The sequence below is a fragment of the Aurantimonas endophytica genome, assembly GCF_014196845.1.
In the GTDB taxonomy this organism is placed as follows: Bacteria; Pseudomonadota; Alphaproteobacteria; order Rhizobiales; family Rhizobiaceae; genus Aurantimonas; species Aurantimonas endophytica.
Window position 1 is genome coordinate 506716 of sequence record NZ_JACIEM010000003.1, and the last position, 111822, is coordinate 618537.

The window sequence follows — 111822 nt, forward strand, 5'->3', positions numbered from 1 at the left end:
CCCGCAATCGCCCAGCGCCTACGACTATTTCAACAAGGCGGCGTCGGGCGCGAGCTTCATGACGATCACCACGGGTCATGTGCTGGACGTCGTCGAGGCGGTGCTCGGCGACATCACGGAAGTCGACGCGCGCACAAGACTTCTGTGGCCGCAGATCGAGATCGTCGACACCGGCGAGACCTCCGTCCGCGACATTCCCGACCATCTCGACCTGATCGCCATGACCGAGAGCGGCGCACCAGTCTCGGTCCAGGTCCTGTCCGGCGTACCGGCGGACGAGGCGAATTTCACCCTGGAGATCCGCGGGTCGGAGGGTTGGCTGAAGCTCGCCGGCAACCACCTGGCCGGCGTCCAGGTCGGCGACCTGACGCTCACCGCGAGCGTCGACTTCGCCGCGCCCGACGCGCCGGTCGCCAGCGGCGTCGGGCCGACGGCTGCCGACTTCTGGGCGGGGGCCGCGATCAACGTCGGCGAGGTCTACGCTTCTCTCGCCCGCGATCTTGCCGCCGGCACAAGGGAGACGCTGGGCTTCGCCCACGCGCTCCACAACGGCCGCCTTGTCGCCGCGGTGGAGCGCGCGGCGCAGACGGGACAGCGGCAGCACCTCGCCGGCTGACCCTTCGCTACACATTCGAGCAGGAGAAATCACATGCGCATGCGCAAGCTGGGTAGCAGCGGGCTGTTCGTATCGGAGCTGTGCTTCGGCGCCATGACGTTCGGCGGGACCGATGGCATATGGGGCCAGGTCGGCCAACTGGGCCAGGAAGACGCGGACGCGTTGGTGAAAGCCGCTTTTGACGCGGGCATCAACCTCTTCGATACGGCGAATATCTACGCCAATGGGCGCAGCGAGGCGATCCTCGGCCAATCCCTGCGCAACCTCGGCATCGCGCGGGAGGACTTCGTCGTCGCCACGAAGGTTGCCTCCGCGATGGGACCCGGGCCGAACAGGCGCGGTGCCTCGCGCGGCCACATCCTGAGCGAAGCCCGCGCCAGCCTCGAGCGGCTGGGGGTCGACCATATCGACCTCTACCAGATCCATGCCTTCGACCCGGCGACGCCGATCGAGGAGACGCTGGAAGCGCTCGATACGCTCGTGCGCGCCGGCGACGTCCGCTATGTCGGGCTGTCGAACTGGGCCGCCTGGCAGATCATGAAGGCGATCGGGATCGCCCGTGCCCGCCAGCTCGCGCCGATCGCCTCGCTGCAGGCCTACTACACGCTGGTCGGCCGCGACATCGAGCGGGAGATCGTGCCGATGCTGCTTTCCGAGGGCGTCGGCCTCATGGTCTGGAGCCCGCTAGCCGGCGGCTATCTCACCGGAAAGTACTCGGGCGGCGGGACGGGCGACGGCGGCCGGCAGACGGCGCTGGACTTCCCGCCGATCGACCGGGTCCGGGGCGAGCCGCTGATCGCAGTGCTGAGGGCCGTCGCCGAAAAGCACGGAAGCCGCCCGGCGCAGATCGCGATCGCCTGGCTCCTGCGGCAGGCGGTCGTATCGACCGTCATCATCGGGGCCAAGCGGGTCGAACAGCTCGTCGAGAACGTCCAGTCGACGGAGATCGCGCTGGACGACGACGACATGGCGGAACTGGATGCCGTCAGCCGTCTGCCGATCGAATATCCGGGCTGGTCGCTGAACGCGTCGCGCGACCGCAGCGCGTAGGCAAAAGGCCGGACCGACGGCACGGCGAAGGGGCGGATGGATCATCCCGACCGAGCCCGTCCTTTCGCGCGGCCGAGGGCGGCCCTGCGCAGAACGCTGTCGACGAACCCTCGGACGCGCGACTGTCTCCTCTGACGGCCGGCGACGGGGTCAGGGCCGCTCCTCCTTGAACTGCCGTCGCACGGCGCGCCGGTGGGCCTGCGACTGGCGCTGCGCCATCCCGAGCGCATGGCGGTGATCATCTCCCAGAACGGCAATGCCTATGTCGACGGCTTCAGCGACGAATGGGGGCCGTGGGAAGCCTGTTGGCGCGAGCCGAGCGCTGCCAACCGCGAAGCCCGCCGGCCCTCGCTCGCGCCCGACACGATCCGGAACTGGCAATACGGGACCGGTTCCGACCCGCAACACCTGTCGCCCGACGGCTATAAACTCGACATCGCCTACATGGCGCGCCCCGGTGCGGAGGAGATCCAGCTCGACCTGATCCTCGACTACCGCAGCAACGTCGCGCTCTATCCTGCCTTCCAGTCCTGTTTCCGCGAGCACCGTCCGCCGCTTCTTGCGGCATGGGGGCGTCACGATCCGGCCTTCCTGCCCGCCGGCGCCATGGCCTACCGGCGTGACCTGTTGGACGCGGAGATCCACCTGCTCGACGCCGGACATTTCGCGCTGGAGACGCATGCCGAGGAAATCGCTGCCCTGATACGGTCGTTCCTCGACCGGGTTTCGTCCCCTCGAAGGCGAAGTCCCGTGGAGACGCCGTGCCGGCCGCCGTCGGCCGGATGACAGTATCCGCCCAGCCACTGATCGGATCTGCATAGCGGGCCCGTTGCCGCATCACCGATAAATGCGGCGACGCAACAGGAGCACCAGAAGGGAGACGCCGGCAAAGGCGGGCGGTCGCGGAAGCACCTCCTCGAAGGGCTCACCGGCACGGATCGGGTTCATGATCAATGACGAGACAGACGGGGCACGGGGACACGCCACCAGCCGGCGCCGGTTCCTGATAGCCTCCGCGCTGACGGGGACGGCGCCGCTCCTGCCGCGTGAAGCGGCATCGCAGACGGTGGCCTACGCGCCCTCCCCGAGCGCCCACGCGTCAGTGGGCGTGACGCTCCGCATCAATGGCCGGGAGCACCGGCTGGACGTCGACGTCCGCACCACGCTCCTCGATGCGCTGCGCGAGCATATCGGCCTCACCGGCGTGAAGAAGGGCTGCGACCACGGCCAATGCGGCGCCTGCACCGTCCTCGTGGAGGGACGGCGCGAGCTCTCCTGCCTGACCCTGGCGGTTTCGGTCGGGCAGCGCGATGTGACGACCATCGAGGGCCTCACCGAACCGGACGGCGAATTGCACCCCATGCAGCAGGCCTTCATCGATCACGACGCCTTCCAGTGCGGATACTGCACGCCCGGCCAGATTCTTTCGGCGATCGGCTGCGTCCGCGAGGGCCATGCCGGCTCGGCAGCGGAAATCCGGGAATACATGAGCGGCAATATCTGCCGCTGCGCCGCCTACCCCAACATCGTGGCTGCGGTGACGCAAGCGCGCGATGCGATGGAGGGGTAGAGCCATGCGACCCTTCCATTACTCGCGCCCGGCCTCGATGGCGGAGGCCCTGCTCGAAATGCGCGACGTGCTTGCCACCGATGCGCAATCCTCTGCCGCCTTTCTTGCGGGCGGCACGACGCTCCTTGATCTCATGAAGCTCGATGTCGTCCGGCCCGAGCGGGTCATCGACCTCGGCGCGATGCGCGAAGAATTCGATTTCATCCGGCTGGAGGGGTCGACGCTGCGCCTTGGGGCGTTCGCGACGATGGCGGCCGTGGCAGCCCATCCGGACGTCGTCAGGCTTTACCCGGTGATCGCACAGAGCCTGTCGCTGGCGGCCAGCGCGCAGCTGCGCAACATGGCGAGCCTCGGCGGCAACGTGCTGCAGCGTACGCGCTGCGCCTATTTCCGCGATCCGTCCTGGGACGCCTGCAACAAGCGCGTGCCCGGAAGCGGTTGCGCGGCGGTGGACGGCGCCAACCGCATGCATGCCGTGCTCGGGACGAGCGATCACTGCATCGCCACCTATCCCGGCGATTTTGCCCAAGCACTTCTCGCGCTCGACGCTTCCGTTGCCATCGCCGGCCCGCGCGGCAGCCGGACGATCCCGTTCGCGGCCCTGCACCGCTTGCCGGGAGACACCCCGGATCGCGAGACGAGCCTTGCGGCGGGCGAGATCATCACCGAGTTCGTCGTCCCGGCCGCAGAATGGACGCGCCGGTCGCTGTATCTGAAGATCCGCGACCGCCAGTCCTACGAGTTCGCCGTCGCCTCGGTCGCGGTCGCGCTGGATCTCGACGGCGCCACGGTGCGCCAGGCCCGTATCGCGCTCGGCGGCCTCGCGAGCGTGCCGTGGCGGGCACACGCGGCCGAGGAGGCACTGCGCGGAAGCGATCTGACGGAAGAGACGGCGCGCGCCGCCGCCGGGGAGGCCTTTGCCGGCGCCGTCCCGCAATCCCACAACGCCTTCAAGATCGCGCTCGGCCAGTCGACCCTGGTGCGGGGGCTGATGCACGCGGCATCGATGGAGATCCCAGGATGAACCAGACGCTGTTTCCAACGCCCAGCGGCACGATGGGCCCGGCGCTCCCACGCTATGAGGGCCGCGCCAAGGTTACCGGAGACGCGCGCTACCCGAGCGACGTTCGGCTCGCGCGCACCGCTCACGCCTATCTTCACACGAGCCGGATCGGGCGGGGCACGATCGAAGCCTTCGACCTTTCTGCCGCCCGCGCCGTTCCGGGCGTCATCGAGATCCTGACGAACGAGACGATCGGCGGCGAGATCCGGCAAATGCCGGCGATCTACCAGGGCGGCTATCTCGCCGACTCGGCGCAGCCGCTCGGCTCGGCCGATGTCGCCCACTGGGGCCAGCCGATCGCGATGGTCGTCGCGGAAACCTACGAAGCCGCCCGCGAGGCCGCCAACCGGATCGGCGTCACCTATCGGCCGCATGCCGCGTTGGCAGCCGATATGGACGCTGCCGAGGCGAGCGAACAGGCGCTCGATCCGATTAGCTTCGGCGTCGGCGATTTCGCTGCGGCCTACGAGGCGGCGCCGGTCAGGGTCGACGCGCGCTATTCCACCCCCGCGCAGCACCAGAACCCGATGGAACTCTTCGCCACGCAGTGCGCGTGGGAGGGCGACCGGCTGACGGTCCACGAGCCCAGCCAGAACCTCAACAACATCAGGTTCGGGCTCGCCGAACAGCTGGGCCTCGACGCCGAGAAGATTCGCGTCGTCAGCCCCTATGTCGGCGGCGCGTTCGGCGCGAAGGGGTTCCTGACCCAGCGCACGGCGCTGGTTGCCCTCGCCGCCCGACGGCTCGGGCGCCCGGTCAAGCTGGTGGCGACGCGCGAGCAGGGTTTCACCGTCTCGGGCTACCGGGCCGAGACCCGCCATCACGTCCAGCTGGCCGCGGATCGCGATGGCCGCCTGACCGCGCTCCGGCACGAGGGCTGGGAGCTGACCTCGCGGGCCGACAGCGTCGCCATGGGCGCGGTGTCGATGACCGCCCGGCTCTATGCCTGCCCCAACATCATCGGCCGCGTGAACGCCGTCGGCGCAGATCGCTCGACCCCCGGTTTCATGCGGGCGCCGGGCGAGATGTCCTACGGCTTTGCCATGGAGACGGCGCTGGACGAGCTCGCCCATGCGCTCGCGATGGACCCGGTCGAGCTACGGCGGGTCAACGACACGCCGGTCGAGCCTGTCGGCGGCCTGCCCTATACCAGCCGCTCGCTGATGCAGTGCTTCGACGCGGCAGCGGGCGCCTTCGGATGGCACGAGCGGACACAGGCGCCGGGATCGATGCGCGACGGCGACTGGCTGGTCGGATGGGGCTGCGCCAGCGCCTTCTATCCCGCCCAGGCCGGCAATTCGGCTGCACGCGTCCGGCTCTCGGCCGACGGGCGGGTGCATGTGTCGAGCGCCGGCCACGAGCTCGGCCAGGGCATGTACACGATGATGGCGCAGGTCGCGGCGGAGGAGCTCGGCGTGCCGGTCGACCGGGTGACGGTCTCGCTCGGCGACACCGACCTGCCCCCGGCGGTCGTTGCCGGGGGTTCCTCCTCCACCGCCAGTGTCGCGCCCGCCATCATGGCCGCCTGCGACGCGATCCGCCGACGGCTCGGCATCGAGGACGCCCCGCCCGCGAGCGTGATGCCGGCGATGGAAGCCTCCGGGATGGGCGTCATCGAGGAATTCGCCGAAGCCCGCGCGCACGGCCAGCCGCCGGAGAGCATCCAGGGCCTTTATCGCGGCATGGCCTTGCCGACAGGCGGCGCGCATCTGCCCAGCCGGGTCCAGTTCGCCCTCGGCGCCCAGTTCGTCGAGATCCGCGTCCATGCGCGGACGCACGAGATCCGCGTGCCCCGGGCCGTCGGCGCCTTTGCGGCGGGACGCATCATCAACCCGCGAACCGCCCACAGCCAGCTCGTCGGCGGCATGATCTGGGGCATCGGATCGGCGCTGCACGAGCACAGCGAGATCGACACTCGGAACGCCGGCTACGTCAACGCGAACCTCGCCGATTATCTGCTGCCGGTGAATGCCGACGTGGTCGACGTCCAGGCTATCCTTGTCCCGGAGGAGGACAGGCTGGTCAACCGCGCGGGGGTGAAGGGGGTCGGCGAGATCGGCGTCGTCGGCGTCGCCGCCGCAATCTCCAACGCACTCTTTCATGCGACGGGGCGGCGCCTGCGCGATCTGCCGATCCGGCTCGAGCACATCATGTCGACATGATGGTCGGTAGACATCCGGGGGTTGCCGCGGGCGTCTTGTCGTTCAAGGCGGCGGTTATCGACGCGACACGAGGTTTCGAAACATGAGACGAGCAATCCAGCGCAGGATGGCGTGCGCCGTCCTGGCCACCCTCATGGGCACGCCCGCGATGGCGGACGAGGCGATGCGCGCGACCGTCGATGCAGTGGTGGAGCCGCTGATGGCCGAGCACGGCGTGCCCGGCCTGTCCGTCGCGGTCCTCCACGACGGCGAGCGCCACGTCTTCCATTACGGCGTCGCCTCCCGCGAGACGGGCGTGACGGTGGGCGACGAGACCCTGTTCGAGATCGGATCGCTGTCGAAGCCCTTCACCGGCACGCTGCTGGCGCGACTCGAGGCGGAGGGCGCCGTGGACCTGTCGAGCGAGGCTCAGAATATGCTGCCGGCGCTGGCGGAAAGCCCGATCGGCGGGGCCAGTCTGCTCGAACTCCTGACATATGCCGCTGGTGGGCTGCCGCTGCAGTTTCCCGATGGCGTCAACGAGACGAATTTCGCCGAGTTCTACCGCGATTTCGAGCCGATCGACGAGATCGGCGTCAGCCGCCTCTACTCGAACCCGTCCATCGGGCTGGCGGGGCATCTGGCTGCCGCAGGCGCCGGCGACTCCTTCTCGTCGCTGATGGCGGACAGGATTTTCGAGCCGCTGGGCCTGACCGACACGTTCCTCGCCGTTCCCGAGGATCGCCTGGACGACTACGCCCAGGGCTATACGCGCGACAATTCGGCCGTGCGCGTCAATCCGGGGCTCTTCGACGAGGAAGCCTACGGCATCAAGACGACGGCCAGCGACTTCCTCCGCTTCGTCGAGGCTTCCATCGATCCGGTCGGGCTCGACGCCGACCTCCAGGCAGGCCTGTCGAAAGCGCGCACCGGCGTCTACCGGGTCGATGCCATGCATCAGGGCCTTGGCTGGGAATTGTACGGCGCGCCGGCGCGGCTCGACGACCTGCTCCAGGGCGCCGACACGGCCTTCGTGCTCGAGCCGAACCGCGTGGAGCGGCCCGCTTCGTCGGTGACCGGCGACGCCGTCGGGACGGTGTCGAAGACCGGCTCCACCGGCGGTTTCGGCGCCTATGCGCTGTTCCAGCCCGAGCTCGGCACTGTCATCGTGCTGCTCGCCAACCGGTTCTGGCCGAACCCGGCCCGCATCGAAGCGGCGCACGCGATCCTGGCCGCGATCGATCCGGACTTCGTGATGCAGCAATAGGATCGCTGCGGCCGGCGTCGCCCCGACTATGCATCGCCGGCCGCGTCTGCTTCGTTGGAATTCAAGCAAGGACGGACTTGGATTCCAGCGTGCTGCATGCCGCCCTTGATCAAGAGGCTGCATCTGGCCAGGCAGAATGAAAGGATCGAAGCCATGCGCGTTGCGAAGGTTGCCATCGCGGGCCTCGGCGGCGTCGGTCGCGCCACGGCGATGCTGCTTCTGTCGCGCCGCGAGCGCTATCTGCGGCTCTACGGAACCGAGGTTCGCCTAGTCGCGGTCTGCGGTTCGCGATCCGGACTGAGTGACGCGAGCGGGCTCGAGGCGGATCGGCTGGCCACGCTGCAAGCCGGCCTGTCAGGCCCGGAGTTCGTGGCGGCCAGCGGCGCCGACATCCTGATCGAGGCAGGGCCCAGCGATTTCCGCACGGGCGGTCCGGGCCTTGCCTATATCCGCCCTTCCCTGTCCGACGGACGCGACACGATCGTCATCTCGAAGGGAGCGCTCGTCCACAGTGGGCGGGAGCTGCAGGCCCTCGCCGAGGCCTCAGGCGCGACCCTGAAGATCAGCGGAGCCACCGCAGGGTCTCTCCCGACGATCGACCTCCTCGAGCATAGTCTCCTGGGCTGCACAGTCCTACGGATGGAAGGCATCCTGAACGCCACGACCAACTATCTGCTCGACGCCATGACGACGCGGGGGATCGGGTTCGACGAAGCGTTGCGGGAAGCCCAGGCCGGCGGGTTCGCCGAAAGCGATCCGCGCAACGACACGGAAGGATGGGATACCGCCAGCAAGCTCCTGATCCTGGGTAATTTCGAGCTGGGCCTCGATCTGGCGATGGACGATATCCCCGTCGAGGGCATTCATTCGGTGACGGAAGAGAGGATCAAGGCATGGCAGGCGGACGGCCTCGTGCCCAAGCTCGTCGGCAGCCTTGTCCTCGATGACGGCGCGGCGCGAGCCAGCGTCGGCATCAAGACCTATCCACGCGCCGATCCGCTCGCGCAGGTGCGGGGAAAGAACAAGGCAATCCGCATCACCACCGATGCGATGGGCGAGACGATCGCCATCGGCTCCGGAACCGAGCCCCTCGCCACCAGCGCGGCGGCACTGAAGGATCTCGAGCACATTCTGGCGGCACGATCCGCCCACCGGCCCTGACGCTTTCGGAGACAGTTCATGCCCCAGCGATCCGTACAGGCTCTCCGCCATGTCGGCTTCGAGGATCTCGGCAGCTTCGATCCGGTCCTGCGGGAGGCGGGCTACGATATCGCCTATGTCGATGTCGCCGAAAGCGACATCGGGCGCCTCGATCCGCTCGGGGCTGACCTCCTTGTCGTCCTCGGCGGCCCGATCGGCGTCTACGACGACGCGGCCTATCCCGTCGTCACCGAGGAACTGCAGCTCCTGCAGGCGCGCCTTCAAGCCGGCAGGCCGACACTCGGTATCTGCCTCGGCGCGCAGCTCATGGCGGCCGCTCTCGGCGCCCGCGTCTATCCGGGGCCGGCCAAGGAGATCGGCTGGTCGCCGCTCGACCTGACCGGTGCCGGCGAGCGCCATCCGCTGGGCGCCCTGCGCGGCATCCCCGTTCTTCACTGGCACGGCGATACGTTTGACCTGCCGGATGGCTGCGACCGCCTCGCCGCCACCCCGCTCTGCCGCAACCAGGCCTTCTCGCGGGGTCCGAACGTCCTGGGCCTGCAGTTCCACCCGGAGGTGCTTTCGGCCCGGTTCGAGCACTGGCTTATCGGCCATGCCAGCGAACTGGCGACTGCCGGCATCAGCCCTGTCGCCCTGCGCCGCGACGCGGAGCGATACGGAAAGCAGCTCGAAAAGGCCGGTGCCGGCCTGATCGATCGATGGCTGGCCGGCCTCGACGATCAGCCCGAACAATAGGCGACCCGACCTCAAGCCGATGATCTATAATCCGGCCGGCATCACCGACACGCAGAAGATGCGCCGGCTGTGCAGCCCGGACGGCGGGGCGTGCCCGTCGGCAGGCTACAGCAGGTGTTCGACGCGGATCGGCAGGTCGCGGAGCCGGCGGCCGGTCGCATGCCATGTCGCGTTGGCGATCGCCGCCGCGACGCCGGTCATCACCACCTCGCCGAGACCCTTGAGGCCGGAAGCGTTCAGCCGCGGGTCGGGCCGGTCGATGAAGGCGACCTCGGTGCGTCCGACATCGGCGTTCACCGGCACGACATATTCGGCGATGTCGGCGTTGAGGAAGCCGCCATAGCGGGGATCGACCTCGGACGCCTCGCGAAGCGCCGCGCCGATGCCCCAGGCCACGCCGCCCCTGACCTGGCTCGGCGCCGTGCGGGGACTGACGACGCTGCCGCAATCGACGACGCTGACCACGCGGGGCACCCGGATCCGCCGCGTCGTCGGCTCGATCCGCACTTCTACGAAATGGGCAACGTAGCTATAGGCGACGAACTCGTCGTAGACCGGGCCCCAGGGCGCGGGCCGCCCCTGATGCAGGGCGCCCGCCATCTGCTCCGGCTGGCCGGCAGGGCGGCGCTCGACGCGCACCTCGTAGCTGTCGAGGCCTCTCTCGGCCAACGCCGCCAAGGGATCGGCACCGAGTTCCTCAAGAAGTTTCTCGGCAGCTTCGACCGCCGCGGGGACGGCCGTGGCGGTGCCCCACGACCCGGCGGTCAGATGCTGGTGCGCGCCGCGCGTGTCGCCGATCACGGCGTCCACCCGCGTCGGCTCGATACCGAGAATCTGACCGACGGCGTTGGCAAGGGCGGTGCGGATGCCCTGGCCCATTTCATGGACGCCGACCGACACCGATACCCGCCCATCTTCCGTCAGTCTGAGGGTGGCGATCGCCGCTGCCGTCGCCGCCTTGTAGCAGCCGCAGCCGACGCCGAGGCCGATGAGTTGGCCGTCGCCCGCCCGCATCGAGCCGGGCTCGGGCGTCCTTGCGGACCAGCCGAACATCTCCGCGCCGCGGCTCAGGCACGCGTTGAGGAAGCGGGACGAGAGTGGCAGCCCGGTGACCGGGTCCGTGTCGGTATCGTGCGCCATCCGGTATTCGACCGGATCGCGCCCCAGCCGTTCGGCGATCTCGTCGACGGCCGTGTCGAGGGCGAAGGCGGCAAGATGCTCGAACGGCGCGCGCATGTAGCCCGGCGTCTGGACATCCGTCTGGACGATCCGCTGGTGGCCGCGGAAATTCGGGATGCCGTAGAGCCGCGCCGCGGCATTCGCATAATCCAGCGGGAAAAGGTCGTGCCGCGAACTCTGGGCATCGACGTCGTAGAGGACCGACGTGAGCCGGCCCGCTGCGTCGGCGCCGAGGCGGACGCGATGGGTGGATTCCGGGCGAAAGCTCGCATTGCCGAAGAGCTGGTAGCGCGGGACCACCATCTTGACGGGCGCGCCAAGCTCCCGGGCCGCCCAGGCGACGAAGGCCGTCTGCATCTGCAGCGAGTTCTTCTGGCCGAATCCGCCGCCCGCCTGCGGCGAGATCACCGTCACGCGCTCGGGCGCGACGCCGAGGATCTGCGCGACGCCGAACTTCAGGGCACCGGCATTCTGCGTGCCTTCGTGAATGATCAGGTCGTCGCCGTCCCATTCCGCATAGGTCGCCACCAGTTCCATCGGGTTCTGGTGCTGCGGCGGGCTGCGATAGGCGGCGTCGACCGTCACGGCCGCCGCCTCGAAGGCGGCGACGGCGTCGCCCGCCACGGTGTCCCCAAAGAGCTGCTGCGGGAGCGGCGACTCGGCTTGGGCGATGATGCCGGCGTCAGGACTCGCGATCGACGACGCGAAGGCCTCCTCGCTGTAGGCGGCGTCGACCAGCGATGCCGCGTGCATTGCGGCTTCCAGCGTGTCGGCGACGACCATCGCGATCGGCTGGCCGCGATAGGCGATGGCGTCCGACATGAGCGGCATGAAGCTCTGAAACGCAAAGCCCCCCGACAGCAGGAAGCCGCCCTGCTCCAGCGCGCCGGTGCCCCGATGCGTCAGCACCAGCCGGACGCCCGGCACCGCCTCGGCGCGGGCGACGTCCAGCTGAGTCAGACGGCCTTTCGCGATTGTGCTGACGGCGAAGACAGCGTGCATCGGCGTTTCCGACCGTCGGTCGGCGGCATAGATCGGCGCGCCGGTGACCTTCGCCCGCGCATCGATACGGGCGATCTCGGGGAAGCTTCCATCGGCCATGGGTCAGATCCTCGTCTTGGCGATCATCAGGGCGTCGGCGACGGCGCGGGCGCCGAGTTCCGTCTTGAAGGCATTGTGCTGCGTGGTGCTGGCGCCGGCGAAGGCCGCAACCCCTGCCTCGCGGGCCGTCGCTTCCGTCAGGGGGCGACCGACGAGCAGGCGTTCTGCGTCGCCCGCCCGCCACGGGCGCGTCGCGACGCCGCCGAGGGCGATCCGCGCGTCCCGGACGATATCCCCGTCGAGATCGAGGCCCACGGCGGAGGACACGAGGGCGAAGGCGTAGGATTCCCGGTCGCGGATCTTGTGGTAGGTGGAAGCGCGCGCGGCGTTGCTGCGGGGCACGCGGATCGCCGTGATGAACTCGTCGGGCTCCAGATTCGTCTCCCGCTCGGGATTGTCTTCCGGCTCGCGGTGCAGCGACGCCAACGGGATGCGACGTGTGCCCGAAGGGCCGAGCAGGTCGATCTCCGCATCGAACGCCATGAGGGCCGTCGCGAAGTCGCCTGGATAGATGGCGATGCAGGCATCCGAGCCGCCGAACAAGGCGTGGGCGCGGTTGAGGCCCTCCACCGCCGCGCAGCCCGATCCTGGCTGGCGCTTGTTGCAGGCATAGGGCGCGCCATGTCGGAAATAGCTGCAGCGGGTGCGCTGCAGCAGGTTTCCGCCGAGCGTCGCCATGTTGCGCAGCTGCTGTGAGGCGGCACGCCAGAGCGATTCCCGCAGGGCCGGAAATTCCGTCCGCAGGATCTCGTGTTCGACCGCGTCGCTCATCCGGGCGAGTGCGCCGAGCACCAGGGTCTCGCCCTCCATCCGGATCTCGGTGAGATCAAGCGCGCTGATGTCGACGACCCGCTCCGGGTGCTCGACGTCGAGCTTCATCAGATCATAGAGGGTCGTGCCGCCGGCCAGGATCCGGGCGCCGCCCGAAAGGGCCGACACGACGTCGTTCGCCGTCTCGGCGCGGTAGTATGAGAATGGCTGCATGGGTCAGCTTTCCATCGCGGTGCGGGCATCCTCGATGGCGTCGACGATGTTCTCGTAGGCGCCGCAGCGACAGATGTTTCCGCTCATGTATTCCCGGATCTCGTCACGCGAGCCGGCGTGGCCCTCGCGGACGCAGGCGATCGCCGCCATGATCTGCCCCGGCGTGCAGTAGCCGCATTGCAGGGCGTCATGATCGATGAAGGCCTGCTGCATGACGTGCAGGCGGCCTTCGACCTCCAGGCTCTCGATCGTTTCGACATTCCGGTTCGCGCACTGGACGACGGGGGTGAGACAGGCTGCGACGCGCTCGCCGTCGACATGGACCGTGCACGCGCCGCACTGGCCGTGGTCGCAGCCCTTCTTGGTGCCGAAAAGCCCCTGGGCCTCGCGCAGATGGTCGAGAAGCGATGTCCGCGGATCGACGACGTCGGACGTCGTCCGCCCATTGGTCGAAAAGGTCAGCTCGACCGTTTCGCTGTAGCGGACGTTACCGGTGCCGGTCGCGGGTTGCGCGAGCGCCATCCCGTCGTAAGGCAGCGCGACATTGGCGACGCCGATGCCGACGGTGCCGATGATGACCTGGCGGCGACTGAAGCTCGGCCCCTGGTGCAGGTCGGTCTCTTCGCTATGGCTGATTTGGCTCATCCGCGGCTCCTCTGCGTTCCATGGATTTCGTCCGGGTCCTGCGGGCAGCTGGCCGTCGGATCCGTGTCATGGTTGCCTGGAACGGTAGAGGTGACGGGTATCGGCGCAATTGCGGGTTCGCCGGAGCGAGAATTCGCGATTACCGGATAATGTCCCCGCATTCCCCGGATTTCACGGACGAGCGGCGGCTTCCCCGCGCTGGCCGGCTGATCGTGCGCCGCACAAGAAAAATTGAACCGCGGTCAGTTCGAGAAGTCGATCGTGCCGACCCATTGCAGGAAAGCCCGCACCCGCGGCGACAGCTGGCGGTGTCGCGGATAGAGCACCGAGACCGGCGAGGGCGAAGGCGGCGTATCGGCAAGGATCTCGACCAGGCGGCCAGCCATCAGGTCGTCGGCGAGACGATAACGAGGGACCTGGATGATCCCCAGGCCGAGCCGGGCCGCGCTGACCATCGTCTCCGCCCCGGTCGTCAGGAGGGTGGCGGGCAGAATTCGCTCCACCTCGTGCTGGCCGATGGTGAAATAAAGCGGCATTGGGCGGCCGGTCGCGGACGACAGGAAGCCGACCACATGGTGCCCGTCGAGTTCGTCCAGCGTCCTCGGCGTGCCGTGGCGACCGAGATAGTCCGGAGACGCGACGGTGATCTCGCGCAGTTCTCCCAGCCGGCGCGCCGCCAGGTCGCTGTCGGCCGGCACCCCGACCCGGACGACGCAGTCGATGCCCTCGCGCACGAGGTCGACCAGCCGATCTCCCTCCGACAGTATGAGCTCGAGCTTCGGGTAGGCGGCGATGAAGGCCGGAATCTTCGGCATCAGGAAATGCCGCGCGAGGGTACCATGCACATCGATGCGAAGCCGACCTTCCGGTTGGCCAAGACCGAAGCTTGCTTCGGCGTCCTCGAGTTCGTGGACGATCCGCAGGCATCGCTCGTACCACTGCTCGCCGTCGGGGGTGGGCGCCACGACGCGGGTGGTCCGCTCGAGCAGCTTGACCTTCAGGCGGCTTTCCGTCCGCTTGACCACGTCGCTCGCGGTCGATGCCGGGATGCCCAGCGTTTCGGCCGCCTTGCGGAAGCTGCGCATCTCGACGACACGCAGGAAGACGATCATTTCATCGTAGCGATCCATGCAGGAACCTGACGTTTGAACCGATGGGATCACGCACGGGGCGATCGGGCCTTCCGCACCACGGTTCGGTCCTGACCCTCGTCGTGCACGCGACGACACGCCTCGATGCGGGGCCAGTTTTCCCGGATCCACGTGGTGAAGCCTTCCAGGGCAGGCAGCATGCTCGCGCCCATTTCGGTCAGCTCGTATTCCACCCGGGGCGGCACCTCGGGGAAGTAGTGGCGCAGAAGAAGGCCGTCGCGCTCGAGATTGCGCAGCGTGACGGTTAGCATGCGCTGGGTGATGCCCTCGATCCCCTTCTTCAGCTCCGAGAAGCGAAGCCGGTGTCCGGACGCCACCGCCAGATGGCTCATGACGAGGATGGTCCACTTGTCGCCCAGCCGCGCCAGGACGCTGTGCGGAGCGCACGGGCGGAACACGGGGCCATGCTCCGTTTCCGCGTAGGGCCGCCCATGGATCAGTCTCTCCATTCGTATCATTCCTGTGCCTGACGCTGGCAAATGTGCCGTCTTCCGGCGCCGCGGCATCAGTATATATCGGTAACCCTCGAGCCAACAGGAGGGACCTCCATGCCGCAGAATCCGCAGCCCGTTCTGGTCTTCGGTGCCACCGGCCAGCAGGGCGGATCCGTCGCCGACGCGCTGCTGAAGGCCGAGTGGCCGGTCCGGGCCTTCGTCCGGAACCCCGCCGGCGACCGGTCGATCGCGCTTCGCGATGCGGGCGCCGAACTGATCCAGGGAAGCTTCGACGATTCCGAAGCCATCCGTTCGGCGATGCAGGGCGTCCGGGGCGTCTTCAGCGTCCAGCCCAGTTCCCCAGGCGGCACCGTGACGGACGAGGAGGAGGTTCGCTACGGCATCGCCATCGCCGACATGGCGGCCGAGAGCGGCGTCCGGCATCTCGTCTACAGTTCGGGCAGCGCCGTCGGCGACGAGCCGACGGGCGTTGCCCATTTCGATACGAAAGCCCGCATCGAGGCGCATGTGCGAACGCTGCCGATCACCTGGACCATCGTGCGCCCGGCAGTGTTCATGGAGATGCTGACAATGCCCGGCTTCGGACTGGACGAAGATCGGTTCACGTTCTTCGCCCGGCCGGATCAGTCGATGCAGTTCATCGCCGTAGCGGACATCGGCAAGATCGTCGCTGCGGTGTTCGCCGATCCCGACCGGTTCGGCGGCCGGAGCTTCGAGATCGCCGGCGATCGCGCGTCGGGACTCGATCTGGAGGCCCTCTTCACGGAAGCTGCGGGTCGTCCCATCGCCTATTCCCGGTTCTCCGAGGCGGTTCTGGCCGCCAATCCTTTCCTCGCCAAGCTGACCGCGCTGCTGGATGCGGGGCCGCTGTCGGGCCATGCCGATCTCGCGGCGCTGCGCAGGATCAATCCGGGAATGCTGACATTCCGCGCGTGGCTGGCGGGAAGCGGGCGCGAAGCCTTCGCGAAGGCGCTCGGGACGAAGGGGGCCTGGGTCTACAACGACGCCTGACCCCGGCCGCCGCAACGTGTCTGCTTCCTGGCGGCGCGGCAGGATAGCCGCGCGGCGGCGGGCGGCTCTCCGTGCGGCGTCTCCAGCGGCAAGGCTTGCGATCGGCGGAGACGATCAATCCGCCGCTTTGCGAAGGCGATTGGCGTTCCTGGCGGGAGGGCCTACCGCGAGGCGGGATGATGAACGATTGCCTTATGTTTCGACGAGCCCGTCGACCGGGTGCATACGCTCGGACTGGGCGTCGTCGCCCGTTGCGAAAGCAGGATAAGCCCGTCTGCAACGCATAGCCCCGCAAGTGGAAGCAGATGCTATCGCCGCACGCCGCATTCGTGAAAATCAGTCAGCGAGAGCGGCGACTTCAAGTCAAACGTGCCTTGAGATCGTTGAGGAGCCAGCCACCCGCTCGCCCGAGCGGACGGTCGCGGAGGTGGGCGGCATAGATCGTCAAGGGTCCGGGACCCGTTGCCGGATCGTCCTCCAGGACCAGTCGCACCAATCGTCCATCAGCGAGCAGTCGTGACACGAGCTGCTCGGGCATCCGGCACCAGCCCAGCCCCGCAACGAGAAAATCCAGCCGCCGGCCGAGTTCGACGAAGCGCCACGCCTTGGTGCCGAGGACTCCGTAGCTGGGTCCATGGGGCGCGGCCGGATCGGACAGCACGAGCTGAACATGCTCGCCAAGGTCCGCTCGCGTTGCCGGGCGGCCGAGCCGGGCGAGCGGATGCCCCGCCGAAACGACAGGGATCAAGTCGATGCCGAGAAGGGGCAGCGCGACCATGTCGTCGGGGACCGCCGGCAAAAGGACGCAGAATGCCAGCGCGGCATTGCCCTGGCGCAGGCGACGTTCGGCCCCGCCCAGGCCCTCCGTCGAGAAGCTGAGCGGCAGATGCGGGAAGGCCGCGCGCAGCGCGTGCAGGCTGTCGATGAGGGCCGCAGTCGGCACAAGGGGATCGATCGCGACCGCCAGCTCCGGTTCGACACCTTCCCGCGTGCTCGCCGCCAGCGCCTCAAACTGCGTTGCGCCGGCGAGAACGGCCCGCGCCTGCGTGACCAGGGCATGCCCGACGTCAGTGAGGCGCGGGCGGTGCCCCGACCTGTCGAACAGGTTGACACCCTGTACGCTCTCCAGTGTTGCGACGGTCTGGCTGATCGCCGATTGCACGCGCCCGAGCTTGCGCCCGGTTGCCGAAAAGCTGCCCGTCTCCGCGATGGTCACCAGAACGCGCAGCTGATCGAGCGTCAGGCTCCCAATCATCCATCACCTCAGCCGATAGAGATGATCATATCTTTATCACTCCTGCCGAACCAGTCCAGATGGCACATAGACCGCGATGTCACTGACATTCGTGATTCAAGGCGGCGATCGTGCTTGCGAAGGCAGGCAAAGTGCTCCGCGAGCCTTCGACGGTCACGCCACGTCGAGCGGATCTGCGGATCTGCCTCGGCCGACCTCTGCTGAGACAGGACCCCCCATGACCAAGCTTCTCGTTGTCGAAACCAGTCCACGCGGCGACCATTCCATCTCACGCGGCCTCACCCGGCGCTTCGTTGCCGAGTGGCAGGCGGCCCACCCGAACGGAGAGATCGTCGAGCGCGACCTGATGGAAACCGACCTGCCCTTCGTAACCGCGCCGTGGCTTGCGGCCTATTTCACGCCGCCCGAACAGCATTCCTTCGACATGAAGCAGCTGCTGCGCCTGTCGGACACGCTTGTGGCTGAGGTGCTGGCAACCGATCACCTCGTGATCGCAACGCCGGTCTACAACTACAACGTGCCGGCTGCCCTCAAGGCGTGGATCGATCACATTGTGCGCAAGGGAATGACGCTGGGAATGGACGGCAGCGGCCTCGTGACCGGCAAGAAGGCAACCGTGCTACTGGCCTCCGGCGGCACCTACACGAAGGGCTCCCCCCTCGCGGATCGCGACATTGCGACCCAGTATCTCCGGCTTATCCTCAGGGTCATCGGGATCACCGACGTGACCTTCATCGCGGCCGGCAACGCCAAGGCCGTCGACATGGGCCAGATCGGCCGCGACGACTTTCTTGCCGCGTTCCAAAGCGCGATCAAGGCTGAAGCCGCTTGATCCGTATGGGCATCGGGGAGGATGCGCAGACGTGCCTCCCCTGGCGCAAAGGTCGGATGTGCCGCCGCGGCGCCCGAACGAGGGCCGTCCCTCACGCCTTGTCGATGCCCTCGACGGTCTGCAGGTTATCGAGGACGAAATCAGCGAAGGCGCGGACCGCCGGGCGCATGAATTTCACGGACGGATAGGCCAGGAACAGTTCGGTGGGACGCACTTCCCAGTCGGGGAGGATACGGACCAGTCGTCCGGACGCGAGTTCGCCCGTGACCAGAAGATGCTGCACAGGCCCGGCGGCGTGACCTTCGAGCAAAGTCCTGCCGATCACATGCGCATCGTTGCTCTGCAGGATCGAACGCACTTCCAGCTCCGTCGACGAGCCCTCGAACAGCAGCGCCAGCCGGTTCTTCGTCGTCATCGAGCGCGCCGTCGTGACGAGCGGGACCTGCGACAGTCGCTCCAGCGTGTCGACCGGACCGTATTCTGCAAGGAAAGCCGGGCTGGCGACGAGGATGCGGCGGGCGAGACCCAGCCGGCGAATGATCAGGTCCTGGGCGCTCGGACGTCCATGGATGAACGCCATGTCGAAGTTCTCGAAGACGAGATCGACCGTGCGGTTCTCGAGCATCAGCTCGAATGAGACGTTCGGATGGATGCGCTGGAATTGCATGAGGAGGGGATGCAGATACTTGCCCCCGATGCACGACGGCGCATGGACGCGGATCGTCCCCTCGATGCGCCCCGTCGTCGCATGGAGCCCTTCTACCGCGGCATCGATGGAGGCAAGCGCCGACCAGCTCGCGTCGTAGAGCGCCTGACCCTCCGGCGTCGGGCGGACAAGCCGAGCCGAACGTTCCAGAAGGCGCGCTCTCACCCGCCGTTCGAGGTTGGCGATATGCTTCGAGACGGCCGGCTGCGAGATCGAGAGATCCTGTGCGGCCGCGGTGATCGAACCGCGCTCGACCGTCCGGGTGAAAGCGCGAAGGGCGGCTGCCAGATCCATTTCGAACTCCGCGATCCCTGCTTCGTAAGGCAATCACCATCCGGAGCGCTTCACCCGCACCGCCCATGTGAAAGCCAGTCTGCCGCGCAAGGGAACTAGTCCACTCTTGCCTTGGACAAGCGACGAAGAACGACAGGCGCGCTCACCGCATTCCAATCGGTTATGGTTCTCATAATTCATAACTGGATATCGGGCGGCGTGGCAAGATGTAGACTGGGGCCTTCCGCCATGAGCCCGAGTAAACGATTTGACCGCCTCTCCCCTGTCGCGCCGCGCCTTCGTTCTCGGCGCGGTCGCAATGAATGTCCTTTCCGCTGGCTGCGCCGTGACGCGGGGCAGCCGGCCGCTTTCAAGCTCCCTCCAACCCGCCCCCGTTCTTCCGCCCGTCACTGCGGCGACGATCGGTATCGATGCACTGCGTACACCGGAACTGGACGCCCGCTACGCCGCGGTCCTCGACGACGGCTACGAGATCCCGGCGGTCCCCTACTGGAAGATCGATCCGAAGTTCTTCCGGCAGCAGGTTCTCGACCCGACCGGCGAGACGCCCGGGACGCTGGTCGTCGACACCCCGAACCGCTTCCTCTACCTCGTCGAGGTGGGCGGCACCGCCATGCGGTACGGCGTCGGCATCGGGCGGATCGGCTTCACCTGGGAAGGGCGCGGCATCGTCCATTGGCGTCAGCATTGGCCCCGCTGGAAGCCGCCGACCGAGATGATCGCGCGCAAGCCCGAGCTGGCGCGCTACTCGGTGGCGAACGGTGGCATGGAGCCGGGGATCGGCAATCCGCTGGGTGCGCGGGCGCTCTACATCCATCAGAACGGTGAGGACACGCTCTATCGGGTCCACGGCTCGCCGGAATGGTGGACGATGGGAACGGCCGCCTCGTCGGGCTGCGTCCGGCTGGTCAACCAGGAAGTGATCGATCTCTACGAGCGCGTCCCCCACCACGCGCCGATCGTCGTGATGCAGACGCCGCTCACCGCCTGACCCTCGTCCATTGTGAACGCGGCCTCTTGAAGAGCCGACCCTGTCGAAAAGCGCTGCCGTGTGCCCTTGCCGTCGGTGGCATCGCTCGGCCAGCATGGCGTTCAACTCATCGAAGCTCACCGCGTGCGGGATCGGCGTCATGAAGTTCGACCGGGCGTACTTCACCAGCCCCGCGACCTTCCCTCTTCCAGGGCGCCCAGTCGGCTGTCACGACGTTCGATTGGCAGAAGTCTGATCAACCACAGGGGAGTCCAGTATCCCCTCGACGTAAACTCGGTGCGAGGTTCCCCACGCGCACAGTGGCCGGAGCGCCTCGACAAGCGTCTGGCCGAAAGGCGTCACGGTATAGTCGACCTTCGGCGGCACTTCCCGGTAGTCGTGCCTGACCAGCACGCCGGCCCCGACCAGCTCGCGCAACTGCTGAATCAGCACCTTCTCGCTGATGCCTGTCACCAACCGGCGAAGGTCTCCGAACCGCTTCGGGCCGTGCCCGAGATGATACAGAATCAGCGGCTTCCACTTGCCGCCCATGACGGCCAGCGCGACGTCGAGGCCGCAATCGGGATCACTTTCGCTCATATCGAAATCCAGCACTTACCTTTTGGTATGTACTAGTCGTGATGTGCGCGCCTGTCTACATCGCTGTCATCGTCAAAGGAGACAACGATGGGCAGGCTCGACAACAAGATCGCGGTCATCACCGGCGCCAACAGCGGCATTGGGCTGGCGAGCGCCAAACGTTTCGCGCAAGAAGGCGCGCGCGTGTTCATGACCGGACGCCGGCAGCGTGAGCTCGATGCCGCGGTAGCCGAGGTCGGCAACGGTGCCCGGGGAGTCCGAGGCGACATCGCGAACCTAGGCGATCTCGACAGGCTCTATGACGTTGTAAGGAACGAAGCCGGCCGGATCGACGTGCTGTTTGCCAATGCCGGCGGCGGCCGGTTCGCTTCCCTCTCCGAGATCACCGAGGAGGACTACGACAGCACCTTCGCGACGAACGTCAAGGGAACGCTGTTCACCGTGCAGAAGGCGCTGCCGCTTCTCGTCGATGGCGCCTCGGTGATCCTGACCGGGTCAACGGCGGCCAGCACGGGCTCGCCGGCCTTCAGCGTCTACGGTGCCAGCAAGGCGGCGATCCGCAGCTTCGCCCGCGGCTGGATCCTCGACCTGGCACCCCGCCGGATCCGTGTGAACGTGCTCGTCCCGGGTCCCACCTCGACCCCGGGATTGCACGGGCTCTCGCTCTCCCCGACCGCGGAGGCAAAGCAGGCCTTCGTCACGGCGATGGAAGCGCAGGTTCCGCTGGGCCGGATGGGGACGCCCGACGAAACGGCCGCTGCGGCGCTCTTTCTGGCTTCCGATGAGAGCAGCTTCGTCAATGGCAGCGAACTCTTCGCCGATGGCGGACAGGCGCAGATCTAGACCGGACGCCGAGAAGGTTCGCGACCGTGCGAACATGCGCCGAGGAACGGAAAATCAAAAACCGAAAGGACACGCCATGCGTGACAATGAGACGATCATTCGGGAGCTCTACGCTGTCGCGGAAGGAGACCGCCTCGATATGGAGACGTTCGTTTCCGCCTTCTCCGACGATGGATACATGACCGACATTCCCGCCGGAGCGACGCTGCGCGGCGAGGCCATCGGCGACTACATCGGCGCGCTGACCACGGCCTTTCCGGATATCCACCGCGAGTTGTTCCAGATCTACGTCACGGGAGATGTCGTCGTCGTCGAGCTCGCCATTCGCGGGACGCACAAGGGCGACCTGCCGCTTCCTTCGGGTACCTTGGCGCCGACCGGGCGGACGATCGACGTGCCGTGCTGCGACGTCTTCCGTCTTGAGAACGGCAAGGTTACCGCGTTCCATTGCTACAATGCCGCTTCCGTAACCCAGCAGCAGCTTGGCCTTGCCGGCACTTAGAGCCGCGCCTGCGTTTGGTGACGCCGGCTGATCGAAGCAAACAACGGAAGGGACGGGGAGGCAGAATGCCGGAAGAACGGGGTTTTGAAATTGGCGGAGAGTGAATTCTAAATGGCGGAGAGGGGGGGATTCGAACCCCCGATACGGTTGCCCGTATGCCGCATTTCGAGTGCGGTGCATTCGACCACTCTGCCACCTCTCCGGCCGTCCGCCCGCATCGTCCGGGCGGCATCGTCTCTTCGGCGGGCTGAACCGGTGCGGCCAAGGCCGCCCGCGTCCGCCGCCGAACTGCCGAGGCATGGTCGGCGCCTGTCAGCGCGCCGGTCTCTTATCAAAGCCGGGTGCCTCGGCACAAGCGAAAAGGCACGGGGTCCTCTCCGCCGACCGGCGGAGCGCCCGCCGGGGGTGGGAAAACCTCGCCAGATCGCGTTAGACGAGACTGATGAACCGTCCCCCGGGCACAGGCAGCGAGAAGACCGCGGGCATCCGTCCCCGGGGTCGCGGCCGCTCTGGCGCCGGTTGCCCGGCTGTCGCCGGCTGGCGGCGTGCGGGGTGCGGTCTCCGTCGTGCGGTGTGCGGTGTGGACGATGGTCGGACATGCAGCGACGGACGGACCGAGTCAGGCGTCATGACAGGACGGGCGCTGCCCCTGACGCCACGCTCCGCACGACTATGCAGAGGGAAGACGGCGCAGAGGGCCGAGGCCCGGCGCGTGCCGCGCCGTGGCGGGTCTATCGCGCTGGCGGTGCCAGAAGCGACGGCAGGGCGGGCCAGGAGACGACGGGTGGATCCGGCGCGAGCAGATCGAGCAGCCCGGCAAGCAGCGTCCAGGCCGCTTCGTCGTGCTGCAGATGATGACTGAGCAGGCCGATCGGCTCGCTCAACGATCCGGCGGCGGTGCGCCGTGCGATCTCCCCGGCGAGCCGCGCGTCGGCCTCGGCCGGAGACAGCCCGCGCCTCGCGCGCCAGTCGATGATGTCGAGATGGGTGTTCACCTGATGCGGCGGGGCGCCGGCAGCCGGGCCGAATATCGAGAGGACCGGCAGGCCGAGCCCCGGCAGCGCGGTGCGGAACCCGGCGCCGACGCGGTTCCAGGGCGGCACGAAGACCGGCAGCAACTGGCGCGGGAAGAGGCCGGCAAGCGCCGCATGACCGGCCGCGACCTCTTCCCGCATCACGCCCGGCGGCCGATGGTCGCCGAATTCGGCACGCTTCTCGCTCCCGGGCGCATGGTTTTCATGACAGAGCCCGTGCTGCAGGAGGGCAACGTCCGCTTCGCCAAAGAGCCTGTCGGCGAGCGCGCGCCCGCTGCCGGCCGGTATCGCCGCCAGCGCCAGCGGCACCGCCGTCGCGCGGCGCAGCGCCAGCAGCCGGTCAAGCGCGGCGCCGGGCGCCTCGACGTCGTCGTCGCGCCACCACAGGTGGAGGCGGCATCCGGCTTGCCGCGCCGCGTCGAGCCGCGCGGCGGCCAGCGGGAACAGTGCCCGGCTCACGCTTCCTGGTGCTCGGCGGCGCGGCGCAGCAGTCGCGCGACCGCGTCGATGCCGGGCTCGGGCGAGAAGGCGGCGCGCACCCGCGCCTCGCCGGCTTCGGCCAGCGCGGCGGCCAGGGCCGGCTCGTTCATCAGCCGGGCGATCGCCGCCGAAAGCGCTGCCGGGTCGCGGGATTCCACCAGCAGGCCGGTGACGCCGTCCTCGACGAGCTCGGGAATTGCCGAGATGCGCGTCGAGACGACCGGCAGTCGGTGCGCCTGCGCCTCCATCAGCACGTTCGGCAAGCCGTCGCGATCGCCGGACCGGGCGATGCGCGAGGGCAGGACGAAGAGATCGGCGCCGCCCAAGAGCTTGAAGACGTAGTCGCGTTCGCGCGCCCCGTGCCAGGTGATGCGCTCGCCGATCCCGGCCCGCGCCGCCTGCGCTTTCAGCCTCTCCGTCAGCGGGCCGCCGCCGACATGGTCGAGATGCCAGTCGCGATGCTTGAGCCTGGCCAGCGCCCGGACCAAGTCGCCAAACCCCTTCTTCTCGACGGTGCGCCCGATCGTCACGATGCGGAACGGCCCCTTGCGGCCGTGCGGCGCCGGCGGGCGGACCTCGGAGAGGTCGAGGCCGTGATAGACCAGCCGCACGCGTGCCGGATCGGCCGCGAGGCCTTGGAGTTGTTTGAGATTGACCTTGGTGCAGGTGACGCCGAAGGCGGCGGAGGCGAGCTTGTCGCGCAGTTCCCAGTCGGGGCTCGTCCAGATGTCCTTGGCATGCGCCGAGAACGACCAGCCGACGCCGAGGATCGCCGCGGCATAGCGGGCGACGGAAGCCGGCGTGTGGAGATAATGGGTGTGGATCCAGCGAACGTCGCCCGGCAGTTCGCGGGCAAGGACGCAGGCCTGGCCGAAGCGGCGATGGCGGTTCGCCGTCCTGTCGCGGGCAAGATCGGCCTCGAATATCTCGCGCGCGGCCTCATAACCCGGCTGGCGCTCGGCGAAGTCCCGGCCAGCGCGCACCCGCTGCGGATCGTCCTTCAGATATTCCGGCAGATACAGGATCTCGGCGCGGATCCGGCGATGCACCGGATGCAGCTGCCCTTCCGCCGGCTGCCGCAGCGAGACGATCAGCTGGTCGATGCCGCGCGCCTCGAGCCCGGCGATCTCCTGCGCGATGAAGGTCTCCGACAGGCGCGGATAGCCTTTCACGAGGGTCGCGATGCGCCCTCTGACGGGATGCGCCCGATCATCCAATGGCTGGGTCTCCGGTTCGTCGACGCGTCCCTTGCACCGACGCTGGCTGGCCGGGCGGCGCCGGCATCTAGGCGAATTGCCGCGGCCACCGCAAGCCGTGGGTTGGTGGAGGATTTATGACGGTTTCGTCCGCGGTGGCACCGCATACGGTCGATTGACAATCGCCCCGCGCTCGCCGCTAACTGCTAAAGTGGCCGTACGACAGGGACATTGCCATGCGGGAAACGACCAGGGCGGGATTGGCGCGGCGGCGGGGCAGCCGTTCCGTCGCCTTGGCTTTGTCGCTCTATCTGGCCTTGCCCGGATTTCCCCGCGCTGAAGCCGGACCGGTCGAAACCGCGGGGCTCGCCGCCGCCGTTGCCGACGGCAGCCTGCCGCCGATCGCCGAGCGCCTGCCGTCGCTGCCGCGAGTCATGCCGATCCACAGCGCCTGCCCGAGCGACCAGCTGGGCGGCACGCTGCGGATGCTCGGCGGCAGCGCCAAGGACACGCGCAACCTGCCGGTCTTCGGCTATTCGCGCCTCGTCGGCTACGACACCGATTTCAACATCGTCCCGGACATTGCCGCCGGTGTCGATGTCGAGGATGGCCGCGTCTTCAATTTTCACCTCCGCCCCGGCATGCGCTGGTCCGACGGCGCACCGTTCACCTCCGAGGACTTCCGCTATTTCTGGGAAGACATGGCGAAGAACCCGGCGATCGCGAAATTCGGCGTGCCGGTCGAGCTCCTCGTCGACGGCGAGGAACCGCACGTCAGCTTCCCCGGTCCCTACGAGGTCCGCTATGCCTGGAGCCGGCCGAACCCCAATTTCCTCGCCTCCCTGGCGGCGGCAACGCCGCTCGAGATCTTTCGCCCGGCCCATTATCTCAAGAAGTTCCACGCCAGCCATCAGGACGAGGCCGCGCTGGCCGCGAAGGTCGAGAAGGCGGGCCAGCGCAACTGGGCCGCGCTGCATTTCAACAAGGATCGCAGCCAGCGCAACGACAATCCGGACATGCCGACAATCCAGCCATGGAAGCTCGCTACCGAGCCGCCGGCGGAACGGCTGATCTTCGAGCGCAATCCCTATTTTCACCGCGTCGACCAGGAGGGGCGGCAGCTTCCCTATATCGACCAGGTATCGCTCACCGTCGCCAATCCGGAGCTGATCCCGGCCAAGGTGGCGAATGGCGAGGCAGACCTGCAGGCCGCTTACCTGGCCTTTCCGAACTATCCGTTCCTGAAGCGCGGCGAGGCCCGCAGCGACTACACGGTACGGCGCTGGCGTTCGGGGCGCGGCTCGCACGTGACGCTGTTTCCGAATCTGAACGCCGCCGACCCTGTCTGGCGCGCAGTGCTGCAGACCGCAGATTTCCGGCGCGCCCTGTCGCTGGCGATCAATCGCGACGATATCGACAAGGCGATCTTCTACGGGCTGGCCGAGCCGGCGGCCAACACGATCCTGCCCGGATCGAAGCTCTTCGACCCGGCGCTGCGCACGAGCTGGGCCAATTATGACCCGCAGGCCGCCAACGCGCTGCTCGACAGGCTCGGCCTGATGCGCGGGCCGAACGGGCTGCGCCGCCTCCCCGACGGGCGCGAGATGCGGATCGTCGTCGAGACCGCCGGCGAAAGCAGCGAGCAGAGCGACGTCCTGGAACTCGTTCGCGAGGATTGGCGCAAGATCGGCATCGACCTCCTCACCCGGGAAGCCCAGCGCGAGATATTTCGCAACCGCGTCAAGGCGGGCTCGACGCTGATGTCGGTGTGGAGCGGGCTCGACAACGGCCTGCCGACGCCGGCAACGGATCCGCGCGAACTTGCGCCGGCGACCGCCGAGCAGCTGCAATGGCCGGGCTACGGCATGTGGGTGGAAACCGGCGGCACCGGCGGCGAGGCGCCCGGCGACGTCGCGGCCTTGGCCGGCGTCCGGGATCTGATTGCCCTGCGACGTGCCTGGCGGGAGACCCTCGACGAGGCCGAGCGGACGGCGATATGGAAGAAGATGCTGGCGATCAACGCCGACGAGGTCTTCACCATCGGCATCGTCACCGAGGTCGACCAGGTGGTCGTCGTCTCGAACAAGCTGAACAACGTGCCGACGCGCGGCGTCTACAATTACGATCCGGGGGCGTATTTCGGCATCTACAATCCGGACGGCTTCTATTTCGACTGCGCGGCCGTGGCGGTGGCAGGCAACCCCTCGTGATCCGGTATCTCGGCGGGCGTCTCTTCACCATGGCCTGGACGCTCGTCGCCATCAGCGTCATCGTCTTCGTCATCATCCAGCTGCCGCCAGGCGACTACCTGACCAGCTACATCGCCGAGCTGCAGGCCCAGGGCGAAACCGTCAGCGGCGACAAGATCGCCTTCCTGCGGGAGGAATACGGTCTCGACCGCCCGCTCTGGGAGCAATATCTCGTCTGGGCCGGCGGCCTTCTCCAGGGCGATCTCGGCTATTCGTTCGAGTACAACCAGCCGGTTGCCGACATCGTCGGCGACCGCATGCCGATGACCATCCTGCTCAATGCCGCCACGATCCTCTTCGTCTACCTGGTGTCGTTCCCGATCGGCATCTACTCGGCGACGCATCAGTATAGCTGGGCCGATCACGGGCTGAGCTTCCTCGGCTTCCTGGGGCTGGCGACGCCGAACTTCCTCTTGGCGCTGATCCTGCTCTATCTCGCCAATGTCTGGTTCGGCACCTCGATCGGCGGGCTGATGGCGCCGGAATTCATCGACGAGCCTTGGTCGCTGGCCAAGATCGGTTCGGTCCTGTCGCATCTCTGGGTGCCGGTGCTGGTCATCGGCACCGCGGGAACTGCCGGCATGATCCGGCGGCTGCGGGCGAACCTCCTCGACGAGCTGAACCGGCAATATGTCGTCACCGCCCGGGCGAAGGGCCTGACGGAGGGCCGCCTGCTGCTGAAATACCCGCTGCGCATGGCGCTCAACCCGTTCGTCGCCGACCTCGGCACGCTGCTGCCGCAGATCGTTTCCGGGTCGGTGATCATCTCGGCGGTGATGTCGCTGCCGACGACAGGGCCGATGCTGCTCGCGTCGCTGCGCAGCCAGGACATGTATCTCGCCGGCTCGTTCCTGATGTTCCTCGCCGTCCTCACCGTCGTCGGCATGTTCGTCTCCGACGTGCTGCTCGCTTTGCTCGATCCCCGGATCCGGCTGGGCAAGAGCACGCCGCGATGAGCAGCCTGCCGCATTTCGTCTCGCAGGAGCGCTTCGACCCGGAGGCGACGATCGCCGAGGGCTCGATCGTTTCGGGCGCCTATGCGCGGGCCTCGCAGGCGAAGCTGATCTGGTGGCGATTCCTGCGCCACCGCGTAGCCGTGGTATCGCTGGCCTTCCTCCTGATCAGCTACGTCTCGATCGCCTTCATCGAGTTCCTGGCGCCCTACGAGCTGCAGTCGCGCCACACCGACCACATCTTCGCCCCGCCGCAATCGGTGCATCTGTTCCACGAAGGCAGCTTCGTGGGCCCGTTCGTCTATCCGCTGCAATACCAGCTGGACCTCGACACGCTGCGCCGCGTCTATACGTCCGACACCAGCCGACCGATGCCGCTCCGCTTCTTCTGCCAGGGCGAGACCTACCGTTTCTGGGGCCTCGTCGAGGCACAGACCCACCTCGTCTGTCCGCCCGAAGGCGGCACGCTGTTCCTGCTTGGCACCGACCGCCTCGGACGGGACATGTGGTCGCGCATCCTCTACGGCGCGCGCATATCGCTCACCGTCGGCCTGGTCGGGGTGACGCTCAGCTTCCTGCTCGGCATCACCATCGGCGGGGCGGCGGGCTATTTCGGCGGCTGGGTGGATTCGGTCGTCCAGCGTGTCACCGAAATCCTGCGCTCGATCCCGGAACTGCCCCTCTGGCTGGCGCTTTCGGCGGCGCTGCCTGTCACCTGGAGCCCGCTGCTCGTGTATTTCGGGATCACGCTGATCCTGGCGCTGCTCGACTGGCCGGGGCTTGCCCGCGCCGTCCGCTCCAAGCTGTTCGCGCTGCGAGAGGAGGATTTCGTCGTGGCCGCGGAGATGCTCGGCGCGCGGCCGCGCCGGATCATCTTCCGCCATCTCCTGCCCAATTTCATGAGCCATCTGATCGCCTCGGCGTCGCTGTCGATCCCGACGATGATCCTCGCCGAGACGGCGCTGTCCTTCCTCGGCCTCGGCCTGAGGCCGCCGATCACCAGCTGGGGCGTGCTCCTCTCGGAGGCGCAGAACATCGAGGCGGTGGCGCTCTATCCGTGGCTGCTTTTGCCGATGCTGCCGGTGGTGCTGACGGTCCTCGCCTTCAGCTTCGTCGGCGACGGGCTGCGCGACGCCGTCGACCCGCACCATTGACGCCGGCGATCATTCCGCTGCGGCGGCCAGCCCGAGCGCGGCCTGGGTCTCCGGGCAGAGCGTGAACAGCTCCATTTGCCGCTCGACGCCGTTGAGCATGTGCAGCCCCGTAGAACACCAGCGACCGGGCACCAGAGCGGCGACATTGGCGCTGGCGAGCACATTCGTGTCGAGCGACTTGGTCAGCTTCTCGATGCGCTCCACCTCGGTCACGGTCGAGCCGATGACGGTGAAGGCAAGCCGTTCGGGCACACCGATATTGCCGAAGACGACTTCGCCTATATTCAGGCCGATGCCGAACTCGATCAGGTCCCGTCCGGCGGCCGCGCGAACGGCGTTGGCCTCGTCGCGCATCTTGAACGACTCGCCGACGGCATCCAGAACCCGGGCGGTGATCGCCTCCGGGTCGGTTTCCTCGTCGATCGGATAGATCACCAGGACCGCGTCGCCGATGAAGGCGAGAACCTCGCCGCCGGCACGGATCGCCGGGCGGGCGGCGCATTCGAAATAGTCGTTGAGGAGCTGGAGGAAGTCTTCGCTCGGCAGACTGCCGGTGAGCCGCGTCGAGTTTCGCAGGTCCGAATACCAGACGAGTGCCCGCGTGGTGGCGCCGCCGCCGAGACGGATATTGCCGTTGAGCACGCTCCGGCCGGCCTTCTGGCCGAGATAGGTCTCGACGATGTTGCTGGTGATCTGCGACTGGATGATCGACTTGCAGGCCAGCGCGAAGGACTGCTGGATCTCCTGCAGGACCCGCAGGTCCTCGTCGGTGAAACCGGCAGCGCGGTCGCTGGCCCAGATCACGATGATGCCGCCCGGGCGGCCCTCCATGAACATGCCCGGTTCGGAGAATTCGGTCCGCAGCGCGAGATAGTCGGTGTAGCCCTCCGCGGCGAGTTCCTCGAACAGCGGAAAGTCGAGCGTATGGCCAGGCCCCACGAGACGGCGCCGCAGTACCGGCAGATCGGCCTCCAGCATATAGCGCAAGGGGCTGCGCTGCCACGCGTCGGTGTTGGCGTCCTGGTGATGGAAGTGATCCAGCACGGCTGAAGGCTGGTTGCGATGCCAGCTGATCATCTCGGCGCGGAACAGCGGATGCAGGGTCGGCCAGTTGAGCCGCGCCCGGGCGATCGGCACGCCGATGCCGTTCAGCCGTTGGCACAGCTGCTCGAAAATGGTTTCCAGCCTCGGCTTGCCGAGGGCTTCCTTCAGCAGCCAGTCGTCGACCTGTTGCGTCAGGCTCATCTAGCCCGCCTCCACGATCCGTACCCGTTCGGCGATATCGAGAGTGAGACCGGTTTCCGCAACCAGCATTCCCGGAAAAACCGCCTGCGCCCGCCCGACGAGATCGGCGAGCCAAGTGTCGGTCCGGGAGATGTCATGGTGAAAGGCGACGAGGCGGGGCACGCCGGCGGCGCGGCAGAGCCGCACGCCCTCTTCCCAGGTCGAGTGCCCGAAGCCGCGATACTTGGGATATTCCTCGTCCGTATACATGCTGTCGTAGATCATGATGTCTGCGCCTTCGATGAGGTCGCAGATACCCTGGTCGAGGCCGCCGGCGCGGTGTTCGGTGTCGGTGATGTAGCAGACGGCCCGGCCGCCATATTCGACCCGATAGCCGACCGCGCCATTGGGGTGGTTCAGCCGCACGGTGCGGATGCGCACGTCCGGGAACAGGTCGAGCACGTCGGGCGGCCGGAAGTCGCAGTATTTGATGTCGGCGGCGAACTGCTTCGGCGTGACCGGGAAGTAGGGCGGGCACATGAAGCGCTCCACCATGTTCCGGCAGGTCGTGTTGTCCTCGAAATGCCCGGCATGGATGCGCACCGACGTGCCCGCATGATAGAGCGGCATGAAGAACGGCAGGCCGATGATATGGTCGAAATGGCAGTGGGTGAGCAGCACGTCGACGTCGCGCACCTCGCCATTGTAGAGTTTGCGGCCACAGCCGACGATCCCGGTGCCGGCATCGAGCACGATGACATGGTCACCGCAGCGCAGCTCGACGCAGCTCGTGTCGCTGCCGAAGCGTGTATTGGCGGCGGCGGGCGCCGGGATGCTGCCGCGCGCGCCCCAGATGGTCAGTTCGAACCGGCTCAAGCCTCGCCGCCTCTCGACGCCGCGAGATTGCGCGCGCGGACAAGCTCCTCGTTGGTGTGGGTCAGGCGTTCGGCGAGACCGCGCATGACCTCCGCGGCGATCTCGGGGAACTGTTTCAAGAGCTGCAGGAACGACTCCTTGCGCACCCTGAGCGCGGTCAGGCCGGTCCGGGCGGTGACCGTCGCGGTGCGGGGCGTGTCGCATAGGATCGATATCTCGCCGACGACGTCGCCTGAGCGGAGCGTCGCGACCAGATAGTCGCCGGCCTCCGTTGCCACGGAAACGTCGGCTTCGCCATCCACCAGCACATAGGCCGCGTCACCGGGCTGCCCCTGCCGGCAGATGACCTGCCCGGCACGATAGGCGATCGAATCCGAGGTGAAGGCGATCAACTTGAGCCGCGCCGGCTCGATGCCGGCAAATATCGGCACGGACCGCAAGAGGTCGATTTCGGACTTCAGGAGCGTCACTTCAGGCCTCTTCGATTCACCGTTATGGTCGCCATCACATCACGCAGGCTCATCGACCGGATGCGGGACATGGGCGTCGATCATGGTCATCCGGCCATCCCGAAATTCCAGGGTCCGGTCGAAGAAATGCGCGTGTTCGGCATGGCTGAGAACCCAGAAAACCGTTTGCCGCGGGACACCAAGGGCCTCTCGCGAGGCAAGGACGCGCCCAATTGTCGCCTGCTGGCTGTCCCCGTCAAGGGCCGAGAGCGGTCGGTTGAGGACGAGCAGGTCCGGCCGCTTCAGCAATGCCCGCGCCAGAGCCAGCTTCTGCTGCTGCCCGGCCGACAGCCGCTTGGCACCGCTGCCGATGTCGAAGTCGAGGCCGATCTCGAACACCACCTCGGCGAGGCCGGTATCGTAGAGCGTGGCCACCAGCACCTCGTTGATCCGCGCCGCGGCCTCGGCATAGCGGTCGACCACGCGCCCGAACAGCACATTGTCCTGGAAGCTGGCAGCGGGATTGAGCGCCGTCGGCGAATGCACCGATACCGCCTGGGCAAGGTCCGGCTCGAGCTTTTCGCCGAAGCGGGCACGGGCCGCCAGCACCGCGCTCCTGATCCGGTCGTCGAGAAGGCCCAGCCTGTGCTTGGGTTCGATATAGCCGAAGGCGAGTTCCTGGAAGGCTCGCCGATACTTGCCGGAATGGGGCCCCTCGCCCGAGGTGCGGCGCAGCGCCGTGCGATAGTCGTCCACCTCGTCCGGCGACATCAGGTCGACGCTCTCCATCAGCGGATTGTCCGGCGACAGGTCGCCGAAGATCTCGATCAGGGTCTCGGCGATCTGCCGTCCCATATCGAAGAGCATGACGTCGAGCCCGGTCTGCTTGAGCACCTCGCGCATCTGCGGGCGCTCGGCCAGCGAATTGCCCATCAACGCCTCTGGCAGCGGAATGCCGAAGACGAGGTTCTCGATCAGCGACGCGTAGTCGGAATAGCGTTCCGGATCGAATGTCTCGAAATAGTCCTCGTCGCCGCCCTCCGCGAGCCGCTCGCGGAACCGCGCGCGGGCCGCGAGCACCCGTGGCCCGACCTCCTCCGGCAGATCCGCCGGAAGCCGGTTGCGCAGGCCTAGACGGGCGATGTCGACCCGCAGTTCGACGATCTCGAGCACCTCCGCCAGCCGCCCGGAGAGCTGCTGCGGGCCTTCGATCCCCGCCGCGGCGTAGTCGATCCATTCTTCCGGGCAAAGGCTGCTGGCGTCACCCGATCGCCATGCCTCGGAGAGCCGCTCCGGGTCCGGCCGCCCGGTGCCGTCGTGGCCGTTAACGGGTGCGTGACGCAGGCCGTAGACGAGCGCGTCGCGCACCGACATCTGGGCGAAATAGAGCCCGGAGGTGCTGTAGCCGAAGCGTCGTCCGACGAAGGCATCGGGAAGACTGTCGAGCGAGCGGCCATCAATGCTGATCCGCCCGCTGGCGGGTTCGACCAGGCGGACCAGAGCGTCGGCCAGGTATTCGCCGCCGCCGCTGACCGGCCCCACGGCCGCAACCGCCTCGCCGGGCGCCAGCCGCAGGCTGGTCGGCTCGAGGAGATCGTTGCCGCTCTCGTCGGCGATCCTGAGGCCAACGATGGCGATATCGCCCTCGATGTGCGGCGGTGTCTCCTGCGAGACCTTCTGACGTTCCGGGTCGATCAGGTCCGGCATGGTGAACTGCTCGGTGATCTGGGCGTATTTCGACTGCACGTCGACGCGGAACTGGTCCCAGGCGATGAGCTCCTTGAGCGGCGCGGGAAGATCCTTATAGGCGGCGATGACAGCGACGAGCTGGCCGATATCCAGCTGCCCGACGATGACGAAATAGCCGCCGGCGAGATAGAAGATGAAGGGTGTCGTCTGGGCCAGCAGGTTGTTGATGAAGTTGACCAGGAACTTCCAGCGGAAGAAGTCGGTGCGGATCTGCAGGATGCGGCCGAGCCGCCCGCCGATCTCAGCCCGCTCCCAGCTCGACGTGTCGTTGACCCGGATCGACGGGATGCTGTCGACGATCTCGCCGATCCGGCCGGACAGAAGCCGGGCGGTCAGCTGCCGGGCTCGCGCCAGGACCACGAGGCGCCGGCGCATGCGCGGAATGATGATCAGCTGGACGAGCACCACCGCGCCGGCGACGCCGCCGAGCCAGACATTCTGCAGGAAGATGAACAGCAGCGCCGTGGCCGCCTGGCTGAGCAGCAGCGCCGGATCGGCGAAGGCGCTGCCGCCGAAGCCGCCGACAGGCTCGGTCTCGTCCTTGACCATCGAGGCGATCTCGGGCCCGCGCACCTGCTTGAACCGTCCGGTCGGAAACCGCAGCACGCGATCGACCAGATCGTAGCGAAGGCGCCTGAGCAGCCGCTCTCCGAGCTGGCCCTTGTAGTTCGAGAGATAGAACTTGAAGAGCCCGTTGACGACGACGAAGAACAGGAAGGTGAGGCTGAGCGCCACCAGCATGCCGAACCGGTCGACCTCGATGCCGCCGAACAGCTGCAGCGTGCCGCCGCCGAGGAAGTCCGGCAGGGTCGGCGTCCAGCGGAACAGCGGCTGCGTCTCGCCCGCCGCCCATTCGCCCTGGATCGGACCGTTGACGATCCGCTTCGGCAGGTCGAGCGTCAGGTAATAGAGCGGCAGCGACAGCGCGAGGACGAAGAACAGCCAGAGCTGCTGGCGCTTCGTATGGCGCCAGACATAGCCGAAGATGCTCTCGTCGAGCTGGTCCCCCCTTGCCATCTCACCCTCCGGTGGCGGCGCCGGCGGGCGCTGCGGCGAGGAAGTCGACATTGGCTGCACGGACGAAGTGGCCGGGCGCGGCTTCGAGCAGTGGCCTGTCGCGGGCCTCGACGACGGCGAACGGTTCCGGCCAGTCGCGATGCCCGATCTGCCCGACGGCCGGCAGATGGTCGAAATCCAGCGGCCGGGACGGGTCGGCATGCGGCACCGCCTGCATCAGCAGGCGGGTATAAGGATGCAGCGGCGCGCGGAACAATTCCTCGCGCGGCGCGAGTTCCACGATCTCGCCGTCGCACATCACCGCGATCCGGTCGGCGACGTAGTTCACCACCGCCAGATTGTGCGAGATGAACAGGTAGGTCAGGCCGCAGAGACGCTGGAGGTCCTTCAGGAGGTTGAGGATCTGCGCCTGGACCGAGACGTCCAGCGCCGCCACCGGCTCGTCGCAGATCAAGAGTTCCGGCTCCAGCGCCAAGGCCCGGGCGATGCCGATCCGCTGGCGCTGCCCGCCGGAGAAGCTGTGCGGGTAGCGGCCGGCATATTGCGGCTCGAGCCCGACGGCGGCAAGCAGCCGCTCGACCCGTTGCCGCCGGTCGCCGGCGACGCCGATCCCATGGATTTCCAGCGGTTCGGCGAGGATCGCGCCGACCGTCATGCGCGGGTCGAGCGAGGAGAACGGATCCTGGAAGACGTACTGCATCCGCCGCCGCGCCTCGAAGAGCGGCTGGCGCGAGGCCGAGGCGAGGTCCACCGTCCCCTCCCGGCCGCCATGCAGGAGCACCGAGCCTGTCGTCTGCGGCACTGCCCCCATGATGGCCCGCGCCAGCGTCGTCTTGCCGGAGCCGGATTCGCCGACGAGGCCCAGGCACTCGCCGCGCCTGACGGTGACCGAGACGTCGCGAAGCGCGTGGATGGTCAGCCCCGGCGCCCGCGACAGCAGCCGCCGGTCCCGCCGCAGCGAGAAACTCTTGCTGAGCCCCCTGACCTCGAGGAGCGGTGCCCCGGGCGGCACCTGGTCCGCATCCTCGCCGCGCTGCATCAGCGCCTTTGCATCGACCTTGATCTCGCGGATCGGCTTCAACCGCCGCGCGTCGCCCGGTTCGAGATCGGGCACCGCCTTCATCAGCGAGATCAGATACGGATGCTGCGGCTCATGGAAGATCGCCGCCGCCGTACCCGACTCCACGACCCGGCCGTGATGCATCACCACCACTTCCTCGGCGAGATTGGCCACCACGCCGAGATCGTGGGTGATCAGCAGCACGGCCATCTTCAGCCTGGCCTGCATGTCGCGCAGCAGCTTGATGATCTGCGCCTGCAGCGTCACGTCCAGCGCGGTGGTGGGCTCGTCGGCGATCAGCAGCGCCGGCTTGGCGATCACCGCCATGGCGATCATCGCCCGCTGGCGCAGCCCGCCGGAGAGTTCGAACGGATAGGATCGCATGGCCCGCGCGGGGTCCGGAAAGCGCACCAGCCGCAGCGTCTCCAGCGTCAGCTCGCGCAACTCGGCGCCGCTGGCGCGGCCATGCACTTCCAGCACCTCGCCGATCTGGTCGCCGAGCGTGTGCAGCGGCGAGAACGACGTCATCGGCTCCTGAAAGACGATCGAGATCGCCCGGCCGCGGATCGCCCGGAAACGCGCGCTGCGCGGCGACAGGGCAGCGAGGTCGACGAGCCCCTGCTCCGGGTCGCGGAAGAGGATGCGGCCCGAGGTGATCGCCGCGCTTTTCGGCAGAAGGCCGAGGATCGCCTGCGACGTGACGGACTTGCCGGAGCCGGATTCACCGACGAGCGCGACCGTGCGCCCCGCCCCGACCCGCATCGAGAGGCCGGAGACCGCCTTGACCATGCCGGCCATGGAGCGGAACTCCACCGACAGATCCTCGATCGACAGGAGCGTGTCGGCCGCAGGCCCGGCGCTCGTCGCGAGGGGCAGGCGTTCCAGAACCGGTGCGTCGCTGGCCAAACCGGCCCCCTCCCCGACCACGAACGAAGGCGGCGGCGAGCCGTGCGGGCGGTTCACGCGACGGCCACCGCGAGGCCAGTCGAGAAGCCGCGACGCGCCGATCGCGCGCCACCCGCGGGAGCGCTGCAACCCCTGCCGGCATAGCATCTGGGCTGCTGGCAAGTCATGCCGATTTTCGCCCCTCGGGAGATCGCGCATCAGCGGCCGGAGCCGCGGCCAACGCGCCTTGCGCCAGCGCCTCGATCATCCGGGCGGCATGGGCCGCGCCTTCGAGGTCCATGGCCGGGCGCGGCCTGGCCGATCCGGCCAATGCGGTGCCGATCGCCGCCGTAAGCGCGTCCGGCGTCAGGGCCGTCTCCGAAACCACCGAAAGCAGGCCGAGCGCTTCCATGCGCCGGGCACGGTATTCCTGCTCGGTCTCGTCCCCCTCGGCATAGGGCACCACCACCGCCGGCACTTCGGCCCGCAAGAGGTTCATCACCGTGTTGTAGCCGGCCTGCGAGATCGACAGCGCGCAGCCGTCCAGACGCGCCTGGAACTGCGGATCGAAGCGCTCGACGATCGTCCGCTCGTCGGCATGGCTGCGCAGATCCCGAAACACGTCCTCCGGGCAGCGCGGCCCGGTGAAGAAACGCCAGACGCGGTCGGCAAGCGGCGTCTGCGGGCGCGCCGCCATGGCCGTCGCCAAGAGCGAGCCTGCGGCCGCGCCGCCGCCGGCCGAGACGATCACGTCGCCGGTCGGCACGCCCTTGCGCCGATCGCCCGCCTCCGTGACATAGCCGGTGTAGTGGATACGGTCGGCAAGGCTGGCAGCGTGCGGATAGGTCTCGTCGAAGGTGAACAGTGCCGGGTCGGAATGGACCAGCACCGCATCCAGATGGTCCCGCGCCAGCTCGGCGCCCCGGGCCGCCCGTTCCGGATGCTTGGTCTCGACCAGTATGTCGCGGACCGAGGCGACGCACTTGACCCGCGGCCGGTCGAGAGCGGCCCGCGCCAGCAGCGGCTCGAGCTCGAAGCGGAACCGCCAGCGGCCGAACGGGAACATCTCCATGAGCACGATGTCCGGCTGCAGCCGCTCGTAGACGGCGAGCAGCGCGTCGCGCCGCGCATCCCGCCAGGCGTCGGTGACGGGGTTGTCCTCGCCGTCATAGAGGATCTTGAAGTTCGCTCCGTCGAGCCGAACCGGCGGCAGCTGCGCGATGTCTGCGCCGGCGAACGGCATCTCGGCGACCGGCATGCCGCCGAGCGCGACGGTCACCGCCATGCCGCGATCGGCCATGGCCGCGACGAGCAGTTCGGCGCGGCGGAGATGGCCGACGCCGAGCAGATGCTGGACATGGAACAGGACGCGCATCAGCCCGCCACCGCCTGAAGCCGCCCGCCGCAATCGGCGGCGACGGCGCAAAGCGCCGCGTCGAGCCGTGCGGCGGCGACGTCCATATCGTGATGCGCCAGCGCCCACTCGCGTGCCGTCTGCCCCATCGCCGACCGCGTCGCCGGATCGAGCAGCCGCCTGACGCCGTCCGCAAAGCCGGCGACGTCGCCTTCCGCCGCCAGGAAACCGGTGACGCCGTCCGCGACGACGCCGGCGACACCGCCGCTCCGCCCGGCGACGACCGGCAGTCCCGCCGCCTGCGCCTCGATGAATGCCATGCTCCAGGATTCCTTGATCGCCGGCCAGACATAGAGGTCGGCAGCAGCGTAGAGTTCGGGAAGCTCGGCGGGCTCCGCCGCGCCGTGAAAGACGACGCGGGACCCGAGCGGCGCGAAGGCGGCCCTGACCGCGGCTTCGGCGGAACCCGCTCCGATCACCAGAAGCTGGAAGCCCGGCGCTTCGATCCCCGCCAGCGCCGCCGCAAGCACGCGATAGGAGGCAAGCTTCTGATCATCGCGCATCATCGCCACCGTGATCAGCCAGGGCAGCGCGGGGGCCAGCCCATGGCGGGCGGCGAGCATGGCGCGGGTTGCCGCGCGGGCGCCGGTTGCGGCCACGAAGGGCCGCGCGTCGACGAAAGGCGGCAGATCGAGATAGCCCGCCTGCGGCTTGAGATGCGCCGCGACGCCCGGCCGGTCGGCCGGATTGAGCCCGATCACCAGCTCGGCGCGTGCGAGGGCTGCAAGGCTCGCCTCATAGCCCGTGTTCCACCGACCGCCGCGCTGCTTGCCCGCGACCGAGGCCTCGGCGACGACGTAGGGAATGCCGAGATGCGCGGCGACGCGTGGCCCGATCCAGTCGGGCGCCTTGTGATAGAGGTGATAGGTGAACCACAGGTCGAACGGGCGGGCCTGCCCCGCGTGACGCGCGACGAGCCTGTCCGCGACCCGCCGGCCGAGGCCCCGCAGCCGGCGCTGGCGCGCTTGATCGCCGCGGTCGTAGCTGCGCAGGCGGGTCGGAATCACGACCTCGTGGCCCGCCTTCCGCAGGGCCGCGACCAGCATGCGGCCGACCGTGCGGTCGCCGGAAGGTGTCGGATCGTCCAGCGCCTTCATCGGCGCATAGAACGCCACTCTCATCCGGTACCGGTCCTCGGCAGCAGCGGTCGGGCCTTGCCGGCCCAGGCTTCGCCTCGCGAGCCGGAGCCCCGGCCGGCCGCGATATAGCTGTCGGTGAGGGCGCAGACCGTTTCGAGACCCCCCAGGATGCCGTCGATCGCCGCCGATTTCGGTCGCGCCTGGGTCGGCAGCGCCCTGATCGCGTCGGCCATGGCCGAGGCATCGGCGAAACGGTCGTCCGGCAGCATGCGCAGGAGCCCGAGCGCCTCGGCCTGCGAGGCGCGGATCTGCTGCTCCAGCCGCGGCTGGCTGCGCGGCACCACGACGGCCGGCTTGTCGAAGGAGAGGATCTCGCAGAACGTGTTGTAGCCGCCCATCGCGACTACGCCCTCGGCGTTCTCGAACAGCGGCTCGATGCTCGCGGCGAAGGTGATCGCGTCGACGTCGTCCAGTTCGGCTGCGCGGCGCTTGAAGTCGGTCTGCAGGGCGGCGTCCATGAACGGCCCGAGCACGATCTTGGCGCGCACGCCGATCGCCTTGTCGCTCTCGTAGGCGCGCAGCACCCAGTCGACCAGCATGGCGCCGTCGCCGCCGCCGCCGGTGGTCACCAGCACATACGGCTTCTCGCCGAGGCGGATGCGTTCCGGCAAGGCGCCCGATGGCTCGTCGGCGCGATGCAGATAGCCGGTGAACACCGCCTTGCGGCGCACCGCCTCCGAGACGCCGATGCCGGCGAGCGGATCGCAGATCTGCGGCAGGCCATAGATCCAGATGTCGTCGTAGAGGTCCTCGATCGCGGCGAAGGAGCCCTTGCGGGTCCACTCCTCCACCAGCCGGGACGGCTCGTCCATGATGTCGCGAAGGCCGAGCACCAGCCGCGCGCCGTTCCGGCGCAGGAGCTTCAGCGAGTCCTCGACCTCGCCGCGCATGCCCAGCGGCTCCTTGTCGACGATGAAGATGTCCGGGTTGAAGATCTCGGCGGTCTTCTTGATTACCGCGCTGCGGATCTCGGTGAGGTCCTCGAGCGTCAGGCCCGGGTTGGACGGCGCATAGGTATCGGCGCCGAGCTTCACCACGCCGGGGACCCGGATGAAATCCACCTGCGGCGGGAAGCTGAACGAGCCGACGACCGGGGAACCGGCGACGATAAGGATGGTGATGTCGGGACGATGCGCCACCAGCGCCTGGGCAATTACCCTGCAGCGTCGCAGATGGCCGAGGCCGAACGTGTCATGGCTGTAGATCAGGACGCGGGGAGGCCGAGCTTGCATCAAAAACTCCTGGCACCGCTGCCCTGCTTCCTGCACCATACAGTGGCGTCTTTTCTGCTGCGACGCAAGATCGCATGGCCCGGCTTCGGCTGCTTCGGCGGATGCTGCACCGAGATGGTGCCGTCTTCGCCGCATACACGGCCGCGGACCGCAGGACAACGGCGAGCCAAGGCGCTGACATGGCCAAACGATCCCAACTGCTCGCGCCTTTCAAGGGGACTTCCGCCAGACGGACGATCCCCGATCGCGTCCAGGACGTCGTCCAGCAGTTCGATCGACGCAGCGAGCAGCTGATCGGCTGGGTCCAGCTCACTCTCGGCAGCTTCCTGGCGATTCTCTATCTGGTCGCGCCGCGGCCGACCGACGGGCTGATGCAGCAGCCCGTGCCGGTGAGTCTGGCGATCTATCTGGCCTTCACCGGCCTGCGGCTGTTCCTGTCCTACCGGATGCGCCTGCCCGACTGGTTCCTCGGGTTCTCCATCCTGGTCGACATCACCCTCCTGTTCGGGCTGATCTGGTATTTCCACATCCAGTACGGGCAGACCGCGAGCTTCTATCTGCGGGCGCCGACGGTGATGTACGTCTTCGTCTTCATCGCCATCCGCGCCTTCCGCTTCGAGCCCGCCTGGGTGCTGGCGACGGGGGCGTCGGCCGCTGTCGGGTGGTTCCTCCTGACGGCCTACGCGATCTGGGCATCCGGGCCGGAGAGCATCACCCGCAGCTACGTCGCCTACCTGCAGGGCAACGGCATCCTGATCGGCGCCGAGATCGACAAGATCGTCGCGATCCTGCTTCTGACGACGGTGCTGGCGTTCGCGCTGGCGCGGGCCAAGCAGCTTCTGGCGGTGGCAACGCGCGAGCAGATCGAGCGCGAGGAGCTGCGGCGGTTCCTGCCGCCAGACGTCGAACGGGCCATAACCGAAGCGCCGTTGGGTATCGTGGCCGGTGCCGCGGAAGAGCGCGACGCGGCGATCATCGTCCTCGACATTCGCGGCTTCTCGGCCTTCGTCAACCGCAGCCAGCCGAAGGAGGCGGTGCAGACGCTCGTCGGCCTGCACCGCCTGATCGTGCCGGTGGTCCAGCGCCACGGCGGCGTCGTCGACAAATATCTCGGCGACGGCGTCCTCGCGACCTTCGGGGCCACCCGGCCTTCGCCGACGGCGGCGGCGGATGCCCTCCACGCACTGGTCGAGATCATGGCGATCGCCCGCGAATGGTCGACGGCGAGCGAATTGGCCGGGCTGAGCTTGCGCATGAACGGCGCGGCGACCGCGGGAAAGGTCGTTTTCGCGGCGCTGGGCGACGAATTCCGCCTCGAGTATACGGTGATCGGGGACGCTGTGAACCTCGCCGCCAAGCTCGAGAAGCACAACAAGGCCGAACGCACTGCCGCGCTGACGACGCGCGAAACATACGCGCTGGCCTTGGCGCAGGGGTTCAGCACCGAAGTGCCGGCGGAACTGCGCAGCGCCTGCCTGGTGCAGGGCGTGCCCGGAGCGATCGATATCGTCGTGCTCGATCCGTAGCCCTTCAGGGTAGCTTCTGGTTGAGCAGGATCACTTCGGAGAACAGATGATCGACCGCCGCCGGGACAAGGTCCGGCGAGCGGTACCATCGCGGCAGGGCGATCGGCTCGACGGTCCCCTGGTCGTCTAGCGGCGCCATCCAGCGCGAATCCACCGCCAGGACGCCGTTCTCGCCAGCGACCAGCGTGTCGGCGATGGCCTGCGCCTCGGCCGAAAGCCGCGCCGGGTCGCTGGCGTGGAGGATCTCGTGATAGGCGACGGCATCGCCCTTCAGCTTGCGCTGGTAGACCAGCCACAGCCCCGGATCGCCGACCAGCACGTGATGGATGTCGAAGCCCTCATGGGCGTCGAGAACCAGCTGCTGCGAGGCCGTCAGGCGGTCGCGGATCGCCGCCGGATCGCGCAGGCAGGACAGCACCATGCGTTGCGGCCCGCTGCGCGGCCGGAACAGGCTGCGCGTCGCGTCGAGCACTGCGAAGCCGAGGGCGCGGATCTTGCGGCCGGTCGCCCGGCGCGCGGTCATCGTCGCATAGGTGACCCCCGGTTGCGCCATTCCCGCCTGCAGCAATGCATCGCCGGTGCCGTCGCCGCGATACTCGGCGAGGAGATACCATGACGACAGGTCGCAGAAGCGCTGCAGCCGCCCGCCGACCGGCCGGTCGCTGTAGATCGTCCCCATGAAGCCGACGATGCGGCCGCGATCCTCCACCAGCCAGCCGCGCTCCACTTCCGCCGGCCGCCACGGATAGTCGAGCAGGCGGCGCCAGCGCTCCCCCGGAATCCGGGCATTCATCCGCTCGTGCAGCAGCCGCGCGACGGGCTCAATATCCGCCTCCCCGGCAGGTCGGACGATGGCGCTCATCGGGATGCAGCGCCGGCGGCGGGAGCTGCAAACAGCGCCGCGGCGCTGCGGAACCGGACCGCACCGTGCGCGGCCAACATATCGAGCAATTCGCTGAGGAACTCCCAGGTTTCGGCATCATGATCGAGGTGGTGGGTCAGAAGGCCGAACGGCTCATCCTTGTCGGTCCGGCCAAGGCGCCGGTCGGCAATGCGCTCGGCCGCCAGCCGAAGCAGCTTCTCGCGGCCCGCAAAGCGCGCGCCGCCCTTCCAGGTCAGGAGGTCGAGATGCGCGTTGATCTCGGCGAGACCGAGTGCCGCCTCCGGCGCCGCGCGCGGTCCGAACACCGAGACGCCGCGAAAGCCAAGGCCGGGCAGCGGGGCGATCACGCTGGGCTCGATGCGGTTCCAGGGCGGCACCAGTACGGGGACGAAGCGGGCGCCGAAGCACGCCTGGAGCCGCTGGCGTCCCGCAGCCAGCTGGTTCAGCAAAGCGTCGAGCGCCAGCACGCCACCGCATTCGACAGCGCGGGCGCCTTCTGCCGCATGGTTGCGGTGGGCAAAGCCGTGCTGCAGCACCGTCAGCTGCGGATCGTCGAGCGCCTCCGGAAGCTTCGGGAGCATGGCGTCAGGGATGACCGCCAGCGCCAGCGGGATCGCCCGGCGCACCGCTGCCTGCGTCAGCTGGCCGAGCGCCGACGACGGGCCGATCGCGTCGTCATCGCGCCACCATACGTCGAGTGTGCGACCCTCGTCGGCCCATCTGTCCAGCTCGTCGACCAGTTCGTCCTGCATCGCCGATGCCTAGACCGGAAACGCAGCTCACGGCAACGCCGGCGCGGTTCCGCCGCTTTCCGGCTTGACCACTGCAGCGTTCACCCCCAAACCAGCGTCATGGAGACCCCCGCCCCGGACATCGACATCAGACGGCTTCGCCTCAGCGACGCCCGAGAGCTTGCGCCGCTGATCTCGGCATATAACCAGTCGCTGTTTCGCGGCGCCCCCGGCGCGCCGGACACGTTCTACGCCGAGCAGCTGCTCCAGGACCGCACGGCGGAAGTGCTGGGCGCGCGCCTCGACGGCGAGCTGGTCGGCTTCATCCTCTATTACGACATTCCCGATCTGTGGACCGGCATGCGCTCGGGCCTGGCGGACCACATCTTCGTCTCCCACCGCCACCGCCGCAAAGGCATCGGCAAGGCGATGATCGACCTTCTGGCGGAGGAAGCAGACAGTCGAGGCTGGTCGAAGCTGGTGCTGCACGCACCGCGCAATCCGGGGGCCGGGCGCGGCCTCTACGAGCGCGTGGCCGAGCCGGCGGACTGGTCGAGCTTCGTCATCCGCTTCAACGACCGCGCGCTGGAGAAGCGCTGATTCGGGCGAGGGACCGGTAGGCCCCGGGGGGCCGGAAGGATTGCCCGCGCGCTGTTGACGCAACTAATCGATTAAGCCGCCGATGGCTTTGCGGCGGCGCGTGCCCGGCCTTGCGTTCGCAGCTGCGATAGTCCTTTTAGGCGACGTCTCATCGCTGTGCAGCATCGCGCAATCCGCCTATACCGCGCGGCGAAGAAACCGAATGCGAGGACGAGAAGGCACCCATGTCCGACCTCAGATCAGCGCGGCCTTTGTCGCCGCATCTTTCGATCTACAAATTTCGCCCGACCATGGCGATGTCGATCCTGCACCGCATCACCGGCGCGGCGCTCTACGGCGGCACGCTGCTGCTCGTATGGTGGCTCGTCGCCGCGGCGAGCGGCCCGGAGGCCTTCGAGACCGCGTCGGACTTCTTCGGCTCGATCGTCGGGCGCCTCATCCTGTTCGGCTACAGCTGGGCGCTGCTCCACCACATGTTCGGCGGCATCAGGCACCTGATCTGGGATACCGGCCACGGCCTGTCCAAGGAGACCTCGACCAAGCTGGCGATCGCCACGCTGGTCGCGTCCCTGACCATGACGCTGATCCTCTGGATCGCCGTCCTGGCGTTCGGTTGAGGAGGCGGTGATGCAGAATTTCAAGACACCGCTCAGCCGTGTCCGCGGTCTCGGTTCCGCCCGCGAGGGCACCGGTCACTTCTGGCAGCAGCGCCTGACGGCGATCTCCAACATCGTCCTGATCACCTTCTTCGTCATCCTCCTCGTCGCCCTGCACGATGCCAGCTTCCTCGAGCTGCGTTCGGCCTTCGCCAATCCGCTCGTCGGGATCACGATGGCGCTGGTGACGATCTCGGCGACCATCCACATGCGCCTCGGCATGCAGGTGATCATCGAGGACTATGTCCACGGTGCCGCCAAGCTGCCGCTCCTCATCCTCAACACCTTCTTCGCGGTCGTCGTCGCCGGTGCCAGCCTGTTCGCGATCGTCAAGATGAGCTTCGGAGCCTGACCATGGCCAGCAACGGAAAAGTCAACGGCGCCGGCCAGCCGCATCGCTCTGCCCCGGCACAGAACGGCAAGGCCTACAGCTTCGTCGACCACACGTTCGACGTCGTCGTCGTGGGCGCCGGCGGCGCCGGCCTTCGCGCGACTCTCGGCGCGGCGCAGGCCGGGCTGAAGACCGCCTGCATCTCCAAGGTCTTCCCCACCCGTTCGCACACCGTCGCGGCGCAGGGCGGCGTTGCCGCCTCGCTCGGCAACATGGGCGCGGACGACTGGCGCTGGCACATGTACGACACCGTCAAGGGATCGGACTGGCTGGGCGACCAGGATGCCATCGAGTATCTGGTTCGCGAGGCGCCCAAGGCCGTCTACGAGCTGGAGCATTTCGGCGTGCCGTTCTCGCGCACCGAGGACGGGCGCATCTACCAGCGCCCCTTCGGCGGCATGACCACCGACTACGGCAACGGCCCGCCGGCGCAGCGCACCTGTGCCGCCGCCGACCGGACCGGCCACGCCATCCTGCACACGCTCTACGGCCAGTCGCTGCGCTATTCCTCGGAATTCTTCATCGAGTATTTCGCCATCGACCTGATCATGGACGAGGAAGGCGTCTGCCGCGGCGTCGTCGCCATCAACATGGATGACGGCACGATCCACCGCTTCCGCGGCAAGAAGACGATCCTTGCCACTGGCGGCTACGGCCGCGCCTATTTCTCGGCAACCTCGGCCCATACCTGCACCGGCGACGGCGGCGGCATGGTGCTGCGCGCCGGCCTGCCGCTGCAGGACATGGAATTCGTGCAGTTCCACCCGACCGGCATCTACGGCGCCGGCTGCCTGATCACCGAAGGCGCCCGCGGCGAAGGCGGCTACCTGACCAATTCCGACGGCGAGCGCTTCATGGAGCGCTACGCCCCCTCGGCCAAGGATCTCGCCTCGCGCGACGTCGTCTCGCGTTCGATGACGATGGAGATCCGCGACGGCCGCGGCGTCGGCAAGAACAAGGACCACATCTTCCTGCATCTCGACCATCTGGATCCGGCGGTGCTGCACGAGCGGCTGCCGGGCATCTCGGAATCGGCGCGGATCTTCGCCGGCGTCGACGTCACCCGCGAGCCGATCCCGGTGCTGCCGACGGTCCACTACAACATGGGCGGCATCCCGACGAACTATCACGGCGAGGTGCTGACCAAGAAGAATGGCGACCCGGATTCGGTTGTGCCCGGCCTGATGGCCGTCGGCGAGGCAGGCTGCGTCTCGGTCCACGGCGCCAACCGGCTTGGCTCGAACTCGCTGATCGATCTCGTCGTCTTCGGCCGCGCCGCGGCGCTGCGCTGCGCCGACACGGTGACGCCGGGCGAGGACCAGCCGGACCTGCCGGTGGGCGCCGGCGACAACTCGCTCGCCCGTCTCGACCGCTTCCGCTACGCGAGCGGCGGCACGCCGACGGCGGTGCTGCGCGACCAGATGCAGCAGACCATGCAGTCCAACTGCGCCGTCTTCCGCACCGGCGAGATCCTCGAGGAAGGCCACGAGAAGATCCACCAGGTCTGGGCAGCTTCCGAGGATGTGCGAGTCACCGACCGGTCGCTGATCTGGAACACTGACCTGATCGAGACGCTGGAATACGACAATCTCATTGCCCAGGCGGTGGTGACGATGGACTCGGCCCGCAACCGGACGGAGTCACGCGGCGCCCACGCCCGCGAGGATTATCCCGACCGCGACGACGCCAACTGGATGAAACACACGCTGTCCTTCTGCGACACCGTGGGCAAGACCGTGACGCTCGAGGACCGCCCGGTGCACACCTACACGTTGTCCAACCAGATCGACTATATTGAGCCGAAGAAGCGGGTTTACTGAGCATCGCGGCGAGGAGCCGCGAGATCGGCCGGCCATGCGCCGGCTGGTCAGGCTTGCCGTTGCCGCGACGCGGTGACCCGCCCGGGATGCCACATCGCGGCTGCGGCCCTAGGTCTGGGTGGGGACACCTTTCACCGGCCCAAGCAAGCGGCCGGATCAAGCAATTCGGAGGAATGATGGACAAGTTCAAACGCGCCGGCCTCGCCGGCCTGACGATCCTCGCGCTCGGCGCCCTGCCGCTCGGCGCGCAGGCGCAAAGCGATCCGGCGCCCGCCGCCTCGCAAGCGCCGGCCGAATCGACCGGCAGCGAAAACGCGCCCGACCCTGCGGCCACGGAGACGCCGCAGGATCCCGCTGCCTCCGGCGGCGACGCCAGCGACATCACCCCCTCGGGCGGACCGGGTGGCGGGACGACGACGGACGACGGGTCCACCGACACGGACACGGACACGGACACGGACACGGACACGGACACGGACACGGACACGGGCGAGCAGCAGTCCGGGCAACCGCGCAACGCCGTCGGCGACAAGTTCGAGCTGCCGCGCGTCTCGGAAGGCAACCAGGTCGAGCTGATCGCCGGACTCTGCGGCGTACAGATGAAGCAGATGACGCCGCTGGCCTGCACGTGCCTGGCCGAACAGGCGCTGGAGAAGCTCTCCGATCCGCAGCGCGACTACCTGATCGCCAGCGTCGTCGCGCCCCCGGTGGCCGAGCGGATGCTGGGCGACGGGCGCGTCGGCCAGCCGGACCAGGAGACCATCTTCGCGTTCCTCAACGCCACCTCCGAGGCCTGCGTGACCGGCCGCTTCGTCGAACCGACGCCAGGCGCGGCACCGCAGGCGACGCCGCCCGCGACTGCCCCTTCACCGGACGGCACCGCGCCGGCCGACGGCGCCGCACCCGCCAACTGATCGCGGCCGGGGGCCGGCGGCAGCCGGTTCCCCGTCCCTCCACACCGCTAAAAATCGCGCCATGCCCGGATCGACGCTCCACTCACTGGTCCTGCGTGCCGAACGGCGCTGGTCGCGCTTGCGACACGGCGTGAAGCGCCGCGCCGGCCTCCTCGGCACGCCGATCATCCTGCCCTATCGCGGCTTCGGCACGGCGAAGGGTCTCTGGGTGCGCGGGCGGGTCATCGAGGACGAGGGCGTGGTGTCGGCCGCGCACAGCGATTCGCTGCTGACCAATCTCCGCCTGACGTTCCGCCGCTACGAGTCCGACGAAATCGCCGGCGCCGAACTCGCTTTCGAGGGCGCCGGCCGGTCCGGCACCGCCACCACCGATCGCGAAGGCTTCTTCGATTTCGCCATCGAGGCGCCGGACATCCCGGCCGGCGAGGCCTGGACCCATGTCGACCTGACGCTGACGGACGTCCCGGGCTACGACTGGCGACCGCTGGGCGCCAGCGTCCCGGTGCGGCTGGTCTCGCCGGAGGCCCGCTTCGGGATCATCTCCGACATCGACGACACGATCGTCGAAACCGGCGCGACCAACCTCTTCCGCCATTGGCGAACCGTCGTCGCCAATTCGGCGGAGAGCCGGACGGCGTTTCCGGGCGTCACTCATCTCTACCGTGCGCTGACGCGGGGCGAGGCCGGGCCGGAAACCAACCCGATCTTCTACGTCTCCTCCAGCCCGTGGAATCTCTTCGACCTGTTCGAGCAGTTCATGCGGCTGCATGCCATCCCGGTCGGCCCGATGCTGCTGCGCGATTTCGGCATCGACGAGACCAAATGGTTCACCGGCAGCCACGACACCCACAAGCTGGCGATGATCGAGCGCGTCATGGACGCCTATCCGCATCTGCGCTTCCTGCTGATCGGCGACTCCGGCCAGCGCGACGCGGCGATCTACGCCGAGGCGAGCCGGCGTCACCCCGGGCAGGTCCTCGCTGTCCACATTCGCGACGTCACGCCGGACGGCCACAGCCCGGCGGTGACGGAGGCGCTTGCCGCGCTTCGGGCGGCGGGGATCCCGGTGACCATCGGCGCGAGCCTGGAGGCGGCCGCGGCGCTCTCGGCCGAGCAGGGGCTCATATCCGAACGTGCCGCGCGTGATGTCGCCGAGGCGGTGGGCAAGCGCGACGCCGGTATCCGCGAAACCCCGCTCGGCCAGATCGAAGACCACTGAAAATACCGGTCAAATCTCCCGATAATTCAACCGATTCAATGGCCCGCTGCGCGGTTTCGTCTCTGGCGTTTTGCAGCGCAACCTTTATGTTGCGAACGATTCCAATCGCACTGATCCCCACCTGAAACTGGACTGATCATGGTCGAGCTTGCGCTTCCGAAAAACTCCACCCTCACCAAAGGCAAGGTGTGGGACCGGCCGCAGGGCGCGACCAATATCCGCGAGTTCAAGATCTACCGCTGGTCGCCGGACGACGACGCCAATCCGCGCACCGACACGTTCTATGTGGATGTCGATGATTGCGGGCCGATGGTCCTCGACGCGCTCTTGTGGATCAAGAACAAGGTCGACTCGACGCTGGCGCTACGCCGCTCCTGCCGCGAGGGCATCTGCGGCTCCTGCGCCATGAACATCGACGGCGCCAACACGCTGGCCTGCACCAAGGGCATGGACGAGGTCAGCGGCGCCATCGCCGTCTACCCGCTGCCGCACATGCCGGTGATCAAGGACCTCGTGCCCGATCTCACCGTGCCCTATGCCCAGCTGCGCTCGATCGAGCCGTGGCTGAAGACCGAGACCCCGGAGCCCGAGCGCGAATGGCGCCAGAGCCATGGCGACCGCGAGAAGCTCGACGGGCTCTACGAGTGCATCCTGTGCTTCTGCTGCCAGACCGCATGCCCCTCCTACTGGTGGAACGGCGAGCGCTATCTCGGGCCAGCCGTGCTGCTGCAAGCCTATCGCTGGCTGATCGACTCGCGCGACGAGGCGACCGGCGAGCGTCTCGACGACCTCGAGGACCCGTTCAAGCTCTATCGCTGCCACACCATCATGAACTGCACCCAGACCTGCCCGAAGGGCCTGAACCCGGCGAAGGCCATCGCCGAGATCCGCACGATGATGGTCGAGCGCCGGGTCTGAGCGGCGCGGCGACTGACGCAGCACGGCCACACCCGGCCGTGAAACGGCTCGCCGGAGATACCGCGGCGATGGCCTGCCCGCTTGCGGTCATTTTTGTGCGGTCACGGATGCGTCATGAAGACGATCCGATCCTCCCGCCGCCTCTCGCTTTCCGCCATCGTGCTGTTGCCGCCGCTCGCCCTTGCCGGCTGCGTCGGCACGGGTACCGATCTCGAGGAAGCGGTCACGCCGCTCAGCTACGGCCCCAGCCAGGAATGCCTCGCCCGGGCGATGTATTTCGAATCCAACCGCTCCAGCGAAAGCGGCATGCTGGCGGTCGGGACCGTGGTGATGAACCGCGTCGAGTCGGGCGAATATCCGAGCGACGTCTGCGCCGTGGTCGCGCAGCCGAAGCAGTTCGCGCCAGGCGTCATGACGCGACCCATGGGCGCCGGCAAGGAACTCGCCATGGAGACGGCGCACAAGGTGCTGTCCGGCCAGCGCCACGAGCCGGTCCGCGACGCACGGTTCTTCCACACCGCCGGCCTGTCGTTCCCCTATGGCAACATGCACTACACGGCGATCGCCGGCGGCAATGCCTTCTACGAGAAGGTTTCGCGCCGCCATCGTCCGGACTTCAAGCATGCCTCGCAGGCCGAAGTCGCCGCTGCCGGCGCATCGGGGGCGATCGACGGGATGCGGCAGGGCAAGACCGCCGCAGCGCCGACCTCGACGGCCGCTGCCCTCAAGCCGGCACGCAAGCCGGCCGAGGAGAGCCCCTTCATGGCCTTGTGGAACGGCCTTGCCCGCAAGGACACGGCGCCGCCGGCCAGCCCTTCGGTCGGGCTTGCAGCGTCGGCGGCCGATGTGACCGTCGCCCAGGCAACGACCGCAACGGATGCGGCTTCGATCGCGCCGGCCGCGGACGCCGCCCTGCCCGGCGTGACGGCCACCACCGCCGTTCCGGCCGCGGAGACGCAGATAGCCGCATCGCCTTCGACAGGGAACGGCCTGGCCGAACGCGGCGGCCGCGTTGCCAGCCCGACACCGCGACCCTAACCTTCGGCGCTTTCCGGAAGCTGCCAGGGGTCTCCCGATGATCATCGACCGTCCTGCCGCCGCGACGGCTGACGCAGCCGCCGGGCCGATCCTTTACGCCCGCGGCGGCGATGAAGAGCAGCATCTCCTTGCCGCGCTGCTGGTCCTGCCGGAAGGCGCCGCCGCCCCGGAATTGGCGCCGGAGGACAGCGCGGCAGCCGTGCCGATCGTGTTGGCGAATTGTTTCGGCAAGACCGTCTGGCGTTACGATTTCTCGTTGCCGGCCGACCGCAGCGCGAGCTACCGGCTGGGCGACCAGCATTTCACTGTCGCCGCGCCGGCCGCCAGCGACCGGCGGATCGTCTACGTTTCCTGCAACGGCCAGGAAAGCGGCGATCTCGACCGCGAGGACGGCGAGCGCGACGCGATGTGGACGCGCCTTGCCGCCGAGCACCGCCGTGCGCCCTTCGCTCTGATGCTGCAGGGCGGCGACCAGCTTTATGCCGACGACGTCCTCTATGCCCATCCGAGCGTCGAGCGCTGGGCTTCCGCACCGCGCGACACGCGCGGCGACATCGCCTTCGAGCCGGCGGCGGACAAAGCCGTCCGGCGCTTCTATTTCGAGCGCTATCTCGGCAATTTCGGCCGCGCTGCGATGCGGACCGTCGCGGCCGAGATCCCGTCGGTGATGATGTGGGACGACCACGACATCATCGACGGCTGGGGCAGCCATCCGGCCGCGCTGCTCGACAGCCCCGTCGGCCGCGGTCTCTTCGCCGCGGCCCGCGACATGTTCCTGCTCTTCCAGGTCGCCGCGACCGATGCGACCCTTCCCTCGACCATCATGGACCGGAGCGGCGCGACGCTGGGCCTTGTGCTGCGCTATCCGGACCTGGCGCTCCTCGCGCCGGATCTTCGCAGCGAACGGCGTCCGGATCGTGTGATGGGGCCTCAGGGCTGGGCTCATTTCGAGGCGGCCCTGGCGGCAACGCCGCCTTGGGACCGCGTCCTCCTGATGTCCAGCGTGCCGGCGATCGGTCCACGGCTGAGCTGGCTGGAGGCGCTGGCCGACATGCTGCCGGGGCGCAACAAATACGAAGACGACATGCGCGACCAGTGGCAGAGCCGCGTCCACCGCGACGAATGGGTCCGCTTGCTCTCCCTCCTGGCCGAGCGACAGGAATATGCCGACCAACCGGTCACCCTCGTTTCCGGCGAGATTCATCTGGCGACACGGGGCGAGATGCTCCTCGCCGACGAGTCGCTGCTGCACCAGCTGGTCGCTTCCGGCATCTCCCATCCGGCGCCGTCCTGGGCCTACCCGACGATGCTCGAGCTCTTGGCGCAGTGGGGCGAGTCGCCGCTGCCGGGCTATCCGATCCAGCTGCGGCCGCTGCCCGGTCAGCGCAGGACATACGCGGCAGAGCGGAACTATCTTGTGCTGTCGTTCGACGACGAAGCGCTGGAGGCGGAGTGGGAACTCGAGCGCAGCGGCCGGACGCCGCCGCTGCCGATCTGATCGGGCACAAGCACTCGGGTTAATTCGCCGCCGTCGCGCACCTGCGAACCATGGCGCGAATGCGACGGCATTGTCGCAATGACGCCAGTCGCAAGGCGGAAATTCTCCAGCTGTGACCGGGCTTGCGTCAAACTCGCAAAAAGTTCCCTGATCTTGGAATGACCCTATTCCTGCCGGGGTCTGTTCAAGTTTTCGTCACAGGAGTTGCCGACAGAGACCCCATCGAAATGACTGCAGGAAAAACCGCATGAAGCTTCTTCTGAGAACCGCCCTGACCGCAGCCCTCTTCGCCGGCACGCTTGCCGGTGGCTACGCAGTCGGGACGGACGAGGTCGTCGCACAATCACGCCACGCGGCATCAGGCGCCGCATCCTACTACGGCAAGCGCTTCCACGGCCGCACCACGGCGAACGGCGAACGCTTCAACATGAACTCCATGACCGCCGCCCACCGCACGCTGCCTTTCGGCACCAAGGTGAAGGTGACCAACCGCCGCAACGGCAAGTCGGTGGTCGTGCGGATCAACGATCGCGGCCCGTTCCATGGCAAGCGGATCATCGACCTGTCGCAGGGCGCCGCCTCGCGCATCGGCATGATCAGTTCCGGCACCGCCAGCGTCAGCCTGGACGTGCTCTGAGCCAGCGGCTCACGACAAGGGGGACCGCCATCGGCGGTCGGGGAGACGGCGCCTGCACGGCGATCCGTCGATACTGAGGGGGGCGGGGCCAGCTGCGGCTTTCCCGCCTGTCATGCCGCCTGAAAAGGCCTTTCCCACATTGACGAGTACGACCCGCCGGCCTCCGGCCATGGCCGCTCTGCGCGCCTCTACGGCGCCCGATGCCCGCCCTTGCCAGGCGGTCAATCCGCTCGGACGCTTGACAGCCCGCATACCGCTGCTACCGTCGCGCTCATCCAAGGGGAGTTCCGGCAAGGAACTGAGAGGCTGACGGCGGCCGAAAGGCGCAGCGCGCGGCGACCCTGTGAACCTGATCCAGTTCATACTGGCGTAGGGATGGGAAAGCCGCACACGATGTCCAGCCTCATCATCTGAGCATATGCCGACCCGCCGCCCGCAAGGGGGCTCGTCGGCACGCGGCCGTTCGATCACCCACGGCGGGACTGGATCTCCAAGGCGCACAGCGCACGGAGAGACCATGACCATGCGACCGCACCCGGCCGTCACCACCGGATCGCTGCCCGCTTCCCGCAAGATCCACAAACCGGGCACTGCCTTCCCGGATCTGCGCGTGCCGATGCGCGCCATTGCCGTGCATCCGAGCGCTGGCGAGCCTGACCTCCTCGTCTACGACGCGTCGGGGCCGTTCACCGACGAGGCGGTCGAGACCGACATCGCCCGCGGCCTGCCGCGGCTCCGCGAGGCCTGGATCGCGGCCCGAGGCGATAGCGAGTTTTGCGCCGCGCGTGAAGTCCGGCCCGAGGACAACGGCAATCTGCCGCCGGAGAAGGTCACCCCCGCCTTCCCGGTTCCGAACGCCCCCCGCCGTGCGATCAATGGGCGCCCGCTGACCCAATACGAATATGCCCGCGCCGGCATTGTCACCGCCGAAATGGAATATGTGGCGATCCGCGAGAACCTCGGCCGCGCCGCCAAACCCGCAATGTTGCGCGACGGGCAGCCCTTCCAGGCGGCGATCCCCGATCTCATCACGCCGGAATGGGTGCGGGGCGAAGTCGCGTCCGGCCGGGCGATCATCCCCGCCAACATCAACCATCCCGAGCTCGAGCCGATGGCGATCGGGCGCAATTTCCTCACCAAGATCAACGCCAATATCGGCAATTCCGCCGTCACCTCCTCGATGGAGGAGGAGGTCGACAAGCTGGTCTGGGCGATCCGCTGGGGCGCCGACACCGTGATGGATCTCTCCACCGGCCGTAACATCCACAACATCCGCGACTGGATCATCCGCAACGCCCCGGTGCCGATCGGCACGGTGCCGATCTACCAGGCGCTGGAGAAGGTCGACGCGATCGCCGAGGCGCTGACCTGGGAGGTCTATCGCGACACGCTGATCGAACAGGCCGAGCAGGGCGTCGACTATTTCACCGTCCATGCCGGCGTCCGCCTCGCCCACATCCCGCTCACCGCCGAGCGGGTCACCGGCATCGTTTCCCGCGGCGGCTCGATCATGGCCAAGTGGTGCCTTCACCATCACCGCGAAAGCTTTCTCTACGAGCATTTCGCCGAGATCTGCGACATCTGCCGGGCCTATGACGTCTCCTTCTCGCTGGGCGACGGACTGCGACCGGGCTCGATCGCCGACGCCAACGACGCGGCGCAGTTCGCCGAACTGGAGACGCTGGGCGAACTCACCGCGATCGCCCGCGCCAAGGGCTGCCAGGTGATGATCGAGGGCCCCGGCCATGTGCCGATGCACAAGATCAAGGAGAATGTCGAGCTGCAGGTGAAGCTCTGCGGCGACGCGCCGTTCTACACGCTCGGACCCTTGGTCACCGACATCGCCCCCGGCTACGACCACATCACCTCGGCCATCGGCGCGGCGATGATCGGCTGGTTCGGCACGGCGATGCTCTGTTACGTGACGCCCAAGGAGCATCTCGGCCTGCCCGATCGCGACGACGTCAAGATCGGCGTCATCACCTACAAGATCGCCGCCCACGCCGCCGACCTCGCCAAGGGCCACCCGGCGGCAAGGATGCGCGACGACGCGCTGTCCAGAGCCCGCTTCGAGTTCCGCTGGGAAGACCAGTTCAACCTGTCGCTCGATCCCGACACGGCGCGCTCGTTCCACGACGCGACCTTGCCCAAGGAGGCGCACAAAGTGGCGCATTTCTGCTCGATGTGCGGGCCGAAATTCTGTTCGATGAAGATCAGCCACGACATCCGCGATGCCGCCCGGCTGGACGCCGAGAAGCAGGACGGCATGGCGGCCATGGCCGAGCGCTACCGCCAGGGGGGCAACCTGTACATGCCGGTCGACCCCGTGCCGGGCGAGTAGAGGGAACGGCCGGGCCTGATGCGGGTTCTTCTGCGAACGAAGAAGGGAGATCGACCATGCCAGACGCGGATCCGAAGCCCGAGGGCAAGCCGCCGCCGCGGGACGCCGAGCCCGACGAGGACGGCGTCCTCGACAACGCCATAGAGCGCACCGACAACGCCTTCCACGGCCGCAAGGACGACGAGAGCCTGATCGGCCGCGACATTCCGCTCGATGTGCAGGAAGCGGAAGAAGAGGAAGCCAGGGACGAGGACTGGCGTAACCACTGAGGAACGCCGGTCCCATTCGTAAAAAACCCCGCGTCAGTCCTGCCGGCGCGGGGTTTTTTTGCTTGCGGAAACCCGAAAGCCTAGCGCCAGTGGCGCACGTCGACGAAGCGGCCGGCGATGGCGGCGGCGGCGGCCATGGCCGGCGAGACGAGGTGCGTCCGCCCGCGATGGCCCTGCCGCCCCTCGAAATTGCGGTTCGAGGTGGAGGCACAGCGCTCGTAGGGTGCGAGGCGATCCTCGTTCATGCCAAGGCACATGGAGCAGCCCGGCTCGCGCCAGTCGAAGCCGGCGGCCTTGAAGATGGTGTCGAGCCCTTCGGCTTCCGCCTGCGCCTTTACGAGACCGGAACCCGGCACGATCATCGCCGAGACGGTGTCGGCGACCTTGCGCCCCTCCACGACACTGGCGACGGCCCGCAGGTCCTCGATCCGGCCGTTGGTGCACGAGCCGATGAACACCCGGTCGATGGTGATGTCGGTCATCGGGGTGCCCGGCGTCAGGCCCATATATTCGAGCGCCCGCTGTTTCGAGCGACGCTTGCCCTCGTCGTCGATCGCGGCCGGGTCCGGGACGACGCCGTCGACGGCGACGACATCCTCGGGCGAGGAGCCCCAGGAGACGATCGGCGGCAGGCTCGCCGCGTCGAGGCGGACGATCTTGTCGTAATGCGCGCCCGGATCGGAAACGAGCGTGCGCCAGTATTCCACGGCGCGGTCGAAGGCCTCGCCCTTCGGCGCCCGCGGCCGGCCGGCGATATAGGCGAAGGTGGTCTCGTCCGGGGCGATCAGGCCGGCGCGCGCGCCGCCCTCGATGGACATGTTGCAGACGGTCATCCGGCCTTCCATCGACAGCGCGCGGATCGCTTCGCCGGCATACTCGATCACGTAGCCGGTGCCGCCGGCCGTGCCGATCTCGCCGATGATCGCCAGGATGATGTCCTTGGAGGTGACGCCTTCCGGGATCTGGCCGTTGACCTCGACCAGCATGTTCTTGGCCTTCGCCTGGATCAGCGTCTGGGTGGCGAGCACGTGCTCGACCTCGGACGTGCCGATGCCGTGCGCCAGCGCCCCGAAGGCGCCGTGCGTCGAGGTGTGGCTATCGCCGCAGACGATCGTCGTGCCCGGCAGGGTGAAGCCCTGCTCCGGCCCGATGATATGGACGATGCCCTGCCGCCGGTCGGCCGCATCGTAATACTCGATGCCGAAATCAGCGGCGTTCTGCGCAAGCGCCTCGACCTGGATGCGGCTTTCCTCGTTCTTGATGCCGAGCACGCGGTCCGGTGAGGTCGGTACGTTGTGATCGACGACGGCGAGCGTTTTCGCCGGCTGGCGCACCTTCCGGCCGGTCAGGCGCAGTCCCTCGAAGGCCTGGGGGCTGGTGACCTCGTGGACGAGATGGCGGTCGATATAGATCAGGCAGGTGCCGCCCTCCTGCTCGGCGACCAGATGGTCGTCCCAGATCTTGTCATAGAGGGTGCGGGGCTTGGTCTGGCTCATGGTGATCGTCCTTGTCGGCGGGCAGGTCCCGGCCGAGCGCGAAGAGTCGGATGGCAATTGGCGAAAGCATCGGTGGCGCGCCGTCGCGGGGCGACGGCACGGGTCCGGCTATTGGCCGCCGGCGACCACCAGGCGGTAGAAGAACCGGCCGGGCAGGCGCACGCGATCGGAGAGCTTGGCGAAGCCCTCGCTCGTCGGTAGCAGCGGCCGCGCCCGCGGTTTTGCGATCCGGAACATGGCCTCAATATAGCAACAGGTGTGACGCCGGACAATCGCACCTCGGTGCCGGTCTGAAATACGCATGAAACACCGATGCTGCATTCCGCCCGCCCAGGCCGGGAGCAGCCGGCTCATGTGTACTTCACAGGGATTCACCATGCGACACAGCATCATTGTCACGTTCGCGGCAGCATGCGCCGCGCTTCCCACCCTCCCGGCGAGCGCGGGGGACGCCGGGCCCTCGGTCGAGCGGGGTCATACCGTCGCCATCGTCAGCGGTTGCCACGACTGTCACAGCGCCGGCTACATGGAGTCGGGCGCGCTCGACCCGGCGACCGCCCTCGCCGGTGCCGGGCTTGGATTTCGCGGCCCCTGGGGCACGACCTATGCCAGCAATCTCCGCCTGGTCGCGGCGGAGCGGGACGAGAGCGAATTCGTCGAACACCTGAGGACGCTGAAGACGCGTCCCCCGATGCCGTATTTCAACCTGCACGCCATGCCGGAGGCGGACATGCGGTCGCTCTATCTCTACATCCGCTCCCTGGGCGAGCCCGGCGAGCCGGCGCCGGCGGCCGTTCCGCCGGGGGAGGAGCCGACGACGCCGTATATCGTCTTCGCGCCGCCGACCATGCCGGCCGGCTGAAGGTCAATCCGGCACGGCGAGACCCTCGATGAAGCGCGGCGTGTGCTTGGCCTCGAAATCGGCCTCGCGCACCAGCCCGTCGAAATGCCGGGTCAGTTCCAGAACCTGGCGCCGCTCACGAAACGCCATGTAGAAACGGCCGACATAGACCGCGGCCTGGAGCGGGCCGAAGATCGTCACCGGCGCCGAGAAGACCTTCTTGCGGTCGAACAGATAGAGCCTGAGCGAGGGGTACAGCTCCTCGCTCAGGCGCCGCATCCGCTCCAGCTGCGCCCGCCGTTCGGCCGCCGGCAGCCCCCGCCAGTAGCCCTCCCCGGCAGCGAAGGCCTCCAGCGAATCCATCGGCATGGCGATCTCGTAGTCGGTGTCGGGCGCCTGCAGATAGGCGAGGCGCTGGCGCATGTCGGCGATCGCCTGGTCGGTGGTGCGGCCGAGAAAGTCGCCGTACTCGAAGCGCAGCACGTCTTCCGATTTCAGCATGTCCGGCAACGTCGCCGGCACGTGGCGGATCTTGTAGCCACGCGCTTCCTCATGCCAGCGATACATCGACTCGTCGGAGGGTGCCCGCGCCGCCTCCTCGATGCGCATCGCCGCCTCGAGCATGTCGGCGCCGCGCTCGCGCCGGTCGGTCAGGCCCAGCAGCCAGTCGCAGGAAACGCCGAGGGCGAAAGCCGCCTCCGCCGCAAACTGGGCGTTCGGCAGCCTTCCGTCATCGGAAGAGAGGATCAGCGAGACTGTCGAGCGGTCGGCCTGGGTGGCCCTGGCGAGCGCACTTTTGGAAAGGCCGCGCGAGGCCATGGCTGCGGCGAGCCGCTCACGGAACAGCCTCGATCTTTCTCTCTTGTCCATTGATGATCGTTATCACGCTTTGCGAGTAAATTCTCCAAACGTGACTCGTCGCATGAAAATTCGCGGGATTCCGCGCACCGCTGCTTTGGCCTAAAAGGTCGGTGTCACCTGCGAGCGACGCTGCTCCGGCATGCCACTCGCACCTCGAACATCACCACCGATTTCGCCGACGGCCGCGTGCCGCGCGGGCGGTTTCGGCTTGCCAGGAGCTAGTCGCCATGGAGACACGCAGCCGGAGCCTCGCCAAGGCCGCATCGTGGCAAGCGCTCGGCCTCGTGACCATGTCGCTGCTCGGCTTCCTCTTCACCGGTTCGCTCACCACCGGCGGCGGCCTGGCGCTCGCCTCCTGCCTCCTCGGCTTCTTCACCTATCTGGTGCACGAGCGGCTCTGGGCAGGAATCGGCTGGGGCTGGTCGGCGGTGGCGCGCAGCACGTCGGCCCAGGGCGATAGCGGGAGCTGATCGCCGGCGCCCCGGCGACGACGCGGCCTATCTGCCGGACACCTTCCCGATTTCTAATCCCCAACGCAAAAAGCGGCCACAAGGGCCGCTTTCGCGTCGTCTCGAACAGTTCGAGATTATTCGGCGGCGGCGGTCGCCGTCTTTGCCGCTTCCTTCTCGGCCTTCGCCTTGTCGCGCGCCTCGGTGGCGATCTGACGGGCGTCGTCGTTCAGCTTGCGGGCGCGGGCATTGCTGGCCTCGACGATACGGGCCGACTTGCCGCGGCGATCGCGCAGGTAATAGAGCTTGGCGCGCCGCACCTTGCCGCGCCGCACGACCTCGACCGAATCGAGCATCGGCGAATAGATCGGAAAGACGCGCTCGACGCCCTCGCCGTAGGAGATCTTGCGGACGGTGAAGTTCTCCTGGAAGCCGGCACCGGCTCTGGCGATGCAGACGCCTTCATAGGCCTGCACGCGGGTGCGCGTGCCTTCGGTGACTCGGACGTTGACCCGCAGCGTGTCGCCGGCGGAGAAGTCCGGAATCTGGCGGATGGCATTGATGCGCGCAGCTTCGGCCGCATCGAGTTCGGAAATGATGTTCATGGCATAGCCTCAATTCGTTTCATGCCGGAAAGGCGTCTTAACCCCGACATGGCCGCCGTGACGGTCAAGTTATTCTGAGGAAATCGGACTGGCCCTTACACGGCTTCGGGCCCTTTGTCACTAGGACGCGCCTGGAAAACCGCTTCGATCGCGCCGTGCCGGACACCCCGGCGCTTGCCCTCGCGTTGCCGATCATGCGATGGCGCAGTGTTTCCCGCCAGAACCTGCCGTGCAATCCGCTGGTCGGCGCTTGTCTTCGCATATCTGCCGAAAGCGTGTCATGTCTCTCCTCCTGATCGCCCTCCTCTTCGTCGCCGGCTTCCTGTCGGGCGCGATCAACGCCGTGGCCGGCGGCGGCACTTTCATCTCCTTCGGCGCGCTCAGCCTGATCGGGGTGCCCCCGATCGTGGCGAACGCCACATCCTCGATCGCGCAGCTTCCCGGCTACCTCACCTCGTCGCTCGCATATCTGAAGGATATCCGGAAATTCTGGCGCAGCGCTCTGGTGCTTGCGGCGGTATCGGTCGTCGGCTCGCTCGGCGGTGCGCTGTTCCTGCTCTATCTCGACAACGAGGAATTCGCATCCCTCGTGCCCTGGCTGCTGCTCGCGGCGACCGCGCTCTTTGCCGCCGGTCCCTGGATCGCGCCTTCGCGCGACCGCGACGAAGCAGCACCCCGCAGCCGTATCGCAGGGCCGGTCGTGCAGTTCTTCACCGCGATCTACGGCGGCTTCTTCGGCGCCGGCATGGGCATCATGATGCTGGCGACGCTGGGCTTGACCGAGAGCGGCGACTATCACCGGCTCAACGCGCTGAAGAACGTCCTGGCAAACGTCATCGCCATCATTGCCATCGTCGTCTTCGTCTCAGGCGGCGTCGTCTACTGGGTCGGCGCGCTGGCGATGATTCCCGGCGTCGCGCTGGGCGGCTATGCCGGCGTGTGGATGGCCCGTCGCGTCCCGCAGGTCGCGGTGCGCTGCTTCGTCGTCGCCGTCGGCCTGTTCCTCGCCTTCTATTACTTCGTCACCGGCTGAAGCCGTGGACAGCGCCGACCCGAGGCTGCGGCGCGCGGCGGCCGGTGCTAGGCTTTCCGGATCGAGACCGGAGATGACCCATGGCGCGGCACTGGCCTGACATTCCCTACCTTGCCTGGCGAGAGACCTGCCAGGCGCTGCAGCTCTATACGCAGATCGCCGGCAAGTACCGGCTGGCCCACACGCCGTGGCTCAACCATTCCTGGACCGCCACCCTCTACGTGACGGCTCGCGGCCTGACGACGTCGCCGGTTCCGGACGGGCCCGGCATCGAGATCGCCTTCGACCTCATCGACCACCGCGTCATCGGGACGAACAGCGACGGCGGCATCGAGAGCTTCGCGCTGGAGCCGATGACGGTGGCCGAATTCCATGCCCGATTCGTGGCGCTGGTCGGCGAGCTCGGCGGCACGCCGCGCTTCAACGGTCGGCCCAACGAGGTCGCCGATCCCGTCGCCTTCGTCGACGACCATCGCGACCGGCCCTATGACGCCGACGCCGTCACGCGCTTCTTCCACGCGACCCTCGCCGCCGACCGGGTGTTCAAGGCGTTCCGCACGTCGTTTCTCGGCAAGCAGAGCCCGTCGCATCTCTTCTGGGGCAGTTTCGACCTGGCCGTGACGCGCTTTTCGGGCCGGCCGGCGCCGCTGCATCCGGGCGGCATTCCCGCGCTCCCCGACAGCGTCACCCGCGAAGCCTACGACCACGAGGTCGCCTCGGCGGGCTTCTGGCCGGGCGGTGGCGGCATCGATTATCCCGCCTTCTACGCCTATGCCTATCCGACGCCCGCCGGCTATTCGGCCGCCGCGGTCGAGCCGGAGGCGGCGTTCTGGGCGAGCGCGCTTGGCGAGTTCATCCTGCCCTACGACGCCGTCCAGGGCGCCGACGACCCGGATGCGACGCTGCTCGCTTTCCTCGAATCCACCTATCTGGCGGCGGCCAGCCTCGGGCGCTGGGACCGCGACGCGCTGGAATGCGCGCCCGGTGTCCCCGGCCGCCCGCGCGAGATCGCGGCCACTCCCGCACCGGCGATCGAGAGCACGCCGGAGCCGACGCCGGTCGACCCGGCCGACATCCAGCGCGAGGAAGGCCCGGCCAAGGGCCGCTATCTGCTGCGGGGCGACGGGCTGGAGGCGGAGATGAGCTACAGCCGCGCCGGCGCGCGCCTGCTGATCATCGACCATACGAGCGTTCCGGACGCCTGGCGCGGACGCAAGGTCGGCGAGCATCTGGTGCGGCGGGCGGTGGAGGACGCGCGAACCGCGGGGCGGTCGATCCTGCCGCTCTGCCCGTTCGCCAAGGCACAGTTCGATCGCCACGCCGAATGGCACGACGTGCTGGACAAGCGGTAGGCTGAACGGGCCTGGCGAGCGGCCCTAGCGCCGCAGCAGATCCGGCCGGCGCTCGGCGGTGATCCGCTCCGCCTCGGCCCGGCGCCAGCGTTCCACCGCGCCATGGTCGCCGGAGGTCAGCACCGCCGGGATCGGGTGCCCCTCCCATTCGGCGGGACGGGTATAATGCGGATGTTCCAGGAGGCCCGCCTCGAAGCTCTCGGCCTCGCCGGACAGCGCGTTGCCCATCACGCCGGGCAGGAGCCGCACCACCGCGTCGAGCAGCACCAGGGCCGCGATCTCGCCGCCCGAGAGGATGTAGTCGCCGATCGACACTTCCTCGAGCCCGCGCCCGGCGATGACCCGCTCGTCCACCCCCTCGAAGCGGCCGCAGACGATCACCGCACCGTCGCCGGCGGCGAGATCGCGTACCCTGCGCTGGTCGAGCGGCCGGCCGCGCGGGCTCATCAGGAGGCGCGGCCGATCGTCGCCTTCGGGCGCCGCATGGTCGATCGCCGCGGCCAGGACGTCGGCGCGCATCACCATGCCGGCGCCGCCGCCCGACGGCGTGTCGTCGACCATGCGATGGCGGCCGACGCCGAACTCGCGGATCTGCACGGTCTCCAGCGCAAAATCGCCCCGTTCCAGCGCGCGGCCGGCCAGCGACACGCCGAGCGGGCCCGGGAACATCTCCGGGTAGAGCGTCAGGACGGTCGCGCGAAAGCCCATCGACGTCAGGCCAGCGGCTCGCTGCTGGCGACCTCGATGATCTTCAGGTCGCGGGCGAGCACCGTCACGCGCTTCAGCGCGGCGTGCCAGGCGGCGATGTGCTCGGCCTTGCCGTGGCGCGCGAGATCCTCGCGGCTTTCCCACTCCTCGTAGATCCGCACCAGGCCCGGCTCCAGCAGGTCCTCGGCGAAGGAATAGACGAGGCACCCCTGTTCGGCACGCGTCGCCGAGACGACGGCGACCGCGTCGGCGCGCACGGCTGCGAGGTCCTGCTGCGACAGGCGAAGGGTTCCGGCGACGATGATCATGATGGCTCCCGATGATTGCGCGGGCTGGCCCGCTTCCGTCACGGGATAGGTCGGCGCGGCTGCGAAGGCAAACCCGCCGGGGATTCGGCTCATCTGCCGCCGGAGGGCTCGGCTTCTTCCGGACCCGGCGCGTCGTCGTCTTCGGTCTCCACCAGCCCGGCAGCGACCGGATCGACGATCATCACGCCGGCATCGACGTCGAGCTCCGGCACCGCCGCGGCGGAAAACGGAATCATCACCGTCGGACCACCCGGCGGCTGGATCTCGACAATGTCGCCGGCGCCGAAATCATGAAAGGCGACGACCTTGCCGACCGGCTCGCCGGCGATCGTTTGCACCGCCAGCCCGACCAGGTCGCCGAGATAGAACTCGTCGTCGTCCTCGGGCTCGGGCAGCACCGAGCGGTCGACGAAGAGTTCGCGCCCGTTGATCCGCTCGGCGTGGTTGCGATCCTGGACTTCCGCGAAGCGCACCACCACGACGTTCTTCTGCGGCCGCGCCGACTTGACGGTGTAGCGGTTGCCGGAAGCGTCGAAGAGCGGCCCGTAGGCACCAAGCGCCGTCGGGTCCTCGGTGAGGGACCGGACGCGGCACTCGCCCTTGATGCCGTGTGCCCCGCCGACGACGGCAAGCAGCACGGGATTGACGGGGGCGGAGGGTTGGTTCGGCATTGGGCGCGGCAATCCTGGTGGCAGGCGCCGATCCATGCCGGGATCGCGCAGTTTCGGCAAGTCCGACACCGCCGGCTTACCCCGACGCGGCAGTGTGAAGTTCCCCCGACCCGTCCTGACGCCGGTTGCGGTCGGCGTTGGCATAATGCTCCCGCTTGGCCGCATACATCTGCTGGTCGGCGCGGCGGACCGCGTCCTCGAGCCGCTCGCCGGCTTCGGCCGTCGCCATGCCGAGCGAGAAGGACAGCGGCGTGCCGGGGTAGAACTGGTTGTTCACTTCCACCAGCTCATGGACCGATTCGATCATCCGGGCGCCCTCTTCGGCGCCGCTGGCGGGCATCATCACCACGAACTCGTCGCCGCCGATGCGGGCGGCGTGGTTCGGCTTCGCCACCGCCTCGTTCAGCACTTCGCCGGCCCGCCGCAGCAGCGCATCGCCCGCCGCATGGCCCAGCGTGTCGTTGACCTCCTTCAGGCCGTTGAGGTCGGCGACGACCAGCGTGATCGGCTCCGGCCCCTTGCGCTCGAGGCGGTTGAGCTCATCGACGAAAAACGAGCGGTTGTAGAGCCGCGTCAGGATGTCGTGCTTGCCGAGATACTCCAGATAGGCCTCGGCCTTCTTGCGGGCGGTGATGTCGGCGAGCGCCACCTGCACCAGCGACCAATCGGATTCGTGGCCCGGGAACACCGAGAACTGCATGTGGACGTGCAGTTCCTCGTTCTCCAGCGAGTAGTTCACCACCTCGCGCTGCTGGAACAGCTTGCCCTGCCACAGATCCACCAGCTGCTCGCGGAAATGCTGCTCCATCGCGTCGCGGAACACGTCGGCGAGCCGCGCGAGCAGCGTCGCCTTGTCGGGGGCCTTGAACAACTCCAGCGTGTGCCGGTTGACGTCGATGACCCGGATCTCGCTCATGCAGCGCGTCACGAAATCGGGATGCACGTCGAGAAAGGTGCGGAAGTCGACGACGCCGCGCTCGCGCACCTCGTCGATCAGCCGCTTGACCACGCTGAAATCCTCGACCCAGAGGGAGATCGGCGAATGCTCGAACAGGCCGCGGGCAAAGGCCGCGCTTTCGGCGACCCGGCGGCGGCCGGACTCGCGCTCGGTGACGTCCTCGGTGGCGATCAGCACGCGGCCCCAGTCGGCCTCGTGGCCGGGCAGGATACGGGCTTTCAGCTGCACGTCGAGGCGGCGGCCGGAGAGCGTGTAGTTGACGGCGAGGCTGGTGAAATTGTCCTGGCCGTCCCAGAGTTGCGCAAGTTCGTCGACATGGGTCGACAGCATGTCGCCGGAGAACACCTGGTCGAGATTGTCTGACAATTCGGCGAAGCTCGAAGCCTCGAAGAGCTCGAGCGTTCGCTGGTTGACGGCGATCAGGCCGATCCGGCGGGTGGCTTCCCGCACCCGCTCGGGATCGGCGGCAAGATGCGCCCGCAGGTCGCCGACGCCGCTGGCGCGCCAGCCATCGAGCAGCGCCTTGACGCCGCTGAAATCCTCGAGCCAAAGCGGGACGGGAGCCAGCTCAAAGGCATCGGTTCCGGGAAGATGACCCGAATGGGTCTCGGCAGGCGACATGTTCGCACCTTCGCGCCACGGGCCGCGGGGCCCACTTACGGGAACGGCGCCCTTGGGCGCCGTCCACTCACATTCGTCAACTTGCAGCCGAAACTGGTCCGACGCTTACTCTGCGGAAGCGGTCTCTTCCTCGGCAGCGGGCGCCTCTTCCTCGGCCGGCGCATTCTTGGCGGCTTCGGCCTCGGCGGCGGCGGTCGCGGCGTCTTCCTCGCGCTGCTTGCGCTCGGCCTCGCGCTCCTGCGCCTTCTTGCCCGGCAGGCCCTTGGTCAGGTTCTTGCGCTCGGGGCGGTTGGCGATGCCCGCCTGGTCGAGGAAGCGCAGCACCCGGTCGGTCGGCTGGGCGCCTTCGCCGAGCCAATGCTTGATGCGGTCTTCCTTGAGCGTGACGCGCTGCGCGTCCTTCGGCAGCAGCGGGTTCCACGAACCCAGCTGCTCGACGAAGCGGCCATCGCGCGGGCTGCGCGCGTCGGCGACGACGATGTGGTAATAGGGGCGCTTCTTCGAGCCGGCCCGGGCCAGACGCATTTTCAGTGGCATTTCATTCTCCTGTCGATGATGGCATGCCGCGCGCGGCGGCGATGGCTTCGTGGTGGCGGATGACTTCCTTCACGATGAAGTTCAGGAATTTCTCCGCGAATTCCGGATCGAGTTCGGCCTCCAGGGCGAGCCGGCGGAGCCGCTCGATCTGCTCTCGCTCCCGGGCCGGATCGGCCGGGGGCAAATCGTTCTCGGCCTTCAGCGCGCCCACCACCTTCGTGCAGCGGAAGCGCTCGGCCAGGATGTGGATCAGCGCGGCGTCGATATTGTCGATCGAGCGGCGCAGCGTGGCGAGCCGGGACTTCGGGTCGGCTTCGTCCCAGCCGGATGTCGGCAGGACGGTCATTTCTTCTTCCCCGGCAGGCCGGGCAGCCGCGGCGCGCCGCCGGGCAGTCCCGGCAGGCCGCCCATGCCGCCGAAGCCGGGCGGCATGCCGCGTGGCAGGCCCGGCATGCCGCCGCCGCCCTGCGCCGCACGCGCCATGGCCTCGAGTTCCTTGGGGTCCATCTTCGAGAGGTCCGGCATGCCGCCCCCCATGCCGCCAGGCAAGCCGCCGAGGCCCATCTTGCCGGCGAGGCCGCCCATCATCTTCTGCATCATGCCGCCCTTGCCCTTGCCCATGGACTTCATGACGTCGGCCATCTGGCGGTGCATCTTCAGAAGCTTGTTGATCTCGGCCGAAGAAGTGCCGGACCCGGCGGCGATGCGCTTCTTGCGCGAGTGCTTGAGGATGTCGGGATTGGCCCGCTCCTTCGGCGTCATCGAGCCGATCACCGCGAGCTGGCGCTTCAGCATCTTGTCGTCGAGCCCGGCCGCCGACATCTGGTCCTTCATCTTCCCCATGCCGGGCATCATGCCCATCATGCCGCCCATGCCGCCCATCTTCTGCATCTGGCGGATCTGGTCGGCGAGATCGTTGAGGTCGAACTTGCCGGACTGCATCCGCTTGGCCATCGCCGCGGCCTGTTCGGCGTCGATGTTCTCGGCGGCCTTCTCGACCAGCGAGACGATGTCGCCCATGCCGAGGATGCGGTCGGCGATGCGGGCCGGATGGAAATCCTCCAGCGCGTCCATCTTCTCGCCGGTACCGATCAGCTTGATCGGCTTGCCGGTGACGGCGCGCATGGACAGCGCCGCGCCGCCGCGCCCGTCGCCGTCGACGCGGGTCAAGACGATGCCGGTGATGCCGACGCGCTCGTCGAAGGAGCGGGCAAGGTTCACCGCGTCCTGGCCGGTCAGGCTGTCGGCGACGAGCAGGATCTCGTGCGGCCTGGCGCGCGCCTTGATCTCGGCCATCTCGGCCATCAGCGGCTCGTCGATATGCGTGCGGCCGGCAGTGTCGAGGATGACGACGTCGTAGCCGCCGAGGCGGGCGGCCTGTTCGGCGCGCACGGCGATCTCGACCGGGTCCTGCCCGGCGATGATCGGCAGCGTCGCGACGCCGGTCTGCTCGCCGAGCACCTTCAGCTGCTCCTGGGCGGCCGGCCGGCGCGTGTCCAGCGAGGCCATCAGCACCTTCTTGCGCTGCTTCTCGGTGAGCCGCTTGGCGATCTTGCCGGAGGTGGTGGTCTTGCCCGAGCCCTGCAGGCCGACCATCATCACGACGACCGGCGACGGCGCGTTCAGATCGATCGGGACCTGTGTCTCGCCGAGCGTCGCGATCAGCTCGTCATGGACGATCTTGACGACCATCTGGCCGGGCTTGATCGACTTCAGGATCTCGGCGCCGACGGCCTTGGCGCGCACCCGGTCGGTGAAATCCCGGACGACTTCCAGCGCGACATCGGCCTCGAGCAGCGCCCGACGGACCTCGCGCAGCGCGGCGGCGACATCCTTGTCGGACAGCGCACCGCGGCCGGTGAGGCCGTTCAGGATGGACCCGAGGCGGTCCTGGAGTGAATCGAACATCAAGACTTCCTTCCGTCCTTCCGGTATCTCGCCGGAAGGTGGTGCGGCTCGCCCTCCCCGACACGGACCATGCACAAAGCAAGGCGTCATCCGCGGGCGAAAATCGCTGGCGGATGGTGACCTCCGGGCGGCTCTCGAAAAGAGGGGCCCGGTCGGCGTGTCGCGGACGGCTAGTCGCGGATATGCGTCGGCAGAAACACCAAAGGACGGGGATTGTCAAATTCTGCCCGCCTGGCGCACGCAACTTGCCACCGCAATGGAACCGTCACGCTTCTCCCCTACTTCGGCGCTGGTGGGACAGCAGCCCTTTGCCGACATTCCGGCCAATCGCAAGAGCGTCCGTTTTGCACCGCGCCCGGCTGCCCTGCCGCACGGTCATATTGGGAGCATCGCATGGCGACGGTTCAGCAGGGTCTACCAGTGATCCCTCATCCACGGGCGCTTTGCCCGTCACGTCCGAGGAACTGAACGTGACCACACATATCGTTCTGGCCGTCCTCACGGTCCTCTTCCTCGCCGCGACCGGCATCTCCTTCCTCCGCATCGCGCACGGCTTCGTGCGGTCCTTCTCCTTCCCGCGGCTGCAGATCCTCGTCCTGACCGTGGTCCTCGCCGGCTTCACGATCTGGCTGGTCGACGACCTGCGATGGCTGTGGGGCCTCCTCGCCGGTCAGGCGATCGTCGTCATCGTCCAGGCCGCCTGCATCCTGCAGTTCACGCCGCTCCGGCCGCGCCAGTCGCAGCTTTTCGACGGCCCCGACGACGCGCCCAACGTGGTCTCGATCCTCTCCTCCAACGTCAAGATGTCGAACCGCGACTACGACCGGACCGTTGAGGTCACGCGCGACGCAAATCCGGACATCGCCCTTTTCATGGAAGTCGACCAGGCATGGTCCGACGCGCTCGCCCCGGTCGGCGAAGAGCGGCCGCACCAGGTCGTGCGTCCCTTGGATAACGCCTATGGGATGGCGCTCTATTCGCGCTTCGAGCTGTCGGACGTGCAGGTGCAGGATCTGATCATGGACGAGGTGCCATCGATCATCGCCACGGTGACGCTTCGCGACGGCCAGAGCTTCCGCCTCTACTGCGTCCACCCGGAACCGCCGGTCCCGCACATCGATTCCGCCGGCCGCGATGGCGAACTCATGCAGGTCGCGCATCTCGTCGATAAGGATGCGATGCCGGCCGTGGTCTGCGGCGACCTCAATGACGTTGCCTGGTCGCACACGACACGCCTTTTCCAGCGTATCTCACGGCTGCTCGATCCGCGCATCGGCCGCGGCTTCTACAGCTCCTTCGACGCGCGCTTCTGGTTCCTGCGCTGGCCGCTTGACCATCTCTTCCACGACGCCCGTTTCCGTCTCGTGTCGATGCGGCGGCTGCCTTACACCGGCTCGGATCACTTCCCGATGTATTTCAGCCTGGCGCTGACGCAGTCGACCGGCGACTCGGCGCCGCCGCCGGAGAAGGACGAGACCGATCTCGAGGAGAGCCGGGAGATTCGCCAGGAAGCGAGGGAGCTGGACCGCGACGCGATCGGCGTCGACTGGGAGAAGTGATCGCCGCCAGCGATCGTTGCAGAATGCAAAGGTCGCTGGCGGAACGATAGACCGGCTACGGCATTCAGCTGCCGAAGGAACGCCGCGGCAACAGGCGCGTCCGGTCTGCGTCAACAGCGCACTGCCGTAACCCGCTCGGGGTTCGGCACGGCCTTGTGACCGTATCGGTCTCGTCGGTCCGCTTCTCGCAAGGACAATCTCATGACCGATCCCCACGACACGCGCCCCGAGCGCGATCGCACCGTCATCGTCAACAACGACCGCGGCAGCGGTGGCGGTGGCGGCTCCGGCTGGCTGATCGCCGGCCTGCTCATCGTCGTCATCGTCGTCGGCGGCTACTTCCTCTTCGGCGATCGCCTGACCGGCGGGTCGGGCGGCGGCGACACCAACGTCACCATCGACACGCCTGACGTCAACGTGCCGGACGTCGACATGCCAGACGTCGACGTCGCTCCCGAAGGCGGCAATGCAGCGCCCGCCCCCGCACCGGCCAACTGATCGATAATCTCAAGGATCGGGACCCTCGCGTCCCGATCCTTTCATTTCCGGGGTCGATCCGCCATATAGCCCTGATGACGGAGAGTGCCGAAACCACTGACGGGCGTTTCGTCCCGTTCGCCCGGATGAACGGGCTCGGAAACGAGATCATCGTCGCCGATCTGCGCGGCCGCGATGCGCGCATCGCCGCGGACGCCGCACGGGCCCTCGCCGCCGTTGACGCGACACGCTTCGACCAGATCATGGCGATCCACGATCCGCTGACCCCCGGCACCGACGCCTATATCCGGATCATCAATCGCGACGGCTCGGAGGCGCAGGCCTGCGGCAACGGTACGCGCTGCGTCGTCCAGGCGCTGTCCGCCGAGACCGGCCGGCACGACTTCACCTTCGAGACCCGCGCCGGGATCCTTGCCGCCAGCGAGCGCCCCGACGGGCAGATCGCGGTCGACATGGGCATCCCCCATTTCGCCTGGAACGAGATCCCGCTGGCCGAGGAATTCCGTGACACGCGGGCGATCGAACTGCAGATCGGGCCGATCGACGCCCCGGTCTTGCATTCGCCTTCCGTCGCCTCGATGGGCAATCCGCACGCGATCTTCTGGGTCGAGCGCGACGTCTGGGATTACGAGCTCGACCGGTTCGGGCCGGTCCTCGAGAACCACCCGATCTTTCCCGAGCGCGCCAATATCTCCATCGCGCGTGTGACGGCACGCGACGCGCTGACGCTGCGCACCTGGGAGCGCGGCGTCGGGCTGACCCGCGCCTGCGGCTCGGCGGCCTGCGCCGCCGCCGTCTCGGCCGCGCGCACCCGCCGGACCGACCGCACCGTCACCGTCACCCTACCCGGCGGCGACCTCCTGATCGAATGGCGGGACGACGACCACGTGGTGATGACCGGCCCGGCCGAATGGGAATGGTCGGGAAGGCTCGACCCGGCGACCGGATCCTTCACGCGCGACAGCGAGCCGGTGCCGGCCTGATGGGAGTCGAGATCGTCTCCTTCGGCTGCCGCCTCAACACCTACGAGGCGGAGGTGATGCGGCGCGAGGCCGAGGCCGCCGGCCTCGGCGGCGAAGCGAGCCCGGCGATCCTCTTCAACACCTGCGCCGTCACCGAGGAAGCGGTGCGCCAGGCGCGCAAGCAGATCCGCCGCGCCCGCCGCGACAACCCGCAGGCGCGGATCGTCGTCACCGGCTGCGCCGCACAGACCGAGCCCGCCCGTTTCGCCGCGATGGTCGAGGTGGACGCTGTACTCGGCAACGAAGACAAGCTCTCCGCCGAGACCTATCGCACGCTGCCGGATTTCGGCGTCGGCGCCGAGGAGAAGATCCGCGTCAACGACATCATGAGCATCACCGAGACCGCCGGCCACATGGTCGACGCGATCGAGGGCCGCGCGCGGGCTATCGTCCAGGTGCAGAACGGCTGCGACCATCGCTGCACCTTCTGCATCATCCCCTTCGGCCGCGGCAATTCCCGCTCGGTGCCGATGGGCGCCGCCGTCGAGCAGATCAAGCGCCTCGTCGGAAGCGGCACCAATGAGATCGTCCTTTCCGGCGTCGACATGACCAGCTGGGGCGCCGACCTGCCGGGCCGGCCGCGGCTGGGCGACCTGGTGCAGGCAATCCTCGTCCACGTGCCGGCGCTGCGCCGGTTGCGGCTGTCCTCGATCGACTCCGTCGAGGCCGATGACGCGCTGGTGGATGCGATCGGCGCCGACCGGCGGGTGATGCCGCATCTGCACTTGTCGCTGCAGGCCGGCGACGACATGATCCTGAAGCGCATGAAGCGCCGCCACACGCGCCAGGACGCAATCGATTTCTGCACGACGATGCGGGCACGCCGTCCCGACATCGTCTACGGCGCCGACCTGATTGCCGGCTTCCCGACCGAGACCGAGGCGATGTTCCAGAACACGCTGGCGCTGGTCGGGGATTGCGGCCTGACGCATCTCCACGTCTTCCCCTTCTCGCCGCGCGAGGGGACGCCGGCGGCCCGCATGCCGCAGCTGCCGCGACCGGTGATCAAGGAACGTGCCGCGCGGCTGCGCGAAATAGGCGACGCGGCCCTCAAGGCGCATCAGGGCCGCATAGTCGGCACCCGCCAATCCGTGCTCGTCGAGCGCGGCGGCGGCGGCCGCTGCGAGGACTTCACCCATTGCCGCATCGACGCAGGCCTCCCCGGCGACGTCGTCGACGCTATCATTGCGGCGCAAGAGAACGGAAAACTGCAGGCGCGACCATGGAACAGCGATGTTTCCCGCGCCACACTGGCCGCAAAGGCCGAGAACGGGATCCATGGCTGACAACAAGAGCTTCTTTCGGCGCGTCTTCTCCTTCGGCACCGATACGGAGGCGGCGCGCACGCCCGCCGAAGGCACGACGCCCCGGGCGTCCGACAGCGAGTACGGTCGCCCGGAATCACCCGATCCCGAAGTGCGGCCCGTGGCTGCCGCCAGTTCCGTCGCCGACGACGAAGCGGGTGCCGGCGAGGCGACGGGTCCCGGCGACGATGGCGGCGGCATCACCCCGCTGGCCGAAATGGCGGCGGCAGACGCAAAATCCGACGATCACTCGGACCCGGCTCAAAAAAAAACTCCGATTGGCTGACTGAACTGCCGGAAGACGAGGAGGACGGGGCAGATTTCTCCTTCCTCGAGGCGCCGGAGCCTGAGCCCGCCGAGGTCGATTTCTCCTTCCTCGAGCCGGGCGTTCCCCCGGTAGACGGCGAGACGCGCGAGCCCTCCCTCGAAGCGGAAGCGGTCGCGCCGCCTGTCGCGCCGGCATCCGAAGACGACCATCTCGACGGCCACGGCCCCGAAGACGCGGACGAAGCGGACTTCTCCTGGCTGGACGCGGACCTGCCGCCGGAAGAGGAAGATACCGTCCCCGCCGATGCCGAGCGGATCGACCCGAGCTTCGACGAACCGGCTTCCGAAGCGCCGTTGGCGCCTCTGCCCGCCCGCCCGGCGATCGACCCCGATGCCGGCTTCCGGCTGCGGCAGCCGACCGCTCCGACCCCGGCCGAGCCGGTGCGGGCGCCGTGGCTGCTGCGCCTTCGCGAAGGCCTGTCGCGTTCGTCCAACCAGCTTTCCGGCTCGATCGGCTCGATCTTCACGGCGCGCAAGCTCGACGAGGAGACGCTGCAGGACTTCGAGGACGTGCTGATCCGGGCCGATCTCGGCCTCGAGACGGCGTTGCGCATCACCGACCGGCTGTCGGAGGGCCGCTTCGGCCGGAGCGTGTCCGGGGCCGAGGTCCGCGGCATCCTGGCCCAGGAAGTCGAGAAGACGCTGGCTCCCGTCGCCGTGCCGCTGGAACTGGACCTCGAGAAGAAGCCGCACGTGATCCTCGTCGTCGGCGTCAATGGTACCGGCAAGACCACGACGATCGGCAAGCTCGCCGCCAAGCTGACTCGTGCAGGGCTCAAGGTGACGCTCTGCGCCGGCGACACGTTCCGCGCCGCGGCGGTGGAGCAGCTGAAGATCTGGGGGGAGCGCACGGGCTCGGAGGTCGTCGCCAAGGCGATCGGCGCCGACGCCGCCGGCCTTGCCTACGAAGCCTATGACCGCGCCATCGAGAACGATTCCGACGTGCTGATCATCGACACGGCCGGCCGGCTGCAGAACAAGACCGAGCTGATGGCCGAGCTCGAGAAGATCGTCCGCGTCCTGCAGAAGCGCGAGCCGGACGCACCGCATACGGTGCTGCAGACGCTCGACGCGACCACCGGCCAGAACGCCCTGCAGCAGGTGGAGATTTTCCGCAACGTGGCGGGGGTCAACGGCCTGGTGATGACCAAGCTCGACGGCACGGCGCGTGGCGGCATCCTCGTCGCCATCGCCGCCAAGCACAGACTGCCGGTCTATTTCGTCGGCGTTGGCGAGGGGATTGACGATCTCGAGCCGTTCAGGGCGAAGGATTTCGCCGAGGCGATTGCGGGCACGACCGCCGAAGCCTAGCCCGCGCCGAGCCGGCGATTGTTTCGGAGATGCCTCGCATTCGCCGGTTTCCTCGCCGATAGCCACGCCGAACACGGAGTGACCATGAGCGACCACATCATCGAGGAAGGGCCGAACAGCCCCGGACGCAAGGAGATGAACCCGCTCCTGAAGTTCGGGCTGGAGCTCGGGCCGCTGCTGGTCTTCTTCTTCGCCAATTCGCGCGGTGAGCAGCTGGCCGAAGCCTTCCCGGTCCTGCAGGATTTCGGCGGACCGCTGTTCATCGCCACCGGCCTGTTCATGGCTGCGATGGCGATCTCGCTCTCGGTCTCGTGGGCGATCACCCGCAGCCTGCCGATCATGCCGCTCGTATCTGGCGCGGTGGTGCTGGTGTTCGGCACGCTGACCCTGTGGCTGCAGGACGAGACCTTCATCAAGATGAAGCCGACCATCGTCAACGCCCTGTTCGGGGCGGTCCTGCTCGGCGGCCTTGCCTTCGGCAAGTCGCTGCTCGGCTATGTCTTCGACCAGGCCTTCAAGCTCGATGCCGAAGGCTGGCGCAAGATGACGCTGCGCTGGGGCCTGTTCTTCCTGTTCCTCGCGGTGCTCAACGAGGTGGTCTGGCGGAATTTTTCGACCGACGCCTGGGTGGCTTTCAAGGTCTGGGGCACGATGCCGATCACCATCGTCTTCATGCTGACCCAGATCCCGCTGCTGAAGCGGCATGCGCTGGAGCCGAAGGTCGCGGACGCTGGCAAAGGCTGAGAGCATACGCGCCGCCGGGGCGCGCCGGCCGGGGTCCCCCGGCCGGCACGCGGTTTCCTACCAGCTGTAGCTGACCCGTCCGATGCCGGAGAGCGTGGTGGAGTCGCTGGAGAGTTCGCTGTCGAAGGTGGCACCCACCGCCAGCCCATTGGACCAGGCCACTTCCGCTCCCGCCGAGGCGAGCAGGTAATCGCCGGACTCGTCGGCGCCCTTGATCTGGAAATCCGATCCCGGCAGCGCCCGGAAACTCGCATCGAGAGTCTGTCCCGACACTTCGTCGTGGGCCCAGGCGAGACGGCTGCGCAGCTTGAGCGTGGCATCGTCGGAGAGCGGAATGATCTGGCCGAACCGGGCACCGAGCTCGGTCCGCACGCCGGTCGAGTCGCTCGAGTCGACGTCGAGGACGAAGATCGAGTTGGTACCCGACGTCTCGTTGTAGTCCGGCGTGTAATATTGCTGGACCTGCAGGCTGGCATAGGGCGTGATCCAGCCGCGGCCCGGGATCACGGCGATCTCGGGAACGTCGAAGCGATAGCCGGTTTCCACCCGCCCGGCGAGATTCCAGGCGGAGAAGTCGGCATCGAAGCGCTCGGTGGTGCCGATCGTCAGGTTGCGCTCGGTGGACACGTCACTGTATCCGACCGCGATCGAGGCCGCGACATAGGCGGCATCGAAATTGGTGCGGCCATAGATCGCCGCATGCACCATGTCGCTCTCGCCGGAACCGCTGGCGCCGTCGAGCCCGAACGTGCTCCGGCCGAGGCCGACGGCAAAGCCGGCGATCGTGTCGGGGGTGAGCGCATAGTCGATACCGACGGCGACACCCACCGTGTCGATTTCGCGGTCATGCGATCCCCAATAGCTGTCGCCATCGGTCCGGGTCTCCTGGCCGTAGCCGGCAATCCAGCCATTCCAGGGTTTCGTCTGAGGCGGCGGGGCTGCGACCGGCGCGCCGTACATGGCGACGCCGCCCAGCATCTGCAGGGTCGTGCCGGCCTCCGGACCATAGCCGAGGACCCGGACCGTGGCCGGCGGCGCCGGTTGTTCAGGGACGATTTCGGGGGCGTAGGGCCCCTCGTTCATGCGGTCGAAGACCTCATTCATGAACGAGTTCATCGCCTGCCTGCCGGCCGGCGCCACCGACGTCGCGACCTCGCCGGTCAGCTGCTCCAGGACGAGGACTGTCTGCGCGGGCGTCAGCAGGCGGAAGACCAGCGGCAGGTCGCCGCCCCCGGCAACGAACGAGTCGATGCCGTCGGCGACGGAGACCGCGGCCGGCGTCGGCAGGTCCACGGGAGCGACGATCGCCAGGCTGCCGTCGGGCAGGATGAACACCGGCGTGCCGTCCGGGAGGGTGATTATCGGCGTGCCATCCGGGGGCGTCACCACCGGGGTACCGGGCGGCACCACGACGACGGGCGTGCCGTCGGGCAGCGTCACGACCGGCGGCGTCACCACCGGAACCACCGGCACAGTCACTGCCGGGCACACCGAGATCGTGTTGGTGTCCAGCGTCACCGCGCCGTTGCGAGCCAAAGCGGCACCGCAGAGGATGTCGGCGCCGGTATTGAGCGTGATGCTGGTCAGCGCCAGGATCTGCCCGGCGAGCGTCGTCTCGGTGCCGAGCGTGGCCGAACTTCCCACCACGAAGAAGACGTTGGCCGCCTGCGCGCCGTTGATCAGCGACACGGTCGACGCACTGGCGGTGGTGAAGGTACTGCCGATATTGATGATGAAGACGGCGTTCGGGTTGAACTGCGCGTCCAGCGTCACCGTCCCTGTCAGCTGGGCGGAGGTGTCGTATTGGAACACGCCCGGCGCCAAGGTCAGCCCGGCAAGATCCTGCCCGGTGAGGTTGATCGTTGCCGGGCGGTTGAACAGGTCGACATACTGGGACGTGAGGTCGATCTGCGCCTGGACCGCGACACCGTCATTGAGGAACGTCGTATAGGGCGCCGTGACGATTCCGGGCGGAAATCCGACGACCGCGGTGCCGGGACTGACGCCGACATTGCCGTTGATGACCGTCGTCCCGGTGTTGGTAACCGTCGATCCCGCGAGAATGGCAAAGCTGTCCAGGCTCTGCGCCAGTGACTTCGTTTCCCCAGCGCCGATGACCGCCAGCGCAGCCAGAGTCAGTTTTACTCCCGCGAGTATCTTCATCGAACGTCCCCCGATTTCCCCTATCACAAAGCCTTTAGTAGCTTTCTTTGCGCGAATCTGAGCAATATTGCTCAACTTGGCATTGAGTGGCGTTGCGTTGCAGATCGGATACGGGCATGGCAGACGGCATCGTTGCGTCATCCGTTTCACCGGGACATCTGCTGGCGCGCGCTGGCGGAGGAACCGTCTGCGACTACGCGAAGGGCGAACGGATCTTCGTCCAGGGTGATGCGGGCGACGCCGTGTTTTTCATCCAGCGCGGCGTGGTCAAGATCTCCGCCCTGTCGCCGAGCGGGAAGGCCGCCGTCCTCGCGGTCCTTTCGGCCGGGGTATTCTCCGGCGAAACGTGCCTGGCAGAGCCACCGCCGGTACGCAACGCGACCGCAGTCGCCCTGATCGACTGCCGGATCGCTCGCTGGGATCGGACGACTTTCCTGCACCTGTTGCACGACGACCCGGATTTCGCGGCGATGGTCGTATCCCGTCTTGCGGCGCGCGCCGGACGCGTCGAGGAAGATCTGATCGATCATATCCTCAACTCCAGCGAGAAGCGGCTCGCCCGCCTGCTGCTGCTGCTCGCCGAGGTGGATCGAGACGGTGCCGCGATCAAGGTCAGCCAGGAAGTGCTGGCGGAAATGGTCGGCACCACGCGTTCGCGGGTCTGCTACTTCATGAACAAGTTCCGCCGGCTGGGCTTCATCAGCTACAGCGACCAACTCGTTGTGCACCCGTCGTTGCGCAGCGTGGTGGAGCGTGACGGGCCGCACGAGGGAACGCTTCCCTGACGCCCCTCCGGCGCAGTTTCGCGGGCAGCCCCACGGCCGGACGCTCCTCAGCGCCGCCGGAAACGGACTTCAGCGCATCACGGTGACCGGCGTTCCGACGGCGACGCGCTCGTAGAGGTCCAGAATGTCGGCGTTATGCATGCGGATGCAGCCATAGGACACGAAGCCTCCGATGGAGCCTGGCCGATTGGTGCCATGAATGGCGTATTCCCCGCCCGACAGCGTCATCGCCGCCTCGCCCATCGGATTGTTCGGCGCCCCGCTCGGGATCATTTCAGGCAGATCGGGCCGGTCCTTGAGCACCGCCAGCGGCGGTGCCCAGTTCGGGCGGAGATATTTCCCGGTGATGCTGGCTGTGCCGGTCCACTGGCGGTCGGCCCGCCCGACACCGACATCGTAGCCGATCGCGGTGCCGGGTCCGACCACGAGATAGAGCCGGCGTTCCGACGTCCGGACCATGATCGTTCCCGCTCCGAGGCCGCCCGTGTCGATGCGGACCCGTTCGGCCGCCCCGGCAGCCTGCGGCTGGCCGCCGATGCAGAGAACGGCGACGACGGCGAGGGTCTGCAGGCAAAGCCTCCGAGAAATGGCTGACAGCAAGAACACTACCTCCAGAAGGAATACCGACCGACGCCTCACCAGCGAGGCGCGGCTGCCTCGCGGTGCGCGGAGGCAACCGGGCCATCCGCAATTCGCAGCCTACGTCATCCGCACCGGCGAAGGGGAAAATAACGCGCTTCCGCGCCGGTCCTGCATGTGATCGAGCCGCCAAAGGCATTGCGGCGAACGGACACCGTTCCGATATCGGGGGCCAGTTGCAGCAATCAGGGAAACGACCTCCATGGACATCCAGAAGCTACTCGGCCAATTTCTCGGCACCGGCGGACAGGGAACGACAGGCTCCCATCCGGGTCAGAACCGCGAGGGCCAGGGCGGCGGCTCGCTGGTCGACCAGCTCGGGGGCATGCTGCAGGGCGGCGGTTCCGGGTCGGGCCTCGGCGGCCTGCTGCAGGGCGGCGCCGGATCGGCCCTGGGGGGCGCGCTGGCGGGTGGCCTCGCCACCAGCCTGTTCCGCGGCAAGGGCGTCGGCAAGCTGGGCGGCACGGCGCTGAAGCTCGGCGGTGCGGCGCTCGTCGCAGGCCTCGCCTACAAGGCCTACCAGTCCTATCAGGCGCAGCAGGGCCAGACCGCCCTGCCGGGCGCCGAACCGTTGCGCCAGCTTCCCTCGACCACCGCCCCGGGCGAGATCCCCGAGCCGAAGGGCACCGCCTTCCTGCCGGCGGGCGAAGAGGATGTCCGTTCACGGCTGATGCTGTCGGCGATGATCTCCGCCGCCAAGGCCGACGGCTACATCGACGCCAACGAGGAGCAGGCGATCTTCGGCCGGATCGACGAGCTCGATCTGGACGCCGAGGAAAAGGGCTTCCTGGTCGACGAAATGCGCCGTCCGATGACGCCCGAGCAGCTGGCCTCCCGCGCCACGACACCGGAGATCGCCATGGAAGTCTACACGGCCTCGCTCCTGGCCATCGACGCCGACCACCCCGCCGAACGCGCCTATCTCGACCGGCTGGCCGCACAGCTCAAGCTGCCGCCCGAACTGGCCGCGCAGATCCGGCGGACGACGGGCGAAGTCCAGGGCTGACACGCGCGGAAGCGCGTCAGAACTCTCCCGGCTTCAGGAAACGGCCGTCCGGCATCGCATCGCCGGACGCGCCGGCCGGGTTGCCGAAGGGCACGGTCGCGGCGCCCGTCTCGGCCTCCCGGTCATGGGCGAGCGCCCAGTGCACCGTCGGAAACGCCAGATCGTCCCACGGGATGTCATTCCATTCGAACAGTTCGACGGCCAGGCTTTCGGGCCCCGCCGAGAAGTCCGGCACAGCCAGCCGCGCGCGGTAGATCAGCTGCACCTGGCTGATACGCGGCACCGAGTAGACCGCCAGCAGCCGCTCGATGTCGAGCATGGCCGTCGCCTCCTCCCGCGCCTCGCGCCTTGCGCCCTCCTCCGGCGTTTCGTTCAGTTCCAGATAGCCCGCCGGGATCGTCCAGAAGCCGCGTCGCGGCTCGATCGCCCGGCGGCAGAGCAGGATCCGCCCCTCGTGCCGGACCACCGAGCCGACCACGATCTTCGGGTTCTCGTAGGCGACGAAGCCGCAATTGTCGCAGATCTTGCGCGGCAGGTCGTCGTCGGCAGGCGTGCGGAGCGAGAAGGATGGCTGGTTCATGCCGCCAGAGATGGTCCTTGTTCGCCATCCGGGAATGGCCGCAGCTGGCCGCGGGTCAGGCGGCGCGTCAGCTCGTCGGGGCCTTGTTGCCGCCCGCGTCCCGGGCGAGCGCCCGTTCCAGTGCCGGCATCAGCCCGCCGGCCACCGCCTCGGGCGTGAACGGCCCGGTCTGCTTGAACAGGATCTCGCCGTCGGCAGCGACGAGGAAGCTTTCGGGCACGCCGTAGACGCCCCAGTCGATGGTCGTGGCGCCGGTCGGGTCGACGCCGATGGCCGCATAGGGGTTGCCGAGCGAGGCCAGGAAGCGCCGGGCATTTTCCGGCTTGTCCTTGTAGTTGATCGCGACGATCCGCAGCCGCGGGTCCTCCGCGAGGTCCATCAGCAGCGGGTGCTCCTCGCGGCAGGGGCCGCACCAGGAGGCGAAGACGTTGACCAGCACCGGCCTTCCGTCGCCGAAGCCGGAAAGATCGAGGCCGGGCATCGCCTGCCCGTTCGGGCCGGTCACGCCCTCGAGCGGCGGTAGCGTCGTCTCGGGCGCGGTCTTGCCGATCAGCACCGAAGGGATCTGCTGCGGGTCGTGGCCGGAGACCAGCTGGTAGAGGAACACCGCCGCGAGCCCGCCGAACAGCAGCAGCGGCAGGAGCACGAAGAAATTGCGGCGGCGCGGCCGCTCGCTCGGGACGGCGGGATCGGTCACGACGGATTCTCCGGGCGCGCAGCGGACGAACGCCGGCGCACGCCCTTTTCCTCGAGCGCCGCGAGCGCCCGGCGCTGGGCCCGCGCGTCGAGGACGATCCACAGCGCCAGTCCTGCCAGGAGCAGCGCCGATATCCCGTAGGCCGAGGCGATGAAGCCGAAATAGTCGTTCTGCATGGGAGCCTCAGCCGTCCGCGCGGCGGGCGGCGAGCCGCGAAAGGGCGGCAACGCGCCGGCGCAGCACCTCGCTGCGCATCGCCGTCAGGTGCAACGCGAAGAACAAGAGCGTGAAGCCGAGCGCCGACAAGAGCAGCGGCGTCAGGAACACGGCCGGCATCGCCGGCCCGTCGGCGCGGATGACGCTGGCCGACTGGTGCAGCGTGTTCCACCAGTCCACCGAGAACTTGATGATCGGGATGTTGACGAAGCCGACAAGGACGAGGATCGCCGCGGCCCTGGCGCTCTTGCCCGGATCGTCGAGCGCACGGGTCAGCGCGATCAGCCCGAGATACATCAGGAACAGGACGAAGACCGAGGTCAGCCGGGCGTCCCACACCCACCAGGTGCCCCACATCGGCCGGCCCCAGATCGAGCCGGTGATCAGCGCCAGCGCCGTGAACACGGCGCCGATCGGCGCCGCCGCCTTGACCGCGACGTCGGCGAGCGGATGGCGCCAGACGAGCGTGCCGAGCGCCGACAGGCTCATCACCGTCCAGACCATCATCGACAGCCATGCGAAGGGCACGTGGATGAACATGATCTGCACCGTGGCGCCCTGCTGGTAGTCCGGCGGGGCCATGAACCCAAGGGTGAGGCCGACCGACAGCGCCGCCAGCGCCGCCGCGTAGAGCCACGGCTGCAGCCGGCCCGATAGTTCGAGGAACCGCGTCGGGTTGGCGAGGATGGTGAAGCGCGATGGCTTGGTGGCGGAAAGGTCGGTCATGGCCTGAGTTTAGGATGGTTCGAACCTAGCCGTAAACAGCACGATTCCGGCCAAAGGAAGAACCGGCCGATCGTCGCGGTCAGTCTCCGCCCGCCTTGAGCGCTGCCGCCGCCGCAATCGGCCCCAGCGCCCCGAAGAACAGCGTCAGGGCAACGAGGATCAGGAAGGGCGACAGGAACGGGTCGGGATCGTTGACCGCCCCATAGGTGGCCGAGACGCCGAAGATCAGCACCGGGATCGCCAGCGGCAGTACCAGCACGGACACCAGGAGCCCGCCGCGCGGCAGCGCCACCGCCACCGCCGCCCCGACGGCGCCGATGAAGGTGATGGCGGGCGTGCCGGCCAGCAGCGTCAGCGTGACCGCGCCGATCGCCACGGGCTCCAGCGCCAGGAACAGGCCGAGCGCCGGCGCCGCCAGCACCAGCGGCAGGCCGGAGGCCGCCCACAGCGCCAGGCACTTGCCCAGCACGACCAGCGGCATCGGCGTCGGGCCGGTGAGCATCAGGTCGAGCGTGCCGTCCTCGCGGTCGGCCTGGAACAGCCGGTCGAGGGTCAAAAGGGTCGACAGCAGCGCCCCGATCCAGAGGATCGCCGGCCCGATCCGCGACAGGAGGTTGAGGTCGGGTCCGACGCCGAACGGCACCGTCGCGACGACGGCGAGGAAGAAGATCACCGCCGTCATCGCCCCGCCGCCGCCGGAGACGGCGAGCTTCAGGTCGCGCCAGAACACCGCCGTCACAGCCAGCCCTCCGCCGCGGCGAGATCGGCATCGGCGATCGCGCCGCCTTGCTTCGCGGCCTGCTCCGCGGGCGCCGGTGCCATGGCCAGCTCCCGCGGGGCCACCAGCCCAAGCGGCTGGTGGGTCGCGGCGATGACGCTGCCGCCGGAGGCCAGATGGTCCGCCATCAGACCGGCAAAGCGCGCCTGCGAGGCGGTGTCGAGGGCGGCGGTCGGCTCGTCGAGGATCCACACGGGTCGGTGGGCGATGAGCAGCCGTGCCAGCGAGGCACGGCGCTGCTGGCCGGCCGAGAGATACGCAAACGGCAGATGCGCGAGGCCCGGCAGGCCCACCGCCTCGAGCGAGTCGTCGACCGAAAGCCCCGGCCCGCCGAGGAAGCGGGCCCAGAAGCGGAGATTGTCGCCGACGCTGACCGAGGGCTTCATCGCGTTGCGGTGGCCGACATAATGGGCGATCTCGGGGAGGCTCCGCGCCGGCTCGCCGTCCGGCGCCATGACGCCGGCGACGGTGATTCGCCCGGCCAGCGGCCGCAGCAGCCCGGCCAGCGTGCGCAGCAGCGTCGACTTGCCGGCGCCGTTGGGGCCGGTGACGATCAGCGCCTCGCCGCCACCGAGCGCCAGTTCCAGCGGGCCGGCGACAGTGGTGCTGCCGCGCCCGATGGTCAGGCCGGATATCGTGATGGCGAGGCCGCTCACGCGGCGCCGCCGGTCGTTACGGTCTTTGCCCCCAGCCGCGGCCCCGTCGTGCCGTGCTTCACCGCCTTGGTCATCCGCCCTCGCATCCCCTCGCCACGGCGGCGCCGGCACAAATTCACCATCGCCGCGCGACACCCTTTATAGGCGTTACAAACTTCGTTATGAGGACGGCAACCACGCCAGCGACCGGAGTGGAATTTTTCAGCGCCGATCTCAAGGTTCCCGCCTGGCACCAGCGGAACCGGGGCGGACTAGCGGAAATGGTCGCACCCGCATCTTCGAGCGCTTCTCCGCTGCGCTCAAGGCCGTTCGCCCTTCGGACTCCATCCTGGTTCGAGAAGGAACGAAGCCACATGTCGAACGCATCCGACAGCTTCCATAGCCGCAAGACCCTCTCCGTCGAGGGCAAGGACTACGTCTACTACGATCTGCAAGAGGCCGAACGGAATGGCCTCGCCGGTGCCTCGCGGCTTCCCTTCTCGATGAAGGTGCTGCTTGAGAACCTGCTGCGCAACGAGGACGGCCGCACCGTGACGGCCGACGACATCCGCGCCGTCGCCAACTGGATCCACGACAAGGGCACGGCCGGCCACGAGATCGCCTACCGCCCGGCCCGCGTCCTGATGCAGGACTTCACCGGCGTTCCCGCCGTCGTCGACCTCGCGGCGATGCGCGACGCGACACGGCAGCTCGGAGCCGACCCCCGAAAGGTCAATCCGCTGGTGCCGGTCGATCTCGTCATCGACCACTCGGTGATGGTCGACTTCTTCGGCCAGAAGGACTCGTTCACCAAGAATGTCGACGCCGAGTATGGCCGCAACGGCGAGCGCTACACCTTCCTGCGCTGGGGCTCGGAAGCCTTCGAGAATTTCCGCGTCGTGCCCCCCGGCACCGGCATCTGCCACCAGGTGAACCTGGAATATCTCGCGCAGACCGTCTGGACCAAGGAAGAGAACGGCGAGACGATCGCCTATCCGGACACGCTGGTCGGCACCGATTCGCACACCACCATGGTCAATGGCCTGTCGGTCCTCGGCTGGGGCGTCGGCGGCATCGAGGCCGAGGCAGCCATGCTCGGTCAGCCGATCTCCATGCTGATCCCGGAGGTCATCGGCTTCCGCCTGGTCGGCAAGTTGCCGGAGGGCACCACGGCGACCGACCTCGTGCTCACCGTGACCGAGATGCTGCGCAAGAAGAAGGTCGTCGGCAAGTTCGTCGAGTTCTTCGGCCCGGGCCTGTCGAACCTTACCCTCGAGGACCAGGCGACGATCGGCAACATGGCGCCGGAATACGGCGCCACCTGCGGATTCTTCCCGATCGACAAGGACACGCTCGCCTATCTCGAGGCGACCGGCCGCGACAAGCACCGCATCGCGCTGGTCGAGGCCTATGCCAGAGCGCAGGGCATGTACCGCGAGGACGGCATCGCCGATCCGGTCTTCACCGACACGCTCGAACTCGACCTTTCGACGGTCGTGCCGTCGCTCGCCGGCCCCAAGCGCCCGCAGGACCGCGTCGCGCTGACCGACGCTGCTTCCGCCTTCCGCACCGCCCTGACCGAACTGCAGGGCGGCCGCAAGAAGGCCTCCGACACGCAGACCGTCGCCGAAGCCCGCTACGTTGCCGAAGGCGCGACGGGAGCGTTCGACGAACCGCCGGCCCGCCATCCGGTCGCCGGCACCGACCACGGCATCTCCGACGGCGACGTCGTGATCGCGGCGATCACCTCCTGCACCAACACCTCGAACCCCAACGTCCTGGTCGCGGCCGGACTCGTCGCCCGCAAGGCCCACGCCAAGGGCCTGACGGTGAAGCCCTGGGTGAAGACCTCGCTGGCGCCCGGCAGCCAGGTGGTGACGGAATATCTCGAGAAGGCCGGCCTGCAGGCCGATCTCGACGCCATGGGCTTCAACCTCGTCGGCTATGGCTGCACCACCTGCATCGGCAATTCCGGCCCGCTGCCGGAGCCGATCTCCGAGGCGATCACCGAGAACGACCTCGTCGCCTGCTCGGTGCTGTCGGGCAACCGCAACTTCGAGGGCCGGGTGAACCCGGACGTTCGGGCGAACTACCTCGCCTCGCCGCCGCTGGTGGTCGCCTACGCCATCGCCGGTTCGATGTTCGTCGACATCACCAAGGAGCCGCTCGGCAAGGACCGCGACGGCAACGACGTGTTCCTCAAGGACATCTGGCCGACCACCCAGGAGATCGCCGAGATCGTCCGCGAGACGGTCACCCGCCAGATGTTCGAGGAGCGCTATGCCGACGTCTTCAAGGGCGACGCGCACTGGCAGACGATCGAGGTGTCCGGCGGCCTGACCTATGACTGGGACGACCGCTCGACCTACGTGCAGAACCCGCCCTATTTCGAGGGCATGACCATGGAGCCGGAGCCGGTCACCGACGTGCACGGCGCCCGCATCCTCAGCCTGTTCCTCGATTCGATCACAACCGACCACATCTCGCCGGCGGGTTCGATCAAGGCCAACGGCCCGGCCGGCGACTACCTCGTCAGCCACCAGGTCCGCCCGGTCGACTTCAACTCCTACGGCGCGCGCCGCGGCAACCACCAGGTGATGATGCGTGGCACCTTCGCCAATATCCGCATCAAGAACCAGATGCTGGACGGCATCGAGGGCGGCATGACCAAGCACTTCCCCGACGGGGAGGTGATGCCGATCTACGACGCGGCCATGAAGTACCAGGCGGAAGGCGTGCCGCTGGTCGTCTTCGCCGGCAAGGAATACGGCACCGGCTCGTCGCGCGACTGGGCGGCCAAGGGCACCAACCTCCTCGGCGTCAGGGCAGTGATCGCCGAGAGCTTCGAGCGCATCCACCGCTCGAACCTCGTCGGCATGGGCGTCGTGCCCTTCGTCTTCGCCGAGGAAGGCACGTCCTGGAAGACGATCGGCATCAAGGGCGACGAGAAGGTGACGATCGAGGGCCTCGCCACCCTGAAGCCGCGCGAGGTGCTGGAGGCGAAGATCGAGCGGGCCGACGGCACGGTCGACAGCGTCCGGATCCAGGCCCGGATCGATACGCTGGACGAGCTCGAATACTACCGTAATGGCGGCATCCTGCATTACGTGCTCCGCCGCCTCGCCGCCTGACCATGACGACGGCGGCGCTCCCCGCGCCGCCACGACGCCGCCGGTTCGCGCGACCGGCGGCGGGCTGCTTTCTCACCCGCAATTGACTGGAGGGTGTTCGCCTCCGCCGGTAGGTTCGCGTCCATGATGACAGCCGACGATACAGCCTTGCACCCGGACACGACACGGGCGAACCGGAACACGGCGGGGATCGCGTGAGCCGGATCGCCGGCGCGCGATTTGGCTTGCTGCTTCTGGCGATGCTGCTCGCTGGCGCGGCCGCCCGTCCGGCCGTTGCAGGCGAGGCGGTAATCAAGCAGGTGACGCACGTCGTCGAGATGTTCACCAGCCAGGGTTGCTCATCCTGCCCGCCGGCCGAGGAATTGCTGGCTAGGCTGGCCGAAGAACCAGGTATCCTCGCCCTCGCCTACCACGTCGACTACTGGGACTATATCGGCTGGCGCGACACGTTCGGCTCGTCCGTCAACACCGATCGCCAACGCGCCTACGCCAAATCCTTCGAGACGACGACGATCTACACGCCGCAGGCGGTGGTGAACGGCAAGGCCGCCGTGGTCGGCTCGCACGAGGCCAAGCTACGCCGCCTGATCGGCAGCGACGCGCTGTCGAAGCGGAGCTCGGCGGCGAAGATCGACCTGTCGGTCGTGGCGGACCGGCTGCACATCACGGCCAAGGGCGCGGCCGCCAGCCCCGGTGGCCAGACGCCTGTCCTGATGCTCGTCACCTTCGTCGACGAGGCGCCCGTCGCCATCGAGCGCGGCGAGAACAGCGGCCAGACGCTGGCGAATACGCACGCCGTCAAGGATTGGCGGGTGCTCGGCATGTGGACCGGCGAGACGATGGAGATCGACCTGCCGCTGGTGACGCTGTTCGGGCCCGACACGAGCAAGGTCGGCTGCGCCGCCATCCTGCAGTCGGTCACCGCCGATGGCGCGCCCGGCCCGATCCTCGCCGCCGCCCAGCTGGAATTTCCGGCGGACTAGATTCCGGGACATTGCAAGGGCAGGCCGGTTCGCGGCGAAGCACCGGGCTCGATGCTCGCTTTCGGTTGCATCGCTCGACCTGACCCCTATCTTGGTGGCACCATGCGCGCCTTTCGGACGGCGCCGACAGATCGCACGAGGGGTGTCATCTTGCAGGATTTCGGGACGACCGGCGAACCAGCGGCAAATCTCGTTGCCTTCCCCGACAACCGTTCCAGAAGTCCCGTGGTCAGTTTCGACCGAGCCGAGCTGTCGCAGATCCTGCGGATCTATGGGCGGATGGTCTCCGCCGGCGAATGGCGCGACTACGCCATCGACATGCTGAAGGAACGCGCGGTGTTCTCGGTGTTCCGCCGCACCAGCGAGATGCCCCTCTACCGGATCGAGAAGAACCCAAAGCTCGCCCGCAAGCAGGGCGCCTACCAGGTCGTCGCGGCGGGCGGTCTGATCATGAAGCGCGGCCATGATCTGGCCAACGTGCTGCAGGTGTTCGACAAGGCGCTGGCGCTCGCCGACAAGGCCTGAGCCGGCGCATGCCTCATCCGCCGTAGAGCGTCCCCGGAAACACCGTCTCGTCCGGCAGCGACGTGTTGCCGTCCCCGAGCTGCATCTGCATCAGCACGGTGTCGATCCAGCGGCCAAACTTGAAGCCCGATCCCTCGAACGTCCCGATCATGCGGAAGCCGGCTCTGCGGTGCACGCGGATCGAGGCCTCGTTGTCGGCCCCGCCGATCACCGCGACCATCTGGCGAAAGCCGCTCTCGCTGCAGAGCTCGACGAGCCTCGTCAGCAGGTCGCGGCCGATGCCGCGGCCCCTGGCTTCCGGCGCCAGATAGATCGAATCCTCCACCGACCAGCGATAGGCGGGTCGGTGCCGGAAGGCACTCGCATAGGCGTAGCCGAGCACCGTGTCGTGGTGGTCCTCGGCGACGATGAAGGGATAGCCGACGCCGGTGATCGCGGCGAAGCGGGCGCGCATCTCGGCAAGGTCGGGTGGCACCAGCTCGTAGGTGGCGGTGCCGTTCAGTACGGCCTCCTCGTAGATGTCGCGAAAGGCCGGGACATCCTCGGGGCGGGCGGGGCGGATCGTATGGGCACTCATGGGCAACTGCATCGAATGAGGGTCTGCCGGCCTCGCGGACACGCGAAGCGGCGGCTGGGCGCCGGGTCGGTTCATCCGGCCGGTTACCGATCTTGCAGAAGACGCGGCCAAAGAAAAGGGCGGCCCGAGGGCCGCCCTTTTCCGTCAGTCTCTGGCGTGAAGCCTATTCGCGGTTGCCGAACAGCTGCAGCATGAAGAGGAACATGTTCAGGAAGTCGAGATAGAGGCGCAGGGCGCCCATCACGGCCTTGCGGCCCATGACGGCCGAGCCGTCGCCCTCGTAGTACATTTCCTTGATCTGCTGGGTGTCGTAGGCGGTGAGGCCCGCGAACACCAGGACACCGATCGCCGAGATGGCGAAGGTCAGCGCCGGCGAGGCCAGGAAGATGTTCACCACCATGGCGATGACCAGGCCGATCACGCCCATGAACAGGAACGAACCCCAGGCGGAGATGTCCCGCTTGGTGGTGTAGCCCCAGAGCGACAGCGCGCCGAACGAAGCGGCCGTGATGAAGAACACCTGGGTGATCGACTCCTGCGTATAGACGAGGAAGATCGTCGCCAGCGACAGGCCGACCATCGTGGCGTAGATCCAGAAGGTCGTCTGGGCTGCCGCGACGCTCATCTTGTGGACGCGGAACGACAGGAAGAACACCATCGCCAGCGGCGCCAGCATCAGCACCCACTTCAGCGGCGAGACGAACACCGTGTAGCCGAGATCCGTCAGATAGAGGTCCGGCCGCACCTGGTAGGCGGTCGGCTCGACCGTGACGGAAAGCGAATAGAGGAGATAGGCGGCAACGCCCGTCATGGCGAGGCCGGCTGCCATCAGGTTGTACACCTTCAGCATGTAGGTGCGGAGGCCCTGGTCGATGTCCGCCCTAGCACCGGCCGCGGGTACGGTCCGTACCCCGGGATTCCGATAGTCAGCCATTTCTTAGCATTCCTTTTCTGCGTGTCCCGTCCGGTGTCCACCGCTCAAGCCCGAGGCCTGCAACGACGAGGCGCCGCTGGCGGGACGCCCAGCGATCCTGAGGATAATATGCGGATCGGCGTGCTTTTGCACAAGTCGCCGACATCGCACTGCCGCGAAATAGAGCCGGATCGGGATTAATTCTGCGTTATCTGCCGCAGTCTTTCGTCCGCCCGAGCCGATCTACTAATCAAGACTTATCATGTGCCGCACGGCCGCGCCCTGTCGCCTCAGAGATTGCGCAGCACCGGCGCCGCCTTCTGGCCGAGGATGCGCCACGTGCCCGCGAGGCCGAAACCGACGGTGAGCACCAGCGAGACCACCAGCGTCGTCAGCGCCACGGTCCAGTCGAACACGTAAGGCAGCTGCATGATGCGCGCGACCACGAACCACGCCGCGAGCGCCCCCGCCGCAATGGCGAACACGCCGGTGGCAAGGCCCAGCAGCAGGTATTCGGTGGCGAAGGCGCGGATCAGCGTCATCCGCGTCGCCCCCAGCGTCTTCAGCACCACCGCGTCGTGGACGCGTCCGCGATTGCCGGCGGCAAGCGCCCCCGACAGCACCAGCACCGAGGCGACGAGCGCCACGGCGGCTGCGACGCGGATCGCCAGAGCCAGCTGGGCGATGAGGCCGTTGACCGCATCCAGCGCCTCCTTGACCCGTACGCTGGTGACAGCGGGAAACGCGTTGGTGACACCGTTGAGCACGGTCTTCTCGGCCGCCTCGCCGCCTTCGGGAATGGTCAGTGTCGCCAGCCAGGAATGCGGCGCGCCGGCAAAGGCGTTGGGCGAAAACACCATGACGAAGTTGATCGACAGCGACTCCCATTCGACGCTGCGGAAATTGGCGATCCGGGCGGTGATGCTGCGCCCGAGGACGTTGACGGTCAGCGTGTCGCCGACGGACAGGCCGAGTTCGCCGCCCTCCTCTGCCGAGAAGGAGACCAGCGGCTCGCCCTCGTAGTCCTCCGGCCACCATTCGCCGTCGGAGATCGTCGAGTTCTCCGGCAGCGTCGGCGCATAGGTGATGCCGCGATCGCCGCGCAGCACCCAGCCGCCTTCCGGTGGGATCTCCATCGTCGCCACGTCCTGGTCGTTGAGCCGGGTGATGCGGCCGCGCAGCATTGGCGCCGCGTCGAGCGTCGAGCCCGGAGCCAGCGTCTCGATCGTCTCGCGAAAGGCATCGACCTCGCCGTTCTGGATGTCGACGAAGAAGAAGTCCGGCGCCCGCGATGCCATGCCGGTGCCGATCTCCTGGCGCAGATCGTAGTCGATGGTTGCAAGGGTCACCAGCAGCGTCAGGCCGAGCCCCAGCGACAGGACCACCGAGCCGGTCAGCGAGCCCGGCCGGTGGATGTTGCCGAGCGCCAGCCGCAGCGGCGTCGAGCGCACGCGCGGCGCGCGTGCCGCCAGCCACTCGATGCCGAGGGCGACGAAGCGCAGGATCAGGAAAGCCGCGGCCGTGCCGATCAGGAAGACCAGCGCGACCTGCTTGTCGCCCGCCATGACAAGCGCCAGGACGCCGATCAGCGCGGCGAGGCCAAGCGCAACGGCAAGATAGCTCCAGCGCATGCGGGTGAAGCCGGCGGTGCCCGCCTCGCGGAACAGCGCCGTCGCGGCGACGTAGCGGGTGCGCCCCAGCGGCAGAAGCGCGAAGGCCAATGCCGTCAGTGCACCGAACAGCGCCGCCAGCGCCAGGTCCATCGGATAGACCGAAGCGCTCGCCGCGACCGGGACGACGGCTTCCAGGAACCGCGCCGTGACGAAGGGCGCGATCGCCCCGAGCAGCAGTCCAATGACGATGCCGAGCGCCGCCAGCGTCATGATCTGGATGAGATAGACCGCAACGACGAAATTGCCGCCCGCGCCGAGGCTCTTGAAGGTCGCGATCACCGGCCGCTTGGAGTCGAGATAGGCGTTGACGGCATTGGCGACGCCTACCCCGCCGACGATCAGCGCGGTCAGACCGACCAGCGTCAGGAACTGCGAGAAGCGCTCGATATTGCGCTGCAGGGAGGGCGCGGCCTCGGCGGAGGTGCGGATGCTGAAGCCTGCGTCGGGATATCGCGCGTTGGCTTCTTCCATCACCGCCTCGGCGTCGCCGGCACGGTCCGGGGCGAGCCGCACCTTGTACTGGTACTCGACGAGGCTGCCCGGCTGCACCAGGCCGCTTGCCGCGAGCCCGTCCAGCGACAGCATCAGCCGCGGCGCGAAATTGAAGCCGTCGGACAGGACATCGGGCTCCCGATCAAGGATGCCGCGCAGTTCGATATCGGCATTGCCGAGCCGCACGATGGCGCCCGGCTCGATGCCGAGGCGGTCGAACAGTTCCGGCGCGGCGATGGCACCGAAGCGGCCGTCCTGTTCGCCGAGCAGCGAGTCCAGCGGCGCATCGGGCGTCGTGTCCAGCGAGCCGTAGAGCGGATAGGCGCCGTCGACGGCCTTCACCTCGGTCAGCGACTGGTCGCTGCCGTCGGTCAGCCGCACCATCGAGCGAAGGTCCGCGGACCGGGCCACCGCGCCCAGCCCCTCGAGATATTCGGCCTCCTGCGGCGTCACTTCCCTCTGGGTCAGCTCGAATCGCAGATCGCCGCCGAGGATCGTGCGACCCTGCTCGGCGATCCCCGTGGTCATCATCGTCGCAACGGAATTGACCGCCGCGATCGCCGCGACGCCGAGCGTGATGCAGGCGAGGAAGATGTAGAAGCCCGACAGGCCACCGCGCATCTCGCGCAGGGCGAAACGGAAGGCCAGCGCGAGGCGGCCGCGCCGGCCGACCGGCTCCGGCCGCACCCGGGCAGCCGATGCCATGTCCACCGCCGTCATGCCGGCTGGCTTTCCAGCGTCCCGGTGACCGGCGCCGGCGCGATACTGTCGCGCATGCGGTCGTCATGGATCTCGCCGGACCGCACCGCGATCTCGCGTTCGCAGCGATGCGCAAGGCTTGGGTCGTGGGTGACCAGCACCAGCGTCATGCCGCGTTTCTCGCGCTCGGCGAACAACAGGTCCGCCACCTGCCGGCCGGTCTCCTGGTCGAGATTGCCGGTGGGCTCGTCGGCGATCAGGATCGCCGGCTCCGGCGCCAGCGCCCGTGCCATGGCGACGCGCTGCTGTTCGCCGCCGGAGAGTTCGCCCGGATAATGCATGATGCGGTCGGCGAGGCCGACCTGGCCGAGTTCGTGTGTCGCCCGCTCGAACGCATCGGGATGGCCGGCCAACTCCAGCGGCACCGCGACGTTCTCGAGCGCGGTCATGTTGGGGATCAGATGGAAGGACTGGAAGACGATGCCGACATTGCGGCCACGAAACGCCGCCAGCTGGTCCTCGCTGAGCCCGATCAGCGACTGGCCTGCGATCTCGACCTCGCCCGCGTCGGCCTGTTCCAGGCCGGCCAGGACCATCAGCAGCGTCGACTTGCCGGAGCCCGAGGGGCCGACAATGCCCACCGACTCGCCCCGCTCGACGAAAAGATCGACTCCCTTGAGCACGTGGACCGCGCTGCGACCGGACCCGAGGGTCAGATGAACGTTTCGTAATCGTACTGCCGGTTCCGCCAAGATCGCTCGTTCCTATATCCGCCCCTCAAGGGCCGCCTCCGGGGCTCGCGCTATATGGGGTGTGCGATGCAGCGCTTCCAACCGATCCTTGCGGCTCTCACGCTGTTGTCATGGCTGGCGGTGCCACCCGCCGCTTCCGCGCAACAGCCGGAAGCCGCCGCGAGCGCCGATCCGATCGAGGTGGTGGCCTTTGGCGACAGCCTCTCCGCCGGCTACGGCGTCGGGCCCGGCGAGGCCTTTCCCGAACAGCTCCAGGCGGCCCTGCAGTCGGCCGGCTATGAGGTCGTGGTGACGAATGCCGGCGTCTCGGGCGACACCACGACGGGCGGGCTCGCCCGCCTCGACTGGTCGGTGCCGGAAAGCGCCGACCTCGTCATCGTCGAGCTCGGGGCCAATGATGCGCTGCGCGGCGTGTCGCCGCAGATCGCGCGGGACAATCTCGACCGGATCCTTGCGACCCTCGACGAGCGCGGCCAGGATGTGATCCTTGCCGGGATGCTGGCGCCGCCGAACATGGGCAACGACTATCAGGCCGCTTTCGACGCGATCTACCCGCAGCTTGCCGAGAAATACGGCGTTCCGCTCTACCCGTTCTTCCTCGATGGCGTCGCCGCCGAGACCTCGCTGAACCAGGACGATGCGATGCATCCCAATCCTGCCGGCGTCGCGGTAATCGTGGAGCGCATGCTGCCGCTGATCACCGAGAGCCTCGACGAGATCATCGCCCGGCAGGGGACGACGGGTTGAGGGTTTCGGCCAGTCGCTGCAGCGGCCTTGTCAGGAATTCGAGCCCATGCCGCCGCCAGTCGATCATGGCGAACACGAAGGCCTCGCTCTCGTCGGCCCATTTTTCGGCGATGCTGGCAGCATCGGCATAGGGGCGGCGAATCTCCGCCGTCACGTCGCCGGCGACGAAGCTGAGGTCGGCGCCGTGCTTGGCGGCGATGGCCTGCATCCGGCGGTTCTCGCGCAGGCAGGTGAGGAACAGCCGCCGGACACCGCGATTGCGCGCCGAGGCGATCAGCCGGCCGAACAGCCGGTCGCCGAAGCCGAGGCCCTGAAACGCCCTCTCGATCGAGAAGGCTCCCTCGGCCTCGCTGCGGGAACCGGTGAGATAGCGCAGCTCTGCGACGCCCCGCAGCACGCCGTCGACGAACAGGCCCATGATCAGCGCATCGGCGCCGAGCGCCAGCGCCGCGTAGCGCCCGAGGAAATAGTCGTTGACGGGATTGCCGAAGCGCAGCCGCCGGGCCTCGCCATCGAGGCGCATCAGATGCGCGAGCAGGAGATCGCTCTCCTTGGGATGCAGGCGCCGGATCGTCACGGCGGACGCGTCGTCGGCAGCTTTCGTCACTGCGACGACATCGCCGGGGATAGCCAGATTCGACATGTTGTCGATGCCTTCGTTTCGTCCTCCCCGGACTGGGCCTCCCCATTCGCCGCAGAAGATAATTGTGCATTGCGTTACCGACAACGGCGAATGAGGCGCTGCAAGGCTGCCCTGTTCTTGAAACATGGCTCCCGGGATGAGAGTCTTTCCCGGTGAAGGCAATGACGCACGGAAGGACCATCCGATGCCGAGACTGTTCACCGCCCTCGAAATCCCCCAGGCGCTTGCCTTTCCCTTGTCCCTGCTCCGCGGCGGCCTGCCGTCGGCACGCTGGACCGACCCGGAGAATTACCACCTCACGCTGCGCTTCATCGGCGACGTGGAACCGCGCCTCGCCGACGAGATCGTCGCGGCGCTGGACCGGGTCGAGCGGCCGGGCTTTTCGATCGCACTGCGCGGCATCGCAGCCTTCGGCAGCAAGAAGCCGCGGTCGATCCATGCCGAGGTCGAGGCTTCGCCGGCGCTGGCAGAGCTGCAGCTCGAGATCGACCGGATCTGCCGCCGGCTCGGGCTTCCCGCCGACCAACGCAAATTCCTGCCGCATGTCACGCTGGCGCGGCTGCGCCAGCCCAAGCCCGAGGACGTCGCGCGCTATCTGGCGCGGAATGCCGGTTTCCGGACCCCGCCGATCAAGGTCGCGCGGTTCGGCCTGTTCTCGGCGCGCGACTCCGTGGGCGGCGGACCGTATCTGCTCGAGGAAGCTTTCCCGCTCGGATCGGTGCACCGCGCCGACGAGGGCTACGGCCATTTCGAATCCGGGGTGCTCGCCAGCCAGTATGGCTGACCGCCTCACTTGAGCCGGCGGCCTTCGCGATCCATCTACTGTCGACAGATGGCGGAGACACAGATGGCACGCGACATTCTCGATATCGACGGGGTACTGCAGCCGGGCACCGACGAGGAGCAGGCGCGGCAGGAAGAACGGGTTCGCGCCTCGTTCTTCGACACGGCGCGCCGGGCACTCCGCTACGTCCCCTTCATGGAGGACGTCATCGCCGCCTATTACTGCGCCATCGACCCCAAGACCCCCAGCGCCAGCCGCGGCGTGCTGCTGGCGGCGCTGGCCTATTTCGTCCTGCCGTTCGACATCATGCCGGACTTCCTGTTCGGGATCGGCTTCACCGACGACATCGCGGTGATGTGGGCGGCGTTCCGTGCCGTACGGGGCAACATCAAGCCGGAACACTACGTGAAGGCCCGCGAGACGCTGGGCGAGATGCAGCCCTAACGGCCTTGGCGCCGATCCCCCGCTCCGGAAGGCGACCTTACGATACCGTAACCTCCGTTGCCGTCCCGCCGCCAAACTGTCGCCCGATTTTGTCCCTCATTCAGCAGGGCTATCTTCAGGCGGTCCCGGCCACGCGGTTGGAAAGCGAAGCCTTCCCGCAAAACGTCTTGCGGTCATTCGGCTTTCGTTAACCAAGGATAAACGGGCTTCGGTCTAGTTTGTCGGGACATTCGCCACCGGGACCGGCGCCGATCGCGGCGCTGGCCACGACCAATCGCCAATGACGCACGCACCGAACGAGCGGGGAACCATGCAACTCAAGAACGTCCTTACGGCAACGGCGGCCATTCTGATCTTCTCGAGCGCCGCAGGCGCTGCCCAGACTCCGACGCGCATCAGCCAGTTCAATGCCTGGGGCACCTATTCCTACGACGATTCCGCCGGCAAGGTCTGCTACATCCTGTCGACGCCGACGGCGATGACCCCGGCCAGCGTCAACCATGGGGACATCTTCTTCCTGGTCTCGCAGAAGCCGGGCCAGGGCGTCTCCTACGAGCCGCAGGTGGTGATGGGATATCCGCTGCGGGAAGGCTCGAAGGTCATCGTCGACATCGACGGCAAGGACTACTCGATGTTCGTCAAGGGCGAGTCGGCCTGGATGGAGAACGCCGCCGAGGAGCCGCAGCTAGTCGCCGCGCTAAAGGCCGGCCGCAGCATGAAGGTCGACGCGACCTCGCAGCGCGGCACGGCGACCAGCTACACCTATTCGCTCGCCGGCGTGACCGCCGCGCTGAACTCGATCAATGAGTGCCGCTGACGTTCGTTCTTGCAATCCGGAATTGACGGCGACGCCGGGCGAAAGCCCGGCGTTTTGCTGTCGGCAAGGCCTCAAACCTTGCGAAACCGGCCGGAAAGCGTCATGTGACAGGATCATTCCCTCTGTGACGAGACTGGCCGGCAGCCCGGCCGAGGAACCTATGGCCTTTTCGCTCGACCTCGCCTCGCCTGATACGCGGCCCCGCGTGCCTGCCGCGACGATGCCGGCCGCGTCCGGAGAGAAGCCGTCGCTGATCGGCATGGACCGCGAGGGACTGGCTGCGGCATTGCGCTCGCTGGGCGTCCCGGAGCGGCAGGTCCGAATGCGCGTCGCGCAGCTCTGGCACTGGCTCTATGTTCGCGGCGTCGCCGATTTCGGCCAGATGGCAAACATCGCCGGCACGCTGCGCCAGGCGCTCGACGCGGCCTACACGATCGCCCGGCCGGAAATCGTCGAGGAACAGATCTCCGTCGACGGCACCCGCAAATGGCTGTTCCGCTTCCCCGCCCGCGGCGCCGGCCGGCCGGTGGAGATCGAGACCGTCTACATCCCCGAGGAAGGCCGCGGCACGCTCTGCGTCTCGAGCCAGGTCGGCTGCACCCTCACCTGCACCTTCTGCCACACCGGCACGCAGCGCCTGGTGCGCAACCTGACGCCGGACGAGATCGTCGGCCAGGTCATGGTTGCGCGGGACCGGCTCGGCGATTTCCCTGACGCCGCGACGCCGGAAGGCGGCATCCTGCCGTCGGAGGGGCGCCTCGTCTCCAATGTCGTGATGATGGGCATGGGCGAGCCGCTCTACAATTTCGACAATGTCCGCCAGGCGCTGGCCGTCGTCTCCGACGGCGAGGGGCTGGCCCTGTCGAAGCGGCGCATCACCCTCTCGACCTCCGGCGTGGTGCCGATGATCGCGCCGACGGGCGAGGAGATGGGCGTCGGCCTCGCCATCTCGCTGCATGCCGTGCGCGACGAACTGCGCGACGTGCTGGTGCCGATCAACAAGAAGTACCCGCTGAGCCAGTTGCTGGAAGCCTGCCGCACCTATCCGGGCGTCTCCAACGCCCGCCGCATCACCTTCGAATACGTGATGCTGAAGGACGTCAACGACAGCCTTGCCGATGCGCGGGAGCTCGTCCGCCTGCTCCACGGCATTCCGGCCAAGATCAACCTCATCCCGTTCAACCCCTGGCCCGGCAGCGCCTACGAGTGCTCGGACTGGGACCAGATCGAGCGCTTTGCCGAGGTGGTGAACCAGGCCGGCTACGCCTCGCCGATCCGCACGCCCCGCGGCCGCGACATCTTCGCTGCCTGCGGCCAGCTGAAGTCGGAGTCGGAACGCATGAAGAAGGGCGACCGGCTCGCCATGGAAGCGGCTCCTGCGAGCGAGCTTGCCGCCGGCTGATGATGGTCTGGCGCGCAGGAGCGTCGTTTATTCTCGGCCGTCATGGCTCGTGCGGCGCTGCCGCTGAAGGTATTCGTCGTCGATGAGCACCGTTCTGCGCTTCCTCTTCGTGATCCCGTTCGGCTTCGTCGCGGCCTGCCTCGTCGCGGCCTTCGCCCTGCTCTGGCCGTTCCTCGAGATTCCGCCCGGCGGCGTCGCGGACCCGGTCTTCCTGTTTCACGCAGCCGTCGCCTTCGCCGCCCAGTCCGCGCAGATCGGCTCCGTCGTGCTCCTGCCTTTCGCGCTGTTCGCTCTGGCGACGGAAATCTTCGCGCTTTCCTCGATCTTGCTTCATCTCGCCGCCGGGCTGCTGGGCGGCGTCGCGGTGCTGTTCGGCACCTATGGGCGCGACGTGCCGCATATGAGCGTCCAGACCGCGATCCTCGTCGCCTCGCTCTGTTTCGCCCTCGTCTACTGGATCGTCGCCGGCCACCGCGCCGGGCGATGGCGCCGCAGCGAAACGCGGCCGGTCCCTGCCCCCACGCCAGAAGGATAGATCACTTGGCCAGACGCCCCCTCGACCCTCGCGAAGCCGCCGAGGCGATGTTCAAGCCGAGCACGCCAGCCGCCACCGGCCGCGTGCGCGAAACGCCGGGCGCGATCCCGGCCGGCCGCGAGATGGTCTCGCTGCGGATCGACCGCGACGTGCTGGCGCATTTCCAGGACGATGGCCCGGGCTGGCAGGACCGGATGAATGCGGCGCTGCGCCAGGCCGCCGGGCTCTGAGCCTCCTGCCGGCCCGGCCTCGCAGTTACCGCTGCAGCCCTTGCTGAAAACGTTACCCGCGGCAGATTGGCGCCGATGATCACCATTCACCACCTCAACAACTCGCGCTCCCAGCGCATCCTCTGGATGCTGGAGGAGCTTGGCGTGCCTTACGAGGTGAAGCGCTACGAGCGGGGCAAGGACATGCAGGCGCCGAAGGCGATGCGGCAGATCCACCCGCTCGGCAAGTCGCCGATCCTCACCGACGGCGAGCACACCATCGCCGAGACCGGCGCCATCGTCGAATACATCCTCGACCGCCACGGCGACGGGCGGCTGATGCCGCCGCCGGGCACGGAGGATTACTGGCAGGCCCGGCATTTCCTGCATTATGCGGAAGGGTCGGCGATGCCACCTCTGTTCCTGATGCTGGTGCTGCAGATGATCCCGGCGCGCGCGCCGATGCTCGTGCGCCCGATCCTCAAATCCGCGATGCAGAAGGTCGACACGCTGCTGGTACTGCCGCAGCTCAAGCTGCATCTCGATCACTGGGAACAGTCGCTCGGTGCCACCGGCTGGTTTGCCGGCCCCGAGATCTCCGTCGCCGACATCATGATGAGCTTTCCGGTCGAGGCCGCGGCCCAGCGCTTCGGCTACGAGGACCGGCCGCTCCTGCGCGACTTCCTGCTGCGCATCCATGCCCGCCCGGCGTTCCGCCAGGGGCTGAAGCGCGGCGGACCCTACGCCTACGCCTGACGGTGGAGACCTGGCGCCCTGGCGTCAGTGCCCCTGGGTCGTCAGGATCTTCACCGCGAAGGCCGAGAACACGCTGGCGAAGATCCAGTCGATCGCGCGCGTGATCTTCGGGCGGCGCTTCAGCGTGGCGGCGAGCTTGTCCGCCGCGACGATCATCGCCAGGGCAAACGGCGTCGCGAAAAGGATGAAGTAGACGCCCAGGAAGAACAGCTTGCCGGCCGCATCCGGATCGCCCGCCGCCACGAACTGCGGCAGGAACGTCACGAAGAACAGGATGATCTTCGGGTTGGAAAGGTTGATGCCGATGCCGGTCAGCCAGCTGGCGATCAGCGACGGCTTCTTCATCTCGCCCGTCGCATCGACCTTGAGGCTCGAGCCCGAGCGAATCGCCTGGACGGCCAGGAAGATGAGGTAGCCGGCGCCGACGATCTTGAGCAGCAGGAAGGCTTCGGGCGAAGCCGCGATCAGGGCCGAAAGCCCGATGGCGGCCAGGGTCGTGTGAATGAGAGAGCCGGTGGAGGCACCGACATAGGCGGCGATTCCCGCCGCGCGCCCGCCCGCCAGCGTCCGGCCGAGAAACAGCGTCATGTCCGGCCCGGGCGTGATGGTCAGCACGAAGCAGGCGATCGAAAAGGCGACGAGGGTCGGCAGATCGGGCAGGAAGGTCATGGCGGCTCTCGCCTGCTGGCCGCGGAGGGCGGCGGGACCGGGACAGGATCGCCCGCGCGGGCGGATCGGTCAGCAGCTTTATGCCGCCACCCCGGCGATGGCCAGAGGCATTCGACACGTGTCACCGGCACCAGCCGGCTGCCCCGGTTTCCCTCCGGCTGCGCTTTGCGCTAGAGGCGGTGCAAACGGCAAGACGAAAGAACTCACATGGTACAGCATCGCGACGTCAAGAAGGTCGTGCTCGCCTATTCGGGCGGCCTCGACACCTCGATCATCCTGAAATGGCTGCAGACCGAATACGGCGCCGAGGTGGTGACCTTCACCGCCGATCTCGGCCAGGGCGAGGAGCTCGAGCCGGCCCGCAAGAAGGCCGAGATGATGGGGGTCAAGGAGATCTACATCAACGACGTCCGCGAGGAGTTCTGCCGCGACTTCGTCTTCCCGATGTTCCGTGCCAACGCCGTCTACGAGGGCACCTACCTGCTCGGCACCTCGATCGCCCGGCCGCTGATCTCCAAGCGCCTCGTCGAGATCGCCCACGAGACCGGCGCCGACGCCATCGCCCACGGCGCCACCGGCAAGGGCAACGACCAGGTGCGGTTCGAGCTGTCCGCCTACGCGCTCGACCCGGACATCAAGGTGATCGCGCCCTGGCGCGAATGGGAGTTCAAGTCCCGCACCGACCTCGTCGACTTCGCCGAGAAGAACCAGATCCTCGTCTCCAAGGACAAGCGCGGCGAGGCGCCGTTCTCGGTCGACGCCAACCTCCTGCACTCATCCTCCGAGGGCAAGGTGCTCGAGGACCCGGACGTCGCGCCGCCGGCTTACGTCTTCCAGCGCTCGGTGAGCCCGGAGGACGCGCCGGACAAGGCGACGACGATCACCATCGGCTTCGCCAAGGGCGATCCGGTCTCGATCGACGGCAAGACGATGAAGCCGCACGAGCTGCTGGCCGCGCTCAACGATCTCGGCCGCGACAACGGCATCGGCCGGCTCGACCTCGTCGAGAACCGCTTCGTCGGCATGAAATCGCGCGGCATCTACGAGACGCCGGGCGGCACGATCCTGCTGGTCGCCCACCGGGCCATCGAATCGATCACGCTCGACCGCGGCGCCGGCCATCTCAAGGACGAGCTGATGCCGCGCTATGCGGAGCTGATCTACAACGGCTTCTGGTTCTCGCCCGAGCGCGAGATGCTGCAGGCGGCGATCGACCACAGTCAGCAGCATGTCGAGGGCACGGTGACGCTGAAGCTCTACAAGGGCAACGTCATCGTCGAGGGCCGCGCCTCGCCGAAATCGCTCTACTCGGACGCCCTCGTTACCTTCGAGGACGACCACGGCGCCTACGACCAGAAGGACGCGGCCGGCTTCATCCGCCTGAACGCCCTGCGCCTGCGGACATTGGCCAAGCGCGACGGCCGGTAGTCACCGGTCGCCTCCAAAGTCGCGGGAATCACTCAAACGAAAAGGCCCGGCGGATCGCTCCGCCGGGCCTTTTTCTGTTCGGTACTGTGGCCGCGGCCTATTCCGCCGGAACCGCCCCGCCGGTCGCGACCTTCGGGCGGCCCTTGTTGAAAGCCATCGCGGCGATCACCGCCGCCAGCCAGACCACCGCCAGAATTCCCCAGAAGCCGCCATAGATCAGCGCCATGCCGATCAGGCCCGCCTGCACGACGTAGTAGGCCATGGGGATCAGCGTCATGCGGATCACCTCGCCCTCGCGGTCGGTGAGACCCACCACCGCCGAGGCGGCGACGACGTTGTGGACGCAGATCATGTTGCCGGCGGCGCCGCCGACAGCCTGCAGCGTGACGACGATCATAGCGCCCGCGGCGCCCAGGCCGATCTGTTCGGCCGCGGAGAACTGGAACAGCGAGAACATCATGTTCGACACCGTGTTCGAGCCGGCGATGAAGGCGCCGAGCGCGCCGAGCAGCGGCGCGAACAGCGGCCAGGCCGAGCCGGCGACGCTGGAGACGCCTTCCGCGAGCACCAGCGGCATCGACTCCATCGGCCCACGGCCGGTGTTGAGGAACACCTGCACCATCGGCACCGCCAGCAGCAGCGCCGGTGCCGCCGCGACCATGGTCTTCGCCGAACCGGTCCACGCACGGGCATAGGCCTTGCCGCTCATCCGGAAGATCAGCACCGACAGCAGCGAGGCGATGATCAGCACGGTTCCCGGCGAATAGAGCAGCTGCGCCGTGGCGTTGATCCCCGAGCCGAACATGTCGTTGAAGGCGAGCGTCGCCTCCGGCGAGGTCAGCGCCGCCTTCAGCGGGGCGACGACGCGGGTGAGCACCAGCAGGATCGCAATGATCAGGTAAGGCGACCAGGCCCGCAGCAGCGAGATCTGCGCGCTCCCATCACGTGCCGCAATGACCTCCTCGGCCTCCGCCGCCTTCAGCGTGCCGAACCAGTGGCCGTTCCAGCCGGCCCGCTCGGGAAACTCGAACCGGTCCTTCGGCAGCAGGAAGCCCCGGCGGGCGGCGGGAACGACGATCAACAGGCCGATCAGTCCGCCGAGCAGCGACGGGAATTCGGGGCCGAGCAGCCAGGCCACGAGATAATACGGAACGGTGAAGGCGAGACCGGCAAACAAAGCGAACTTCCAGACCCGGAAGCCTTCCATGAACGAGCGGTTGGCGCCGAAGAAGCGAGTCAGCATGCCGACCATGATCAGCGGGATGACGAAGCCGACCAGAGCGTGAACCATCGCGACGTTGGCGGCGACGGCGTAGACATAGTCGATCAGCGGCATCGGCGCGATCGAGGCCAGCACGCCCTCGTTGCCGCCGAGACCGGTATTGACGCCAACGAGCATGGGCGTGCCGACGGCGCCGAAGGAGACCGGCGTCGACTGGATGATCAGCGTCACCAGCACGGCGGCCATGGCCGGGAAGCCGATCGCCACCAGCAGCGGCGCGGCGACGGCGGCCGGCGTGCCGAAGCCGGATGCGCCCTCGATCATCGAGCCGAACAGCCAGGCGATGATGATCGCCTGGATGCGCCGGTCCGGCGAGAGCTCGGTGAAGCCGCGGCGGATGGCCCGGATCGCGCCGCTCTCATGCACGGTCTGCAGGACGAGGATCGCACCGAAAATGATGAACAGCAGTGTGAGGGCCGTAACAAGGCCGTTGATGGTGGCGCCGGCGACCGTGCCGATCGCCTGATCCCAGACGGTCAGGGCGAGCGCCGCGGTCGCCAGATAGGCGACCAGCATCGCCAATTTCGCTGATCGGCGCATGACCACCAGCAGCAGAAAGACGATCGCGATCGGCAGCAGCGCCATCGCGAACAGGAAACCAGAGCCCATCACAAACCTCCCAGAATGTTCCTCACCTCGTTCCCTAGTTTCCGCTCGGCCCTTTCAATGCAAGCCTGATTGTTCACATTACGGATCAATCTGCGTTCATACCCTTTGTTACCGGCCGGTTTGGACGCCACATGAGACCAAAGTTCAATCGTCGAAGGCCCATCCCATGGTTCCCTACAGCGTCCTCGATCTCTCCCCGATCCCGGAAGGCGGCACGGCCGCGCAGGCACTGCGCAACTCCGCCGCGCTTGCGCGCCACGCAGAAGGGCTCGGCTACACGCGCTTCTGGATGGCCGAACATCACAACATGACCGGCATCGCCAGCGCCGCCACGGCGGTGGCGCTCGGCTACGTCGCGAGCCAGACGACGACGATCCGGGTCGGTGCCGGTGGGGTGATGCTGCCGAACCATGCGCCGCTGGTCGTCGCCGAGCAGTTCGGGACGCTGGCGACGCTCTACCCGAACCGCGTCGATCTCGGTCTCGGCCGCGCGCCGGGCACCGACATGCTGACCGCGCGGGCGCTGCGGCGCAGCCTCGACAATTCCGACAACTTCCCGCAGGACGTCTTCGAGCTGATCAGCTATTTCGAGCCGGCCGGTCCCGGCCAGAAGGTGCGGGCGATCCCCGGCGCCGGCACGATGGTTCCGGTCTGGATCCTCGGCTCCAGCCTCTACGGCGCCCAGCTCGCCGCCCATCTCGGCCTGCCCTATGCCTTCGCGTCGCATTTCGCGCCGGCCGCCCTGGAGCAGGCGGTCGAGGTCTATCGCGACACGTATCGCCCCTCCGAGCGCTCGCCCGAGCCGCATTTCATGCTGGCGATCAACGTCTTCGCCGCCGACAGCGACGAGGAAGCGCGGATCCTGAAATCCTCGATGCAGCAGGCTTTCGTCAATCTGCGCACCGGCCAGGCCGGGCCGCTGCCGCGCCCGGTGGCGGATTTCGAGGAACGGGTGGATCCGATGGCCAAGGCCATGGTCGACGACGCGCTCTCGGTCTCTGCCACCGGTTCCCCGGCCACGATCCGGGCTGAACTGGCCCGGCTGATCGACACCCACCAGCCCGACGAGGTGATCCTCACCGGCCAGATCCACGATCACGCCGCGAGGTTGCATTCTTTCGCCATCGCCGCCGACGCGATGCAGCAGATCGGCACCGCCCGCGTGGCCGCCGCCTGACCCGCGGCGGCCGATTGTGGCCGCCCCCACCGGCGGAACTGCCCGGGCTGTCTGGCAACTGTGCCTCACACTGCGATAATTCGTGGCTTGAGCCCTGAAAGTTTAAGCGGTTACCTTCTCAGACTACACAGGCTGGGCTAGGCACCGGACTCGCGGGGGCCGCCGAAGCGGGGGTCGCCGGGAGTAAACGGCCCGCGTGCCGCTGTGGCAGGATGGGTGAGAGTATGATTGAAAAGCGGCTCGTATTCCTGTTTCCGGGGTTCGAGCCCTTGCGAGCCGAGGCTCAGGTCGAGCGGTTCCACCGAGCGGCAAAACGCTCGGCCGATGTTTGGAATGCCGAGCTTGTCCTTGGCTCGCCTGATACCGGCAGTACGAAGACGGCCCCATTCGCAGTCTTCCACGCCGTCCTCGCCGGCTCCGGCTACAAAACCGAGACCGACATCGTCGTCTGCGACTGGAGCGACCTGATCCGCGCCTATGCCGCGCGGCCGGTGATCACCCGCTTCGTCACCGGGCTCGTCGCGCTCGGCGACTTCCTGCTGACCGGCACGGTGTTCAGGTATCTTCGCACGAGCTGGCGCTACGGCTTCTTCTATGCCTTTCCGCTGGCCATGCTGCTGTTCGCGCTGGTGCCGGCCCTGCTCGTGTTCAGCTGGCTGGCGGGGCTCGCGCCCGGCGCCCTGGGGGTTCTGGCGGGGCTGGCCGGCGGTGGCTGCGTCGCCCTCGCATTGCTGTGGTGGGTCAACCGGCGGCTGCATCTGCTGACCGCGCTCGACGACTGGGCGATGGCCCGCGACTTCTGCCGCGGCCGCAATCCGCTCATCCTGGCGCGGATCGAGCGCCAGGCGTCGGAGATCCGCAGGCGCAGCGACGCGAGTGACGCGCAGGAGGTCGTCATCGCGGCGCACAGCCTGGGGGCGAGCCTGGCGATCCTGGCCGTCGACCGCGCGATCCGTGACGGGCTGGCGGCCGAGCGGCTGCACATCTTCACCGTCGGCTCCAGCCTGCTCAAGACGGCGTTGCATCCCGCCGCGAGCGACCAGCGCGAAGCGGTCGAACGCCTGGTCGTGGACCGCCGGCTGCCGTGGACGGACTGCCAGGGCCTGTCCGACCCGATCAATTTCTACAAATCCAACCCAGCGACTTCGCTCGGCATCATGGACGGCCGCACCCCCATCGTCGTGCGGATCCGCTTCAAGCACCTGGTGAAGGCCGCGACCTACCAGCGCATCAAGCGCGACTTCTTCCGGCTGCACCGGCAGTTCGTGCTCGCTGTCGAGCAGCGCTGCGCCTATTCGTTCCACATGCTGCTGCTCGGCCCCCGCCCGCTCGTCGATTTCGCCGAAACCGGCACCGTCGGACTGCCGCCGCTGGCCGGCGATGCGCCCGTGACCCCGGATCGGGCGCCGCCGCTGGCCGCCGCCGGCGGTGCCCGATGAGCCCCGAGCTCGCCGGCAGCATCCTCTGGGTGCTGATGGTCGTCGGCTGGTACGTCATCCGCTACCCGTTCGAGCGGCGCGCCAAGCGGCGTCGCGTCGAGCGCACCCGCCGCGGCGCCGCCGAGACGTTGCGCATGGCGATCTCCTTCACCGGGCTCGGCCTCCTGCCTGGCGTGTCCGTGGCGACCGGCTGGCCGGAATTTTCCCGCACCGAACCGTCCTGGTGGCAGATCGGGCTGGGCGCCGCGGCGATGGTCCTGGCGCTCGTCCTGTTCCGCAAGACCCACAAGGCGCTCGGGCGGATGTGGTCGGTGTCGCTCGACATCCGCGAGAAGCACGAGCTGGTGACGTCGGGCATCTACCGGCGGCTTCGCCATCCGATGTACACCGCGTTCTGGACGATGGCACTCGCCCAGGCACTGCTCGTCCCGAACTGGATCGCCGGCCTCGCCGGGCTGGTCGGCTTCGGCACCCTGTTCTTCTTCCGCATCGGACCGGAGGAGCGGATGATGGAGGAGACCTTCGGCGAGGCCTATCGCGACTACCGGCAGAAGACGGCGCGGATCATTCCCGGCGTGTTCTGACCATCCATCCGATGAAACGCGTGGCCGGCGGCGCCATATCCGGCTCGGGACACCCTGTCCGTCTCGTCCCGCCGGGAGCTGCCCATGCCTTGGTCCCTCACCATCGGTCGCCTGTTCGGGTCGGAGATCCGGATCCACCTGACCTTCCTGCTGCTGCTGCTCTGGATCGGCGTCTCCGCCTATCAGAGCGGCGGCCAGGCGGCGGCGATCGAAGGCATCGCGTTCATCGTGGCGATCTTCGCCTGCGTCGTCGCACATGAACTCGGGCACGCGCTGGCCGCCCGGCGCTACGGCATCGCGACGCCGGACATCACCCTCCTGCCGATCGGCGGCGTCGCCCGGCTGGAACGCATGCCGGAGCGCCCGCGCGAGGAAATCGTCGTCGCCCTGGCCGGTCCTGCGGTCAACGTCGTCATCGCGGCGGTGCTGTTCCTCGCGCTCGGGGCCCGGTTCGATGCCGCCTCGATCGAGGCGCTGGACAATCCGGCCGCCGGCTTCCTCGCGCGGATCGCCACCGTCAACGTCTTCCTCGTCCTGTTCAACCTGATCCCGGCCTTCCCCATGGACGGCGGGCGGGTGCTCCGGGCCCTCCTGGCGATGCACTACGACCGGGCGACCGCCACCCGCTACGCGGCGCGTGCCGGTCAGGTGCTTGCCTTCGGATTCGGCTTCTGGGGCCTGACGACCGGTAACGTCTTCCTCGTCTTCATCGCGGTGTTCGTCTATCTCGCCGCAGCCGGCGAGAGCTATCAGGTCGGTATCGAGGACGCCGGGCGGACGGTTTCGGCCAGCGAGGCGATGATCACGCGCTTCGAGACGCTGGGGCCGCAGGCGACGCTGGCAAATGCCGCCGAAGCCCTGATCCGCACCACGCAGCACGAGTTTCCCGTGGTCGACGGCGTCGGCCAGCTGCGCGGCATCCTTACCCAGAAGTCGTTGATCCAGGCGCTGGCGCGCACCGGTCGCGATACGCCCGTGGTCGAGGTCATGGTGCGCGACGTACCGACCATCCGCGAGAACGCCGCCCTCTCCTTCGCCATGAACAAGATGCGCGAGCACGACGCGCCGGCCCTCGGCGTCGTCGATCGCGACGGCCGGCTCGTCGCCTACATCACGCCGGAGAACATTGCCGAGTACATGATGCTGGCGAAGGCCGGCGGCGTCGGTCGGCTGCGGCCGACGCCGCAAGTCGGCCCGTTCGACCCACCGCGGAGGGGCTAGTCGCGATCGCTGCGCGGCATTTCCGGCGCCGGCACCAGGGGCCGCGGCTCCGGTAACGGCGCAGGGGCGCTGCTGCGATGCACGAGATAGGCGGTGATCGCCATCAGCCCGAGGCCCGGGATGATGATCTGCGTCGCCAGCACCGGTTCGCCGATGAGCGCCGCTAGCGCGCTGCCCGCAAGCCCGGCGCCGGTCTGGATGAAGCCCATCATCGCCGCCGCGGCGCCCGCCATGTCGGGAAACGGTGCGAGCGAGGCCGTGGTCATGGCTGGCATGACGAAGGCGATGCCGAAGGCGTAGAGCCCTACCGGCATCATGATCGACAGATAGGAGATCGGCAGCAGCGCGATCGACAGCGCCAATGCGATGCTTCCGGCCGCGATGAATCCGAGGCCGACCGGCACCAGCCGATAGGCGCTGTTGCGCGTCATCGCGTAGCGCACGGCCAGCGAGCCGCAAAGGAACATGCCGGACTGTGCGAGCATGCCGATGCCGAACTGCGTGGGAGAAAGGCCGGCGCGGTCGATCAGCACGAAGGGCAGGACGGTCGCCAGCGTATAGAGCGCCCCCACGGCGCCCGCGACCGTCAGGCTGGTCGACAGGAACTGCTTGTGGGTGGCGAGCCGCCCGTAGGCCGACAGGATCGCGCGTGGCCGGATGCGGGAGCGATCCGGCCTTCCCGTCTCGCGCATGAAGCCGAGCGTCACGCCGACCACGACCAGGCCGCACAGCATCATCAGCACGAAGATCGCGTTCCAGCCGGCCAGCGCCAGGGTGAGGCCCCCCAGCGTCGGCGACACGGCCGGCCCGATCGCCAGGATGATCCCGATGGCGTTCATGATCTGCGACGAGGTCTCGCCGGAGAACTGGTCGCGGACGATCGCCCTGGCTGTCGTCACGCCGACCGACGCGCCGATCCCCTGCAGCAACCGCGCGGCGATCAGCGTCTCGACATTCGGCGCTGCCACCGCCAGCGCGGAGCCCGCGACGTAGACGACCATGAAGGCGAGCGTCGCGAACCGCCGGCCGAAGGCGTCGGAGACCGGACCGCAGACCAGCTGGGTCAGCGCGAAACCCGCGAAATAGACCGACAGCGTCAGCTTGATCATCGATTCGGTCGTGCCGAATTCGCCGACCAGTACCGGCATGGCCGGAGTGTAGAGCGCCAGCGAGATCGGTCCGATCGCCACCAGGCACCCGCCGATCAGGGCTGTCCGACGCTGCGACATGGTCGCCGGCGGGACGGAGGAAGGGGGCAAGGCAAGCTCCGGATCGGTTGGACGCACCAAGGGTGGCGCGCCTGCCAGGCGAGCCGCTCCGGCCAGAACGCGGGAGGGGATTCTAGGCGGTGCGGGGCAGCGGAAGCGCCGGATCCTGGGTCGCGGAGCCGACGATCTGCGGGTCGTTGGTAAGATTGGCGCGGATGCGCTGCAGCAGTTCGTCGACCACCGCGCGCTCCTCCTCGCTGAAGCCGCTCACGGTCTGCTCGTAGAGCGCCAAGGCGATCGGCCGTACTTCGGTGAAGACTTTCTCGGCCGCCGCTGTCGGCCGTACGACCTTGGCGCGGCGATCCGAAGGATCGACCGTCCGGCTGATCAGTCCGCGAATTTCCAGCCGGTCGAGATAGGCCGAAAGCGTCATCGGCTCGACGCCCATGCGGTCGGCGAGCACGGCCTGCCGGGTCCCCTCGAAGCGCGCGACATAGGCCAGAGCCCTGATTTCGCCGGGCGTGAGCTCGAGGCCGGCCTCGACCACCACCTTCTCGAACGCCTGGCGGAACAGCCGTGCCGCATCGACCAGCAGGAAGCCCAGGGAATTGCTCGGGAGAAGTTGGGTCATTGTCGTCAGCACTCGCATTGACCACGTGAAGCGGCAGAATCATCGCCGCGGCATCATGGGACGGCTATCGATAGTGGATCGCGCCGTGCCCTATAAGTACACAATCGATCAAACCGAACCTAATCGAAATACGCCTCGACGAGAAACGAAAGCTCCGAATGAACGCCATCCCCGCCGCCGCCATCCCGGATTCTGCCATCGCCTTCGGGGAAGAGGGCGCTCTGCCCGATTTCGCGGCGATCCAGCCGGAGGCCTTCCTGCCGGCCTTCGAGGCGGCCATGGCAGCCCATCGCGCGGAGATCGCCGCCATCGCCGGCGATCCTGCAACGCCCAGCTTCGACAACACGCTCGGCGCGCTGGAGCGGGCCGGCAAGCGCCTGGGCGAGGTGGCGCGAATCTTCTTCGCCCTGGCCGGCGCCCACACCGACGCCGCTCTGCAGGCAGTGGAACGTGACGTTTCCCCGGCGCTCACCCGCCACAGCTCGGCCATCGCGCTCGATGCGGAACTGTTCGCACGCGTCGACGATCTCTACCGGCGCCGCAACGCGCTCGTGGGCCTCTCCGAGGAGGACCGGCGGCTGCTCGAGCGGACCCATGCCGGCTTCGTGCGCGCCGGTGCTCAGCTGGTCGGCGATGATCGCCGGCGCCTCGCCGAGATCGACGCGGCGCTCTCGACGCTCGGCACGCAATTCTCGCAGAACGTCCTCGCCGACGAGCGCGACTGGGTCATGCCGCTGGCAGCCGATGATCTCGCGGGCCTGCCGGATTACCTCGTCGCGGCAATGGCGGCGATCGCCGCCGAGAAGGGCATCGACGGCTACGCCCTGACCCTATCGCGCTCGGTCGTGGTGCCGTTCCTGGCCTATTCGACGCGGCGCGACCTGCGCGAGACTGCCTTTCGCGCCTGGACCGGCCGCGGCGAGAATGACGGACCGTCGGATAACCGGGCGATCATGGCCGAGATGCTGGCCCTGCGCGCCGAGAAGGCCCGGCTCCTCGGCTTTGCCTCCTATGCCGCCTACAAGCTCGACGACCAGATGGCGAAGACGCCGGAGGCGGTCCGCGGCCTGCTGGAGACGGTCTGGACTCATGCCCGCGAACGGGCGCTGAGCGACGCCACTGCTCTCGCCGCACTGGCTGCCGCCGAGGGCGACAACAGCCCGATCGAGCCCTGGGACTGGCGCTTCTATGCCGAGCGGCGCCGGCAGGCGGAGTTCGATCTCGACGAGACCGAGCTGAAGCCGTATTTCCAGCTGGACCGGATGATCGACGCCGCCTTCGACGTCGCCGGGCGACTGTTCGGCCTCACCTTCGAGCCGATGCCGGAGGCGAAAGGCTGGCACCCCGACATCCGCGTCTGGCGCGTCCGCGATCGCGACGGGCGGGAGCGCGGCCGCTTCATCGGCGATTATTTCGCCCGTGCCTCGAAGCGCTCCGGTGCCTGGATGAGCGCGCTGCGTGGCCAGCACAAGCTCGAGGGCGGGCAGCTGCCGGTCATCTACAATGTCTGCAATTTCGCCCGGCCCGCTGACGGCGAGCCGGCGCTGCTGTCGCTCGACGACGCCCGAACGCTGTTCCACGAGTTCGGCCACGCGTTGCACGGCCTCCTCTCCGACGTCACCTGGCCCTCGCTCGCCGGGACATCCGTCTCGCGGGACTTCGTCGAACTGCCCTCGCAGCTCTTCGAGCACTGGCTGACCGTGCCGGACATCCTCGAGAAGCATGCCGTTCATGCGCGCACCGGCGCCATCCTGCCGCGCGCCCTGCTCGACAAGCTGCTGGCGGCGCGAACCTTCGATGCCGGCTTCGACACGGTCGAGTACACGTCCTCGGCGCTGGTCGATCTCGGCCTGCACGAGACAGCGGATGCGCCGCAGGATCCGCTGGAGGCCGAGCGGGCGATCCTGGAGCGGCTCGGCATGCCACGCGAGATCGCCATGCGCCACCGCTCGCCGCACTTCGCCCACATCTTCGCCGGCGACGGCTATTCGGCGGGCTACTATTCCTACATGTGGTCGGAAGTGCTCGACGCCGATGCCTTCGAGGCATTCCGGGAAACCGGCGACCCGTTCGACCAGGCGACCGCTGCAAGACTGCTGGAGCATGTCTATTCGGCCGGCAACAGCCGCGATGCGGCGGCGCTCTACACCGCCTTCCGCGGCCGGATGCCGAGCCCCGAGGCGCTGCTGCGCAAGCGCGGTTTCGTCCCCGGCTGATCCGCGGGCGTCGAAAAGGCGTTAGCGCAGTCGGCAGCGCAGTTTGGAACGACTCGAAAACTTCGCATGGCTGCAATCACGCTGCCATGCGGGACACCGATGGTGCGGGCCTAAATCCCTTGGAGCCTGCATCGATGTCATCTGTCCGCTTCCCCCTGTCGCGACGCCACTTCCTCGCCACCTCGGGCGCCGCCGCCCTCGTCGCCGGCTCCGGCCTGGCCATGCCGGCAATCAGCCGCGCGGCGAGCCGCCCGA

Annotated in this window: 108 protein-coding genes, 1 tRNA gene, 1 pseudogene and 1 riboswitch (2 of these 111 cut by a window edge); of the genes and pseudogenes, 61 read left to right on the top strand and 49 right to left on the bottom strand. The window is 67.9% G+C overall.

Annotated features, from left to right (window positions below):
- The 9 genes and pseudogenes from GGR03_RS13515 to GGR03_RS13555 all read left to right on the top strand — a co-directional run.
- Window positions 1-616: the 3' portion of a Gfo/Idh/MocA family protein gene (locus GGR03_RS13515; RefSeq protein WP_183208849.1), read on the top strand. 488 nt of this gene lie to the left of the window's left edge; only the last 616 of its 1104 coding nucleotides appear in the window; its start codon lies off the left edge, out of view; its stop codon occupies window positions 614-616.
- Between the two features lie 33 nt (window positions 617-649).
- On the top strand, window positions 650-1666 hold the full coding sequence (locus GGR03_RS13520; RefSeq protein WP_183208851.1) for an aldo/keto reductase: 1017 nt from the start codon (window positions 650-652) through the stop codon (window positions 1664-1666).
- 180 nt (window positions 1667-1846) lie between these two features.
- Window positions 1847-2452: pseudogene (locus tag GGR03_RS13525) on the top strand (alpha/beta hydrolase); the annotation flags it as partial.
- Window positions 2453-2612: 160 nt separating this feature from the next.
- Entirely contained in the window at window positions 2613-3236 is a 624-nt protein-coding gene (locus tag GGR03_RS13530; RefSeq protein WP_183208852.1) for a (2Fe-2S)-binding protein, read from the top strand.
- A gap of 4 nt (window positions 3237-3240) precedes the next feature.
- Window positions 3241-4260, top strand: a complete 1020-nt coding sequence (locus GGR03_RS13535; RefSeq protein ID WP_183208854.1) for an FAD binding domain-containing protein — start codon at window positions 3241-3243, stop codon at window positions 4258-4260.
- Window positions 4257-6461: a xanthine dehydrogenase family protein molybdopterin-binding subunit gene (locus tag GGR03_RS13540; RefSeq protein ID WP_246367951.1), complete on the top strand. Its 2205-nt coding sequence runs from the start codon at window positions 4257-4259 to the stop codon at window positions 6459-6461. Before GGR03_RS13535 ends, GGR03_RS13540 begins: the two co-directional genes overlap by 4 nt.
- Window positions 6462-6543: 82 nt before the next feature.
- Entirely contained in the window at window positions 6544-7707 is a 1164-nt protein-coding gene (locus GGR03_RS13545; RefSeq protein ID WP_183208856.1) for a serine hydrolase, read from the top strand.
- Between the two features lie 153 nt (window positions 7708-7860).
- Window positions 7861-8868 carry a homoserine dehydrogenase gene (locus GGR03_RS13550; protein ID WP_183208859.1) on the top strand — a complete coding sequence of 336 codons (1008 nt, stop codon included), beginning with the start codon at window positions 7861-7863 and terminating at the stop codon, window positions 8866-8868.
- 18 nt (window positions 8869-8886) lie between these two features.
- Window positions 8887-9603 (top strand): glutamine amidotransferase, encoded by a 717-nt coding sequence (locus tag GGR03_RS13555; protein ID WP_183208861.1) that lies wholly within the window; start codon window positions 8887-8889, stop codon window positions 9601-9603.
- Window positions 9604-9708: 105 nt separating this feature from the next.
- On the opposite strand, the gene GGR03_RS13560 is transcribed toward GGR03_RS13555, so the two are convergent.
- From GGR03_RS13560 to GGR03_RS13580, 5 genes are all read right to left on the bottom strand, one after another.
- Complete coding sequence (locus tag GGR03_RS13560; protein ID WP_183208863.1) at window positions 9709-11883, bottom strand: xanthine dehydrogenase family protein molybdopterin-binding subunit; 2175 nt, start codon at window positions 11881-11883, stop codon at window positions 9709-9711.
- Between the two features lie 3 nt (window positions 11884-11886).
- On the bottom strand, window positions 11887-12867 hold the full coding sequence (locus tag GGR03_RS13565) for an FAD binding domain-containing protein (RefSeq protein WP_183208865.1): 981 nt from the start codon (window positions 12865-12867) through the stop codon (window positions 11887-11889).
- A gap of 3 nt (window positions 12868-12870) precedes the next feature.
- Complete coding sequence (locus GGR03_RS13570; protein WP_210292125.1) at window positions 12871-13512, bottom strand: (2Fe-2S)-binding protein; 642 nt, start codon at window positions 13510-13512, stop codon at window positions 12871-12873.
- A gap of 242 nt (window positions 13513-13754) precedes the next feature.
- Window positions 13755-14642 carry a LysR family transcriptional regulator gene (locus GGR03_RS13575; RefSeq protein ID WP_183208867.1) on the bottom strand — a complete coding sequence of 296 codons (888 nt, stop codon included), beginning with the start codon at window positions 14640-14642 and terminating at the stop codon, window positions 13755-13757.
- Window positions 14643-14671: 29 nt separating this feature from the next.
- Window positions 14672-15112: a winged helix-turn-helix transcriptional regulator gene (locus tag GGR03_RS13580; protein WP_183208868.1), complete on the bottom strand. Its 441-nt coding sequence runs from the start codon at window positions 15110-15112 to the stop codon at window positions 14672-14674.
- A 99-nt stretch (window positions 15113-15211) separates the two neighbouring features.
- Between GGR03_RS13580 and GGR03_RS13585 the strand changes: the two genes are divergently transcribed.
- On the top strand, window positions 15212-16129 hold the full coding sequence (locus tag GGR03_RS13585; protein ID WP_183208870.1) for an NmrA/HSCARG family protein: 918 nt from the start codon (window positions 15212-15214) through the stop codon (window positions 16127-16129).
- Between the two features lie 358 nt (window positions 16130-16487).
- Here GGR03_RS13585 and GGR03_RS13590 read toward each other — a convergent pair whose 3' ends face one another.
- Complete coding sequence (locus tag GGR03_RS13590; protein WP_183208872.1) at window positions 16488-17384, bottom strand: LysR family transcriptional regulator; 897 nt, start codon at window positions 17382-17384, stop codon at window positions 16488-16490.
- Window positions 17385-17601: 217 nt separating this feature from the next.
- Here GGR03_RS13590 and GGR03_RS13595 point away from each other — a divergent pair, with 217 nt between their 5' ends.
- On the top strand, window positions 17602-18216 hold the full coding sequence (locus GGR03_RS13595) for an FMN-dependent NADH-azoreductase (protein ID WP_183208874.1): 615 nt from the start codon (window positions 17602-17604) through the stop codon (window positions 18214-18216).
- A 91-nt stretch (window positions 18217-18307) separates the two neighbouring features.
- On the opposite strand, the gene GGR03_RS13600 is transcribed toward GGR03_RS13595, so the two are convergent.
- The gene (locus tag GGR03_RS13600) at window positions 18308-19216 is read right to left on the bottom strand and encodes a LysR family transcriptional regulator (RefSeq protein ID WP_183208876.1); all 909 of its coding nucleotides are present in this window, start codon (window positions 19214-19216) and stop codon (window positions 18308-18310) included.
- Between the two features lie 247 nt (window positions 19217-19463).
- On the opposite strand from GGR03_RS13600, the gene GGR03_RS13605 reads away from it, so the two are divergent.
- Complete coding sequence (locus GGR03_RS13605; RefSeq protein ID WP_246367953.1) at window positions 19464-20207, top strand: L,D-transpeptidase; 744 nt, start codon at window positions 19464-19466, stop codon at window positions 20205-20207.
- A gap of 207 nt (window positions 20208-20414) precedes the next feature.
- Here the strand turns inward: GGR03_RS13605 and GGR03_RS13610 are convergent, their stop codons facing one another.
- The gene (locus tag GGR03_RS13610; RefSeq protein WP_183208878.1) at window positions 20415-20786 is read right to left on the bottom strand and encodes a winged helix-turn-helix transcriptional regulator; all 372 of its coding nucleotides are present in this window, start codon (window positions 20784-20786) and stop codon (window positions 20415-20417) included.
- Window positions 20787-20873: 87 nt separating this feature from the next.
- Here GGR03_RS13610 and GGR03_RS13615 point away from each other — a divergent pair, with 87 nt between their 5' ends.
- Both GGR03_RS13615 and GGR03_RS13620 read left to right on the top strand, forming a co-directional pair.
- Window positions 20874-21629: an SDR family oxidoreductase gene (locus GGR03_RS13615; protein WP_183208880.1), complete on the top strand. Its 756-nt coding sequence runs from the start codon at window positions 20874-20876 to the stop codon at window positions 21627-21629.
- Window positions 21630-21705: 76 nt separating this feature from the next.
- Window positions 21706-22131 (top strand): nuclear transport factor 2 family protein, encoded by a 426-nt coding sequence (locus GGR03_RS13620; RefSeq protein ID WP_183208882.1) that lies wholly within the window; start codon window positions 21706-21708, stop codon window positions 22129-22131.
- A gap of 112 nt (window positions 22132-22243) precedes the next feature.
- On the opposite strand, the gene GGR03_RS13625 is transcribed toward GGR03_RS13620, so the two are convergent.
- The 3 genes from GGR03_RS13625 to GGR03_RS13635 form a co-directional block, all read right to left on the bottom strand.
- Window positions 22244-22333, bottom strand: a tRNA-Ser gene (locus tag GGR03_RS13625).
- Between the two features lie 529 nt (window positions 22334-22862).
- Entirely contained in the window at window positions 22863-23624 is a 762-nt protein-coding gene (locus GGR03_RS13630) for a polysaccharide deacetylase family protein (RefSeq protein WP_183208884.1), read from the bottom strand.
- Window positions 23621-24862, bottom strand: a complete 1242-nt coding sequence (locus GGR03_RS13635; RefSeq protein WP_183208886.1) for a glycosyltransferase — start codon at window positions 24860-24862, stop codon at window positions 23621-23623. The genes GGR03_RS13630 and GGR03_RS13635 overlap by 4 nt, the downstream gene beginning before the upstream one ends.
- 215 nt (window positions 24863-25077) lie before the next feature.
- On the opposite strand from GGR03_RS13635, the gene GGR03_RS13640 reads away from it, so the two are divergent.
- From GGR03_RS13640 to GGR03_RS13650, 3 genes are read left to right on the top strand one after another with little or no spacing between them, the layout of a single operon-like run.
- The gene (locus GGR03_RS13640; RefSeq protein WP_183208888.1) at window positions 25078-27051 is read left to right on the top strand and encodes an ABC transporter substrate-binding protein; all 1974 of its coding nucleotides are present in this window, start codon (window positions 25078-25080) and stop codon (window positions 27049-27051) included.
- The gene (locus GGR03_RS13645) at window positions 27048-28046 is read left to right on the top strand and encodes an ABC transporter permease (protein ID WP_183208890.1); all 999 of its coding nucleotides are present in this window, start codon (window positions 27048-27050) and stop codon (window positions 28044-28046) included. The genes GGR03_RS13640 and GGR03_RS13645 overlap by 4 nt, the downstream gene beginning before the upstream one ends.
- Window positions 28043-29197: an ABC transporter permease gene (locus tag GGR03_RS13650; protein WP_183208892.1), complete on the top strand. Its 1155-nt coding sequence runs from the start codon at window positions 28043-28045 to the stop codon at window positions 29195-29197. The genes GGR03_RS13645 and GGR03_RS13650 overlap by 4 nt, the downstream gene beginning before the upstream one ends.
- Window positions 29198-29206: 9 nt before the next feature.
- Here GGR03_RS13650 and GGR03_RS13655 read toward each other — a convergent pair whose 3' ends face one another.
- The 8 genes from GGR03_RS13655 to GGR03_RS13690 all read right to left on the bottom strand — a co-directional run bounded on the left by GGR03_RS13655 (window position 29207) and on the right by GGR03_RS13690 (window position 40242).
- The gene (locus GGR03_RS13655) at window positions 29207-30442 is read right to left on the bottom strand and encodes an adenylate/guanylate cyclase domain-containing protein (RefSeq protein WP_183208894.1); all 1236 of its coding nucleotides are present in this window, start codon (window positions 30440-30442) and stop codon (window positions 29207-29209) included.
- Window positions 30443-31297, bottom strand: a complete 855-nt coding sequence (locus GGR03_RS13660; protein WP_183208896.1) for an MBL fold metallo-hydrolase — start codon at window positions 31295-31297, stop codon at window positions 30443-30445.
- Window positions 31294-31767 (bottom strand): cyclic nucleotide-binding domain-containing protein, encoded by a 474-nt coding sequence (locus GGR03_RS13665; protein ID WP_183208898.1) that lies wholly within the window; start codon window positions 31765-31767, stop codon window positions 31294-31296. The genes GGR03_RS13660 and GGR03_RS13665 overlap by 4 nt, the downstream gene beginning before the upstream one ends.
- Before the next feature lie 39 nt (window positions 31768-31806).
- Window positions 31807-34512, bottom strand: a complete 2706-nt coding sequence (locus GGR03_RS13670; protein ID WP_183208900.1) for an ABC transporter transmembrane domain-containing protein — start codon at window positions 34510-34512, stop codon at window positions 31807-31809.
- 1 nt (window position 34513) lies between these two features.
- Window positions 34514-36370, bottom strand: coding sequence for a dipeptide ABC transporter ATP-binding protein (locus GGR03_RS13675; protein ID WP_210292151.1), 1857 nt, complete (start codon window positions 36368-36370; stop codon window positions 34514-34516).
- 271 nt (window positions 36371-36641) lie between these two features.
- On the bottom strand, window positions 36642-37832 hold the full coding sequence (locus GGR03_RS13680; RefSeq protein WP_183208902.1) for a glycosyltransferase family protein: 1191 nt from the start codon (window positions 37830-37832) through the stop codon (window positions 36642-36644).
- Window positions 37832-38992: a glycosyltransferase family 4 protein gene (locus GGR03_RS13685; protein ID WP_183208904.1), complete on the bottom strand. Its 1161-nt coding sequence runs from the start codon at window positions 38990-38992 to the stop codon at window positions 37832-37834. The genes GGR03_RS13680 and GGR03_RS13685 overlap by 1 nt, the downstream gene beginning before the upstream one ends.
- Entirely contained in the window at window positions 38989-40242 is a 1254-nt protein-coding gene (locus tag GGR03_RS13690) for a glycosyltransferase family protein (protein ID WP_183208906.1), read from the bottom strand. The genes GGR03_RS13685 and GGR03_RS13690 overlap by 4 nt, the downstream gene beginning before the upstream one ends.
- 179 nt (window positions 40243-40421) lie before the next feature.
- Between GGR03_RS13690 and GGR03_RS13695 the strand changes: the two genes are divergently transcribed.
- Window positions 40422-41768 (top strand): adenylate/guanylate cyclase domain-containing protein, encoded by a 1347-nt coding sequence (locus GGR03_RS13695; RefSeq protein ID WP_183208908.1) that lies wholly within the window; start codon window positions 40422-40424, stop codon window positions 41766-41768.
- A gap of 4 nt (window positions 41769-41772) precedes the next feature.
- On the opposite strand, the gene GGR03_RS13700 is transcribed toward GGR03_RS13695, so the two are convergent.
- Both GGR03_RS13700 and GGR03_RS13705 read right to left on the bottom strand, forming a co-directional pair.
- Entirely contained in the window at window positions 41773-42630 is an 858-nt protein-coding gene (locus GGR03_RS13700; protein ID WP_183208910.1) for a GNAT family N-acetyltransferase, read from the bottom strand.
- The gene (locus tag GGR03_RS13705; protein WP_183208911.1) at window positions 42627-43403 is read right to left on the bottom strand and encodes a polysaccharide deacetylase family protein; all 777 of its coding nucleotides are present in this window, start codon (window positions 43401-43403) and stop codon (window positions 42627-42629) included. Before GGR03_RS13705 ends, GGR03_RS13700 begins: the two co-directional genes overlap by 4 nt.
- Before the next feature lie 99 nt (window positions 43404-43502).
- Between GGR03_RS13705 and GGR03_RS13710 the strand changes: the two genes are divergently transcribed.
- The 12 genes from GGR03_RS13710 (at window position 43503) to GGR03_RS13765 (ending at window position 55683) form a co-directional block, all read left to right on the top strand.
- Entirely contained in the window at window positions 43503-43982 is a 480-nt protein-coding gene (locus GGR03_RS13710) for a GNAT family N-acetyltransferase (protein ID WP_183208912.1), read from the top strand.
- 224 nt (window positions 43983-44206) lie between these two features.
- Window positions 44207-44599 (top strand): succinate dehydrogenase, cytochrome b556 subunit, encoded by a 393-nt coding sequence (gene sdhC / locus GGR03_RS13715; protein ID WP_183208914.1) that lies wholly within the window; start codon window positions 44207-44209, stop codon window positions 44597-44599.
- A 10-nt stretch (window positions 44600-44609) separates the two neighbouring features.
- Window positions 44610-44990 (top strand): succinate dehydrogenase, hydrophobic membrane anchor protein, encoded by a 381-nt coding sequence (gene sdhD, locus GGR03_RS13720; protein WP_183208916.1) that lies wholly within the window; start codon window positions 44610-44612, stop codon window positions 44988-44990.
- A gap of 2 nt (window positions 44991-44992) precedes the next feature.
- Window positions 44993-46849, top strand: a complete 1857-nt coding sequence (gene sdhA, locus GGR03_RS13725; RefSeq protein ID WP_183208918.1) for a succinate dehydrogenase flavoprotein subunit — start codon at window positions 44993-44995, stop codon at window positions 46847-46849.
- A gap of 176 nt (window positions 46850-47025) precedes the next feature.
- Window positions 47026-47763, top strand: a complete 738-nt coding sequence (locus GGR03_RS13730) for a hypothetical protein (RefSeq protein ID WP_183208920.1) — start codon at window positions 47026-47028, stop codon at window positions 47761-47763.
- Window positions 47764-47824: 61 nt separating this feature from the next.
- Window positions 47825-48982, top strand: a complete 1158-nt coding sequence (locus tag GGR03_RS13735) for an App1 family protein phosphatidate phosphatase (RefSeq protein ID WP_183208921.1) — start codon at window positions 47825-47827, stop codon at window positions 48980-48982.
- 138 nt (window positions 48983-49120) lie between these two features.
- Entirely contained in the window at window positions 49121-49900 is a 780-nt protein-coding gene (locus GGR03_RS13740) for a succinate dehydrogenase iron-sulfur subunit (RefSeq protein WP_183208922.1), read from the top strand.
- Between the two features lie 114 nt (window positions 49901-50014).
- Window positions 50015-50938 carry a cell wall hydrolase gene (locus GGR03_RS13745; RefSeq protein WP_183208923.1) on the top strand — a complete coding sequence of 308 codons (924 nt, stop codon included), beginning with the start codon at window positions 50015-50017 and terminating at the stop codon, window positions 50936-50938.
- Between the two features lie 37 nt (window positions 50939-50975).
- Entirely contained in the window at window positions 50976-52436 is a 1461-nt protein-coding gene (locus tag GGR03_RS13750) for an alkaline phosphatase D family protein (RefSeq protein WP_183208924.1), read from the top strand.
- Between the two features lie 247 nt (window positions 52437-52683).
- On the top strand, window positions 52684-53073 hold the full coding sequence (locus tag GGR03_RS13755) for a septal ring lytic transglycosylase RlpA family protein (RefSeq protein ID WP_183208925.1): 390 nt from the start codon (window positions 52684-52686) through the stop codon (window positions 53071-53073).
- A gap of 268 nt (window positions 53074-53341) precedes the next feature.
- Window positions 53342-53466: riboswitch (TPP riboswitch) on the top strand.
- 130 nt (window positions 53467-53596) lie between these two features.
- Entirely contained in the window at window positions 53597-55414 is a 1818-nt protein-coding gene (gene thiC / locus GGR03_RS13760; RefSeq protein WP_484463082.1) for a phosphomethylpyrimidine synthase ThiC, read from the top strand.
- Between the two features lie 56 nt (window positions 55415-55470).
- Entirely contained in the window at window positions 55471-55683 is a 213-nt protein-coding gene (locus tag GGR03_RS13765; RefSeq protein WP_183208927.1) for a hypothetical protein, read from the top strand.
- An 80-nt stretch (window positions 55684-55763) separates the two neighbouring features.
- Here the strand turns inward: GGR03_RS13765 and leuC are convergent, their stop codons facing one another.
- Window positions 55764-57179, bottom strand: coding sequence for a 3-isopropylmalate dehydratase large subunit (gene leuC / locus GGR03_RS13770; protein ID WP_183208929.1), 1416 nt, complete (start codon window positions 57177-57179; stop codon window positions 55764-55766).
- Between the two features lie 108 nt (window positions 57180-57287).
- The gene (locus GGR03_RS13775) at window positions 57288-57533 is read right to left on the bottom strand and encodes a hypothetical protein (RefSeq protein ID WP_183209279.1); all 246 of its coding nucleotides are present in this window, start codon (window positions 57531-57533) and stop codon (window positions 57288-57290) included.
- Window positions 57534-57555: 22 nt separating this feature from the next.
- On the opposite strand from GGR03_RS13775, the gene GGR03_RS13780 reads away from it, so the two are divergent.
- Window positions 57556-58041 carry a cytochrome C gene (locus tag GGR03_RS13780; protein ID WP_183208931.1) on the top strand — a complete coding sequence of 162 codons (486 nt, stop codon included), beginning with the start codon at window positions 57556-57558 and terminating at the stop codon, window positions 58039-58041.
- Window positions 58042-58044: 3 nt separating this feature from the next.
- Here the strand turns inward: GGR03_RS13780 and GGR03_RS13785 are convergent, their stop codons facing one another.
- Complete coding sequence (locus GGR03_RS13785) at window positions 58045-58890, bottom strand: transcriptional regulator (protein WP_183208932.1); 846 nt, start codon at window positions 58888-58890, stop codon at window positions 58045-58047.
- 218 nt (window positions 58891-59108) lie between these two features.
- Here GGR03_RS13785 and GGR03_RS13790 point away from each other — a divergent pair, with 218 nt between their 5' ends.
- Entirely contained in the window at window positions 59109-59351 is a 243-nt protein-coding gene (locus GGR03_RS13790) for a DUF2061 domain-containing protein (protein WP_183208934.1), read from the top strand.
- Window positions 59352-59467: 116 nt separating this feature from the next.
- Here the strand turns inward: GGR03_RS13790 and rplS are convergent, their stop codons facing one another.
- Entirely contained in the window at window positions 59468-59935 is a 468-nt protein-coding gene (gene rplS / locus GGR03_RS13795; protein ID WP_183208936.1) for a 50S ribosomal protein L19, read from the bottom strand.
- Window positions 59936-60215: 280 nt separating this feature from the next.
- On the opposite strand from rplS, the gene GGR03_RS13800 reads away from it, so the two are divergent.
- Both GGR03_RS13800 and GGR03_RS13805 read left to right on the top strand, forming a co-directional pair.
- A complete protein-coding gene (locus GGR03_RS13800; RefSeq protein ID WP_183208938.1) occupies window positions 60216-60968 on the top strand; it encodes a sulfite exporter TauE/SafE family protein in 753 nt (250 codons plus the stop codon).
- Between the two features lie 80 nt (window positions 60969-61048).
- The gene (locus GGR03_RS13805; protein WP_183208940.1) at window positions 61049-62320 is read left to right on the top strand and encodes a DUF5996 family protein; all 1272 of its coding nucleotides are present in this window, start codon (window positions 61049-61051) and stop codon (window positions 62318-62320) included.
- 24 nt (window positions 62321-62344) lie between these two features.
- Here the strand turns inward: GGR03_RS13805 and trmD are convergent, their stop codons facing one another.
- From trmD to ffh, 7 genes are all read right to left on the bottom strand, one after another.
- Window positions 62345-63028 (bottom strand): tRNA (guanosine(37)-N1)-methyltransferase TrmD, encoded by a 684-nt coding sequence (trmD, locus tag GGR03_RS13810; protein WP_183208942.1) that lies wholly within the window; start codon window positions 63026-63028, stop codon window positions 62345-62347.
- A 5-nt stretch (window positions 63029-63033) separates the two neighbouring features.
- Window positions 63034-63429, bottom strand: coding sequence for a putative quinol monooxygenase (locus GGR03_RS13815; protein WP_183208943.1), 396 nt, complete (start codon window positions 63427-63429; stop codon window positions 63034-63036).
- Window positions 63426-64007: a ribosome maturation factor RimM gene (gene rimM / locus GGR03_RS13820; RefSeq protein ID WP_183208945.1), complete on the bottom strand. Its 582-nt coding sequence runs from the start codon at window positions 64005-64007 to the stop codon at window positions 63426-63428. The genes GGR03_RS13815 and rimM overlap by 4 nt, the downstream gene beginning before the upstream one ends.
- A gap of 76 nt (window positions 64008-64083) precedes the next feature.
- A complete protein-coding gene (locus GGR03_RS13825) occupies window positions 64084-65586 on the bottom strand; it encodes a sensor domain-containing diguanylate cyclase (RefSeq protein ID WP_183208947.1) in 1503 nt (500 codons plus the stop codon).
- A gap of 105 nt (window positions 65587-65691) precedes the next feature.
- Complete coding sequence (gene rpsP / locus GGR03_RS13830) at window positions 65692-66123, bottom strand: 30S ribosomal protein S16 (protein ID WP_183208949.1); 432 nt, start codon at window positions 66121-66123, stop codon at window positions 65692-65694.
- Between the two features lies 1 nt (window position 66124).
- Entirely contained in the window at window positions 66125-66469 is a 345-nt protein-coding gene (locus GGR03_RS13835) for a chorismate mutase (RefSeq protein WP_183208951.1), read from the bottom strand.
- Window positions 66466-68031 carry a signal recognition particle protein gene (gene ffh / locus GGR03_RS13840; protein WP_183208953.1) on the bottom strand — a complete coding sequence of 522 codons (1566 nt, stop codon included), beginning with the start codon at window positions 68029-68031 and terminating at the stop codon, window positions 66466-66468. The genes GGR03_RS13835 and ffh overlap by 4 nt, the downstream gene beginning before the upstream one ends.
- Window positions 68032-68501: 470 nt before the next feature.
- Here ffh and GGR03_RS13845 point away from each other — a divergent pair, with 470 nt between their 5' ends.
- The 7 genes from GGR03_RS13845 (at window position 68502) to GGR03_RS13875 (ending at window position 74796) form a co-directional block, all read left to right on the top strand.
- Window positions 68502-69590, top strand: coding sequence for an endonuclease/exonuclease/phosphatase family protein (locus GGR03_RS13845; RefSeq protein ID WP_210292127.1), 1089 nt, complete (start codon window positions 68502-68504; stop codon window positions 69588-69590).
- Between the two features lie 201 nt (window positions 69591-69791).
- Window positions 69792-70088: a hypothetical protein gene (locus GGR03_RS13850; protein ID WP_246367957.1), complete on the top strand. Its 297-nt coding sequence runs from the start codon at window positions 69792-69794 to the stop codon at window positions 70086-70088.
- Between the two features lie 74 nt (window positions 70089-70162).
- Window positions 70163-71071 (top strand): diaminopimelate epimerase, encoded by a 909-nt coding sequence (gene dapF / locus GGR03_RS13855; RefSeq protein WP_183208957.1) that lies wholly within the window; start codon window positions 70163-70165, stop codon window positions 71069-71071.
- Entirely contained in the window at window positions 71071-72396 is a 1326-nt protein-coding gene (mtaB, locus tag GGR03_RS13860) for a tRNA (N(6)-L-threonylcarbamoyladenosine(37)-C(2))-methylthiotransferase MtaB (RefSeq protein WP_183208960.1), read from the top strand. Before dapF ends, mtaB begins: the two co-directional genes overlap by 1 nt.
- Entirely contained in the window at window positions 72389-72700 is a 312-nt protein-coding gene (locus GGR03_RS13865; protein WP_183208962.1) for a hypothetical protein, read from the top strand. The genes mtaB and GGR03_RS13865 overlap by 8 nt, the downstream gene beginning before the upstream one ends.
- Window positions 72697-74052: a signal recognition particle-docking protein FtsY gene (gene ftsY / locus GGR03_RS13870; protein WP_246368017.1), complete on the top strand. Its 1356-nt coding sequence runs from the start codon at window positions 72697-72699 to the stop codon at window positions 74050-74052. Before GGR03_RS13865 ends, ftsY begins: the two co-directional genes overlap by 4 nt.
- Window positions 74053-74136: 84 nt before the next feature.
- Window positions 74137-74796 (top strand): septation protein A, encoded by a 660-nt coding sequence (locus GGR03_RS13875; protein WP_183208964.1) that lies wholly within the window; start codon window positions 74137-74139, stop codon window positions 74794-74796.
- 57 nt (window positions 74797-74853) lie between these two features.
- On the opposite strand, the gene GGR03_RS13880 is transcribed toward GGR03_RS13875, so the two are convergent.
- Window positions 74854-76959, bottom strand: a complete 2106-nt coding sequence (locus tag GGR03_RS13880) for an ice-binding family protein (RefSeq protein ID WP_183208966.1) — start codon at window positions 76957-76959, stop codon at window positions 74854-74856.
- 116 nt (window positions 76960-77075) lie between these two features.
- Between GGR03_RS13880 and GGR03_RS13885 the strand changes: the two genes are divergently transcribed.
- Window positions 77076-77744 carry a Crp/Fnr family transcriptional regulator gene (locus GGR03_RS13885; RefSeq protein WP_183208968.1) on the top strand — a complete coding sequence of 223 codons (669 nt, stop codon included), beginning with the start codon at window positions 77076-77078 and terminating at the stop codon, window positions 77742-77744.
- A 69-nt stretch (window positions 77745-77813) separates the two neighbouring features.
- Here the strand turns inward: GGR03_RS13885 and GGR03_RS13890 are convergent, their stop codons facing one another.
- The gene (locus tag GGR03_RS13890; protein ID WP_252920265.1) at window positions 77814-78281 is read right to left on the bottom strand and encodes a L,D-transpeptidase; all 468 of its coding nucleotides are present in this window, start codon (window positions 78279-78281) and stop codon (window positions 77814-77816) included.
- Between the two features lie 304 nt (window positions 78282-78585).
- Between GGR03_RS13890 and GGR03_RS13895 the strand changes: the two genes are divergently transcribed.
- Window positions 78586-79389, top strand: a complete 804-nt coding sequence (locus tag GGR03_RS13895; protein ID WP_183208970.1) for a tellurite resistance TerB family protein — start codon at window positions 78586-78588, stop codon at window positions 79387-79389.
- Window positions 79390-79405: 16 nt separating this feature from the next.
- Here GGR03_RS13895 and GGR03_RS13900 read toward each other — a convergent pair whose 3' ends face one another.
- The 6 genes from GGR03_RS13900 to ccmA all read right to left on the bottom strand — a co-directional run bounded on the left by GGR03_RS13900 (window position 79406) and on the right by ccmA (window position 83177).
- Window positions 79406-79969, bottom strand: a complete 564-nt coding sequence (locus tag GGR03_RS13900; protein WP_183208973.1) for an NUDIX hydrolase — start codon at window positions 79967-79969, stop codon at window positions 79406-79408.
- Between the two features lie 67 nt (window positions 79970-80036).
- On the bottom strand, window positions 80037-80666 hold the full coding sequence (locus GGR03_RS13905) for a DsbE family thiol:disulfide interchange protein (RefSeq protein WP_183208975.1): 630 nt from the start codon (window positions 80664-80666) through the stop codon (window positions 80037-80039).
- Window positions 80663-80842 (bottom strand): heme exporter protein CcmD, encoded by a 180-nt coding sequence (ccmD, locus tag GGR03_RS13910; protein WP_183208977.1) that lies wholly within the window; start codon window positions 80840-80842, stop codon window positions 80663-80665. Before ccmD ends, GGR03_RS13905 begins: the two co-directional genes overlap by 4 nt.
- 7 nt (window positions 80843-80849) lie before the next feature.
- Window positions 80850-81608 (bottom strand): heme ABC transporter permease, encoded by a 759-nt coding sequence (locus GGR03_RS13915; RefSeq protein ID WP_183208983.1) that lies wholly within the window; start codon window positions 81606-81608, stop codon window positions 80850-80852.
- A 79-nt stretch (window positions 81609-81687) separates the two neighbouring features.
- A complete protein-coding gene (gene ccmB, locus GGR03_RS13920; RefSeq protein WP_183208984.1) occupies window positions 81688-82347 on the bottom strand; it encodes a heme exporter protein CcmB in 660 nt (219 codons plus the stop codon).
- Entirely contained in the window at window positions 82344-83177 is an 834-nt protein-coding gene (gene ccmA / locus GGR03_RS13925) for a heme ABC exporter ATP-binding protein CcmA (protein ID WP_425486716.1), read from the bottom strand. Before ccmA ends, ccmB begins: the two co-directional genes overlap by 4 nt.
- 218 nt (window positions 83178-83395) lie before the next feature.
- Between ccmA and acnA the strand changes: the two genes are divergently transcribed.
- The 3 genes from acnA to GGR03_RS13940 all read left to right on the top strand — a co-directional run bounded on the left by acnA (window position 83396) and on the right by GGR03_RS13940 (window position 87660).
- Window positions 83396-86152: an aconitate hydratase AcnA gene (acnA, locus tag GGR03_RS13930; RefSeq protein WP_183208987.1), complete on the top strand. Its 2757-nt coding sequence runs from the start codon at window positions 83396-83398 to the stop codon at window positions 86150-86152.
- A gap of 194 nt (window positions 86153-86346) precedes the next feature.
- Window positions 86347-87135, top strand: a complete 789-nt coding sequence (locus GGR03_RS13935) for a DUF1223 domain-containing protein (RefSeq protein ID WP_252920254.1) — start codon at window positions 86347-86349, stop codon at window positions 87133-87135.
- 102 nt (window positions 87136-87237) lie between these two features.
- On the top strand, window positions 87238-87660 hold the full coding sequence (locus GGR03_RS13940) for a DUF2794 domain-containing protein (RefSeq protein WP_183208989.1): 423 nt from the start codon (window positions 87238-87240) through the stop codon (window positions 87658-87660).
- 13 nt (window positions 87661-87673) lie between these two features.
- Here the strand turns inward: GGR03_RS13940 and GGR03_RS13945 are convergent, their stop codons facing one another.
- From GGR03_RS13945 to GGR03_RS13960, 4 genes are all read right to left on the bottom strand, one after another.
- Window positions 87674-88237, bottom strand: a complete 564-nt coding sequence (locus GGR03_RS13945; RefSeq protein WP_183208990.1) for a GNAT family N-acetyltransferase — start codon at window positions 88235-88237, stop codon at window positions 87674-87676.
- 163 nt (window positions 88238-88400) lie between these two features.
- Window positions 88401-89171: a Bax inhibitor-1/YccA family protein gene (locus GGR03_RS13950; RefSeq protein ID WP_183208991.1), complete on the bottom strand. Its 771-nt coding sequence runs from the start codon at window positions 89169-89171 to the stop codon at window positions 88401-88403.
- A gap of 269 nt (window positions 89172-89440) precedes the next feature.
- Window positions 89441-92035, bottom strand: a complete 2595-nt coding sequence (locus GGR03_RS13955; RefSeq protein WP_183208992.1) for an ABC transporter permease — start codon at window positions 92033-92035, stop codon at window positions 89441-89443.
- Window positions 92032-92766, bottom strand: coding sequence for an ABC transporter ATP-binding protein (locus GGR03_RS13960; RefSeq protein WP_183208993.1), 735 nt, complete (start codon window positions 92764-92766; stop codon window positions 92032-92034). The genes GGR03_RS13955 and GGR03_RS13960 overlap by 4 nt, the downstream gene beginning before the upstream one ends.
- Before the next feature lie 66 nt (window positions 92767-92832).
- On the opposite strand from GGR03_RS13960, the gene GGR03_RS13965 reads away from it, so the two are divergent.
- Window positions 92833-93513 carry an arylesterase gene (locus GGR03_RS13965; protein WP_183208994.1) on the top strand — a complete coding sequence of 227 codons (681 nt, stop codon included), beginning with the start codon at window positions 92833-92835 and terminating at the stop codon, window positions 93511-93513.
- Here the strand turns inward: GGR03_RS13965 and GGR03_RS13970 are convergent.
- The gene (locus GGR03_RS13970) at window positions 93485-94156 is read right to left on the bottom strand and encodes a GNAT family N-acetyltransferase (protein WP_183208995.1); all 672 of its coding nucleotides are present in this window, start codon (window positions 94154-94156) and stop codon (window positions 93485-93487) included. The two genes, GGR03_RS13965 and GGR03_RS13970, sit on opposite strands and share 29 nt — an antisense overlap.
- A 184-nt stretch (window positions 94157-94340) precedes the next feature.
- On the opposite strand from GGR03_RS13970, the gene thpR reads away from it, so the two are divergent.
- The 7 genes from thpR (at window position 94341) to GGR03_RS14005 (ending at window position 99103) form a co-directional block, all read left to right on the top strand.
- Window positions 94341-94940, top strand: a complete 600-nt coding sequence (gene thpR / locus GGR03_RS13975; RefSeq protein WP_183208997.1) for an RNA 2',3'-cyclic phosphodiesterase — start codon at window positions 94341-94343, stop codon at window positions 94938-94940.
- 63 nt (window positions 94941-95003) lie between these two features.
- Window positions 95004-95384: a YkvA family protein gene (locus GGR03_RS13980; RefSeq protein WP_183208999.1), complete on the top strand. Its 381-nt coding sequence runs from the start codon at window positions 95004-95006 to the stop codon at window positions 95382-95384.
- Between the two features lie 310 nt (window positions 95385-95694).
- Window positions 95695-96201 (top strand): invasion associated locus B family protein, encoded by a 507-nt coding sequence (locus GGR03_RS13985; protein WP_183209000.1) that lies wholly within the window; start codon window positions 95695-95697, stop codon window positions 96199-96201.
- Window positions 96202-96361: 160 nt separating this feature from the next.
- Entirely contained in the window at window positions 96362-97603 is a 1242-nt protein-coding gene (gene rlmN / locus GGR03_RS13990; RefSeq protein ID WP_183209267.1) for a dual-specificity RNA methyltransferase RlmN, read from the top strand.
- 82 nt (window positions 97604-97685) lie between these two features.
- Window positions 97686-98138: a hypothetical protein gene (locus GGR03_RS13995; RefSeq protein WP_183209003.1), complete on the top strand. Its 453-nt coding sequence runs from the start codon at window positions 97686-97688 to the stop codon at window positions 98136-98138.
- 5 nt (window positions 98139-98143) lie between these two features.
- Entirely contained in the window at window positions 98144-98368 is a 225-nt protein-coding gene (locus GGR03_RS24315; RefSeq protein ID WP_281379021.1) for a BrnA antitoxin family protein, read from the top strand.
- A gap of 75 nt (window positions 98369-98443) precedes the next feature.
- Window positions 98444-99103: a glutathione S-transferase family protein gene (locus GGR03_RS14005; RefSeq protein ID WP_183209006.1), complete on the top strand. Its 660-nt coding sequence runs from the start codon at window positions 98444-98446 to the stop codon at window positions 99101-99103.
- 24 nt (window positions 99104-99127) lie between these two features.
- Here GGR03_RS14005 and GGR03_RS14010 read toward each other — a convergent pair whose 3' ends face one another.
- A complete protein-coding gene (locus tag GGR03_RS14010; RefSeq protein WP_183209008.1) occupies window positions 99128-99772 on the bottom strand; it encodes a LysE family translocator in 645 nt (214 codons plus the stop codon).
- Between the two features lie 207 nt (window positions 99773-99979).
- On the opposite strand from GGR03_RS14010, the gene GGR03_RS14015 reads away from it, so the two are divergent.
- Window positions 99980-101200: an argininosuccinate synthase gene (locus tag GGR03_RS14015; RefSeq protein ID WP_183209010.1), complete on the top strand. Its 1221-nt coding sequence runs from the start codon at window positions 99980-99982 to the stop codon at window positions 101198-101200.
- A gap of 97 nt (window positions 101201-101297) precedes the next feature.
- On the opposite strand, the gene GGR03_RS14020 is transcribed toward GGR03_RS14015, so the two are convergent.
- Window positions 101298-103091 carry an L-lactate permease gene (locus GGR03_RS14020; RefSeq protein ID WP_183209012.1) on the bottom strand — a complete coding sequence of 598 codons (1794 nt, stop codon included), beginning with the start codon at window positions 103089-103091 and terminating at the stop codon, window positions 101298-101300.
- A 166-nt stretch (window positions 103092-103257) separates the two neighbouring features.
- Between GGR03_RS14020 and GGR03_RS14025 the strand changes: the two genes are divergently transcribed.
- The 4 genes from GGR03_RS14025 (at window position 103258) to GGR03_RS14040 (ending at window position 107512) form a co-directional block, all read left to right on the top strand.
- Window positions 103258-104268 (top strand): LLM class flavin-dependent oxidoreductase, encoded by a 1011-nt coding sequence (locus GGR03_RS14025; RefSeq protein WP_183209014.1) that lies wholly within the window; start codon window positions 103258-103260, stop codon window positions 104266-104268.
- Window positions 104269-104492: 224 nt separating this feature from the next.
- Complete coding sequence (locus tag GGR03_RS14030; RefSeq protein WP_183209016.1) at window positions 104493-105707, top strand: hypothetical protein; 1215 nt, start codon at window positions 104493-104495, stop codon at window positions 105705-105707.
- Window positions 105704-106291 (top strand): protein-S-isoprenylcysteine O-methyltransferase, encoded by a 588-nt coding sequence (locus GGR03_RS14035; RefSeq protein WP_183209018.1) that lies wholly within the window; start codon window positions 105704-105706, stop codon window positions 106289-106291. The genes GGR03_RS14030 and GGR03_RS14035 overlap by 4 nt, the downstream gene beginning before the upstream one ends.
- An 84-nt stretch (window positions 106292-106375) precedes the next feature.
- Window positions 106376-107512 (top strand): site-2 protease family protein, encoded by a 1137-nt coding sequence (locus tag GGR03_RS14040; protein WP_183209020.1) that lies wholly within the window; start codon window positions 106376-106378, stop codon window positions 107510-107512.
- Here GGR03_RS14040 and GGR03_RS14045 read toward each other — a convergent pair.
- The gene (locus GGR03_RS14045) at window positions 107509-108741 is read right to left on the bottom strand and encodes a multidrug effflux MFS transporter (protein WP_183209269.1); all 1233 of its coding nucleotides are present in this window, start codon (window positions 108739-108741) and stop codon (window positions 107509-107511) included. The genes GGR03_RS14040 and GGR03_RS14045 overlap by 4 nt on opposite strands.
- A gap of 112 nt (window positions 108742-108853) precedes the next feature.
- Window positions 108854-109351, bottom strand: a complete 498-nt coding sequence (locus tag GGR03_RS14050) for a MarR family winged helix-turn-helix transcriptional regulator (RefSeq protein ID WP_183209022.1) — start codon at window positions 109349-109351, stop codon at window positions 108854-108856.
- Between the two features lie 158 nt (window positions 109352-109509).
- Here GGR03_RS14050 and GGR03_RS14055 point away from each other — a divergent pair, with 158 nt between their 5' ends.
- Both GGR03_RS14055 and GGR03_RS14060 read left to right on the top strand, forming a co-directional pair.
- The gene (locus GGR03_RS14055; protein WP_183209024.1) at window positions 109510-111567 is read left to right on the top strand and encodes a M3 family metallopeptidase; all 2058 of its coding nucleotides are present in this window, start codon (window positions 109510-109512) and stop codon (window positions 111565-111567) included.
- 134 nt (window positions 111568-111701) lie between these two features.
- A protein-coding gene (locus GGR03_RS14060; protein ID WP_183209026.1) for an alkaline phosphatase D family protein crosses the window boundary here: on the top strand, window positions 111702-111822 show its 5' portion. The gene runs 1463 nt beyond the window's last position; 121 of the gene's 1584 nt are visible here — the first part of the coding sequence; it begins with the start codon at window positions 111702-111704; its stop codon lies off the right edge, out of view.

Bases quoted from the DNA above. Each gene is read 5' to 3' on its own strand.
- ccmD (WP_183208977.1), bottom strand. From the start codon at position 80,842: ATGCAGAACGACTATTTCGGCTTCATCGCCTCGGCCTACGGGATATCG.
- GGR03_RS13670 (WP_183208900.1), bottom strand. From the start codon at position 34,512: ATGGCAAGGGGGGACCAGCTCGACGAGAGCATCTTCGGCTATGTCTGG.
- GGR03_RS13785 (WP_183208932.1), bottom strand. From the start codon at position 58,890: ATGGACAAGAGAGAAAGATCGAGGCTGTTCCGTGAGCGGCTCGCCGCA.
- GGR03_RS13815 (WP_183208943.1), bottom strand. From the start codon at position 63,429: ATGAGCCGAATCCCCGGCGGGTTTGCCTTCGCAGCCGCGCCGACCTAT.
- GGR03_RS14045 (WP_183209269.1), bottom strand. From the start codon at position 108,741: ATGTCGCAGCGTCGGACAGCCCTGATCGGCGGGTGCCTGGTGGCGATC.
- rlmN (WP_183209267.1), top strand. From the start codon at position 96,362: ATGGCCTTTTCGCTCGACCTCGCCTCGCCTGATACGCGGCCCCGCGTG.
- GGR03_RS13580 (WP_183208868.1), bottom strand. From the start codon at position 15,112: ATGGAGAGACTGATCCATGGGCGGCCCTACGCGGAAACGGAGCATGGC.
- GGR03_RS14020 (WP_183209012.1), bottom strand. From the start codon at position 103,091: ATGGGCTCTGGTTTCCTGTTCGCGATGGCGCTGCTGCCGATCGCGATC.
- sdhA (WP_183208918.1), top strand. From the start codon at position 44,993: ATGGCCAGCAACGGAAAAGTCAACGGCGCCGGCCAGCCGCATCGCTCT.
- leuC (WP_183208929.1), bottom strand. From the start codon at position 57,179: ATGAGCCAGACCAAGCCCCGCACCCTCTATGACAAGATCTGGGACGAC.
- GGR03_RS13885 (WP_183208968.1), top strand. From the start codon at position 77,076: ATGGCAGACGGCATCGTTGCGTCATCCGTTTCACCGGGACATCTGCTG.
- GGR03_RS13730 (WP_183208920.1), top strand. From the start codon at position 47,026: ATGGACAAGTTCAAACGCGCCGGCCTCGCCGGCCTGACGATCCTCGCG.
- GGR03_RS13690 (WP_183208906.1), bottom strand. From the start codon at position 40,242: ATGCAAGCTCGGCCTCCCCGCGTCCTGATCTACAGCCATGACACGTTC.
- GGR03_RS13780 (WP_183208931.1), top strand. From the start codon at position 57,556: ATGCGACACAGCATCATTGTCACGTTCGCGGCAGCATGCGCCGCGCTT.
- GGR03_RS13955 (WP_183208992.1), bottom strand. From the start codon at position 92,035: ATGACGGCGGTGGACATGGCATCGGCTGCCCGGGTGCGGCCGGAGCCG.
- GGR03_RS13940 (WP_183208989.1), top strand. From the start codon at position 87,238: ATGCGCGCCTTTCGGACGGCGCCGACAGATCGCACGAGGGGTGTCATC.
- GGR03_RS13685 (WP_183208904.1), bottom strand. From the start codon at position 38,992: ATGAGAGTGGCGTTCTATGCGCCGATGAAGGCGCTGGACGATCCGACA.
- GGR03_RS13600 (WP_183208876.1), bottom strand. From the start codon at position 19,216: ATGGATCTGGCAGCCGCCCTTCGCGCTTTCACCCGGACGGTCGAGCGC.
- GGR03_RS13560 (WP_183208863.1), bottom strand. From the start codon at position 11,883: ATGGCCGATGGAAGCTTCCCCGAGATCGCCCGTATCGATGCGCGGGCG.
- GGR03_RS13790 (WP_183208934.1), top strand. From the start codon at position 59,109: ATGGAGACACGCAGCCGGAGCCTCGCCAAGGCCGCATCGTGGCAAGCG.
- dapF (WP_183208957.1), top strand. From the start codon at position 70,163: ATGACGGAGAGTGCCGAAACCACTGACGGGCGTTTCGTCCCGTTCGCC.
- GGR03_RS13750 (WP_183208924.1), top strand. From the start codon at position 50,976: ATGATCATCGACCGTCCTGCCGCCGCGACGGCTGACGCAGCCGCCGGG.
- GGR03_RS13680 (WP_183208902.1), bottom strand. From the start codon at position 37,832: ATGCGCGTCCTGTTCCATGTCCAGCATCTGCTCGGCGTCGGCCATCTC.
- thpR (WP_183208997.1), top strand. From the start codon at position 94,341: ATGCCGAGACTGTTCACCGCCCTCGAAATCCCCCAGGCGCTTGCCTTT.
- sdhD (WP_183208916.1), top strand. From the start codon at position 44,610: ATGCAGAATTTCAAGACACCGCTCAGCCGTGTCCGCGGTCTCGGTTCC.
- GGR03_RS13545 (WP_183208856.1), top strand. From the start codon at position 6,544: ATGAGACGAGCAATCCAGCGCAGGATGGCGTGCGCCGTCCTGGCCACC.
- GGR03_RS13590 (WP_183208872.1), bottom strand. From the start codon at position 17,384: ATGATTGGGAGCCTGACGCTCGATCAGCTGCGCGTTCTGGTGACCATC.
- GGR03_RS13900 (WP_183208973.1), bottom strand. From the start codon at position 79,969: ATGAACCAGCCATCCTTCTCGCTCCGCACGCCTGCCGACGACGACCTG.
- GGR03_RS13575 (WP_183208867.1), bottom strand. From the start codon at position 14,642: ATGGATCGCTACGATGAAATGATCGTCTTCCTGCGTGTCGTCGAGATG.
- GGR03_RS14030 (WP_183209016.1), top strand. From the start codon at position 104,493: ATGATTGAAAAGCGGCTCGTATTCCTGTTTCCGGGGTTCGAGCCCTTG.
- GGR03_RS14040 (WP_183209020.1), top strand. From the start codon at position 106,376: ATGCCTTGGTCCCTCACCATCGGTCGCCTGTTCGGGTCGGAGATCCGG.
- GGR03_RS13995 (WP_183209003.1), top strand. From the start codon at position 97,686: ATGAGCACCGTTCTGCGCTTCCTCTTCGTGATCCCGTTCGGCTTCGTC.
- GGR03_RS13835 (WP_183208951.1), bottom strand. From the start codon at position 66,469: ATGACCGTCCTGCCGACATCCGGCTGGGACGAAGCCGACCCGAAGTCC.
- GGR03_RS13615 (WP_183208880.1), top strand. From the start codon at position 20,874: ATGGGCAGGCTCGACAACAAGATCGCGGTCATCACCGGCGCCAACAGC.
- GGR03_RS13535 (WP_183208854.1), top strand. From the start codon at position 3,241: ATGCGACCCTTCCATTACTCGCGCCCGGCCTCGATGGCGGAGGCCCTG.
- thiC (WP_484463082.1), top strand. From the start codon at position 53,597: ATGCGACCGCACCCGGCCGTCACCACCGGATCGCTGCCCGCTTCCCGC.
- GGR03_RS14055 (WP_183209024.1), top strand. From the start codon at position 109,510: ATGAACGCCATCCCCGCCGCCGCCATCCCGGATTCTGCCATCGCCTTC.
- mtaB (WP_183208960.1), top strand. From the start codon at position 71,071: ATGGGAGTCGAGATCGTCTCCTTCGGCTGCCGCCTCAACACCTACGAG.
- GGR03_RS13585 (WP_183208870.1), top strand. From the start codon at position 15,212: ATGCCGCAGAATCCGCAGCCCGTTCTGGTCTTCGGTGCCACCGGCCAG.
- GGR03_RS13800 (WP_183208938.1), top strand. From the start codon at position 60,216: ATGTCTCTCCTCCTGATCGCCCTCCTCTTCGTCGCCGGCTTCCTGTCG.
- GGR03_RS13825 (WP_183208947.1), bottom strand. From the start codon at position 65,586: ATGTCGCCTGCCGAGACCCATTCGGGTCATCTTCCCGGAACCGATGCC.
- GGR03_RS13945 (WP_183208990.1), bottom strand. From the start codon at position 88,237: ATGAGTGCCCATACGATCCGCCCCGCCCGCCCCGAGGATGTCCCGGCC.
- GGR03_RS13895 (WP_183208970.1), top strand. From the start codon at position 78,586: ATGGACATCCAGAAGCTACTCGGCCAATTTCTCGGCACCGGCGGACAG.
- GGR03_RS13705 (WP_183208911.1), bottom strand. From the start codon at position 43,403: ATGCAGGACGAACTGGTCGACGAGCTGGACAGATGGGCCGACGAGGGT.
- GGR03_RS13650 (WP_183208892.1), top strand. From the start codon at position 28,043: ATGAGCAGCCTGCCGCATTTCGTCTCGCAGGAGCGCTTCGACCCGGAG.
- GGR03_RS13620 (WP_183208882.1), top strand. From the start codon at position 21,706: ATGCGTGACAATGAGACGATCATTCGGGAGCTCTACGCTGTCGCGGAA.
- GGR03_RS13950 (WP_183208991.1), bottom strand. From the start codon at position 89,171: ATGGCTGACTATCGGAATCCCGGGGTACGGACCGTACCCGCGGCCGGT.
- GGR03_RS13595 (WP_183208874.1), top strand. From the start codon at position 17,602: ATGACCAAGCTTCTCGTTGTCGAAACCAGTCCACGCGGCGACCATTCC.
- sdhC (WP_183208914.1), top strand. From the start codon at position 44,207: ATGTCCGACCTCAGATCAGCGCGGCCTTTGTCGCCGCATCTTTCGATC.
- GGR03_RS14010 (WP_183209008.1), bottom strand. From the start codon at position 99,772: ATGACCTTCCTGCCCGATCTGCCGACCCTCGTCGCCTTTTCGATCGCC.
- GGR03_RS13735 (WP_183208921.1), top strand. From the start codon at position 47,825: ATGCCCGGATCGACGCTCCACTCACTGGTCCTGCGTGCCGAACGGCGC.
- GGR03_RS13550 (WP_183208859.1), top strand. From the start codon at position 7,861: ATGCGCGTTGCGAAGGTTGCCATCGCGGGCCTCGGCGGCGTCGGTCGC.
- GGR03_RS14035 (WP_183209018.1), top strand. From the start codon at position 105,704: ATGAGCCCCGAGCTCGCCGGCAGCATCCTCTGGGTGCTGATGGTCGTC.
- GGR03_RS13880 (WP_183208966.1), bottom strand. From the start codon at position 76,959: ATGAAGATACTCGCGGGAGTAAAACTGACTCTGGCTGCGCTGGCGGTC.
- GGR03_RS13875 (WP_183208964.1), top strand. From the start codon at position 74,137: ATGAGCGACCACATCATCGAGGAAGGGCCGAACAGCCCCGGACGCAAG.
- GGR03_RS13530 (WP_183208852.1), top strand. From the start codon at position 2,613: ATGATCAATGACGAGACAGACGGGGCACGGGGACACGCCACCAGCCGG.
- GGR03_RS13570 (WP_210292125.1), bottom strand. From the start codon at position 13,512: ATGAGCCAAATCAGCCATAGCGAAGAGACCGACCTGCACCAGGGGCCG.
- GGR03_RS13970 (WP_183208995.1), bottom strand. From the start codon at position 94,156: ATGTCGAATCTGGCTATCCCCGGCGATGTCGTCGCAGTGACGAAAGCT.
- GGR03_RS13555 (WP_183208861.1), top strand. From the start codon at position 8,887: ATGCCCCAGCGATCCGTACAGGCTCTCCGCCATGTCGGCTTCGAGGAT.
- GGR03_RS14025 (WP_183209014.1), top strand. From the start codon at position 103,258: ATGGTTCCCTACAGCGTCCTCGATCTCTCCCCGATCCCGGAAGGCGGC.
- trmD (WP_183208942.1), bottom strand. From the start codon at position 63,028: ATGGGCTTTCGCGCGACCGTCCTGACGCTCTACCCGGAGATGTTCCCG.
- rpsP (WP_183208949.1), bottom strand. From the start codon at position 66,123: ATGCCACTGAAAATGCGTCTGGCCCGGGCCGGCTCGAAGAAGCGCCCC.
- GGR03_RS13775 (WP_183209279.1), bottom strand. From the start codon at position 57,533: ATGAGCCGGCTGCTCCCGGCCTGGGCGGGCGGAATGCAGCATCGGTGT.
- GGR03_RS13915 (WP_183208983.1), bottom strand. From the start codon at position 81,608: ATGACCGACCTTTCCGCCACCAAGCCATCGCGCTTCACCATCCTCGCC.
- GGR03_RS14005 (WP_183209006.1), top strand. From the start codon at position 98,444: ATGATCACCATTCACCACCTCAACAACTCGCGCTCCCAGCGCATCCTC.
- GGR03_RS13695 (WP_183208908.1), top strand. From the start codon at position 40,422: ATGGCCAAACGATCCCAACTGCTCGCGCCTTTCAAGGGGACTTCCGCC.
- acnA (WP_183208987.1), top strand. From the start codon at position 83,396: ATGTCGAACGCATCCGACAGCTTCCATAGCCGCAAGACCCTCTCCGTC.
- GGR03_RS13985 (WP_183209000.1), top strand. From the start codon at position 95,695: ATGCAACTCAAGAACGTCCTTACGGCAACGGCGGCCATTCTGATCTTC.
- GGR03_RS13610 (WP_183208878.1), bottom strand. From the start codon at position 20,786: ATGAGCGAAAGTGATCCCGATTGCGGCCTCGACGTCGCGCTGGCCGTC.
- GGR03_RS13710 (WP_183208912.1), top strand. From the start codon at position 43,503: ATGGAGACCCCCGCCCCGGACATCGACATCAGACGGCTTCGCCTCAGC.
- GGR03_RS13565 (WP_183208865.1), bottom strand. From the start codon at position 12,867: ATGCAGCCATTCTCATACTACCGCGCCGAGACGGCGAACGACGTCGTG.
- GGR03_RS13865 (WP_183208962.1), top strand. From the start codon at position 72,389: ATGGCTGACAACAAGAGCTTCTTTCGGCGCGTCTTCTCCTTCGGCACC.
- GGR03_RS13850 (WP_246367957.1), top strand. From the start codon at position 69,792: ATGACCGATCCCCACGACACGCGCCCCGAGCGCGATCGCACCGTCATC.
- rplS (WP_183208936.1), bottom strand. From the start codon at position 59,935: ATGAACATCATTTCCGAACTCGATGCGGCCGAAGCTGCGCGCATCAAT.
- GGR03_RS13965 (WP_183208994.1), top strand. From the start codon at position 92,833: ATGCAGCGCTTCCAACCGATCCTTGCGGCTCTCACGCTGTTGTCATGG.
- GGR03_RS13755 (WP_183208925.1), top strand. From the start codon at position 52,684: ATGAAGCTTCTTCTGAGAACCGCCCTGACCGCAGCCCTCTTCGCCGGC.
- GGR03_RS13520 (WP_183208851.1), top strand. From the start codon at position 650: ATGCGCATGCGCAAGCTGGGTAGCAGCGGGCTGTTCGTATCGGAGCTG.
- GGR03_RS13745 (WP_183208923.1), top strand. From the start codon at position 50,015: ATGAAGACGATCCGATCCTCCCGCCGCCTCTCGCTTTCCGCCATCGTG.
- GGR03_RS13805 (WP_183208940.1), top strand. From the start codon at position 61,049: ATGGCGCGGCACTGGCCTGACATTCCCTACCTTGCCTGGCGAGAGACC.
- ffh (WP_183208953.1), bottom strand. From the start codon at position 68,031: ATGTTCGATTCACTCCAGGACCGCCTCGGGTCCATCCTGAACGGCCTC.
- GGR03_RS13765 (WP_183208927.1), top strand. From the start codon at position 55,471: ATGCCAGACGCGGATCCGAAGCCCGAGGGCAAGCCGCCGCCGCGGGAC.
- GGR03_RS13540 (WP_246367951.1), top strand. From the start codon at position 4,257: ATGAACCAGACGCTGTTTCCAACGCCCAGCGGCACGATGGGCCCGGCG.
- GGR03_RS13740 (WP_183208922.1), top strand. From the start codon at position 49,121: ATGGTCGAGCTTGCGCTTCCGAAAAACTCCACCCTCACCAAAGGCAAG.
- GGR03_RS14015 (WP_183209010.1), top strand. From the start codon at position 99,980: ATGGTACAGCATCGCGACGTCAAGAAGGTCGTGCTCGCCTATTCGGGC.
- GGR03_RS13655 (WP_183208894.1), bottom strand. From the start codon at position 30,442: ATGAGCCTGACGCAACAGGTCGACGACTGGCTGCTGAAGGAAGCCCTC.
- GGR03_RS13675 (WP_210292151.1), bottom strand. From the start codon at position 36,370: ATGGCCGGCATGGTCAAGGCGGTCTCCGGCCTCTCGATGCGGGTCGGG.
- GGR03_RS13640 (WP_183208888.1), top strand. From the start codon at position 25,078: ATGCGGGAAACGACCAGGGCGGGATTGGCGCGGCGGCGGGGCAGCCGT.
- GGR03_RS13700 (WP_183208910.1), bottom strand. From the start codon at position 42,630: ATGAGCGCCATCGTCCGACCTGCCGGGGAGGCGGATATTGAGCCCGTC.
- GGR03_RS13980 (WP_183208999.1), top strand. From the start codon at position 95,004: ATGGCACGCGACATTCTCGATATCGACGGGGTACTGCAGCCGGGCACC.
- GGR03_RS14050 (WP_183209022.1), bottom strand. From the start codon at position 109,351: ATGACCCAACTTCTCCCGAGCAATTCCCTGGGCTTCCTGCTGGTCGAT.
- rimM (WP_183208945.1), bottom strand. From the start codon at position 64,007: ATGCCGAACCAACCCTCCGCCCCCGTCAATCCCGTGCTGCTTGCCGTC.